The following is a 110,484-nucleotide window of genomic DNA, read 5'->3' as shown; positions in this document are numbered from 1 at the left end:
TTCAGGCGTTCCGGGTTGCAAACCAGCAGCAGCAAGGTTTTGCATAAGAGAGGTTTGTTCATTTTTTGAGCCGCCAAGACCTTGCATATTCTGCGGATTGTTCTTGTCGATCAGAACTTTCTTCGGACGGCCTTGCTCGTCGTAAATCTCGGCAATCTGCCAGTCCGGCTTGCCAGCCTTGGCACGATCACCAAACCATGAGCGCAGCATCTGTGGATCACTGACAATCAATTCCGCTTCTTGAGGCGAAACGCCTTGTGATTGAAGGTATTCAACCGTCCTGTTAGCGCGTTGCTGTCCAGCTGCCTGTTTTTGGCGATGCTGCTGCATTTGCATCAAATGAACGCCGAGCTGCTGATTGCGCGGATCGAGCATTGCGATGGCTGGGCCAAGGGCAGACAGAAAGTCACCCATGCTGCCGCCCTGTCGCTGCTGCGGTTGCTGGACTGCTTGTGGGGCTTGCAGCATCGCTTGCCCTTGATAGCTCTCAGGCTGCGCATTTGGCTGTGGCTGTGGCTGCTGAGCAGTCCTGCCAAGAAGAATGTCGAGAAGCCCCTCCATCATACGCGCTCCATTGCAATGCCGATCTGGCCATAATCAACCTGATAGAAGCCGCTTTCATGCAGTGACACTGCTTCTGGCTTCACTCCCATGACATCATCCGCCATTACGCCGCGATAACGTTCTGACTGACCAATATAGTTGAACTCATAGATCGGAAGACCGTGTTCGGTGCCTACGCGCTCTACGTTCTCTTTAAGTCGGCGATCCGAGAAGGCATTGCCAAATATCGACCCGCCGCCAGTGACGGGAGCGGTAAGAAGTGTTCCCAGAAGTCCGGCAAAATTCATCGGCTGGCTGCTGGTCTGCGTTTGTGTGCCGTAATTGCCTGCTGAGCCTTGAGCCGCCGAAAGAAGTCCACCAAGGCGCGCCCAATCCTCGTTATCGCTTCGCGTCCACTGATTGATGAGATCATTAAGCCCCTGCTGCGTACGCTGATCAATCGCGCCGCCGATCTGCATCTGTCGGTCAGCGTCAAACATCTTGTTGCCTTGAATGGTCGGCAGCTGTGAAATCATATTGAGCATATTGGACATGCCTTGATTTTCGATATTAGCTGCGCCGACTTGAGAATTGTAATTATTACCGAAAGCCGCCTGACCAAGTGAACCAAGAGCATTTGCAGCTGATGTGCCAAGGCCAGCGCGTGCCTGCTCTGCGCCTTCCAGCGCATTTGCTGCTGCGAGCTGGTTTTGCCTTTCGGTCGCATAATCCTGATAGCGGAGATTATTGCTGGCATTGGCAATGCTGTCTGACAAAACGCCTTGATTTGCGCCTGAACCATAGCGGCCACCGGCGGCAAACATATTGTTTGTTTGTGTCGCTATATCGTCCGCACCCTTAGAGATGATGCTATCGAGATAGGGATTGCTACCGCCCAGATAGTCGCCACGCGCTGTTGAGGTGAGATAATCACTCGCAGCGCCGCCCTGCCCGATTGAACCAGCGATATTGCCTAGATGATCAGCTGCCTGATCCATCCATGGGTTGGTCCCACCCGAACCTTGCAAATTGGCAATAGCATCTTTTGATGCCTGACCAAGCCCGCCGCTGCCAATCGTCTGCACGGCAGCATTCATCGGCAAAGTTTGAAGAGCGGTATTCATATCGTTGTAAGCAGTCGTGCCAGTTTTCGCCCATTCTGGTAGACTACCTTGCACAGGGCTGGATGACGCCTTGTTGGTGGAACTATTTGCACTGCCCATAATTGGCTCCTATCTGCCCCGGTTTAATGCAGCTTGACGCGCTCGCTGCTGGCCGTACTGCGCCCGTGCCTCATCATCGGTCATGTATTCTCCGGTAGACGGATTGATTGGGCGCTGGATCCAAACCTCCCCTCTGCCGGGTCGGGCATTCGACACCAGCACCGCATCTGACAGGCGACTGGTTGCAGCTTGCGGCGGCTGCTTATTCGCTAACGCTTCCTGCATAATCGCCATGACGTCGGGGATATTGGCATTGATGCTCTCGTTAGTAATTGGCGCGCCTGTAAAGCCGGTTGCGGCCAGCGCGTTATTTAGTCCTGAAAGAGTCGGAGCACTAAGCGCGGCCTGCGTCGGGCCGGTATAGGTGTTGTACCCCGTCTTGGTGTCGTACAACCGCTGCGCTTCTTTAGCACCCTGCTTAAACAGCGGAGCCGCCCATTTTGGTGGAGCATTTTCTTGGCGGGTTTCTGTTTTCTTGCTGCCCATTTTCACAGACCTTTCGAGTAAATTCTTGCTTCAGGCTGGTATCCGTAGCGAGGCAGAAGCCTTAACCAGCCATCTCGGCCAATGAGCCGAGCCTTCACCGCGCCATGTTCACGCTTGGCCCAATGCTCAATATCTTGAAGACACTTCATGGCTTCACGTAGCCGCGAGCCACCCACCTCGGCCAAGACAAGTGTTTTGGCACCTGTCGCATCGTCCACTGTGATTTCAGTGATCGGCGTCAGCACGACACGGCCAGTATCGTCCTGTATGATCCAGAGCTGTCGCCGTCCCGTTGCGCATTGCGTCAGAATGTTTGCGACCGTTTCATCAGGAAAGCGCGCCACGTATTTTTCAAGGCAAGCGATAATATCCGGCCAGAGCGGTGACATTTCATCAGCACTCATGCCAGTCGTCAGTCGAATTTTCATTAGATCATCCGTCCCGGCACCTCGGCCAAGGTCAGGATCACATCAATAGCATTCGCGCTTCCCGCTTGGATGCGAATTTCGTCACCTGTCATTGGGGCGAAGCCTTCCAGTGGGAATGTCACTGCACCATTGGCGGGAATTGGATGCTGATAAATGAGATGATATTGATCCGCGTCTTGTGAGGAATACCAGCTGATAGTCACCGGCACGTCATTGCTGGTGAGGTTGGCGCAACGAATATCAATTATATGTGGGTATCCAGTGGCCGAATAAATCGTCGTGTTGGCGGTTGTGGTGATATGCGCACCAATGGCGCGGCAGTTCTCGCGAGAGAAGTTTGCCATTACTGCTGCCCCTCAGCCTTGCCCACAGGATCAACACCGTGACAGTGCGACCAGTCCTGATCGGCAGGTATGTCGATTTCAAATGCATGAAAACGACCGCTCGCGCGTGCCGGGATAAGTCCTGTTCGGTTCGTCGGATAAACAGGCTTCCAGTTTGTTACCCCACCCGCACGATCGAGAGCGCCGACACGGCCCTTGATCTTTGGCGCGTCACATAATGGACGCCAGCCGGAAACGAAGGTTCTACGCCCCTTGGAAAGCTCGACAGCGCCCGTTGAAAGCTTTGCAGCTAATGGCTTGCCGCTGAAAAATCCCATCTTGTAATTCATATCGAAGGCCGCCAGCGACGGGGCACCGGCTGCCCATGCGCGACTGTCTAATGAAAATGGCAGCTCATCCAGTGTGTAACCAAGGGCTGTAAGGCTATCGAGCGTATAACCCGGTGTGGTAGCGCGAACCAAACCGGTCATAATAGTGCCGGGATTTAGTAGCGACCATTTATCGATGCCATAGTGATAGCAAAGCACCTTGTCATAGGAATATTCAATTGGATTACCTTTTGAGCGATAAGCCCAATAGACAATTTTCCGCACCGGATCTGCGCTACCGAATACCTGATACAACTCAGCAAGCGCTATGTCAGCGAGGAAAGTTTCATCGATCCTCTCTACACCGATAGGTGTTGGCGGTGTGCCGTAGCGGTAAAATCCATCCAAGGCTAAGTAGAAAATGCCACTTCCTGTCGAGACGATAGATTGCGGCGCAACAGCGCCATGTGCCTCAACAGTTTTGCTAAATGTCGCTACCAATGGCGAAGTCAGCGCCAAGGTCATTTCACGGATGCAATTCTCTTGAAAAATTACCGCTCCGCGCTCAAAGCCGCACGAGCCCATAATCTCGCCACCGTCCGGGAAGACTTGAAAATCCGAAGAGCGTTGACGCGGCGTCCAGAATTGCGGCTGATTTAAGCCCGACCACTGAACGCTTTGCTCGTCCGTGTTCAAATTCATCGCCACAACAAAATCGCCAACCACACTTACATGATTGGCGATTGGTGCATCGGGACTTAGATCATCAAAAGTTCCGAGAGCGCCCGAAATATCAATGTACTGAATGGGATCAATCCCGTTAGAGGCTAAAACCCATGAGCCATAATCGGCAAAGCTCCAGCGAGACGTGGCGGGGGTGGAATATCCGCCAGCCTTCGATATATTATCCCACACTAATGTCCCCGGATTAAGAACGTAGAGGGCATCTTGCGTGCCCACGAACTGCAAGTATTGCCCATTGCGCACATAGGCCAAATGAGTGCCTTGCGGCCTATCGCTTGTTGCAGCAGACAAAGGGACAAATGCCGGGAATGGCCCCCATGAGTTAACATGCGGAAGCACATTCACAAGATTGCTTGATGCAGTGGGGTCAAACTTCGACCGGTCGGGCGCATATTCAGCAATAGGTATCATGGCGTGACGCCCCTTGTGCGCATGCGTCCACTGGAATACATGGCGTTATTGTCCTCTCGGACCAAAGCGTCGAGCAATCCGTTAAACATCGCTCCTGCTGTTGCTGCGCGCTGTTCATCGCCCATGTAAATCCCGGCGTGTTTCAATGAGCCGTAGAGATATATCCCCGGATCAGATTGCAGCAGCCAGTTGGTGTCGTCATCATTCACCAGCGCGGGAATCTTCGCCCAATAAGTCAGACGAATGTCATCCGTGCTGTTCGGTCGCACCGTGATCTGATTGCCGTCGATGGAAAAATCACTTGCCAGCCCGGATGCAGTGAAAGGATGCTCATAATCTCGATAGTCAGGGACCACGAAATTTAGAACACGGATGGGATTGGACAGAGACACAACCTGCCGAAATTGCTGATAATCATCGGGTAAGTCTGCCTGTCCGTTAGCATCCAAAGCCAGTGTAACGTCAGTGAGCTGGCGACGGGTGCGAAGAACCTTGTTCAGATCGGCATGGCATAAATCGATGATCGTTCCGCAAGCACCCGCCATGTCGGGCCGGTCGTACATCCAATCTTGAATAGCCGCGCGCAAGTCGGCAAGGTTCTGTATCGCCATCAGATCGAGCCTTTGAACGTCCTGAACGCGCTATGATCGCTGCTGTTCAGCCATTTCTTGAGGGAGGTTTCGTTGCCGTCTTGCAGGCGGGGGAGAATTTCGCGGGCCGCAATATGCATTGGCGTCGAAGCCACTTTGCGCCATTCACCGAAGCGCTGGCCTTCTGTCTCTTTGAACTCGGTAGCATTTGCCTCAAAGAACGAGTTAGCTGCATAATACTCGGTGCGCACAATCGTCTGTTTGTCGTCAAGATCAAGGCCCCACCGGCGAACACCAAGAGTGGGGTTGTCTGACATCAGATACCAATCAGAACTCATCATTCCGTACCCCGACACCTGCTTTGACAACTTGGCGAGCCTCATCAGCTGGCAGAACAACAGACGAACCCTTTGTCCGCTTTCCCGATCCATCATGCGGCCAGTAATTGCGAAGAAGCAGAACTGGCAGTTCTCGTTTCGACGCTGGCTTTTCCTTGGCTTCCGCAGCTGGCTTTACCTTGGCTTCCATATCTTTCCTCATTGAAAGGCCGCCGCAAGTTTCCCTGCGGCAGCGATTGATTCACATTGATCGGACTGGTTAGGACGACGCCGTAAGTCCGAACGTATCGGCAACGATGCCGTGTGCTGCTTCGTTGCGCATGATGAGGGTGTATTCCACCGTCAGGGCGCGCCGCTCAGCGTCACCAACCTTTGCAACATCATGCATCGTGATGTCATCGAAGATGCCAACCTTTGCCTTGTCAGGATCGATGACGAACACATTGCGCGCCGTTGCTGCATCGGTGCTCATGACGAGGTTAGGAATGATCGTCAGGACGCCAAAGTCAGACACGTAGGTATCAGCACCAGCGAAGATGGTCAGCTGGCTCTTGCTGCCTTGGTTCTGATTGGAACGCAGTTCAGCGATGCCGGCGAACTCCGAGAACACCCGCTTGTTGTAGAGCGAGGTCATCACAACGCTCGGTTTGCCGCCCGATGCCTTTGCCTTTTCCAGCACGTCATCGAGATCGGTTTTCGCGAAGGCGCGTTGCGTTCCGTTGGTGGCAGCATCAACAAGGCCAGTGGAAGAATTGAATCCACCGTCCGCACCGCCAGCGCCGCGTGCTGTGTTGGTTTCCAGCCATGCCGCAAAACCAGCCAGTTCGCGTGGCGTTGCGGCAGCGCCTGCAACCGAAGCGTTATTCTGGAGCAACGCATACTCCATATCGCGCTTCAATTCGGCACCCTTCTTCTTAAGCTCGCGCTTAAGTTCGGATTTACGGCCCGCTTTCAGGGTTTTCTCCTGAGTACGGGTCACGGCGATCTTCTTGTCCGAAATCTGAGTGTAGTTGCCCACACGATCAGTCGGGGTGAACTCGGAAAATGCCCATGTGTCGCCTTCAACGACCGCATTCATACCCGGAGTGGCAAGAGCGTCAATCTGCCATTCTGGATGCGTCGTCTTGACTGGCTCGCGACCAAGAAGGGTCATGAGAGGGGTGTCTTCCGGGGTGATCATATAGATCGCTTCCGCGAGTTCTTCGCGGTTACCTACAGCTTCGTAGGTGTCAAATGAACCTGTTACCTGTGCCATTGTGGCTGTCTCCGTTAAACCAAATTGTCGAGAATGCGGTCAAGGGCTGCTTCATCCTTGCCGCCGCTGTTGCGCAGACGCTGCCAATCCTGTTGACGGTCATTTTTCCGTCCGGCTGTCGGCCCCTGACGACGGCCCGGCGCAAGAGGCGGTTTGCCTTCTGCTTTGGCCTTTGCCTTGGGCTTTGCTGCCATGAGCTTGCGATATGCCATCGCATCACGGGCAAGGAGGAACAGTCGGTGGTCTTCGACCGTGCCGAGGTCTTCCTTAGAGAACCCATATACTTCGATGGTGTTTACGAGTTCCGCCGTGAAAGAGTTCGCCTTTGCCGGGTCTTGAAGTTCCGGCATAGCTGCCAGGAGTGCTTCTTTCTGTTGATGGAGATATTGCGCACGTTCATGCTGAACACGGGCCTGCTGTTCCTGCGCAGCGTACTGGCGTGCTGCCTGAAGCTGGTGGAGTTGTTGCAGTCTCGCATCATATTGGGCTTTCTGCTCCCAATAGCCGACAGGATCATCTCGCAAAGTGGAGATGTCCGGCTCTTGGGGCATGTGAGCGGCCAATATTTCAATGGCAAGTGAGGCTTGCTGCTCAAAGGATTGCGCTTTCTGCGCGATGTCCGCATAACGGGCCTCGAGTTCCTTGCGGTGTGCTGCGAGTTCCTGCGTTTTACGGGTGTAGTCCGCTTCCCGGAGACTGCTGCGCTTGAGTTCGCCAATCGTGACCACTGAGCCATCGGCCAGTCTGACTTTTCCGTCATCAGACACGAACCGACCGCTATCAGATGGTTGATCGCCGTCATCATCGCTTGCTTGGTCATCATCCGCCGCTTCATTATCGGCTAGCGGGTCTGCGTCGTCTTGCGCATCATCGTCCAATTCGGCTTCTGGTGCGTCTTGATGCTCGTCCTGCTCCTCACTTGCGTGCTCCGGTTCGGAGGCATCGAGGAACTTATCGAGAAGTGCATCTGCGCTAGTTTCCGGCGCAGATGACTGCTCAACAGTCCCTTCCGGGGTGCTGCTGTCAGTCATGGTCAGTTTTCCTATCGTAGGAGTGGTGAGAAGTCCGGGTGCTGTCAGACGACAGTCGGACGCTTGCGGGTGCTTTCCACGCCCGTCAAAATGACGCTGCGAAGGTGCTCCCGCATGCCTCGAATTACGCGCACCCGATCTGTAAGCATCCGCCGTTTGCGGTCGGCCCAGAAAGGAAGGCGTAAAATTTCATCGATTGCGCTTTGCTCCAACTTGGACAGAGCTTCATTGAGCAAGGGTTCGTCAAGAAGGCGTTGAGCCTCTGCGGCCCTGCGTTCGTCCTGTTTCATTATTCTGCTGCAATTTCGAGCGTGAAATCAGGGATTTGCACCGTGTTGCTGCTCGCATCTGTCGCTGAGACGGATAAATTGGCAAACTCTCCGCTTTCCGTTGGGGTGCCGGAAACTTCACCTGTGCTCGGATCCACTGCAATGCCGTCAGGCCAAGTGCCGACCAATGCGTAGGTATATGGCGGAGTGCCACCCGACGCTGTGACTGTGAACCCGTCATAAGGCTCATCAACAGTGCCAGAGGTGACTGGTGTCCCGGATATGCCGACCGAGATCACGGCACCGCCCATTCTAACCATGTCGCGCCAGAAGCCAGCACCACCATGCTTCAAGTCGTTATTCGTCAGTGTTCCTTCGACGTCGCCACCCATGCGGGCGAGATCACCGACCCCGGAAGCGCCACCTTCTTTGAATTTCTCATTTGCCATTTTATCGGCCCTTCACTTTTTGCCGTTCAATGTTGGTGTCTGGCTTGTTCTGAGATGCCAGGGCGGCGTTCAGCGCGTTCGCCTCACGAGTCAGCTCGGCTTCGAGGATCATCTCATCACGCCGCAATTGCGCGTCCAGATGGGCTTCCTCGACACGCTGCTGACGATTGAACTCTGATTGTTCTTTCTGTAGCTGGATGGTCGCAGCCGCCTTCTCGCGATCTAGATCGAGCATAAGTGCTGCCTTTTCCCGTTCTGCTTGCAACTGGGCTTGCATCTTCTGCTGCTGCAACAGAGCATCGGCCTGGGCTTTTTGCTGTGCGATCTGGACCTTAGCCTGCTCTGCCTGTGCTTTCGGGTCCGGCTTCTCTGGCTGGTTAGCCATGACCTGCAAGGTCTGTTGGTCCACCTCACCAAAGAACTGATCAGGGTTACGAATGCCAAGAGCTTCAATCATCTTGCGCAGTGTGTTGGCGTATTTGTCGATCCCTGCAATCGGGTTTGTCGGGCCAGCCTGCGAGATAATCATTTCCTGCTTCGCGGCGATCTGCATCAGCATGGCGACATCGCGATCCTTGGAGCCTGAGCCCAGCCCAACGTTGACAGTGAAATCCATGTTCGCGTTCCAGCTGCTCGGGTCCATTTCGACCCACTGATTGCGCAGTCGAATGGTCTTAGCGCGATCCTGATTTTGAACGATGATTTTCAACGCGCAGCGGAAGAAGCGCTTGAATCCCATTTCTGCAAAGTTTCGGGCGATCAACTCAATCTTTGAGTAGGCTGCTGACTGTGCTGCGTTGACCGCTGTCGCCGACTGGTTTTGCAAAGCTTCAAGATCAAGCGCCATGGTCGAGCGCGACACACCGGTGCGGCGCTCAATCATCTCATCCATGTAGCCAAGGCCTGTCAGAGCCTCTTTAGCAACGAAGGGGACAGTACGATCTGATACAACGCCGTTCGGGTCACCTTGAACCCGAAGAACATTGCCGATCGATCGGTCATAAAGCGCGTCCTTGTTGACCACGCGGCTATCATCAACAATCCGATCAGGAATATTCGCCTGATAGAGATTGTCCAGGAGCTGGCGCAGCAGCACAGTCTTGGTGCGCTGGATGTCTTCCACGTCATCGAATACAGAGCGCCCTTGCCAGCGATGGGGAACGCGCTCCGCTACAAAGTCAGTGAACGGCACCTCATCTTCCCAGACTTCCCAATCAAGAACGTCGCCGTTGCCGGGGCCACCCACGACAACGCGAAGCATTTCAGCCACTCCATCGCGGTCATGGTCGACTTTGATATAGCACTCTGTGACCTCGATAAGGTCCATCGACCTATCATTGCCATCGTTGAACGATCCGACTTCCTCCTGCCGGGCAATCTCAACGCCGTCCATGGTCAGAGTGCCATGCATCGGCAGCTTGTCGACCTGTGCCTTGTCATATCCCTCAGCAATTAGATCGGATCGGGTGCGAAGTGTGCGCTGCCCAACGAAACGCGCGTCTTCGACGTCACACGCGCGATTGTCGATCAGGAATTCTTCCGGTGGCACGGCTGCAATCTTCAAGCACCCGCCTGGAATTGATCGCTTGATCTTTACGTCGTGGACAGGGAGAACAATTGCCTGTTGATCAGGGCCGGTGATGAGCTGCTCTTTTTCCTCATGAGCGAGGATTTCCACCTCATCTTGCGAAGTGAGGGAAATGAACTGTTCTTCTGTCAGATTGCGGAAGACATGAACCTGTTCTGTTGGTGTGTCATCCCACCAGTGTTTCACAACACCGTTGGCATGCAGAAGCGCATCGTGAAACACATCCCAAAAGACTTGGTATCCGTCGCATTCGCGCATGATGACGTAATTGATGTAATCCGTCGCCTGCTTGGCACCCTGCTCATCCTCGAGGTTTTCCGGTTCGTACTCGCCAAGGTTTTCAGAAGAAAAGAACACGCGCATGAGGCCCGGCAGAATCCAGCCGATGGTGTCCTGCACATCATGGGTGGTGATTTGTGAGCGACCTTCCTCTGCCGGAACATCGTTCATTTCACCGCGATAGTATTCGATAGCGCGAACACGGCTTTTCTTGAAGTCAGTGCGATCATATTCAATCGCCGCCGCTATCTCTGCCTGAACCAGAGCACCGATTTCGGCGTCTGTCATAGCTCGTTTTGCCATCAAATTGTCCTGTTATTAGACAAGCCCGCGAACGTGTCGAGGCTTATGAATGTCCTTGCGCGGCTCTTCGTAGGCTATGCACATCAAGCCGAACGCATCGGCGCTGTGTGATGACCAGTCATGATCAGGGCCAAGGCCGATGCCGCGCTGTTCGTCTTTCTTCTCGTGATACCAGCCGAGTGCATCGAGGCCGGCAGAAGTGGTTTCTTCATTGAACCATATTGACGGGAACAGGCGTCGAGCGGCCTCAATGCGCGCCATGGCAGCACCTCTTCCCTGATTGGGGATCACCGTCACGGAATATCCGGCCTGTCGGAAAAACCCTTCATAGGATGCATCGTGGATGCGATCCTGCGTCTGGCCATCGTGTGGGAGCCAGATTGAGCACTTGTCGGGCGTGTACTTTTTGCCCCTCAACCAAGTCACATGCGCATCGGCAGGCTGGCCCTGCACCTCGTAATGATCAACGACGCGGATTTCCTTGCCGATGAACTGGGCAATCCAGATCACAAAGGCGTCTGCCCTTGCGCCGGTGCCGCCGATGTCGATGAATGCTCGGAGCGACAGCAACGGATCAGCCGCCACCCGGCCAATGCGGCCTTCATTTCTCGCATCTGTCAGATGACTGGCAAAATATGCCCCGTCGATCACGGTGGCGTATTCGCCTTCCCACACATGCGGATATTGATCTGGGCGCTCAGCCAGATCGGACAGCCTGTCACGTTCAAGCTTGGCCGGAAACTTCGGATTGTCGCGCCAGTTAAGCTCTGCACCTTTTATTCGCGGATTATCCGAAAAGCGAAACCGCTTCTCGACCGGGGCATCTTTGCGCAGCGGGTTCCATGTAACCCAAAGCTCTGCATTCCAGTCCTCACCCTCTTCACGCAATGTCGGGATTAGCGTGCGCCATGCTTCATCGGTGACAGGCTCAGCTTCATCCACCCAACAAAGAAGCAAGCGACCTTTCGACTTGATACTCGCGATGTTGCGATCAAGTCCGGCAAACGCAAATGATATGCGCCCATCCTTTGACTTGATGTATTTCTCGCCAATCTCATAATAAGCCAAAAGAAATGGCTCATCCTCAATGGCGCGTTTGATTTCCTCTAGCGAACTATCCGCCAATGAGTTCATAAACTGACGGGCGCTCAGGATAATCCCCGATATGCCCTGCATGCCAAATTGATAGCCCCGGACTGCGGCCATCTTGGCAAAGGATCTTGTCTTTCCCGATCCTCGTCCGCCCCATGAGGCTCTTACGTCAGCGTCACCGGAAAACACCGGTATCAGCTTCGGCGGCAGCTCAATTTTTGCTGTTGTCATCGCTTAGCAGTGGAATAAGCTCAATCCGCGTAGGAGGCGTCATGCTGCCGTCGCTCGATTTGTGATCGACGCCTTGCATTGGCTTACCATACCCTCGATCAAGAATTGCATTGGCCGCTGAAACTCGGGCCGCTTCACTCTCACCGGACAAAGCGATATTGACGAGCACCTGCAAAGCCTGCTCTGCGTGCTCTTTTGCCATTTCAGCCAATTCGCGCTTGGCCTGACTGACCTTTCCTTTTTTACGCCCTGCACCGGGGCGTGCACCGCCGTGCTTGCGTGTCATCTTGAATTCCTTGATTGTTTTTCAAATACGTTACTTACACCTGCTATCTGTTAGCCAGTCGACCGTGTTGCAGTGCTTCTGATAAGGAAGGGCACATGCTGAAATGGCTATGAGGATGGAAACAGCGAGAAGCTTGGGGGTCATGGTCGGCCCCACGGCGCTTCGTCTTTAGTGGTGCTACCGCTTCGCATGTTCCATACACCTAGGAGGCAGGCGATCCACGCTCCCGATAATAAGCCAAGCATAAAGATGCCTAATAAAATGGCTTCGTTCATCTATCTTCATCCCTTACAAAGCCGATCTGATCCATCATGCGGATGATTGGGAAGCCGTCTTGATCGAGAATGCCTGTGTCTATCGGCTCGGGCTCAAACACTTCGCGAGAAAGGCTATCGAGCGCGTCGGCCTCATACAAATCCATCTTTGGGCGGCGGCGGAGAGAAAAGTACCGAGGCATCTACTCTCTCCAATTGAAAAAGCCCCGTGTGAGCGGGGCTGAATGGTTCTAGCTGTTTTCTGCTATAACTCGGTATAACTGCATCCGGCGATCAACCCGGATGGCCCTTGGTAGGGTCTTAGACGCGGTGGCCTACCACCATGCGGATAGATCAGAACGGGACTACGGCAGGCTTGCAAGGCTCCGCGCTATATGGGCGCGGCTACCGCTATTTCGTCCCCTCTGGAAACACGCCAGACGCTTGAACGCCGTTCTGATTTGTTTGCCCTCATGTCTCGCGCTACCCTTATAGGTGGGGCGGTACTGCATGAGGGAGGATTTCTGTGCGGCACTCTCTCCGCCCGTCATCGTTCGAGTTTGTTTGCCTAACGGCCCACTGCGGCTCGTTTACGGTTCTGACCGCACCTATGTGCGAGCCTATCCTTAGACAGGACGGGACTGGATGTCTCCCTCTCGCATTCCGTTGAGGCAGTGCCTCGAATCAAAAAGCGGCCCGTAAGCCGCTACATCACTCAGAACACAATTATCCATCTTGAAACTATGCGCAGATTATTAGTAACCAAGTGATTTGGCAAGGTGTTTATGCCACCTTTCTACGTTTTTGTGTGAAGAAGTGCCGATAAAGTGCATTGCACGCGAGACGGATATCACCAAGCATGTGCGGGAAATACTGATCTTGTTCGATCATGTATTGAACGGCTGCATATAAATTGCTGTTCCGCGTTTCTAACTGTGCTTCATCTATAGCTTTTCGTGCGTCGGTATAGGCTAGCTTTACCCGGATAACCCAATCCTCATATTCATCTGGATCGTGCGTACCTATCGTTCCTCCTTGCTCGTAGTAAGCGCCGGGTGACAGCTCGGCCTTTCGCCGATCATTGTACACTTCTCGATAGCGCTCTGCCGCCTCATATTGAGCTGCACTGATACCCTCTGACTTATCCCGCCTCCAAGCCAGATGAAGCCGGCCGAGGTTATCGCCTGCTAGATCAGACAGTGCTTCTGATGCGGTCATTCCGAATATCCTCATTCTTGCGAGTTGAGCGACCTTTGCAGGCGGTTCCTTAGCACGTGAAATTTGTCCTGACGGAGTGCGCAACACACCCTCTTTCCTCGGCCTTCCCCGTCCACGTTTTGCTTTTCGCTTTTCTGCTTTTGAATACGCCGCCATATGTTCCTCGTCGCCTGGGGGTTAGTCGCGTTCTTGGTGGTGATAGACGTTGATTTCCGTATCCTGGCCGTTAGTCAGGACGGTCAAGAGCTGCGCAGCAACTTCGCTTTTCGCGTTAGCCTTGGAACGCGTAGAGATTAGATCAAGCGCGAATAGCCATGCCGCGAAAGAGACCGCCATAAGAAATATGCGCCCATAAAAATCATCGAGCTGAGTACCGAGGTGGAATATCACGCCTCCGGTAACGCATACGAAAAACGGATAATAATCCATCACAAGGTCATGCAGACTTTTTGCAAATTGCTTCATCGCCCTCTCCTATGCCGCCTGTTTGGCAAGCCGCGCCATTGTTGCGTCTCTACCGTGCTGTTTGATGAAACGTGCTGCGTCGCTGCGGCTGTCGAAACCAAAACGCCTGATCGCGTGCAGCACAGTGGTGTGGTCGCGGCCACCTAAATGCTTACCGATGTTTGGAAGGCTCATGTCAGGGCGAAGTGCCCAAACGCAAAGAATGGCGTAATGGCGATAATTGGCTAGATGCCGGGTGCGCCGAGGCCCAAGCACATCATCGAAGCTTAACCCGCTATCGACAATTGCAGTTTGCGCTATGTCTTTCACCGACAGCTTGATTTCGCCGGTAATCTCCACTTCACGATAGCAGCCGATGACTTTCTCAAAAAGAACATCCTGCTTTGCTCTTATCGCGTCGCGCCGTTCCATTTCACGGCGCTTGGCCTCAAGTTCCGCTTCCTCGCGGCGCTTCATCTCTGCTTCACGCTCTAGGCGCTGCTTTCTCATGCGCTCTGCGATGATACGTGCTGCGCCTTGATTGGTGCGAGTTGCTGATACTGCAAACATTATACCAACTCCCCATGCGGTACGGTGCGAACCTTCTTGCGCTTCTCACAACTGATTGCCCTGTGAATGCGCATGTGAGCGTCCGCTTCGGTGATGCCCATGATTTCAGCGATTTCCAGCGTGTCTTTCCCCTGCCGGAACAGACGCAAGGGCCGGAAATATTCCTGATCCTTCTTCGACCAGTAGTAGGATGGCGCGGCGGTCATGCAGCCCTCCCTATTTGCTTAAATGAGCCGATTGGTGCGGATCTGAGACCGTTGAGGTCGAATTCATTGCCGTTGTCTTCTGCGGCCTGCTTGAGGCGCGCCATTGAGGCTTCAACGCTTGTGTCGTAATGGTCGTGGCGCGTATCTTCTGCTGCGCTGTCAAGGCGCTGCTGTGCCTTGGCGGCCTCCCACTTCGCAGTTGCACGGGCGCGGCTTTCCGGTGTCCATTTGGCTCGCGACTGATCCGCTTTCATTTCTTCGCGAATACGCTTGTCTTGAGCATCTCTGGCTCGGGCTTCGAGGATGGGACGCATAATCTTGTCGCATTCCTGCCGCAGCTCCGGTGGGCTTGGAAGAAACGCATGACCGAGAGAACCTTGCATGATCTGCTTTGTGGCTGTTTGCAGTGCATGGCGAGACACGCCTTCAAGCGCCAGATAGAAACCAGCCACATTGATCCGATCGTCAGCCGAAGCTCTTGAGGGCAGGCTTGAAAGCAAGGTCAAGCACTCTAACATTTCCGCCTGAGTAGCCTTCGCTGTGAAATCCTCTGTTTTCGCTATCTGGTTCATCTCTCAAAACTCCGTGTCGCCTTGCCTCGTCTCGAATTGCATCTCCGATGGTTCGGGGCTTGGGAGGGGGATCATTTCGTTTGGAACTTGTCCGGTTTTCGACCCATTCCGCTTTGAGGCCCTGCCAGCCGTGGAGGATCATCATGTCGGCAGCAGCCCGAGGATCGGCGCATTTGCGCAACTCGTTCGCCAGAAGCTTTGCAGCCCTAGCGGTAATTGGTGCTCGTTTCTTTCTGCGGTGATCGATAATTGCTTCGATGGTTTCAGCATCGAGAAGATCAGAAAGCTCTGAAACAAAATCCTGCTTCGGAGTTGTGCGCGCTCGCGCCTCAACATCTGAACGAAGTGAAGATGTATTTGGTGTACTGGTGTCTTTAGTGCGTTTTTCTTGCGTTGCTCTTGCGTTTTCTGTGCGTTCTGCTTCCTGATAATATGAATAATTACAAATAGTTACTTGCGTTTTTCCTGCGTTCGTTTCTGAGACGATCATTTCCTCTTTTTCAAGCAGCTTTAAGAATGACCGCACCCGATAATCAGACTTCCATTTCCAAGCCGTTTGCAGTTGGCGCAGAGTGACGAACAGACTTCCCGCAGGAACAATATGCATGTCCGCACCTACCCGATGGCGCGTTGATTTCCATGCGGCATTAGCAATGAGCCATAACCAAGCTTCTCTCTCCGTCAGAGGCTCTGACTGGAATAATTCGTGATCGAATATCGAGGTTTGAACGCGTATCCACCGGCTCATTTCACCACCTCCACATCAATCCCGAGAAAAGCTTTGACGAGCTTCTTTTTGAGGCGAAAAACAGCTGTCTCGACGCCCTTCACATCGATCACGCGGAAACGATCTTCTTTGAAGTCCCAGAAGGCAAAATCAGCCTTGTAGGTCGTGATCAACTCGCCTTTTGGCCCGAGCACAACGAATGGCCGTTGCAACTCAACGCCGCCCACCTCGCCGTCCTTTTCACGCTGTTTGAGCTGCACGTAATATCGCGCCTCAGCCTTGCTATCGAAGGTGATCCCATCAACAACAGTTTTCTTGGCGCCATATTTGTTTGGCTTTGACTGCCTCCTATATTCTGCCGCGGTCATTCTCATGCCGCCTCGCTTTCTGCCTGTCTGGCAATTGCACGGCGATAATCGACAGCAATTTCCTCAAGCACATTCACGTCTTGCTGGCGGTTGTCGATCTCATGATCAGGGCGCTTGTTGCGACCCGACGAGAATTGACTAATCCACAACTGCTTTTCGCGGATGATCTTCTCGACACGATCTAGCTTTTGCTGGTGGGTGATCATCACATCACACTCCATGCAAAATAGAGGCTGATCAGCGAGATAAGAGATGCGGCGACAAGAACGGCACCGGCTGCGATTATGAAGGTCTCTAACCAGTTCATTCGTCATCTCCTTTCAGCTCGGGGCAAATCCACTCGGCCAGCCATGCGGCCTTGTCACGGAGCCACGTTGCCAACACGTTCCTGCGCTCGAATGACAGCCACCTGAGCAAGACGGGCGGTTTCTTCGCGGTAAGCGGCATGTTTCTTCCTTGCGTCGAGGATCGCCCGCATATCTTCGATTTCGCGGTGTTCGATCCGGCTAGCTTCTTTGTTGAAAACGGCTCTAACTCGCCGTCTGGTCCACGCACTGTTACGCCTGCTCAAGAGCGCATAAGCCCGTTCAAGCATTGACTTGACAGGCTCGCGGACACCGCGAGCGCCAATTACATCGTCAAGCAGAGACGCGGCCATATCCACGTCAGACATGGGCTGGTTCTCCTTGGCTGAAAAATCCACGTTCGTGGATGAACGTCCCAAGTTCATGGGTGACTCCTTCGCTACGTTTCAGGACGTAGGGAACGATCTGAAACGAAACGAACGCAGGAGATTGGGATTGGAGCATGTCGGGAACGCGGTCTGGAGAGTTCTGCAAAACGCTCGCAAAGCCGCGAAAGCCCGAGAGAATAAAACGGATGACGGTAAGCAGAGACCTGCCGTGTTCAAGGTTGCAGACGGGGAAGCCCCAGCCCTGCCACCGGCATCCGTTACCAGTGCGAACCGCACCAGATTGAAGATTTGAGAATTGGACAGCGACAAAGTTCCTCATCGCCGCATGTCCTGTCCAAAGGAGGAAGCCGAGACGCTGAGAGGGGGTGCGTCTCGGCTTTCTTCATCTACCGCTTGGGAGGAGGACGGGGCAGATGAAGGGGATTGACTCTTGTCAGCGAAATTGCGCCAATCATTCGGATTGGTTACGTTTTCCATGGAGGGGGAGTTATGAGCGAAGATATTTTGCGACGCATTGAGGCTATCGAGATTGAGAACGCTGCGTTCTCCGCAATCATTTCCGCTATCGGCACGCATTTTGGTTCTGAGTTTTTGGAACAGGCGGCAAGCATCGTGCAGATGACCGGGAGCCATCCCGACGCGCCGAGCGAGGTCAAAAAGCGGATGACCGAAGCCCTCAGGGTCATCGATGACATCCGCGTTATTAGCGATGGCAAGCCAAGACCGGCAGGAATCGTTTAAAGACACGCTCATGCTACGGACCTCAACTTTGAACGTTGTGAGGCCAACCAAACAAACGTTATGCCTTTGATCCCCCGCCTTTCACTGGCCGCAACAACCTGCTCCCAGTGCTCAGGTGCGATACTTTCGCGCCTACGCATTTGCCGGGCTGCTTCATACCCACAGCCAACATCGCGGGCGAATTCTGAAATTTTTCCCCAACGATCAATCAGGTCTGGAATAGTTCTTGGAGTTTCCATCATAAAGCTATCGTACGCTATGTACGATTGTATAGCAAGCCAAATCGTACGCACAGTACGATGATAATAGGCAATAATGTACGAATGGAACCAAAAGACAGGCTTAAATTAGCGCGACGGAACGCGGGCTTTGAACGCCCTACAGACGCCGCTCGCGCGCATAAAGAAATTAATCAAAACACCCTTATTAGCCATGAGAATGGCAATAGACCGGTGTCAAAAAACGCTGCGCAAAAATATGCGCAATTATTTGGAGTAGATGCCGGTTGGATACTATACGGAGAGGGCAACGGCCCCTCGTCCGCTACAGATCCTAAATGGGCAGAATTCACTGAACTGTTCTCCCAGGTAGGTGAGAAAGAACAGAACACCGTTCTTGAGCTAATGCGCTCGCTAGCTGCCGCAAAGAAAGAATAATTTGATCACGCTCATGGTCCGATAACTTATCCCAAATCAGTCGCGCTTCTTTTATTTTTTTCACAGTGCCCTCCGCTCCACACTTATGCTGCATTGATTCACAGAACAAATCAAGAACTAGGATAACGGATGGTTAAGAGGCGGGGATAAGTTTATTGTCGCCGCTACATCTTGCGGTGGGCGCGAAAATAGACGCAAATGCTTGTTGTGGATTATTGGGGGTAATCTTGCACAAACGCGCACACTTCATTCTCAGGATAGCGTTCATCGCCCTGCCATTCGTATTGATCGGCGGGATTGCAGTGAAGCTTATGGGACTGGAATGAACTGGTGGTATTCGTTTGCGGAGGGGTTAAGCATCGTGCTGCTTGTGGCGGTGCTGGCGGTGTATCTGCTGCCGAGAAGATGATTAGCAAAAGGGTGGGAAAAGTAATATGACAGGCATTATCCTAACATAGCATTTACAATGGAGGGGACACATGGGGACTTTCAGTATTTGGCACTGGATTATAACGTTGGCAATATGGTGGTGTTTACTAGGCTGGCCGGGCTCAAGAATCCTTAAGCGAATTGGATTCTCCGGCTGGTGGGTACTTCTATCTTTCGTGCCGATCGCCAACATTATTGGTCTTTGGATACTTGCAACAACACAGTGGCCCCGCGACAACGCCCGTCAACCGACCACAAATGTGCGATAGCAAATTGAAGCGTCCATTAAAGCCCCGCTCCGGCGGGGTTTCTTTTTGGGTTAACGCATCAACCTGAGTCCTGTATGCTTATGCCGTGGAGGACGAACCATGGCAAAAGAGGATCATTCGGAGAAGCGCGACATATCCATATCCGGCGATCAATCCAGCGGTGGAGACTCACAGGGCAGCACACTGAGACCGATGTTAGTCTCCGGCCTGATCTTTGTGATATTGGGCGGCATCGTGATCATGATGTTTGTCTGACGCGTGCCGACATTCTTTTCGCTTCATTGCTCTGACCCACATGACAGAAGGACAGTTCGCACGTATTGTGGTAGCACCGCGAAATCTCTTATTCAGTCTGTCGTCGGATTGCTTCACTTACAAATTGCTGCAGCGACCATAAGTAGCTTTTTTGAGCTTCTGTGTATGTAATTTGAAGCGCCTCTGGAACGATTAACTGTAGATTAGCGCCCTGCATTTGATCAGTTTGCCGTGTCGATATGCCCGGCTCCAGTGTGATAAGATGCTTACGAGAAACTTTATTCGCCTCAGGTAAGACTTGGCGCCACCGGTCCTTACAGGTAGACTTAGCCCCAAGCATCAAAAGCCTAGGATCATCGCGCTCTGCCTCTGCATATGTGACCGCACCGGGGAAAAGAAAGTCAGGTTTATTTCCGTTCTCTGTAATTGCTCCGCGATCGTATTTCAAAGAAAAAGCATTAAAGACAGCTTCGAGATGGTTTTCTAGGCTAAAACCCATCCGTGCTTTTCTTCGATTTTGCACGCTAAGTGAAAATGATAAAAACCCATCAATATCCACATCGCCCCCGTCGTAGAAACCTTGTTTCAGTCTTTCGGCTACAATACGCTTTTCTAACCTCCGGAACATTGCTTCTTCATGATCGAGCCACGCCATTAGAGCAAAATCTGGGTCATCTAACGCTGATATACTTGGTAGCGTTTGCCTCGCTAAATCAGAAAATTCTCTAGTCTTGGGGAATGTAAGTTCAAATCTATCAATAATCGTATCTAAACTATTGGCTTCCGGATCTTCAAACTCGATTCCTAACTCGTCAAGTATAAACCTCGCCGCAAAATCCAGTTCGGGATCAGTGTCGTGTATTTCCTTAGATACAAATCTCCCTCCCACATCACTAAAGCCAAACAGCCATAAAAGCTGTTTCTCACTTGTCGTTCCCGAAGGAGTTACAATGAAAAATAGCGATCCATTAGTTTCTTTAGCTAGGAAAAGTGTGTCACCCTCCTGCATAGCCTCGGTCACCGGATTTGATTTATAATATAGTCGCCATTCCGCTGATCGATGATGTTGATTTTCGCGCGTATCGTAATGCGTGGAACTACCTTCGACCGAGAAAGCATCCTGCTCATTTCCTAACCAGATATAATATGTAGGAAATACAGTTTTTTCTTCACCGAGAAATTGGTCACGCATAGTCTTTGTTGTACCAATTTCGTGCTGATTAGAGCTTTTGGGCTCGGCGTCTACTGCAGTCAGCGTTTTGACCCCAACACCCTCAAAATAATCCGACAAATGACCACGTCGTATTGTCATCTAGACCCCCCGACTCAGATTGGATCAGGGGATCTTCCTTCGCGGTAAAAAATCAGTCAAGAATGGGCCGATAGAGCAACCACTATGCGGCTAATTTGGATTTAGCATCAGGAACCGCCGAATCTGACAGTGTCGTATGGTCTTTTAAAGCTGTTTGTATGTGTGGTCGCATCAGATCGGCCACGGCCCTTACAACAGGCACGACTACAGCATTTCCGAACTGCCTGTAGGCTTGAGTGTCGGAAACTGGTATTTTAAATTTGTCACCTTGAGCTTCATTAAATCCCATGAGACGAGAGCACTCTAACGGCGTTAAGCGCCTCGGTATTGGCCCATCCTGCTCGACAAGAATTTCGGAGCCATCTTTGTAATATCTGGCTGAAAGCGTTCGCGTAATATCGTTAGGACCAAAAAGAGAATAACCGAACCCATTGCCAGCTTTTTTGTGCTTCGCTTTATAATCTTGAAGATAGCTCCATAGCTTCGGCGTTAGCGTGTATTTATCATCAACTTCGTCCTCAAGGATATCGCCCAGCTTTGGCTTGATAGAATCAGGAATAATTAAGTTATCAAAGCTAAAATCAGATTTCTCACGGAAGCCAACAATAAAAATGCGCTCACGCTTCTGAGGCACCCAAGCTTCGGAGCTGATCACACGATGATGCACCTCATAACCAAGTTCATTCTTAAGAACATTCATTATGGTTTTAAATGTTGTACCACCATCATGTCTCTCTAGGTTCTTTACGTTTTCCAATAGAAACGCTGCTGGCCTACGATAGGCTATTATTTTAGCCAAATCGTAGAATAATGTACCCTGTGTGTCGCAAAGAAAACCATGTGGACGACCGAGGGAGTTTTTCTTTGATACGCCGGCTATCGAAAATGGCTGGCAAGGAAACCCAGCCAGCAAAACATCGTGTTCTGGAATAGATATAGGGTTTTGAGCGTACGGCCGTATGTCGCCTACTGACTGATGACTGCTATCTGAGTTCTCTGGGAAATTAGCCGCGTAAGTTTCTCTAGAAAACCGATCCCACTCCGAGGTAAAAATACACCTGCCTCCAATTTCGTCAAACGGGATTCTTAGCCCTCCGATACCCGCGAACAAGTCGACAAATGTGAACATCTTGCCGGTGGTGTTTTCCCTACGGCAGCGCCGATCAGCCTCTTGCCTGATAATTTCAAGCTCTAATTCTGGAACCCTCTTCCCATCGCCTTTTATATATCTGCGTACGGTACGGGGGCTTCTTTTGAGTAGTGCTGCGGCCTCGTCAACGGTTAGTCCCGCCCTCCGGATAAGACGTTCGAAATCAGTTTCCATAACATTCCCTACTGTGAAGATTTTGGACATAATGACATAAAGAATCCCAGAGGAATAGCAACCTTTTTACATGGCCGATTAAAAATATCGCTGAATAGCGTTCTGCGCATCAATGCAACTGATTCTACACGGTTCGCGGGTGGTGGGCAATAATAGCGAATACATTTTGTACGATTACTTACGTTTTCGTACACTTTGTACTTGACCGCATGTCGTACGTTTTGTACGGTACTCTCAACAACCGAGTTGGGAGCAGAAAATGCAAACGACATACAGCATTCCTGAAAAGACACTGACGGCAGTCCTAGATCGCGAGATTTATCAAGTTATCTGGATGAACTTTGCTGGCTACATCTGCATGGATGGTGACCGCAAGGTCACTGACATGAACCGCGAAAGCGCCCTTGAGGCTTATCGCGAAGGCAATGTGCTCAAGGTCTTCTGCATCAACCTCATTGAAGGCACTTGCCGCGACGTAACTGACGAAATTGCCGGTGAAATTGAGTACGAGCAGGAACAGGCAGAGGCTTACGAATACGTCTCTCCCCGCGTCTATCGCTCTTTGGAGAATGCAGGGAGGACGTTGTAATGGCTTACATCGAATTCGACCCATACGACTACATAGACGAAATCACCACAAAGCAACTCGTCCGCGAGTTGGAAGGGCGCAGGGCGGATGGCGATAGCGATGCGCATACTGACCGCGCTTGGCGTGAATGGGTGATGCTGGCGGAACTGATCGCCGAAGGCCGTAAGAGCGATGCTCTTGACCTTTTGGCAAGGCTCGCACCGGTCGAAATCAACCCAATAACCACCATCAACTGCGTCCAGATGAGAATGGCGGTTCATCATGCGTGAACTCTCCCGCCTTGAAGCAATCACCCTTCCGATTTTCGCATTAGTCGCGCCGTTTCTGGTGTTGGCAGTGGGGTGCTGAGATGACTGATCACCTCACCGTGGAAGGCAGGGCTGAGCTCGAAGCGATACGCTCAATAATGACGAAGCCCGAAGGCTTCATAGTTCATCAGCTGCGCTCCGCCATCATAGACACAGCCCGTGTTTACGGCTTGGGCGGCGCTCGCCAGCTGGTGGCAGAAATACTCAACGATTACGCGCAAAGGGGAAGATAAATGGCTTCTCAAGCACTTGATATTCAGCATACCAATGAGCTGCCTTCTAAGCAGACGGGCACCAATGTCATCAATACGTTTGATGCGTTAGCGTTGGCTATTCAGCAGGGCGCCACACCCGAAGCGTTGACGAGTATTATGGCCTTGCATGAACGCTTGCAGGCAGTAGCCGCCCGTAAGGCATTTGATGCTGCAATAGCTGCGGCAAAATCAGAAATGCCTATCATCATGAAAACCCGCACGGTTGATTTTACAGGCAAGACCGGCGTCCGCACCAACTATAACTTTGAAGATTTGGCGAGCATTGCCGATGCTGTAACGCCAGTTCTGTCCAAGCACGGTCTTTCGTATCGCTATCGCACCAGTCAAGAAAACGGATTAGTTTCTGTCACCTGCATTATCGCACACGAAGATGGCTATTCGGAAGAAACGACACTATCGGCAGGTAGCGACACCTCTGGTAACAAGAATAGCATTCAGGCCATAGGCTCAACCGTCACCTATTTGCAAAGATATACCATCAAAGCCGCTCTTGGACTGGCCGTGGCGGACGATGATGATGGCCACGCTCACGGACAGTCAGCCGAAGATGCTGCAACCATATCCAAAGAGCAACAAATGGCCGTCTTGCGCCTGATCGAAGATACCGGCACCGACATTGAGCGCTTCTGTAAATACATGAACATTGATGCTGTGCCAGACATTAAGGTCAGCGAGTTCCAGCGCGCCATTACGATGCTCGAAAAGAAGAAGGGGCAAGTAAATGGCTGATATTATTCAAGGCTCACCAGAATGGCATGAGTTGAGGATTGGCCGGGTCACGGCCTCCCGCGTTGCCGATGTAGTGGCAAAGACCAAGAGCGGATATTCAGCCTCCCGCGCAAACTATATGGCGCAACTGATTGCCGAGCGCCTGACCGGGACCGTTGCGGAAAGCTTCACAAATGCCGCCATGCAATGGGGCAATGATCAAGAAGCCGATGCGCGCATTGCATATGAGTTTTATGCGAACGTTGATGTTGATCAGGTCGCCTTTGTCCCTCACCCGTCAATTGCCATGACAGGGGCGTCCCCTGATGGCCTTGTAGGCGATAGCGGGCTTGTTGAAATCAAGTGTCCGAATACTGCCACGCACATTGAAACCCTGCGCGGCGGGACTGTTCCCGGCAAATACGTCACACAGATGTTTTGGCAGATGGCCTGCACAGGTCGCCAATGGTGCGATTTCGTCTCCTACGACCCAAGAATGCCGGAGCAAATGCGCCTGTTCATAAAGCGCATCGAGCGTGACGACGCACGTATTCGGGAACTTGAAATGGAAGTTATCCAGTTCCTGAAAGAGCTTTCCGAAACGGTGCAAGAACTTTCCCGCAAGTACGGCGGCGACGTCGACGCTTCGGAAATCACCGATCAAGTCAGATACATGATGGCGGGGTGAGATATGTCAGTTCCAATCACAATGTCTTGGGACGGAGAAGCAATGGTCCCAGTCTCGCCTTATTGGGCGGGTCGCGCAGATCGACAGTTTGTCATCGGCGAGACTTACAAAATGGTCGAACACCACGACCGCTCGCAAGCGAGCCACAATCATTATTTCGCATCGATCGCTAATGCCTGGAACACTCTGCCGGATGATCTTCTGGTAGAATATCCAACTGCGGAGCATCTGCGTAAAAAGATGCTGGTCAAGTGCGGCTATGCCGATGAGCGCAGTATTGTATGCGCTACCAAAGCAGATGCAGAACGATTAGCAGCCTTCGTCAAGCCGATGGACACATACGCAGTGGTTATCCATAGCGAGGCGGTTGTGAAGGTATTCACCGCTCAAAGTCAGGGCATGAAGGCTATGGGCAAACGCGAGTTTCAGGAAAGTAAAGAAGCTGTTCTTGCCGCTATCGACAAACTGCTTGGTGTGGATGTTGGAGCTACCGCGAGGGCAGCAGCATGACCGCTATTCCCTTACGCGCTCCATCGTATGCACACCGTACGAAAGCTAACGCCGCAAGATATGTGGAAACGCACACTCAGCTTGCACGTGAAGTGCGCCAGCTGACCGATCGTGAGTTTGCACAACACCTAGACATTGTTCTGTCCGCAACTGACTTCTCGGAGGATGTGTGATGGCTAGACGTGAATTCAGTAAGAAAGTTTACGCCGAAATAGTTAAGCGCGCCATGCTCCCAAACGGCGAAATCGCCTGCGAAGGTTGCGGCCTAATACTTGGCAAGAAACCTTATCACGTCGATCACATCAAACCCGATGCACTTGAGATTGATAAGAGCCAGCGCCTTACCGCAAAGGACGGCCAGCTTCTCGGAGCAGAATGCTGCCATAAGCCGAAAACGAAACAGGACATTACCGTCATAGCAGAAGCAAAAAGGCGCGAAGCAAAACACCTTGGAATGAAACGACCAACTTCAAAACTCGCCGCCAAGGATAAATCACCCAAACGCCTCACAAAACAACTCCCTCACCGTAAGCGCGACGTATTCGGTCGCCCTGTTAGCGAAGGTATCCCATCATGAAACTGACCCCGATGATTGACTACGAAGACCTGATTTTTCAAGCAAAGTGCCAGCTTGATAACGTGTCCGATTATTTCGATGAAGATGCATCACTGCACCGCTGCGAAGGCAATACGCTGTTTATGATCCTCGATGATGGATCGGAAGCGCGCATCGATCTTGACCCGATCATTGATTTCGTTGCTGCGATGAAGGAGTTGCGGTGATGGCGGACGCACAAGCCATGACCATTCCAAAACAAGCTATTGATGCAGCGGCAAAAGCAATTGCAGACAGCATCGGCCACGGCATGAGTGAAAAGTGCTTCGATCGCGCTCGCGCCGCCCTCACCGCGGCAGCCCCGTATATGTCATCCTCAGCGCGTGAACAGGCGTTGGAGGAAGCGGCGCAGTGGTATGAGAAGCAGCGCCAAAAATGGCTAGAGATGAATATCGGCCTACCAGATTTTGCGCCCGAAATTCGCGCCCTCAAATCGCAGCCAGCACCACAGACAGGAGGCGGGGAATGAAGGCTAATTATTTTGGTGATTATGAATATCGCTATCAATCTGCATGTGGATTGCAAAGGCGTAAAATTTACAACTCATCATTCAATCGCGTCAATGGCACTATGTTTGAAGAGATGACAGCTGATGAACTTGAGCACTGTGCGAATGTCATGCGCAGAGCATTATCAGGAGGCGGGGAATGAGTAAGTTGATTGTGGAAGCCATCACCGAACATTACGGCGAACGCTGCCCAGACTACGACGAAGATTGCTTTTGCTGCAAAGTCTGGAGTGACTATGACGCCTTAACATCCCCTGCCCGATGCGACGAGTTGGTGACGATAGGTGCGACCTACCTTGGCAAGTTTTCCCCTAGAAAGAACAAGGCCATGTGGCCGGATGGTGCTCACGAACTCGTCACTCGCCAGAACGCCGAGGAGGTGATAGCGGCAAAGGATGCGCAGCTTGAGCGCCTTGCTGACGACTATCAAGGCAAATGCGATGAAATATCACGAGGATGGAAAGAGTTTAAAGCCCTCGAAGCCGAGAACAAGCGCCTGCGGGAGGCGTTGATGATGATCGCTAAGATTGAATTTTCATTTCCAGAAGAACTACGTGACATAGCCCGTGCCGTGCTGGGAGGGAAGCCGTTTTAACTTATGGGCTATCGTGAAATTTCAATGTAAATATTCCATACTTCAGGGAGGTCAGCATGAAACCAATTTATGGTCCGAGAAAGAAATCAAGGAAGAAGTCGAGAAAGAAGACTGGGGTAAAGACAAAAGCCATACTGCGGGACGTCGTCACGCCACACTACACAGTCGCAAAGAGAAATGGGAAGTGGTGCGTCTATTCAGGCCAAGAAGTATTAGCAACCTTCGATTATTACAAGTCCTGCTTTATTTTCATACAGAAACATCAGCCATTGTCGGGCCCATGAAAGGCGGTGGGAAATGATTGCGGAAATGTATTGCGAGGAATGCCATCGCATCGAAGATGATCCAATCATACTTGTTAAGAGTGATCCTTGTGCCCGTGCATATGTAAAAAATATTCTAGATGAAGTCCGTGTAGCACTAGAGGTGAAGCCATGATTGACGCTTTTAGTAATCCTTATTTCGGCTTCATCGGAATACTAACCTCTGCTGTCGGATCAGTAATTGTCCTATCGCTTTTAGTGATGTGGGCAACCGAACAGGTTATCAATCTCTTCGGGCTTAAGAAGGCACTTATAATAGCTTATCGACAGCATCTCATTAGCAAAAAAGGACACCAGCCATGACCTATGATGAACTGGTGGGCCGCCTCGCCATCCCCGCAGCCAGCCCATTAGGGGAGAAGAAGGGATGACTAGGCCAGCCACGATCCGCAAAAATGATCTCAAGCGGTATGCCGAAGTTGCCAATGAAAACGGCTGCAAGATCATCATTCGCACCGGCGATACCACAATCACAGTCGTACCGGATAAACCCAATAGTGAATCAAGCGGTATTGACTATAGCCGCCCCGTACTATGACAGTTATCGAATGAAGAGAAAGCTTCCTCTCTATGTACACCGGCAAAAGACCCGCCATGGCAAGTGGGTCTATTATTTTCGCATGGGGAAAGGAAAACGCACCCGCCTACCAAGCCCAAATGATCCAGCCTTCAAGGAAGCTTATCGCGCTGCATTAGCTGGCGAACCCGTTGCAGTTAAACACGTTCCAACCGGAACTCTACAATGGCTCTGGGATAAATACACGAACGAAAGTGCTAGGTGGGCAGCGTATTCGGAGGCCACCAAAAAACAACAGCGTTTGATCATGGAGAAGATGCTAAAAGATAATGCGAACAAAGCGTTATCAGTTTTTACTCAAGATGTGATTCAGGCTGGCGTGGACCGCAGGCATGAAACCCCCGCCCAAGCGGGCAACTTCCTGAAAACATTAAGAGGTCTATTCTCTTGGGCCAAAAAGATGCAATATGTAACCCTTGATCCCACGACCGATATTGATCTGCCTGAATACAAAACAACGGGCTTCCCGGCGTGGACTGTCGAGGATGTGATTGCATTCCGAGGCTATCATAAAGTTGGTACGCATGAACGATTAGCCATGGAGCTGATGCTTTTGGCCGGGCTGCGTCGATCCGACGTTGTGCGCGTAGGACGGCAGCACATCAACGACCGCGTTCTTTCCATGGACACAGCGAAGACCGGAGCAAAAATAAGCGTCGAGCTTTCAGAAGATCTGATTAACATCATAGATGCCACACCAAGAAATGGCCTCCACTTAATAGAAAGTCATATTCGCAAACCGTTCACGAAAGAAAGCTTTGGTAATTGGTTCCGGACAGCTTGCACGAACGCGGGCGTCACAAAATCAGCCCACGGCTTGCGTAAACTCAGTGCAACCATGGCCGCAGAGGGTGGGGCCGCATCCCATCACCTGCTCGCGCAATACGGATGGACAAGCATCGCAACGGCAGAAATTTATACAAAAGGAGTAGATAGGCGCAGGCTTGGCATTGAGACAAGCCGTATCGTTGCGGACCAGATAGAGAACAGAATTGCCCCTCACCCAAATACAGGTGAGGGAATTATCGCGAAAAAGCCAATAAAATCAAAGACTGAAAACTGATGTGGTGGTCTCTCATCGCCCACCATTCAGCCTTGCAAAGTTCAAGTTGCAGCTTTTTTCCAACCATTTCAAAGTCATTCCAGCAACGATGCCCCGCCTGCATTGTTTATTGCTGGATTGTGTTTTTTAAGAATCAAAAAGGGACGCTTTCAAAGCAGAAAACGTCCCATTTTCAATGTTCTGATGTTAAAGACGATTATTACGCTTTTGCGAGCGCCTGCTCCAGATCGGCTATGATATCGTCTGCATCTTCAATACCGATCGAAAGCCTAATGACATCCGGACCTGCTCCAGCGGCAATTTTCTGCTCGTCACTGAGCTGGCGGTGCGTCGTGGATGCTGGGTGAATCACAAGCGAGCGTGTGTCGCCAAGATTCGCCAGAAGCGAAAACAACTCCAAGTTATCAACGAACTTCACGCCCGCTTCGTAACCGCCCTTAATCCCAAAAGTGAAGACTGACCCTGCGCCCTTGGGCGAATATTTCTTCTGCAAAGCGTTGAATTTATCATTGGGAAGACCAGCGTAGCTTACCCACGACACTTTTTCATGTTCATTGAGCCAGCTCGCCACTTTCAGCGCATTATCGCAGTGCCGCTGCATGCGCAGAGGGAGTGTTTCTACGCCCGTGAGTATCTGAAAAGCATTGAACGGCGAGATGGACGGGCCGAAATCGCGCAATCCGAGTACTCGCGCAGCAATCGCAAAGGAAATATTTCCAAAGGTTTTGTGAATTTCGAGGCCCGCATAATCCGGACGTGGTTCGGTCAGAAGTGGGTAATTCCCGGATTTAGCCCAATCAAATGTACCTGCATCCACCAATATACCGCCCATGGAGTTACCATGACCGCCAATAAATTTGGTGAGAGAATGTACAACAATATCTGCGCCGTGCTCGATTGGGCGTATCAAATATGGCGAGGCCATAGTGTTATCGACGATGAGCGGAAGGCCATGCTTATGCGCTATCTCTGCAATCGCAGCAATGTCCGTTACAATTCCGCCGGGGTTAGCAAAGCTTTCAATAAAGATCGCGCGAGTACGCTCATCAATATGACGGGCGAAATCCTCGGGATCTGTCGCATCGGCCCAGCGCACTTCCCAATTAAAAGATTTGAAAGATTGGCCAAATTGGTTAACGGAACCACCATAAAGCTTGTTTGCCGCGACGAAATTATCGCCCGGCTGCATCAAGGTGTGAAAGACCAGCAATTGTGCAGCATGCCCAGATGCGGTCGCCACTGCTGCGGTCCCACCTTCCAAGGCAGCAATACGCTCTTCGAGAACTGCGGTGGTTGGATTGGTAATACGCGTATAAATATTGCCAAATGCTTGCAATCCGAACAATGATGCGGCGTGATCTGCGTCCTCAAAAACGAACGAAGTCGTTTGATATATCGGCGTTGCGCGTGCTCCCGTGGTCGGATCTGGCTTTGCACCGGCGTGGACGGCCAGAGTGCTGATGCCGGGTGAACGTTTCGACATGATTTCCTCCTGGAATGGATCAAAAGCGATAGGTAGCCGGACGTTAGGCCGCACAACCGATAATGCAAAGAAGATTTTTTCGTAAAAAACGAGTAAAATAAAAATTTATTCTGATGACTTATCCCAAGTTTAGGCGAGAAAACTCAATCGCGGGACATCGATTCATCACCACACGGATACCAGCGCGCTCAGCTGTTTCTGCAGCTTCCTGATGTATCACGCCCAGTTGCGTCCATAAGACCTTGGGCTTGATCTTCAATGCGAGCATTTCCTTCACGATGGTAGGCAAATGTTCCGACGAGCGAAACACATCGACCATATCAATAGGCGTATCTATATCAGCTAGGCTCGCAACCACGCGCTGATCATGAATTTCCTTACCCGCCTGGCCCGGATTAACAGGAATAACATGATAGTCTTTTAATAAAAGGAAACGCATAACACTATTGCTTGGGCGCTCAAGCTTTGGCGATGCCCCAAGGAGAGCGATAGTTTTAACGGACAGAAGAATATCTTCAATTTCGCGATTATCGGAAACAGGCATGTCGCTTCTCCTTTAGCCTTGCTACTCTATACCCCATATATGGGGAGAGAAAGCGTGGGCAATCCTAAGCTAGTCATGCAGATCGAAGAGCTGAGCCAGTTTTTGAAATGTGAATTTCCGCAACTCAATGATGAGTTTGAAATTGTGCAGATCGGAAACGGTTATTGCATATTGCAGTTTGAAGCCGATGAGAAACATCTTCGTCCAGGCGGAACTGTATCAGGTCCGGCACTCTTTGCGCTCGCCGTTACGACTAATTTGAATATTAACTTCCTACGCAAACCCGCCCCCGGCCTGATACAAGGAAATGCTAAAATTCTTAAACTCGGAAAACGTTTAGCGATAGTTGAGATATCCATTACCGCCAGGGAAAATGACCAATTGGTTGCGCATGCGATCGCGACATATTCACTTCCTCCCCGGTAAAAAGTACGGTATTAAAATACCTTAACGCTAAGCAATTGTTTTTATTGATCTTTTCCTATTGCAGTCAAAATTATCTGCTTGACGTGGCCGTTATGTTTGTGTAACGAACCTCTCGTAGCGCTACAGATTGCATTCTGTGCGTCGCGAAGTTGGCTTTTGCCAACATAAGCAACAAGAAAAGCCCGGATCGCATGATCGGGGATCAGTCTAAGGAAGACTTCAATGGCAACTTTCTCCCAGAAGCCGGCCGAAGTGGTAAAGAAATGGATTTTGATCGACGCGGAAGGTCTCGTTGTCGGTCGTCTTGCCACTATCGTCGCCAATCGCCTGCGTGGCAAGCATAAGGCTACCTTCACTCCGCATGTTGACGATGGCGACAATGTCATCATCATCAATGCCGACAAGGTTGTCCTGACTGGCAAGAAATATACTGACAAGAAGTACTACTGGCACACCGGACATCCAGGTGGCATCAAAGAGCGCACTGCGCGCCAGATTCTCGAAGGCCGTTTCCCAGAGCGCGTTGTTGAGAAGGCAATTGAGCGCATGATTCCACGTGGCCCGCTCGGCCGTCGTCAGATGAAGAACCTGCGCGTTTATGCAGGATCCGAGCACCCACATGAAGCTCAGCAGCCCGAAATCCTCGACATTGCTGCGCTGAACCGTAAGAACAAAGGGAATGCATAATCATGGCTGAGCAGCTCAATTCGCTCGAAGAACTCGGCAGCGTCGCTCCGGCAGCTACCGAACAGGCCGCTCCGGTCCACGTCCAGAAGCTCGACGCTCATGGTCGCGCCTATGCAACCGGCAAGCGTAAAGACGCTGTTGCCCGCGTCTGGGTTAAGCCCGGCTCTGGCAAGATCGTCATAAATGGCAAAGAATTCACCGAATATTTTGCACGTCCGGTTCTGCAGATGATCCTGCAGCAGCCGATCGTTGCATCAAACCGCGCCGGACAGTTTGACGTTATCGCTACTGTTGCTGGCGGTGGTCTTTCCGGTCAGGCTGGTGCCGTACGTCATGGTATCTCCAAGGCCCTCACCTATTACGAACCAGGCTTGCGCTCGGTTCTTAAAAAGGGTGGATTCCTGACCCGCGATAGCCGCGTTGTTGAACGTAAGAAGTACGGTCGCGCCAAGGCTCGTCGTTCGTTCCAGTTCTCCAAGCGCTAATATCCTATCGCTACGGAACTTACAGAAAGCGGGCCTTTGGGTCCGCTTTTTTGTATTTAGAAGTGACTTTTTGCTATCACCGCACGCTAAAATGCATAGAAAGTCTGCTTCGATCCAATCAGTGAACTTCATAGCGGCTCATATTCAATCGGAAACCGGCCATGTCTAAAAAGACTATCGATCATGCGATAACCGCCACCAATCTTAGAAGCGCAGCGACAGATCCTACCCATGCAGGCATTCTGTCTTTCATGCGACGTAAATATTCCAAATCATTAGACGGCGCGGACGCCGTGGTTTGGGGTATTCCTTTTGATGCGGCTGTTTCCAACCGGCCTGGCGCAAGATTTGGACCACAGGCCATTCGTCGGGCATCGGCAATTTTTGACAATGATCCCCAATATCCATTTGATCGGGACCTGTTTGAAAATCTCGCAGTGATTGATTATGGGGATTGCCTGCTAGACTATGGAAATCATCAGCAAACTCCTGCCACTATCGAGCTGGAAGCGGCAAAAATTCTGGAAAAAGATGCGTTTCTGCTTAGTCTGGGCGGCGATCATTTCATTACATGGCCACTGCTTAAGGCTCATGCCGCGAAATATGGCCCCCTCTCCTTAGTACAATTCGATGCGCATCAAGACACATGGTTTGATGATGGACAACGCATTGATCACGGCTCTTTCGTCGCCCGCGCGGTACGCGATGGAATCATAGATCCTGACACCTCAATTCAAATCGGCATAAGGACCCATGCACCCGATAATTGCGGCATAAAGATCATCTACGGCCATGAGATCGAGGATATGTCAGCATCTGCCATAGCAGAAGAAATTCTCATCAGAACGGCTGGCAGAAAATCTTATCTTACATTTGATATTGATTGTCTTGATCCTGCTTTTGCTCCCGGAACTGGAACCCCAGTAGCTGGCGGTCCATCATCGGCAAAGATGCTTTCCGTTCTGCGCAAGCTAACGGCACTTGATTTTGTCGGTGCCGATGTTGTCGAGGTTGCACCGGCCTATGATCACGCGGATATAACGGCAATAGCAGGGGCAACAATTGCCATGTATTATCTTGGGCTTCTGGCTGAGAAAACCGCTCGATGATTTGAGAGTGATTACAGTTAAGAAACTGAATCATCTCTTTAACAATCTGATTCCGAAAATCGTAGTAAATTACTGAATTCAAAGGCAAAGTGAATGAAACAGAAAATCTTCATTGATGGTGAGCACGGAACTACCGGTTTGCAGATTCGCCGTCGTCTGGCCGAGCGGGACGATCTTGAAGTGATTTCTATTCCCGAGGCGGAACGGCGTAACAAGGATCTGCGTGCTGATTATCTGCGTGCTGCGGATATCGCCATTCTTTGCTTGCCGGATGATGCATCGCGTGAGGCTGTAGCTCTGCTGGAGGGGCATGAAAGCACCCGGATCATTGATACATCTACAGCGCATCGGGTTCAGGATGGCTGGGTTTACGGCTTTGCTGAACTCGACAAAGCTCAGAGACAAAAAATTGCCGAAGCGCGACTTGTTGCCAATCCCGGCTGTTACCCTACGGGCGCAATAGCGCTTATCCGTCCATTGCGTGATGCCGGGCTATTGCCCGCGGATTATCCGATCAGCGTTAATGCCGTTTCAGGCTATACGGGCGGCGGCAAGCAGCTTATCGCCCAGATGGAAGACAAGGATCATCCGGAGCATCTGGCAACCAGTAATTTTCTCTATGGGCTCGCGTTGCGCCACAAGCATTTGGCAGAGCTTAAACTCCATGGCAGGCTTGAACGGCGTCCGTTGTTCAGCCCAAGCGTCGGTCGCTTTGCGCAGGGCATGATCGTACAGGTTCCGCTGTTTTTTACCGAGTTAAATGGCTCCCCTAGCCTTTCCACCATCCATTCCACATTGACCGAACATTATTCGGATCAAGATATTGTGGAGGTTGTCGCGCTGGAAGAAAGCAAGAATTTAGCACGAGTAGAAGCTGAGGAACTTGCCGGCAAGGACGGTATGAAACTCTTTGTTTTTGGGACAGAAGGTGACGACCAGGTCAATCTGGTCGCCCTGCTCGACAATCTGGGCAAAGGCGCATCAGGCGCGGCGGTTCAGAACATGGATTTGATGCTCGGAAAATAACATATCGATGATTAAAAAGCCCGGTGATCGTCACCGGGCTTTTTCGTTTAATCATTCCGCATATGCGCCCTTGCAGCCTCGCCAATGGGCCACCGCAAATGTCAGCACCAGCAAAGCCACAAACTGATGTGTAAGGCCAAGTTCGATAGGAACGCTCATCAAAAGTGTTGCTACGCCGATGGCGGCCTGAACCAATATCAATCCGACCAGAACCACTGTTCTGCGTGCATGGGTGGTATTGGGTGCAATCTTCCAGACATTGAATGCGTGAATGATTGCCAGCGCTAACAGCGCATAAGCAAACATCCGATGGATAAATTGCACTGTTTTCGGGTTCTCGAACAGATTGCGCCACCATGGTGATTGTAAGAACAGGTCGTTGGGAACAAATGCCCCATCCATAAGCGGCCAAGTATTATAAGTCAGACCTGCGTGCAGCCCTGCTACCAATCCACCAAGGTAAATCTGAACCAAAGTTGCGAAAACCAACCAGCCTGCAAAGCGTGACACTGCGCGAGACGCTGGAGCTTCGCTGTAATCTGCCAGTCCGCGTGCGATATAAAACACCGCTGTTATAATTAAACAGGCCATAGTGAGATGAATGGCAAGGCGATACTGGCTGACATGCGTCAATTCACTTAGGCCCGATGCCACCATCCACCAGCCGATCGTTCCCTGCAAGCCACCCAAAACCAACAGGCCAATCATCCTGTATTTCATTGTCGTGTTTAGACGACCTGCAATCCAGAAAAATGCCAGCGGAACAGCGACCAGCAAGCCGACAAAGCGGGCAAGTATACGGTGCGCCCATTCCCACCAAAAAATATACTGGAACTCGCTTAGGGACATGCCCTTATTGAGTTGCTGATATTGCGGAATTTGGCGATATTTGTCGAATTCCTCCAGCCATTCGGCATGGTTAAGCGGCGGAATCACACCGTGAATTGGCTTCCATTCGGTGATGGAAAGCCCTGATCCGGTCATGCGGGTAGCGCCTCCCACCATAACAATCGCAATTAAAACGACAAAAACCGCATAGAGCCAATAGCGGATCAGACGACGGTTTGAATCATTGTCGAATCCTGAATGAGCCTGCCCCTCTTTCAGAGCGGAAAATCCCGCCATCCACTTTCCTTCCCAAAAACCAATGTATAATTATGAAGTACAAAATTCATGCCAATAGGTAAACTGTTACAAGTTGCCCCCAGAGACAGTTTCGCACGACCTGCGGCCCTGCTGTCCCTTCCTTTTCGGTCGTTCACGGGATAGTGATTGGCGGCATATAGGAGAAAAATATGCCCGTTCGGCTGAAAAAACTTATCGGAACATTTCTGCTAGTCGCGCTGGTCATGATCTATGCGATTGTCGCGACGCTCGTCGCGGTCGCCACCCTTGCCGAATCCAGCCCGTGGGTACACCTGCTCTACTTCTTCTTTACGGGGCTGCTATGGATTTTGCCCGCAATGGTGATCATCTGGTGGATGGTTCAACCTCCAAAAGAAAAAGAACAATAATTGATGCACTTGCTCCCTTCTAAGACTGTGCGGCTCCTGCCGCGCGTATTAACCGATTTCGCCTCTATTGAGGCGTTGATGACAAGCGACACCGCCATTCATGGCAATGCTCAAAACTTTGATTGGCTGGACAGTTGGCGTAAAAACGTCAACAAAGACAGCTTCATTGCTGGCCTATTTGACGGCGATCAGCCGATCCTCATCATTCCATTTGAAGTCGTGAATAGTCGTTTTCTTCGGGCCGCGCGCTATCCCGGGGGAAGCCATGCCAACGTTAATTTTCCTTGGATAGAAGCTAGCAAAGCAAGTCTGATTGACAAAAATTCAATCAAGCGGCTGGTTGCTGAAATTCGTCGGCAGCGCCCCGATCTCCATGCCCTGTCGCTTACCCGTCAACTCTCTGAATTGGAGAATATTTCCAATCCAACGCTGCTCCTGCATCAGAGGCTCAATCCCAATCCGGTGTTTGCACTGACATTGGACCGAGACCTCGCCGAGGTTCTCGCTCGCGGCAAGGTGAAGCGGAGGCGGCAAAAACATAATAATCATAGTCGCCGCTATGACGCGATGGGGGGATGGCGGGTATTTACTCCTCAAAATAATTCTAAGGTTCGGCATGCTCTCGACACGTTTTTTAAATTAAAAGGTGAACGCCTTGCGCAATTTGGCATCCGAGATCCGTTTGCCGCAACAGATATACGGAATTTTTTCCATGAGCTGTTTGACAGACAGATAGGCAAGGAAAATCCGCCCTTCCGTCTTGAGATTTTAGAGGTCAATGGCAAAGTCCATGCTCTCATCGGCAAATCCATGGCCGATTGGGGCCCTACGGTCGAATTTAGCGCAATAGCCAATGACGAGCTGGCCGGTGCCAGTCCGGGAGAGTTTTTGTATTTTGAAGATATAAAAAATTGTTGCGATGCAGGATATAGTTACTACAGTTTTGGATTGGGCGATGAACCCTATAAACGCGAGTGGTGCGATGTCGAATATCCGGTCTTCGATACGATAATTCCACTGACAGTTCGGGGAAGAATATTTAGCCTTCTGGATAATTTAAAAAGCTCAGTCACCGCTGCGATCAAGAACAACGAGAAGATCTGGGCACTGGTGCGAGCCATCCGGCGAAAGATGGCTCGCTAGTAACTTATCCTGCGGTCGGCTTGTTCATTACAATGATCACGTCCTCGTAGCCACCCTGATCCATATCAATCGCAGCTCGAACTACATCTTCATTGTCAGGATCGACGATGTTCATGATCACTTCGGCCGAACCGTCAGCAATCGGATGAATCTGCCGTGAGGTGGATGAACCGCACTCCACCAGCACAAAATCATAGACCGTTTCCAAAGCATCTAGGATAAGCGTCAATTTGTCATCAGAGCGCATGGCTTCTTCAGGGTCTGCTTGCCCCAGTGGCATTATATGCGCTTGTGAAAAATGGTCCGTATAAATAACATCGTTGAGGCGTTTTTGACCTGTGAGCAATTCTGTGACCCCAGGCATAGTGCTGCTCTCCAGCATAGCCGTTCCGAGTGTTCCGTAAGTGGACATATCGATAAGGATAACCCGCCGGCCTTTATCGGCTAATTCGCGGGCAAGATTTAGTGAACCAATGGCTGCCTGATCGCCTTCTGGCGACACGATGATGACGCGTTTTTTAACCAGCCGGTTCGCAACGCTTTTTACGCTATTTGGTTCACTATCTTCGGCTCCCGCGGAAGCTTCTGTCACAGGCTCGCTTTCGGATTGCGGATTGATCGGCAACACAGGAGCCATCTCATTTTCTTCAATCTTGTCATATGGGTGTGGCTCCGCCGGAATGAAAGCTCGCCCACTGAAAAGCTCTCGCAAGAGGATGAAAACCGATAGGAGTAGTAGCCCAGCTCCAAAAGTTGAGCCCACAACCGGTAGCGTCTTGGGGTAATAGGGTAAGCTTGGTGCAACCGCTCTTGAGAAAATACGTGCATCCGCCGGACCATAATTGCGGTCTGTGCGGGCCGCAGCTTCGCGGTAACGGGTGAGATAAGTTTCCAAGAGCTGACGTTGTGCAGCGGCTTCGCGTTCCAGCGCACGAAGTTCGACCTCCTGATTGTCCGCTTGGGCTGCCTGCGCTTTAACGCGATTAAGCTCTTGAGTTAGTTCATCTTCCCGCAGCTTGGCAACCGTGGCCTCACTTTCGAGACTGGTCAGCAATTTCTGCCCTTCGGCCGCAATTTGCTGATCTAAATCAGAAAGCTGCGCTCTTAAAGCGCGAATCCGCGGATGAGCATCCAAGAAAGTCATCGAAAGATCAGCAATCTGATTTTTGAGTTGAACACGGCGCTCCGCAAGCCGCTGCATCATTGGCGAGGCGACAACGGCGGGTAAAGTATCGATTGCATTACCGGCTTTTAATCCGTCTCGGATGCTCGCAGCCTGGGCATCTGCGGTTGCGCGTTCGGAGCGGACACGTGACAATTCGGTTGTTAGTTCAAAAAGTTGCTGAGAAGCGATGGTGGTATTCGCCTGCCCTGTCATAAGCTCATGGGCCGCGCGATAATCTGCAACTTTCTTTTCCGATTCACGCAGTTTATTGCGCAAATCCTCAATTTCCGGCGCCAACCATCCGGTTGCGTCATCTGTGGATTCGAGTTTTGCTGCTCGTTGAAGAGCAATATACGCGTCGGCAACCGCATTGGCGATAGCGGCAGCTTCTTCCCCATTTGACGATCTATATTGGACCACGATCACGCGTGAGTCCTTGATATTATATATGTCCAGATTGTTGCGGAGTTTTTCAATGACGCGCTCCTCCTTCGGGGCACCCGAAGGATCACTTTGCAACCCCAGAAGAATCAAAAACTGGCTCAGACCGCTTGAATGATCGGATAAAAAACCTTTTTTCTCCACTAGGTTCAGTTGGTCCGACACTCGCTTGAGCAAGTCTGTTGATCTCATGATCTCGACTTGGCTTTTAATGTTCTCGGCATCAAGCAATGGACGCTCAGCGGCTACATCTCCATTTGGTCGCGTGTATACGGATTCACTTGGCTCAATCAAAAGCCGGGTTTCCGCGCGGTAATCCCGAGTGATAAGCATGCAAATAACCCATGCCATCAGCGCCATTAAAAAGGCACCGCCAATTACCAATAGCCAATTGCGGCGCAGGCTTTTAAAAAGCGCGCCGATATCAATATCTGCATCTTTCGACACGGGGTCGATTCTTGACATCATGATACTCCGCGGAGGCATAGACCAATCAGATCTTTTCGGCTCGTAGCAAGCCCGCTACCGCTTACGATCTAATTTATAATATGCAGTTGTAAACGAACAAGGTAACCAGAGAGTTAAGCGGATATCCGTTCTAAGAAGGAATAAAGATTCTTTGCGCCGACGGCAGTTCTTTACCTGCCATTAACCCTAATCAAACAATAACAGTTGAGATTGGATTTCGTGTTGGGCAGCGCATCCATTGCTTACTGCTTGACCATAGGGGAATGGCAATGGTTTTCGAAAGAAACCGAGGCGGAAACGGTAATGCAGAAAATTGATATCAGGCACAAACGCCAAAAACTTCTGGTTGCGCTTTGTTTTGCTGCAACGATCCTCTCTGCATGTTCTTCCTACCGTCCTGCACCTGCGGCATTCCATGCGTCATTAGATGAGCCTTATCGGCTTAACGCCGGGGATCGAGTACGGATAACGGTCTTTGATCAGGACAATCTAACAAACATTTACAATGTCGATCAGTCGGGCTATGTCGCATTTCCGCTGGTGGGGAGTGTTCCTGCGAGAGGCAAAACACTAAAAGAACTCGAAAGCGTGATTGCCGCTAAACTCCGGAGCGGTTATTTACGCGATCCCGATGTCAGTATTGAAGTCGATCGCTATCGCCCTGTATTCATGATGGGTGAAGTGGGCGCGGCTGGTCAGTATAGCTATGTTCCTGGGATGACAGTCCAGAAAGCCATCGCTGCGGCGGGCGGCTTCAGTCCTCGCGCCAATCAAGAAAATGTTGATATAACGCGGCAAATCAACGGAAAAGTGATGACCGGGCGAGTGTTGATCTCTGATCCTATTTTGCCAGGCGACACGATTTACGTGCGCGAACGCTTGTTCTGATGGTTGGCCATGTCTAAAGATACAACCAACAAGCCTCTGCGCATCGTTCATTGCTTCAGAGAGCCAACAGGCGGACTTTTCCGTCATGTCTGTGATCTTGCCCGTTTTCAGGCAATGCAAGGGCATCAGGTTGGGATCATTTGCGATACTGGTACCGGCGGACCGCGCGAAAATGAAATATTGAAAGAGTTGCAGCCGCAACTGGCCCTTGGTCTTTATCGCGTTCCGATGCAGCGCCAGATCGGGCTGAGCGACTTTAATACCGCGATCAATATCTACCGTATTATTAAGAAATTGCAGCCGGATATATTGCATGGCCATGGCGCAAAAGGCGGTGTTTATGCTCGCCTGTCCGGCTCAGCGCTACGGGTTTTCAGTTCTCGCGTAGCCCGTATCTATTCTCCCCACGGAGGGAGCCTGCACTATGACCACAATACAATTCGTGGTCGCGCACTATTTCTCATTGAGAGGTTTCTTGCCCGTCGGACCGATGCCATTATTTTCGTATCCAATGATGAGAAGCGAGCGTATGAAGAGAAGATTGGGAAACCCCGCTGTCTTTATGCCATTATTTATAATGGATTAACATCGGAAGAGTTCACTGCAGTTGACGTGAACCCTGATGCAACCGATCTGCTTTTCATCGGTACAATGCGTGAATTGAAGGGGCCGGATATACTCATTCACGCCATAGCCAACATCCGCGACAGATATGGGCTCGCCTTATCTGCGACAATCGTTGGCGATGGAAATGAAAAGCCCAAATTTGTTGCGTTGGCGCAAGAATTAGATCTCGTAAAGCAGATCCGCTTTCTTGCAGGAATGCCAGCGAAAGAAGCCTTTGCGTTAGGGCGGATTATGGTTATCCCCTCACGCGCTGAAGCGTTTCCTTATATTGTGCTGGAGGCGCTCGCTTCACAAAAGTTAGTCATCGCGTCAAATGTTGGCGGAATTCCTGAAGTTTTTGATGCCGACGCCCGAGCTCTTGTCGAGCCGAATCAAGAGGCGCTCGCATTAAAAATCCTCGACGTTCTTTCGCATGAAAGCGCTTATCGCGCATCACAACCCAATATTGACCGCCTCCGAGAACGCTTTGACCTCTCAGTCATGGCAAGATCGATAGAATTGGTTTACCGTGAAGCACTGTCTTGACGGGGTATTCAGTTTTTCTGACCCATAGCGGTAATTGCAAAGGATTTATCGCGAGATACAATCCAGCAAGTTGATTGGCAAAGGCATCGTGCAGGAAATGGATTCAAATTCTAAGTCTCCTCAAAAAGCTTCTCAGACGAGCTCAACGACGTCTGCGGCTTACACCCCGCCGGTGAAGCTAAATGAGCTCGCGCTTCGTATGGCCAATCAATATCGAAAAGACACGTTCTCGCCGGTCATGCTCAGTGGCATTATGCGAGTTGCTGAATTTAGCCTGATCTTGCTAGCAGGCGTTCTCAGCCTGATTTTTTATGTGGGCGTAAGCTCGCCTCTTCTCGTTTATTATTTACTGATTACCGTCTGTGGCGGTACATTTTTTGTACTGCTGATGGAAATTAACGAAGGGTACCAACTCAGCGTCCTACGCAGCCCGCTACGGCGCTTACAGCGGCTGATCGCAAGCTGGGCCACAGTGCTTGGTATATTTGCGATTGCAGGTTTTCTATTCAAAATTTCTGCGGAATTTTCGCGCGGTTGGTTCCTTTTATGGGCCGCAAGCGTGTTCTTGCTGCTTATATTTGTTCGCATACTCGTTGCGTTTAAAATCCAACGCTGGACACGTAATGGTGCGATGGAGCGCCGAGCCATAATCGTAGGCGGCGGGCCAAATGCAGAAACTCTTATTAGAGCACTCGAACAACAGCCCGATAATGATATTCGGATTTGCGGAATTTTCGATGACCGCGACAATGACCGTTCACCGCCGGTAGTTGCGGGCTATCCTAAACTGGGGACGATTGATGAGCTGATCGAATTTGCCCGTATCGCGCATATCGACATGCTCATAGTCTCTTTACCGATCAGTGCAGAAGCTCGAGTGTTGGAGTTACTGAACAAGTTATGGGTACTGCCCGTCGATATTCGGCTTTCTGCATTAAACACTCATTTGAGATTTCGTCCACGCGCTTATTCCTATATCGGCGCGGTCCCGATGCTCGATATTTTCGACAAGCCCATCAATGATTGGGACTCGGTGGCGAAACGCATGTTCGACATCGTATTCAGCCTACTGGGCATTATCGTCTTTTCACCGATCATGCTGGTTACAGCGATCGCCATCAAGCTTGAAAGCAAGGGACCCGTTATTTTCAAGCAGAAGCGCTTTGGTTTTAACAACGAAGTGATCAATGTCTGGAAATTTCGGTCAATGTATTCGGACCAATGCGACCCTACAGCAAGACTAGCGGTAACGAAAAATGATCCGCGTGTCACACGTGTCGGTCGGATTATCCGCAAAACATCGATTGATGAATTACCCCAGTTTTTCAACGCATTGAGCGGGACGCTTTCACTGGTCGGACCGCGTCCGCACGCTGTTGCGGCTCAGGTACATAATTTACGCTACTATGATGTGGTTGACGGATATTTTGCGCGGCACAGAGTGAAACCCGGGGTTACTGGCTGGGCGCAGATCAATGGTTGGCGCGGTGAAGTCGATAATGATGAAAAGATACGAATGCGGACCGAATATGATCTATTTTATATCGAAAACTGGTCGCTCTGGTTCGATCTCAAAATTCTTTTCCTGACGCCAATCAGGTTATTAAAATCGGAAAATGCGTATTGAGAACGCAAACGCGAGAAAACCATCCAGTGTCCGAGTATGGTTGGGGAGTAGACGCCCAAGAGAAAAAACGCAAGTTAAACCGTTTAATTGCCAATTTCAGCGTTGGCTTAGGTGTTTTCTTGCTAAGCTTTGTCATGTCAGAGCCGGCACCTTACGAACTCTATATGCTCGGCCTGATGACTGTAGCTTTACTGTTTGGTCTGCGTTTGACGCGCGTTAGCAGTGTATTATTGGCGGTTTTTACCGTTTTCAATCTCGGTGGGATGATTTCCGTTATGCAAATGGCGGATATCAAAAGTGGACCTCTCTATGTCGCGGTGTCACTTTTCCTGGCGTTAACGTCGGTTTTTTTCGCTGCTTTCATTGAAGCCGACTACCGAAGGTTGAGGATAATTTTCAATGCCTATCTACTCACCGCCTCAATTACTGCAATACTTGGAATTGCGGGTTATTTCGGCTTAATTCCAGGCGCGGATATTTATACCCGATATGGACGCGCAAAAGGTGCGTTTGAGGATCCAAACGTTTTTGGCCCCTTTCTCGTTTTGCCTTTCACCTGGTGCTTCTATCGATGCGTAAGAGGGCGTCCACGGGATATATTCATATATCTTCCGCTTTGCTGTTTATTGATTCCGGCAATATTGGTCTCATTTTCCCGCGCCACATGGATAATGACATCAATTGCTGTGATGTTTGTTTTTACAATCGTTTTCCTGAAGATGCAGAGTAATCGTGCCCGGTTTTATTTGGTGCTTGTCGGATTGAGTACCATCATTTCGGCGCTGGTCAGCATCTTGCTGCTGTTACAAATCCCCGATGTGCAGAGCTTTTTTCTAGAGCGTATGCAGCTTCAGGAATATGATTCGGATCGTCATGGCCGTTTTGCCCGACACTGGGACGGCATGCTATATGCAATGGAGCATCCGCTAGGAATCGGTCCGCTTGTATTTGCACCTTTATTTGGTGAGGACACGCATAATATTTGGCTCAAGGCTGCACTGGATTATGGCTGGATCGGTTTTTTTGCCTTTGTGATGTTGACCGGGCTTACGCTTGGGCTTGGGTTCAAATTTTTGCTGCGCCAACGGCCATGGCAACCATTTCTACTTTGTACTTATGCCACTTACCTCAGTCATGTCCTAATCGGCAATGTCATCGATACCGATCATTGGCGCCATTTTTATCTGCTGCTTGGCATTATTTGGGGGTGTATCGGGCTAGAATATAAATATTCACAAACCCGCCGCGCCTCATACGGCATTTCACCAAATCGGCAGGTTTATGTAACAGAGTGATCAAGCGGAGTTGGTTATGACTAGCTGCTCCATTTGCGAATTTGCTGGCATCACGGAGCTTTTCACGGTGCTGTGTCAAAAAGCGTTATTTTGAATCTCCTAGGCCGGATTATGACATCTTTTATGAACAGGTTTTATGATTTAATTTGTGGGATATGAATCTGGTCCTTCCCAAATAGGTTCAGCTTGGTTCGAAAATTATGTTTGAAAAAATTTCTGATCCGGTCATTTCGACAAAAAGCTTTTTCAAGCGATTATCCAAACACGGATTTTATGTCTTTGGATTTTTAGTGCTTTCTTTAGCCCTGGGCGCCTTCGGTTTTATGCTCATTGAAGGGGTATCGTTTAAGGAAGCAATCCTTTTTTCATCCCATATCCATGCGGGATTGGGTCCTCTTCAAATGCCTGAGACTTATACAGGACAAATGTATATTGCCTTGTTGAAACTTTATTCAAATCTATTTTTCGTCGCTGCTTTCAGCGCTATTGCCGCTCCTATAGTGCATCGCATATTGCATAAGATGCATCTGGAAGACGAAAAATGAATTTCCTCTGGCTGGGCACCAATTCCTGATCTTTAGGCCAGTATTGGAAAAAGAACGAGTGGAGCGAGCCGGAGATCTCTGACCACGCAATGTGCTGCCCGGCAAAAACTATGTCCGTGAGGAAACTGTAAACCGCAACAAATGCGGTAAACCCAACAAGTGATAATAGCATTAAGTCATTGAAAAATGGTCGGAGCGGCGGGATTCGAACCCACGACCCCTTGACCCCCAGTCAAGTGCGCTACCGGGCTGCGCTACGCTCCGAACCGTGGAAAGCCTTAGGATGCATAGACTTTTTCTGCAAGCCTTTTTTGGCTTTAAGAGAATATAATGCACACAAATGCACGCAGTGACACGATCCGGGGCCGTAAATGTCACGGAAACGCCGCTAACCTCCCCTTGCCTTCAAGAAAAAAACTTATTATTTAATATGTGCGCAGGACGACCTGCGCCGGTGTTCGCATAGGGGACGGCCCCATTTTGGGGTATAATATGTCTTGCTTGAACAGCCGTTTTCAGTCCCGATTCAAAATCAGCCCGATTGCCGTCTACACATCATCATGGGTGCCATTCACTATATCGATGTGTGTCGCATTGATGAGCGGCTGCATCGCTTTCCTCAAAAACAATTTTGCGTTTCGCAGTCCGGCCATTACCGGGGCCAGCGGTCAATCCGTCGTTCCTTTCACTTGAGCATGTGGCGCGAACGCACCAGATAAAATCGGGTTTGGGATATCCAAACGAAGGAGTAAAAATGGCTTGGGTTTATCTTAGTCTTGCCGGCATTCTTGAGGTGGTGTGGGCATTCTATATGAAAAAATCGGAAGGTTTTTCCATCCTAACACCAAGTATTATCACCATCGTAACGATGATCGGCAGTTTCGCTCTGCTTGCAGTGGCAATGCGTAGCCTGCCTTTGGGGACCGCTTATGCAGTATGGACTGGCATCGGAGCGGTAGGAGCCTTTGTCGTCGGCATATTAATTTTGGGGGAAGCGGCCAACTTGTTCAGGATCATTAGTGTGGCATTGATCTTGCTGGGGCTTATTGGTTTGAAACTTTCGTCCAGCTAATAACTCCCATCCAGAGACACTCACTAGTTCACTGGATGGGTTTAGACATCACTATCAGCGCACCTGATCCAGAAGTCGCTTACATTCCAACAAGTCAAAAAGCGTCTCTTGAAGCAACGCGCGATTGTCTTTTGAAGGGCGTTTGCCATCCGCGCCAATTGGACCGTCTTCATCACCCTTGAAAAGTCCAAAAAGCTTGCGTGACGGTTGGGAAGCTTTAATGCCATTGGGCAACGGCATCTCGTAATCGGTACTAGCCTTTTTTTGCGCCTGATCGTCAACAGCCGCTTGTTTTTGCCGGGTAATAGCTTCAATCGCATTCACGTCACCGCGGCCCAGAGCTATGATAAACTGCGAATTATGCTCACGTAAAAGGCGCTGGACGCCCTTGATTGTGTAGCCCTGATCATAAAGCAAATGCCGGATGCCCTTTAGAAGTTCGACATCCAAAGGCCGATAATAACGACGCCCGCCACCGCGCTTCATAGGTCTAATTTGCGTGAAGCGTGTTTCCCAAAAGCGCAAAACATGCTGCGGAAGATCAAGCTCCTCAGCCACCTCACTTATGGTCCTGAACGCATCAGGGCTTTTTTCCATCTGCCTGACCTTTCGGATAGTAAAACGTCACCGCAATGGCATCACGTTCATAATTACAGATCACGTCAAAGGATTTTCAATCCTGCATGATTCAAACAGATTCTAACATAAATGCCTTACTAAAAAAGCCCTGGTTTTTGGAAACATATATTAGCGCGCGCAGCTCAACTTGCGCGGATTATATAATATCGGCGCGTTAAAAGCACCCGTCCATATTTGACAGGAAAAGATGCCAGAATAGCAAGAAATTATGGGATGAAACTGATCACTTCCGACGAGTGAATATCAAAATGACCTGCGGGGGAACAGATCGTCGGCGCTATCAAGAACCCTTTGCTTTACGCTTTTGGTGTTCTTGCAAAATCCGCTGTTTGAGGACGTTGGATGCCTTAAACGTCATCACTCTGCGTGGAAGGATCGGTACTTCCTCGCCCGTTTTAGGATTACGGCCAATGCGCTCATTCTTATCGCGAACCTGAAATGTCGCGAATGACGACAATTTCACCGTTTCCCCGTTTACGATGGCGTCACAGACTTCATCAAGGATCATCTCGACCAAAGCCGCCGATTCTGTTCTGGATAGCCCGACCTTGCGGTAAACTGCCTCTGCCAGATCAGCGCGTGTGACCGTCTTACCTCCCATAACCGAACCTGCCTGGTTAGCGTTTGTACAGATAATATCCTTAAGTGACAGGACGTTACACAAATAAAAGCGGTGCGGTCAAGCCGCGAGTTTCCTCGCGGCTCATCTATTATGCAATTACCAGCGCAACAAGACCGCGCCCCAGGTAAAACCACCGCCCATTGCTTCGAGTAAAATCAAGTCGCCCGGCTTAATACGGCCGTCTGCTACGGCTGTTGCAAGCGCCAAGGGAACTGAAGCCGCCGATGTATTTCCATGTTGGTCGACGGTGATAACCACTTTCTCATCGGGAATATTAAGTTTTTTCGCTGAAGCATCGATGATGCGCTTATTTGCCTGGTGCGGTACAAACCAGTCAATATCTTCGGCAGACAGGCCCGTCTCTTTAAAAGACGCCTCAATCACATCCGTAATCATACCAACTGCATGTTTGAAGACCTCCCGGCCTTCCATGCGTAAATGGCCCACGGTTTGTGTGGTTGAAGGACCGCCATCAACGTAAAGTTTTTCCTTGTGACGGCCATCAGAGCGAAGATTTGCGGCAAGTATGCCCCTGTCCGAAGTCAAACCACGGCCCTCGGACGCCTCTAAGATCAACGCCCCTGCACCATCGCCAAAAAGCACACAGGTGGTGCGATCGTTCCAGTCGAGAATACGCGAGAAAGTTTCTGCTCCGATGACAAGCACGCGCTGGGCCATACCGCCGCGAATATAAAGATCTGCAGTGGTAATTGCGAAGATAAATCCGCTACAAACTGCCTGCATATCAAAAGCAAAGCCCGTTGTTATACCCAGCTCGCGCTGAATTTCGACTGCACTGGCAGGAAAGGTGTTGTTGGGCGTGGAAGTCGCGACAAGAACAAGATCAATATCTGAGGCCTGTAGCCCCGCATTTTCAAGTGCAGCACGCGCTGCCGCTGCACCAAGCGATACGGTGGTTTCAGTTTCATCGGCAATATGCCGCTGACGAATGCCTGTTCTCTGAACGATCCATTCATCGGACGTTTCCACAACGCCTTCGAAATCGGCATTCTTCATGATACGCTTTGGCAGCGCAGAACCGATACCTCGTACGACAGATCTTATCATCTTTTATTCCTGTCCAGAACGATTGAACAAGGCTGTTGCCTCGCCATCAAACCTATGCCCGTTAAGGGCCCTATTTACTTCGTGACTTCATTGCCATCATCGAATTCAATACTTGAATTATGATGATGGAAATGCGCCAAATCGGCATCGATCTTTTCGAGGAGCCGGTTTCGAACCATGTCATATCCGACTTCTACGGCAGAACAAAAGCCCTCGGCTGTTGCGCCACCATGACTTTTAATCACAATGCCGCTTAGACCAAGCAAAACACCGCCATTGACCTTGTTTGGATCCATTTTCTGTCGGAGATGATCGAAAGCGCCTTTTGCAAATATATAGCCAATTCGTGCAAGCAGAGTGCGTTTCATGGCCTCGCGCAATAGGCCTGCAATTTGTCTAGCAGTACCTTCCGCGGTTTTAAGTGCAATATTGCCAGTGAAACCTTCTGTCACGACAACATCAACGGTACCTTTTCCAATATCATTTCCCTCGACAAAGCCATGATATTCTAGCCCATCTAGCGATGTATCGCGCAAGATCTGCCCAGCTTCTTTAATCTCGTCGAGGCCTTTGATGTCTTCGGTACCAACATTGAGAAGACCTACCGTTGGGCGACGGATTTCAAATAATGCACGTGCCATACCGGCACCCATTACCGCATAATCGACAAGCTGGCGTGCATCGGCGCCGATTGTAGCGCCGACATCTAGAACAATGCTTTCGCCGCGCAGCGTTGGCCAAATGCCTGCAATTGCTGGACGTTCTATATCGGGAAGCATGCGCAGGCAGAATTTGGACATTGCCATCAGCGCACCGGTATTGCCTGCTGAAACACAAGCATCCGCCTCCCCTGTTTTCACGGCCTCTATGGCCTGCCACATGGAAGAGCGTCCGCGACCAGCGCGCAATGCCTGGCTGGGCTTATCGTCCATTCCAATCGCTGTTTCGCTTATACGAAACTCGGATGCAGCCTGCAATTTTGGAAAACGTGCTAGTACTTGCTCGATTCCAGCCAAGCCGAAAAAAATGAAGCGAATATCAGGATGGCGCTCAAGCGCTTTCGCGGCGCCAGGGATGACAACTTCCGGGCCAAAATCGCCGCCCATGGCGTCAATCGAAATTTTAATCACTATAGGTTAATCCTGTGAAATTCTTGTCCCCCGTGTTTTGAAGCACCGGGATTGGCGCGAAAATAGTGTTTTTCCCACAGCACACAACAAGTTTCTCCCAAATACGCGCTAAATCACGGCTTATTGCGCAGTTGGGCAAGTTTTGCGAAGGCCGAATCAGGCTCTATTTCCTGATCCCCGCTTTCATAAACCATCGGTGGCGTTTCAGTGCTGATTCCCGGTTTTCTCGGATATGGATCAATCGCAAGCTCGAAAAATTCCGTAACAAGCGCGCCCAAATCGATTTTATCACCGCTGAAGGTTTCTGGAATATCGGCTCCCTCAGCATCCAGCACCAGTTCCCCCATTTCATCCAATTGCATCCGGGCTAGGCGCGAATTTTCTGGCACAAGGGTCGTGTCAATCTCTTCCCGAATATTATTGGTGATTGGTTCCAACGTTACAACACATAGCTGAACTATTTGCGCTTCAATCTGGCCGCGCACCCGAACACCGTTTTTTTTCCATCGCGTAAGCAGCATGTCCGCATCAAAGGCGATTACCGCCTCTAGCCCATGTTGGGCTGCTAAAGCTCCTCTTTCACTTTCGGTAGTACCGATTTTGATAGTCAACCCTTTTTGCGGAAGGTTGAGAACCGGAACGGGATAAGTCAGCGCCGGTTTATCCGTCATAACTTCCTGCCTCTTTTGTAATTTCGTTGGATGCAGCGACGAAATCGTCTGCATCGATAAAGGAGATATCGCCTTTAGCAAGCGCGGTATCATCGGTTTGAGCCAAGAAACTGCGGCAGGCGAACATATAGGCACTTAAATAGTGGGCTTGGGGCCAATTTTCGAGATCTGGCCTGATATTTCGCGCTAGCGCAGCATCTAGCGCTTGTTGATCATCGCTGTCCAGCGCTTCACCATAGGAAGCGACGCGCCCATAAAACATTCGCGCTAATTTCTTCATTCGTTTTGGCACGCCCTGATCGCCAATCCCCAGCTCGCGCAAAGAATGATCAACGTCTTTGAAAAATTCCTCGGCAATATCCTGTGCAAGCTGCATAAGGGCTGCATTTTCGCCTTTCAGTCGATGCATTGTCAGAAAAATATGTATTGATAGCATTTCAAAACGGCCCAGCGGGGTATCTGGCACATTAAATTGTGCGTAGAAACGCTTTTGCCGCGCCGCCGCCACGATCGTTTCGTAAACGCGAAGCAGAATAGCCTCATTTGTTTTTGACTTGCGGCGAAAAAGACGAAGAATCATTCCCGTTTTACCGTAATTGTTGCATCCAGAAGCAAGGTGGTTTACCGAAGTTCTTTCAACGGTGAAAGTGCCGTGCTGATTTTAGAGTAATGGAGAGATCCTTTGTTGCAGCGAATTTTCTCAAATGCGTACAGACAGCGCGCTCTATTCGCCGGTACAGCAATTCTCTTTTCGGCGACTTTAGCAGGGTGCAACACCGCCGCCACGCTAAATCCTTCCGAAACAATCGTAGAGGGTTATGTGCTCGACCAGGAAGCCCTCGATTCCGTACCGGTAGGTTCAAGCCGAGAGCAAGTTTTACTGGCGCTCGGAACGCCATCGACGACGGCAACATTTGATAATGAAGTCTTCTACTATATTTCACAAAAGCGCCGCCGAGCAGCGCAATTTATGAAGCCGAAAATCATAGATCGCAATATATTGGCGATTTATTTCGACAAAGATGGTCAGGTTGAGCATATAGCCAATTACGGCCTGCAGGACGGTAAAGTTTTCGATTTCGTTTCCCGCACCACCCCTACGGGCGGCAAGGATCAAACCTTTATTGGTCAGGTTATTCAGGGCGCTGCAAAATCACCCACTTCACTGCCTGGAATGGGCGGTTCATAAAGCTCACCGAACGTTTATCAAAAAAGCCCGCTTTCCGGCGGGCTTTTTCATTTAGCTAAAGCTGATCAGCTCCAATGAGCCAGCACCGCTAACAGCAGAAGTGCCATAATATTGGTAATTTTAATGGCCGGATTTACAGCTGGGCCAGCGGTGTCCTTGTAAGGATCGCCCACTGTATCACCGGTAACGGATGCTTTGTGTGCTTCCGATCCTTTCATATGTTTTACGCCATTAGAATCAGTATAGCCGTCCTCAAGGCTCTTTTTCGCATTGTCCCAGGCGCCGCCGCCTGAAGTCATGGAAATCGCTACGAATAGACCGTTTACGATGACGCCAAGCAGTGATGCGCCCAGAGCCGCAAAGGCAGCAGCCTTGGAGCCTGAGAGTAACAAAACCCCGAAATAGACGACCAGTGGCGCCAAGACAGGCAGAAGCGATGGAATGATCATTTCACGAATGGCTGCTTTGGTCAGCAGATCAACCGCTCGCGCATAATCTGGGCGGTCTGTACCGTCCATGATGCCGGGTTTTTCGCGGAATTGGCGCCGTACTTCCTGCACCACCGCACCTCCCGCACGGCCGACCGCCGTCATTGCCATGCCGCCAAAAAGATAGGGTATTAACCCACCAAATATGAGACCGGCGACCACATAGGGATTAGACAATTCAAACGAAACCTCACCCATATCTGCAAAATATGGGTAGGCCTGGCCATTCGCAGCGAAATAGGTCAGATCGTTCGAATAGGCTGCAAAAAGAACCAAAGCACCCAATCCGGCAGAACCTATCGCATAGCCTTTGGTCACCGCCTTGGTGGTGTTGCCCACCGCATCAAGAGCATCGGTTGATTTGCGCACTTCCGGGTCAAGCCCAGCCATTTCGGCAATGCCACCGGCATTATCTGTCACCGGACCAAAAGCATCGAGCGCCACAATCATACCTGCAATACCAAGCATTGAGGTTACCGCGATTGCAGTGCCAAACAGCCCAGCAAGTTGATAGGTGCTAATAATGCCGCCCATAATGACAATGGCTGGAAGCGCGGTCGATTCCAGAGATACGGCCAATCCTTGGATAACGTTGGTGCCGTGCCCAGTCACAGACGCTTCGGCAATTGAATTTACCGGCCGCTTATTCGTAGCTGTGTAATATTCGGTAATGACCACTATCAAACCGGTGACAATGAGGCCAATGATTCCACAGATGAAAAGGTCGAAACCTGTTACGGACATCCCCGCAACGATGCCCACCTCGCCCCAGCCTATGGTGATCATATTTGCCACCGCAACACCAATGATTGATAGGATTCCGGTTGCGATCAGGCCTTTATAAAGCGCACCCATGATAGATCCGCTCACGCCCAGTTTTACAAAAAACGTTCCGGCGATTGAAGTGATCACGCAAGCAGCGCAAATCGCAAGCGGATAAAGCATAATGCTGGAAAGCATTTCTGTGCCGCTAAAGAAGATTGCGGCTAGAACCATGGTCGCAACGACGGTCACGGCATAGGTTTCAAACAAATCTGCCGCCATTCCCGCGCAGTCACCCACATTATCTCCGACATTATCGGCGATCGTCGCTGGGTTGCGCGGATCGTCTTCTGGGATCCCGGCCTCTACCTTACCGACAAGATCACCGCCCACATCCGCACCTTTGGTGAAGATTCCGCCACCCAAACGCGCAAAGATAGATATGAGCGAAGCGCCAAAACCGAGCGCCACAAGCGCATCAATGACTGTTCTGTCAGAGGGCGAATAGCCGATCCAAATTGTCAGCACAAAATAATAAACTGAGACACCTAATAGTGCCAGCCCGGCAACCAAAAGCCCTGTTATTGCGCCTGCCTTGAAAGCTAATTCAAGCCCTCCCGCAAGACTAAGTGAGGCTGCTTGTGCCGTACGGACATTAGCACGCACCGAAACATGCATGCCGATAAATCCGGTTAGGCCAGAGAGTATTGCACCAATCAGAAAGCCGATTGCCGCAGTCATAGACAGAAAATACCATGCTGCCAAAAATACGACGATGCCAACCAAGGCGATCGTGGAATATTGCCGCGTCAGGTAGGCTTGAGCGCCTTCCCGAATCGCACCTGTAATTTCCTGCATCCGCGTTGTGCCCTGATCTGCGGCGAGTACTGAGCGCGTGGCCCATACCGCATAAAGGACAGAGAGCAAACCGCAGGCAATGACGAGAATAAGAACTGCCACTCCATTTATCATTTAAGGCGAACTCCCACTGAGCTTGCGCCCGCCACCAGCAGATCGCAGCGGATTGCTGGCGCGCAAAGCGCTTGAAGCCCGAAATCCCTCCCCGGGCCAATGAGCGGCATGGAAGTGCCTGAAGCCAAACCTAAACCGGGCTTCGACGGTATTCTGATGGAAGCATCACCAATATAATTGGACGCTGCTTCCTTTATTCGAGCATTTTCTATGCCGCACGCTCAAGATGCGGAAGGGGCTTGCAAAGGTCAAGCCGTTCTTCTGTGCAGAAAAACACATAATGGGCCGCAAACTGCCACAGCCCATTAATCAAGTGTCGAGGTAATGCTTTAATGTCTGTGGCGGGATCTCGCACCCCGGCTCTCGCCGCGAATTTGAAATGCAAGTCGGTCCAAAACAGCATTAACCAGTTTCGGTTCGTCTTCTGTATAAAACGCTTTAGCAATATCGACATATTCCGATACGATGACCGCGGTCGGAACGTCTTTGCGTGTTTTAAGCTCCCAAGCTCCGGCACGAAGGATCGCCCGCAGCGTCGAATCAAGACGTGACAGGGGCCAATCATCAGTCAGTCCCTGATGGATCAGGGGATCAAGCATAAGCTGATTTTCGACCACACCCGCGACAATGGCGCGGAACCATTGCGGGTCCGCATCCAGATATTGGGTGCCGTCAACTTCTTTGCCTAGCCGATGAGCCTCATATTCAGCCACGACTTCCAATACACCTGTGCCTGCTACGTCCATTTGGTACAATGCTTGCACAGCCGCTAAACGCGCCACACCACGCTTATTTGCGGGACGTGGTCCGAGGGGCGTCTTACGGTCTTCCGTCGAAGAGTTCATTTGTTTACGCTCCAAATTTTTTGCGTAATGCGATCATAGTCAGGGCTGCACGCGCTGCGAACCCGCCCTTGTCTTTATCTTCACGGCGTGCGCGAACCCAAGCCTGGTCTTCGTTTTCTACCGTTAGAATTCCATTACCAATGGCAAGGCTTTCTGCCACAGCCAGATCAGTCAGAGCACGACAAGATTCGTTCGCAACAATGTCAAAATGATAGGTTTCCCCTCGAATGACTGTTCCAAGCGCGACAAAACCATCATATTGCGTGCCGCCGGCTTCCGCACCATCAAGGGCAAACGAAATTGTCGCCGGGATTTCCAATGCACCTGCCACAGTTACTATGTCATAGGTCGCATCCGCCTCGTCGAGAGCGGCTTTCGCACCATCCAGAAGCGCATCGGCAAGTTCATCGTAAAACCGCGCTTCGATAATGAGTAGATGCAAGGGATGCGCCTCGTGTTTCGACATATGAAACTCCATGACAGAACGCGCTCACCGAGCGTAACGGTCAGCGCGAAAATATAAAAGAACTTTGGAGCAGTAGGCTCTATGCCTATTTCGAGTATTGCGCAAGCCTTGCTGCGTAACGCGCAAGCTGATCAATCTCAATATTGACCTTGTCGCCCGCCTTGCGGTCGCCCCAAGTCGTGACGTTCAGTGAATGACGGATGAGCAATACATCAAATTCATTGCCGTTGACACCATTAACGGTCAATGAGGTACCGTCCAGCGCAACTGAGCCTTTTTGAGCGATGAATGGCGCGAGCTCTTCCGGTGCGCGCAATGTGAAACGCACCGCCTCACCTTCCTCTTTGCGCTCTACGATTTCAGCTTGGCCATCAATATGTCCGGAAACAAGATGTCCGCCCATCTCATCGCCAAGCTTGAGCGAGCGCTCCAGATTGATACGGGTTCCAGCCTGCCAGTTTGAAATTGTGGTGAGTCTTAAAGCCTCTTCCCAGGCCTCAACTTCAAACCATCTTTGGTTGCTGCCTTTCTCTGGAAGAGCCACCACCGTCAGACAGACGCCAGAACATGCGATAGAAGCGCCCATTTCTATTGTTGCGGGATCATATTTCGTCTGAATGCGTAGCCGGGCACCTAAATTCAATCGCTTAACCGAGTCAATTGTGCCGATATCGGTTACAATGCCTGTAAACATCAGGTATTCCTTATGTATTCGTAACAGAGATCACTGCCGTAACGGGTTTCTCTCGCTAAGGTAAACTCTCCATTTTTATAAGGGTCGAGGTTTGGCGCTGCGATTCCGTCAGGCCCGATGATGAGAGTTGATTGGAAGATTATAAGGCGGTCGACCAGTTTTTCTTCGAGAAAGTTTTTCGCAACACCTGCGCCACCTTCTACTAATACGGATGAAATTCCCAGCGCGGCCAAATCATCCATGAGTTCGGGTAAAGCAAGTTTGCCATCAACCGCTTCGCCAGCGAGAATCTTGCATCCGGCCGCCTGCATTTCCTGCCGCCGTTCATTGGTTACCCCTACATCGCAGGCAATCCACAGCGGCGTTAAATTTGCAGTTTGCACGAGATTAGACTGTACCGGTAAACGCAACTGACTATCCAAAACTATGCGCACAGGGGAGCGTTGCTCAAGCCCTGGCAACCGGCAATTCAATATTGGATCATCAGCCAAAGCTGTCTCGATCCCAATCAATATGACATCGCTTTGCGCGCGCAGAATATGCGATTGCGCTAAGGAGGTTTGACCGGTAATCGCAACCTTTCCCTCACCTTTTTTGCCGATCATCCCGTCGGCGGAAAGTGCAAGTTTTAGAGTCACTTCCGGTCGTTTTTTCGAAGTTCGATTCAGGTAGCCAGACAAATCATCGGCAGCCGGTGCTGAAAGGACGCCTGCTACTGCTTCAATTCCTGCTTGGCGTAAAATAGCAAGGCCTTTGCCACTTACTCGCTCGTCTGGATCCGTCGCAGCAACAACCACTCGCGCTACACCTGCCTGAATAAGCGCGTCCGCACAGGGCGGAGTTCTGCCGTGATGCGCGCAAGGCTCTAACGACACATAGACGGTAGCGCCGCGGGCTGCTTTTCCCGCTTCAGCCAAAGCTAATGGCTCCGCGTGGGGTCTTCCGCCAATTGCAGTGACGCCGCGGCCAACAATAATGCCGTCCTTGACAATGATAGTGCCGACAGATGGGTTGGTTCCGGTAAGGCCTTTATGTGTTCGGGCATAACGGATCACGGCTTCCATATAGCGGCGATCATCACGTGAAATATTGGCCGAGATTGAAACACCCATCCTCAATCTTCCAGATCGAGATCGATTTCATCCACCGTCAAATCATCGATGATGTTGTGAAAATCGACTGCTTTACTGAAATTACGATAAACCGAGGCAAAGCGAATATAGGCAATGTCATCAATGCCTTTAAGGGCTTCCATAGCCAGGCGACCGATTTCCTCAGACGGAATTTCGGTTTCACCCGAACTTTCAAGCCGTCGCACTATGCCGGAAATGGCGCGCTCAACCAGTTCAGGGTCCACTTCACGCTTACGCAGTGCCACCTGAATGGAGTGGGTTAGTTTCTCTCGGTCAAAGGGTACGCGCCGACCGCTTTTTTTGACGACCATCAGATCGCGGAGCTGGATGCGCTCAAAAGTTGTAAACCGCCCACCACATACAGAACACACCCTGCGCCGACGGATGACAGCGCCATCTTCTGTGGGCCGTGAATCCTTAACTTGCGTATCTTCAAACTGGCAAAAAGGACAACGCATAGGTCTCTTTCATTCCAAAAAGTCGCGGGGAAATGGGAGGCATATTTCGCACGACGATATTAAAAATATTGTAGTAAACCGCGCTTCCAAGCGCAATAAACGGTGATTCCGAAAGATAATAACCGATTGCTGACACAGAACCTAATGAAGCTCATCACAAAAAACCCCGCCCAACTATGTTGGACGGGGCTTTCAATTCATCAGCTAATTTTAGCCTTGGTAGCCATACATGGGGAAACGATCAGTCAGTGCAATGACCTTTTCCTTAACTGCCTGTTCAACTGCGGCGTTGCCTTCATCTGAGTTGACGGATTTCAGACCGTCGAGCACTTCGGCAATCAACGAGCCGACTTGCTTGAACTCCGCGACACCAAAGCCACGGGTTGTACCAGCTGGCGTGCCAAGTCTAATGCCGGAAGTTACGAACGGCTTTTCCGGATCGAATGGGATACCATTTTTGTTACAGGTAATATTCGCGCGTCCAAGAGCGGCCTCGGCCCGCTTGCCTGTTGCATTCTTCGGGCGCAAATCAACCAGCATCAGATGGTTATCGGTTCCGCCAGAGACAATGTTCAACCCTTGCGACTTTAGCTCTTCCGCAAGCGCACGCGCATTATCCACCACATTTTGCGCATAAATTTTGAATTCCGGCTTTAGCGCTTCAGCAAATGCTACTGCTTTACCTGCAATAACGTGCATCAGTGGACCACCCTGAAGTCCGGGGAATACCGCTGAATTGATTTTCTTTGCAATATCCGGATCGTTGGTCAGAATCATTCCGCCACGTGGGCCGCGCAACGATTTATGGGTTGTTGTGGTGCAAACATGCGCATGCGGAACTGGCGAAGGATGAACGCCACCGGCTACCAGGCCAGCAATATGAGCCATATCGACCATCAGATAGGCTCCGACTTCATCGGCGATTTCCCGGAAACGCTTCCAATCCCAAATACGCGAATAGGCCGTACCACCGGCGAGGATAAGCTTGGGCTTGGTTTCACGCGCAAGTCGGGCAACCTCGTCCATGTCAATCAAATGATCGTCCTCACGCACGCCATAAGATACGACATTGAACCACTTGCCCGACATATTGACTGGCGATCCGTGGGTTAGATGTCCGCCAGAATTGAGATCCAACCCCATGAAAGTGTCACCCGGCTGCAAAAGCGCCAAGAACACTGCCTGATTCATCTGGCTTCCCGAATTGGGCTGAACATTCGCAAACTCGGCACCAAAAAGCTTTTTGGCGCGCTCAATTGCCAGCTCTTCCACCACATCCACAAATTGGCAGCCGCCATAATAGCGCTTACCGGGATAACCTTCGGCATATTTGTTGGTGAGGATAGAACCCTGCGCTTCGAGCACCGCACGGGAAACAATGTTCTCAGAAGCGATCAATTCGATTTCATGGCGTTGACGCCCAAGCTCGTTACGGATTGCTCCGAAAATATCAGCATCGATCTCTTCAAGACTTGCATTGAAGAAATGATCTAAAACGGAATTCGAGGCGGCATTGGTTTGCGACATATTCATTCCCTCCGGTCAGCCGGTACAGCTATATGGTCGAGGCGCATTATCACACTTCTGCAACCAAGGCCAATGGCCGCTATACGATAAACAACTACCAAAATGCGGCACTCAGGCACGTATGCGGCGTCTCGGCCCCATAATCCCACTCTAAGATTGCGCGTTGGTGCGTTAAAGCACGGCAAATAGGGATTTAAACAGAATTGAATTCGTTTAATCCAGCGACTAAATGTCTGTGCCAAGCGCAAGCGCAGTTGCACCATCCATCCGGTAAATATCGTCACGGAATTGAACCACGCCATCACCGGTGGCCCAAGCCGTCAGATAAACAAAATGCACCGGCACTGGATCGGCCAATTGAATAGGCGTGTTGGCGCCCGATTTAATAGCAGCTTCCATGGTTTGACGGTCCCAACCGGGAGTATTCTGCAACAGCCAGAGATTTAAATCGCGTACATTTTGTACGCGCACGCAACCGGAAGAATCAAACCGCATGAGCTTGTTAAAGTAACTTTGTTGCGGCGTATCGTGCATGTAAACCGCATGATTGTTATGGAAATTAATTTTCGTCGAGGACATAGCATTAATCTTGCCGGGGTCCTGACGGAACATGAGCTTCACGGCCTCATCGGTGTTCCAGTCGACGCTTTCGGGCGGCACTTCCTGTCCCTGCTGATTGAACAGGCGGATTTTATTATTGGTGAGATATTGCGGGTCTTTCCGCATCAGCGGAATGATATCCTTCTGGATAATTGATTTCGGTGCTGTCCAGTAAGGATTGAGGATAATTTCATGAATTTTTGAAGTCAGAATCGGGGTCTGACGATCAATTTTTCCGACTACGGCGGTGTGTCGAGAGACAACGCGACCTTTTTCCACTGCTTCAATTCGAGCGGCTGGAATATTAACCATGACGAACCGAGGTTCGGAATCAGTGGTCGGCACAATCTGCGATAAACGCTGCAAATTGGTATGTAGCTGGCCCAATCGGGTATTTGCATCAACGTTCAGGGCCGCATAAGTGAACTGGCCCATCACGCCATCGGCCGGCAAACCATGCCGTGCTTGAAAACGCTTGACGGCAGCATCGACATAAGTGTCGTAGGCATTAGAGGAGCCTGCCTCACGGGCAAGATCTCCCGAAACGGCCAATCGCTGACGTAAGACGCGGACCGCAGGATCACTGACGCCGAGGCGGAGCTTGGCGTTACCCGGCACTGTGGGCCAACCTCCCCGTCCAGCTATCTCTGTATAACGTGCGATAGCGTTTTCTAAGCCGATGATCGTATCGTTGCTTAAAATCGGCTGATTGGTTGAAACAGCCTGTCTTCCTGTGGCGCGCGCATCAAACTGATCGTCCCATTGGCCGCGTCGAGGAGCAGCGAGAATATCATTTAAAGTTTGCTGGGCGAATGCCGATGATGCAAGCGATGCTGTTGCCGCTGTAAGTCCGGCTGTCACAGCTCCGCGCAAAAAACTACGGCGATCTAAACGGAAAGCGTCAGAATTATTGTGATTATCAACCATTTTCCGGTTCCCACAATTAAGGTTTGCGAATAAATTATCGCCCCTCACAAACAATATCATAATTTTCTTATTCTTTATTTTATGGCATATTCATGTCTTCCCTTGCTTTTCAAGGCAGACACCGTGGTCAGCGCTTTGAATCCCGGTTTACCCATGAGAAACCTTAGGACAGTGGCCGTTGGGCAACAAGAATGCTTCTCGGAGGGGGTCAGCGTTTTCCGGTATCAGCGTTTCGCCCAGCAATAGTTTAGGCGTTGCAGCGGACAAAAGAGAGGAAGCAATAAGCGCCGATGTTGACCGATCCTAGTTCTTGCTAGGTCGATTAGCTAGATGCTGAGCTTGTTGCTTGCTAGACGCCAACTGATGCGATCGCGTTTAAGCGACGAGACCAACCCGCGATTGGCGGCGTTTTTCGAGATAAAATAAAATTCGAAAAACAATATAGACAGCAATCACCAGAAGATTGAACGCCACGGTAAAGGGCTTATATTCGAAATATCGGGAGAATACCGAATAGATCGCGATCTCCCCTATTGCGGCTATAAACCAAAGTACAGGGCCCCAGGGCGCTCGCATCCAAAGTCCTGTTGCCGCCACGGGCATCAGAACAGCCAGAGCCACCACCGCTGTTTGCCAAAGCCAAGGCATCAGATCAAAACGCCAGAGCATGCCAGGCTGGACACCGATCAATCTAATCCAATAATAAACCCCGCTGGCCAATGCGGCCAGCGCAACAGCGCGGATGAACCACACGAAAGACCATTCGGTAGCACTCTGCCTTACATGTGTGTGCAATTCGTCCCGACGCATCAAAGGTTTAATTCCCTCTCACTTAAATTTTCAAAGTAAGTCTCTATTGTTTCTGGCGTAACTTGATCCAGTGATACTGGGTTCCAGACCGGAGTGCCATCCTTGTCGACAAGCACAGCCCGAACACCTTCATAAAAATCGTGCCCTTTAAGCATGTGAGAGGCAATGCGGTATTCCATGCGCAGACAATCATCGAGCGTGAGCCCCCGAGCATCTTTCATTTGTCGGAATGTAACGGCCAAGCTCGTGGGCGAGCGGCTAGCTAAGACGTTAAGAATATCGGCGGCTGACTTATGCCCCTGCTCAACAGAATTTTCCAATGCATCAATACATTCTTTGAGCGTTCCATGCGCGAAGCTCTGAGCAATTACTTGTCGCATTTCCGCAGAAGTTTCAAAATCGGGCTGCTGACGATAATTTTGTAGAGCGTCCAGATCGGCGGTGGCGATGAGCTCTTCGCGTAATGCATCAAGCGCATCCGACTTGACCGCATGGGTTGCGATGCCGCTCTGAAGGCAGTCACCCCATCTTATGCGATTGCCAGTCAAAGCTAAATATAGACCAAAATTGCCCGGGAGATGGGGTAAGAACGCGCTGCCACCCACATCAGGAAAAAAGCCGATGCCGGTTTCTGGCATTGCGAAAAGTGTATTCTCCGTAACGATCCGATGCGAACCATGGACAGAAATTCCCGCACCGCCGCCCATAACGATGCCGTCAAGAAAAGAAATATAGGGTTTGCTGAACCGTCCGATATGCGCATTTAATCGATATTCGTCGCGGAAAAACTCATAGGCTGGGATACCCGCATATTTTGCTCTATAGGCCGCAACCACATCGCCGCCCGCGCAAAAGGCCCGACCTTCGCCCTCGACAATCACGCAGGCTACAGAAGAATCTTCCTCCCAAGCGTTAAGCGCACGTTCGAGCGCCAGAATCATATTATGTGTCAGGGAGTTAAGTGCTGAAGCGCGCGTGAGTTTGATCAGCCCTGCTTTACCGCGCTTTTCGAAACTGATTTCGCTGCCACCGCCAAAGTCAATCTGCATCTGGTTTCTCCCATTTATGTTAGCGGTAAAAAGACAAATTTACCGCGTCAATCCTGCACAGGCTAATAGACTTGGTTTTGAGGCTTTTCCCGTGATAAATGATTTTGATCAGATAACAAGCTTCTGCCCAAGTGGGTTCTCAAGCTTTCATTGTGGGTAAGTCGATGAGAGATAACCAGTTCAATTTGTCCTCCGCCAATGTCACCGAAGATATCGATGATATCACAGGAAGCAGGCGACTGCGCCGGATGCGCAAGGCGGACTGGTCGCGTCGTATTGTGCAAGAAACACGCCTGAGCGTGGATAATCTTATTCTGCCATTTTTTCTGACCGATGGGTCGGGCGTCAGCGAGCCCATTGAGGCCATGCCTGGCGTCGAGCGTCATTCGGTGGATATGGCCGTGCGATTGGCTGAGAAAGCAGCCAAGCTCGGAATTCCCGCTTTAGCCCCCTTCCCTCGGGAAAGCGCCGAGGTAAAAACCGAAGATGGCGCATTCATAAGCAGTCCCGATAATCTGATTAACCGTGCTGTCAGGGCGATCAAAAAAGAGGTTCCGGAAATCGGAATCATTACTGATGCGGCTCTAGATCCATTCACGTCCCATGGGCATGATGGGATTTTGCGCAATGGTGAAATCGTCAATGACGAATCTGTTGCCATGATTGTAAAGGGCGCTCTGTCGCAGGCGGAAGCTGGCGCTGATATTATCGCGCCTTCGGATATGATGGATGGCCGGATTGGCGCAATTCGGCGAGCGCTTGATCAAAACGGCTATAACAACGTTGCCATTATTTCTTATGCGACAAAATTTGCATCGGCTTTTTATGGTCCTTTTCGCGATGCCATTGGTACAGCAGGCGTTCTGAAAGGCGATAAGAAAACCTATTATATTGATCCGGCTAACTCCGATGAAGCGCTGCGTGAAGCAGAGCAAGATATTTTGGAAGGCGCGGATATGCTTATGATCAAGCCGGGCTTGCCCTATCTCGATATTGTCCAAAAACTCAAAAACGCTTTTCGTCTTCCTACTTTTGCCTATCAGGTCTCTGGCGAATATTCCATGATCAAGGCTGCGAGCATGAATGGCTGGATAGACGGCGATAAGGTGATGATGGAGAGTATACTTGCCTTCAGACGGGCCGGTTGCGACGGAATATTAACATATGCGGCCCTTGAGATTGCCGAAAAGCTCAAAGCCGAAGGGTAACATCTCAAAATTGCCTCCAATGACACTGTCTTGAAATGGTCGCGTTTATTTCCCACTTTGTTAAGGTTCTGCGCGGCGCGGAGCGGGACGGTCTTCGTCCCTTTCAGTTCTTAACATGAGTGGAAAAGATCATGTACGACCAAATTCTATCCGCACCTCGCTATGAGAGCCGTGCATTGTTTGAAGGAGTGAGAACCCGCCGGGTATTGGCATTTCTTATCGATTATTTGATCGTATTTTTCCTATGCATTCCGGCGGCCATTCTAATCGCTTTTTTTGGTTTGCTAACGCTTGGAATTGGTTGGGGCCTCTACGCGATTATGTTCCCCGTGGTCACATTGTTTTATGTGGCCCTAACGCTAGGCGGGCGCGAAGCCGCAACCAAGGGCATGCAGATTATGAACATCAAACTGGTGCTACTGGAAGGCGGAGAGATCACCCCGATTGTTGCAATTGTGCATTCGGTTCTGTTCTGGGCACTCAATGCGGTGCTGACGCCGTTCATCCTCTTGGCAACGCTGGTTTTGGATCGCAAACGGGCGGTACATGACCTTTTGTTGGGAACGGCGGTTGTCCGGGCCGATCGAATTACTGCCGGTGTGCTAGGCTAAGGGTTGCGGTTTAATTGCAGACGGGGCAAAATATCTATTGACGTTTTGTTCGACCAGCGTGATCCTGACACCGTAATCCTACTATTCGGTTGCCGTTTCGTGGATAGTGAATGACCCATCAGCCGCAACATTCTCCGCAGTTTTTTTTAACGGCACCCTCACCTTGTCCATATTTGGACGGACAGATGGAACGCAAAGTGTTTACCCATCTGGTCGGTGACAGAGCTTCCGAGATCAATGATCTTTTGACGCAAGGTGGTTTCCGCCGCTCTCAGAACATTGCCTATCGACCAGCCTGTGAGACATGTCGGGCCTGCGTTTCAGTGCGTATTCTGGTTGACAGTTTTCAGATGAACCGAAGCATGCGCCGGGTCTGGAACGCCAATCGAGATCTCGTCGGTCGTCACCAAAAAGCGCAACCCAGCACAGAACAATATGCGTTGTTTCGTGATTATCTAGATGCCCGACACCGCTCTGGCGGGATGTCAGACATGACAGTGCTCGATTATGCAATGATGATCGAAGACACTCATGTCGATACGCAAATCATTGAATATCGCAAACGCGGCCCTGAAAGCTTTATCGATGCAAAAGGGGATGGAGAACTGATTGCAGTCGCTTTAACCGATGTGATGGCGGACGGACTTTCGATGGTCTATTCGTTTTTTTCGCCTCACGCGGAAGAGCGCTCGCTTGGTACATTTATGATCCTTGACCATGTTCAGCGTGCCCGCGCAGCTGGCTTACCCCATGTTTATCTGGGCTATTGGGTCGAAGGTTCGCGCAAGATGCAATATAAGACGCGTTTCAGGCCACAGGAACATTTGGGCCCGCGCGGTTGGCAGCTTTTTGAGGGCTAAGAAGTGGACAAAGCTGCCCACTTCAATTGCCATTTTTCAATCTTCTTCGGAAAGTTTTACCAAGCGCAATAGAATAGGAGCGCCTGGCATTATTATCCGAATTTACCTGAACGCGGAAAACCTTTCGGAACCAGACGTCCGGCTGTAGCGCGGGCGCCTATCCATTCGAGCAATTCATCCTTGTTACGAGTGAATGTGCGCTCGGCCGAATCCTGCCAACTCAACCCGTCCTCCAAAGCAAAAGTCCGAATGTCAGAGACGCCGCCATCCTTATATCTTTGCAGACGTACACCCTTGCCGCGGGTCATCTCCGGAATTTCCGATAGCGGGAAGACCAGCATTTTACGGTTTTCGCCAACAACCGCGACATGGTCTCCGGAAACGCGCACGCAAAGTTTAGCCTCGTCGGGTGCTTTCACATTCAACACCTGCTTGCCCTTACGGGTATTGGCCGCCGCCTCGCTTTCAGAGACGATGAAACCATTGCCTTGATGCGAAACCACCAAAAGCTTAGCTGAAGGATCATGCACAAAGGCGGTCAAGATGTCCTGATCGTTTTCCATATCCACGAGAATGCGAATAGGTTCACCATGGCCGCGACCGCCGGGGAGCGTATTGGCGCCGATTGTGAAAAATCTACCCCCCGTCGTAACGAAAAGCAGCTTGTCTGTCGTTTCTGCATGGAAAGCGAGTTTAAGCTTGTCGCCTTCCTTAAACGAGAGCGTCGAAAAATCGGCTAAATGGCCCTTCATCGCCCGCAGCCAGCCCTTCTCGGAAACCACGATAGTGACCGGCTCGCGCTCAATCATTGCCTGATGAATTTCTTCAAGGTCCCAGTTCGATGCGAGGCCAAAACCGGTTCGACGCTTGCCGAGTGCTGTTTCCGGGCCAAACTTATCTTGAACCGCCTTGATTTCAGTACTGATCTTTTTCCACTGACGTGTGCCCGATGCAAGCAAACCTTCAAGCTCACTCTTCTCGACCGTTAATGCGTCAAATTCCTTGCGGATTTCAAACTCTTCGAGCTTACGCAATGAGCGTAAACGCATATTGAGGATGGCCTCTGCCTGAACATCGCTCAGCTCGAAAACTCGCATCAGTTCTTGTTTTGGCTCGTCTTCCTCGCGAATGATCCGGATCACTTCATCGAGGTTAAGATATGCCTTAAGGAAGCCTCCTAGAATCTCCAGTCGCTTTTCGATCTCGCCTAGACGGAATTCAGAGCGACGAACCAAGACTTCCTTGCGATGGTCCAGCCATTCGCGCAGCACGCCACCCAGCGAAAGAACATTTGGCACTTTGCCATGCGAAAGCACGTTCATATTGAGCGAAATTCGGCTTTCAAGCTCGGTTAGCTTGAAAAGCGATTCCATCAGCAATTCCGGATCAACGCTACGGTTTTTCGGCTCCAGCACCAAGCGGACATCTTCGGCGGATTCATCGCGAATATCATCAAGAAGAGGCAGTTTACGAGCGAGTAGTAGCTCGGCGATCTTCTCAATCAACCGCGACTTTTGCACCTGATAAGGGATTTCGGTAACAACGATTACCCAAGTGCCGCGATTGCCTTCTTCCTTGTGCCAGCGCGCACGTACACGGAAAGAACCGCGCCCGGTACGATAGGCCTCCGCAATTTGGGCGTGCTCTTCAACCAGCACACCGCCGGTTGGAAAATCAGGACCGCGCACTTTGCATTTGAGCAGAGCCTTAGGGTCGGTCTCGGCTTGTTTCTGCAACTCTTCCCACTGCTCGGGCGAGGTCAGAAGTTCATCATCCGACGCATCAGGATGGTTGATCAGGTAAAGCGCTGTTGCACAAAGCTCAGCCACATTATGGGGCGGAATATTGGTAGCCATACCCACCGCAATACCCGCTGAGCCGTTGGCCAAGAGATTTGGAAACGCGCTGGGCAGTACGACAGGCTCTTCGTCTTCCTCATTATAGGTCGGGCGAAAATCAATGGCGTTTTCGGTAATCCCTTCTAAAAGCAGGGCCGCCACATTGGTCATACGGGCTTCTGTATAGCGCATTGCTGCAGCACTATCGCCGTCAATATTACCGAAATTCCCCTGCCCGTCGATCAACGGATAGCGCACCGCAAAATCCTGCGCCAAACGCACCAGCGCGTCATAGATTGAGGCATCGCCATGAGGATGGAATTTACCCATAACATCGCCGACAATACGCGCACATTTCGCATAGGCTTGGTCGGGATTAAGGCGCAAAAGTCGCATCGTATGGATGATGCGCCGGTGCACCGGTTTCAGACCGTCGCGCACATCCGGCAGCGCACGATGCATGATCGTGGACAGCGCATAAGCGAGATAGCGTTCTTCGAGGGCTGACTTAAGATCGACCCGTTCGATATGTTCTTCGCCGTCGCCCGGCGGAATCAGACTTTTTCCCATAGTTCTAAGTACCAATTGCGCGATTCGTCAGCAAGTGGCGATGAGAACCAATCCAGTACATTCGTTGCGATTCTGACGAGAAATCACCGCTATTTTCGCTCGAAAGCCAATTGATCGCGAATGCTGGCACAAAAATAGCCAAGCATCTTTCTATTCGGTTCGGCTTATGAGAACCTTGCATCTTATCGTTGATTTCAGGAGCCTTGATATGCAGCTTTTAGTTTCGACCCATCGCGCCACGCGCGTTTTTGTCACCAGTGCAGCATTATCACTTCTTCTTGGAGGCACTGCATTTGCTGTTGATGCTGATGCGGTCGCGGGGCGTATTAAAGCTCTCTATCACGAAAAGGGAGGAGAAGTCACCTTCAACAATGTGAAGGCTGAAGGCGATGATGTCATTCTTGAAGGCACCAAAATCAAACTTGCTGCGGCTTCAGATAATCAAACAGAGATCGGCGATATCACCTTAGAAAAGGTTGAGGATACATCCGATGGGGGTTTCATCATTGGCAAGGTCATAATTCCCGATCAGGATTTCACCACAGATACTGGCCAGGACAAAGACCGCGTCATCGTCAAAGGCATTTTGATGGAGAAGGTGCAGTTACCTTCAGCCAGCGCCAGTGATCCACTCGACAAGATGGTTTTCTATGATCGCATGGCGATCGATCAGATCGACGTGGAAGTTCCCGGCACAAGCGGCGTCGCTCTGAAGGGAATTGAGGTCACGCTCAACGCGCCCCAGAAGCCTGAAAGGGTCGATTATGCATGGTCGATTGCCAGTATTGCAACGACATTTACTGACACAGCGCGCAATCCATTAGCGCCTTTGAATATGGATAGTTTCAACGCGTCATTACGCTCCAATGGCGCCTGGCAACCGCAAACGGGCGACACTTCGCTTGATAATTTCGAGATCAATGCTGCCGATTTGGGTAAGATCAACATTACTGGAAGCATGGGTGGTTATAATCTCGCCTTCTTGCAAGCTGTACAAAAAATGCAGGACGAAATGCTTAAAGCCGATGCGGATTCTCACGCAACTGGCCTTGCCGCACTCAAACTTTCTCAGCAGCTAAGTCTCCAGCGGCTCACGGTTCGATTTGATGATGAATCATTGACTAAAAAGCTGCTCGAATATTTTGCAAAAAAACAAGACAGCGACGCGGAAACGCTGGCAATACAAATGCAGATGTTGGTTCCCCTATTAGCTACGCAGCTTAAAAATCCAGAATTTGCAAAGCAGCTTGGTGCCGCAGCAAGCCAATATTTTTCAGATCCAAAATCTCTAACGATCAGCGCATCGCCGGATGAACCGGTTAGCTTTGCAGCAATTGCCGCCACCGCTTCCGCAGACCCGACCAAGCTCATTCAACTTTTAAAGCTGACGGTGAGCGCTAATAATTAAGCGCAATCAGATGAATAAAAAAACCCGGCTAAAGGCCGGGTTTTATTTGAGCAATTTTGAGTTTAGCTTTTCTGAACCGGGGCCAATCTCACGTTTAATTCCCGAAGCTGAGCAGGTGCTACTTCCGATGGCGCACCCATCAAAAGGTCCAGAGCCTGCTGGTTCATTGGGAAAAGCGAGATTTCACGCAAGTTCTTTGCGCCTACCAAAAGCATGACCACGCGATCAACGCCGGCTGCCATGCCGCCATGTGGAGGTGCGCCATATTGGAATGCACGGTAGAGACCGCCGAAACGCTCTTCCACGTCCTGCTGGCTAAGGCCGACCTTTTCGAAAGCCTTGACCATCACTTCAGGCAACTGGTTGCGGATGGAGCCTGATGCAATTTCAAAACCATTGCACACCAGATCATACTGATAGGCTTTGATTTCAAGCGGATCCATATTTTCCAGCGCATCCATTCCACCTTGCGGCATGGAGAATGGGTTGTGGGCAAAATCCAGCTTCTTATTGTCTTCATCCCACTCATAGAACGGGAAGTCGATGATCCATGCGAGTTCGAAACGATCACGATCGACAAGGTTGAGTTCTTCACCGGCACGCGTGCGTGCATCACCGGCGAATTTATAAAATTTGGATGGCAGACCAGCGACGAAGAAGCAGGCGTCACCATCACTTAATCCTAGCTGCTGACGAAGCGCTTCAGTGCGTTCTTCGCCGATATTTCTAGCAATCGGGCCAGCGCCTTCAAGCTTATCGCCTTCTTTGCGCCAGAAAATATAACCAAGACCGGGCTGGCCTTCGCTTTGCGCCCAGGAGTTCATGCGGTCACAGAATGCGCGGCTTCCTCCAGTCTTGGCCGGGATTGCCCAAACTTCAACCTTCGGATCATTTGCGATCATATTGGCAAAGACCTTGAAACCTGAGCCTGCAAAATGCTCAGTCACGGCCTGCATTTCAATCGGGTTACGCAGATCGGGCTTATCGGTACCATAGGTGCGGATGGCTTCGTCATAAGGAATACGACGGAAATTCTGCGTCACCGGTTTGCCTTCGGCAAATTCTTCGAAAATGCCGCGCATGACAGGTTCCATCGTCTCCCAGATTTCTTCTTGGGTTACGAAGCTCATTTCCAGATCGAGCTGATAGAATTCGCCCGGCAGACGGTCTGCACGCGGATCTTCATCGCGGAAACACGGCGCGATTTGGAAATAGCGGTCAAAACCCGCCACCATCAGCAGCTGTTTATATTGTTGCGGCGCCTGCGGCAGCGCATAAAACTTACCCGGATGTATGCGGCTTGGCACGAGGAAGTCGCGCGCGCCTTCCGGTGATGAAGCCGTCAAAATGGGCGTCGAAAATTCATTGAAGCCGATCTCGCCCATGCGGCGACGCATCGAAGCGATGATTTTCGTACGGCTCATAATGTTTTTATGCAGCGTTTCACGACGAAGATCGAGGAAACGATATTTGAGGCGAATATCCTCTGGATAGTCCGGTTCACCAAAAACTGGCAGCGGCAATTCTTTGGCTGCAGACAGAACTTCAATTTCGGTCGCAAAAATTTCGACATCACCGGTCGGAAGATTTGGATTCACTGCATCGTCGGCGCGTGCTTTGACTTCGCCATCGACCCGGATGACCCATTCACCGCGAACGGTTTCTGCAATTTTAAATGCAGGCGAATCAGGATCTGCAACGATCTGGGTCAAACCATAGTGATCACGAAGATCGATAAAAAGGATACCGCCGTGATCACGGACGCGATGAACCCAGCCCGACAGACGAACAGTGGAGCCTACATCCGACTTGCGAAGGGCTGCGCAGGTGTGGCTGCGATAACGGTGCATGATTTCCACCTTTTGGAACGCTAGAAAAATGGTGTAGCAAATAAGCTGCGGATTTGGGCGGAAAAGCGCATTTTGACCAGGTTTTGTCAAGTCCGCACTGCCACTATAAGAATTTGTTAGGCGAGCTTGACAGAATATGTCGATAAAAATCACAATTGAAGCGTTGAAGAATAGATATTTGCTGATTGCCCGCGACAAGCAGCACAGCTTTGTCTAAAGGGAAACTATGCAACTCATTACCACAACTCAGGCCCTCGAAGAGGCCATATCCGCACTGAGTAAATCCGATTTCGTGACAGTCGATACCGAGTTTATTCGGGAAACGACTTTCTGGCCGGAGCTCTGCCTCATCCAGATGGCCTCGCCCGATCAAACAACTTTGGTCGACGCACTGGCGCCCGGGCTCGACCTTGCACCTTTTTTTCAGCTGATGGCGAATGAAAAAGTGGTGAAGGTGTTTCATGCCGCACGTCAGGATATCGAAATTGTCTTTCATCTGGGTGGGCTTATTCCGAGCCCGATGTTTGATACTCAGGTGGCTGCAATGGTCTGCGGTTTTGGTGATGCCATTTCCTATGATCAGCTTGTTCAGAAAGTCACGGGCAATCAGATCGATAAGTCCTCGCGCTTTACCGATTGGAGACGGCGTCCGCTTTCTGCAAAGCAGCTCGACTATGCGCTTGCAGATGTGACCCATTTGCGTGACATCTATCTTTACTTAAAAGAGAAGCTTGACGCTGAAGGGCGCAATGAATGGGTTAATGAGGAGATGGCGGTCCTAGGTGCTCGTGAAACCTATGATCTGCATCCAGACGATGCCTGGAGGCGCGTTAAGGCGCGGGTGCGCAAGCCTATTGAACTTGCCATTGTCAAAGCCGTCGCCGCCTGGCGTGAGCGTGAAGCGCGTGAGCGAAATGTTCCGCGGGGCCGCGTCATCAAGGATGACACTATTGCAGAGATCGCCCAGCAGCAGCCCCGCGATGCGGAAGCGCTAGGTCGGTTGCGGACTATTCCGAAAGGATGGGAGCGTTCATCGCAAGCGGCGGGGTTGTTAGCTGCTGTTCAATCAGCGCTCGACATTCCGAAAGATGAGCTGCCGCGTCTTCCCAAACAGCCAAATGTGCCTGAGGGCACCGGCGCTGCCGCGGATTTGTTGAAGGTTCTGCTTAAGCTTGTGACGGAAGAATATGGCGTTGCAGCGAAAATCGTCGCGAGCTCTGACGATATTGACCGAATCGCTGCCGAAGGTGAACGTGCCGATGTGGCCTCACTGCGTGGATGGCGCCGCGAACTTTTCGGTCAAAAAGCGCTGGATCTGATTTCTGGAAAAATCGGCATTAAGTTCGAAAATCGCCGGATCAAAGCGGTCGCGCTAGAAGAGTGATCCGACTAGTTGCGACAGGCCGAGCGCCTGTTGCACGTTACTCACTCTCGCATACCTTCAATGGCAGCATCACCGATCGCAAAATATAGTTTTTTGCCAACGAGTTTGGCCAATTGTTGCAAGCGGCCTTCCGGACGGTCCGAGATTAACTCTGCTAAATCTCCTGGAACGACCAATGCGACTCTGTCTTCTTCTTCACGCCAATAAAGTCGAGGGATAACGCCCGGCATAGACGCCGAAAAGAGATAGACAACGCGTAAAAGCGCACCAAGCAGCCGCGCGCGATCTCGCAAGCGCGGCGTTGCTAATTGAAGTAGTTCCGGTGCAACGTCATCATCGACCAATCCTTCATGCCTGAAATAATTTGCCAAGGCCATGAAGGAACGGCCAGCATGATCGATCCCGCCAAAGGACCCATGGGCAATAATGTTGAGTGCCTGCAAACCGCGATAATCTGGATGAGCGCGCCAGCTAATATCAGCAACCAAACAGGCAGCCTGTCGACAGCGTGCCTCGTCCTCGGTTTCATCAAAGCCCAAGAAAGGCAGACTTAGTGTCGTCCAGGTCGCCAGTTCCCTGGCATGACGCGGTGATCGAGAGCGGAGAATGGCTAGCTCTTCGGCAGAGGCTAACAAAGGATCGAGCCTCTGCTCATTTTTAGGTAAAAGAGAATAAAGGTAACCTTCTCTCACACCCAAGGCTGAAAACACAATCCGCGATGGTTGCATACGGCGGATGGCTTCGAGCATGACTGTCGCGCCATAGGCAAGCAATTGGCGTCGATTCTTCGACACTGCTTCAATGCCCGATAGTTTCTCAATATTGCCTTTGGCAACGCGTTTGAGAAACTGCTGAGCTTCTAACGGATCCATTTCATAGCCATGCATGACGTGCAGAGGATAGTTTTTTGCAGTCATGTGCAGCTTGGCAAGGTTTCTCCACGTTCCGCCAACTGCATAAAAGACTTGCCCGCGATGCTTTTCCAATAAGGAGGCACGGGCCATCTCGGCTCGAGCAATCTTTGCTGCTTGGGACAAATCTTCATTTGCCATGTCCTGCAAGCGCAAACCACCCAAGGGTAAAGTCACGCCTTCGCTAATCTCATGATCTTCGATGGCGATCAGCTCTAGGCTCCCTCCACCCAGATCGGCAGCAATGCCTTGCGGCTTGTAAAAACCTGAGATGATACCTAGCGCCGAATAGTGAGCTTCTTCCTTGCCCGATAGGACTTCGATATGGCGACCGAGTATGGCTTCAGCCTGGGCAATGAAATCGGGGCCATTTATGGCTTCGCGGGCGGCGGCTGTCGCCAAAGCGTGAATTGAAATGGCTCCTGCCTGCTCTGCCAGCACTCTGAAACGCTTGAGCGCGCGCAGGGCAACACCGACCGATTTTTCATTCAGCTTACCCGTTGTTGCCAGACCTTTTCCCAATCCGCAAAGAAGCTTTTCGTTAAAAAGCACGGTTGGGGATCTGACGATACCTTCGTAAACCACGACGCGAATCGAGTTGGAACCAATATCAATAACGGCGACCGGTTTGAGGCCCTTCAAACGACCTTGAGCTGCGGCTGGACTCATGCAGTAGCGTTTCTTTCAGCCTGCGCACGTTTTCGATGCGCGATCAAACGGGGAGCAGATGACTTCATAGACTTTCCACGTCCCGATAAGCTTGGATTGGTCATGAAATATTCCTGCGCATTAAAAGCTTCCTCATCAGGATCTTTTTCTAACCGGCGAAAGGTGCCGTCTGCAAGTAGCTCATAGCTTTGTTGGTTATCAATTATGTTAGCAAACATGATTTGCGACAAGATTTGCTGCTGTACGGTGGCATTAGTGATTGGTACCAGTGTCTCCACACGACGGTCGAGATTGCGCGGCATCATATCAGCTGAGCCGATATAAACGATAGCTTTTTCCGACGGCAAAACATGTCCATTTCCAAAGCAGAAAATACGACTATGCTCCAAAAAACGTCCGACAATCGATTTTGCGCGAATGTTTTCTGAAAGCCCCGGCACATTTGGTCGTAAACAGCAAATTCCTCTCACCACAAGATCAATTTGAACTCCTGCCTGACTGGCCAGATAAAGCGCGTCAATAATCTGTGGATCGACCAGCGCATTCATCTTCATCCATATGGCGGCGGGACGTCCGGCCTTTGCATGAGCAATTTCATCTTCAATATGTTTGAGTATCCGTGCGCGCAAGGTGAGCGGAGAAATTGCAATCTTCATTTCTTCGTCTGGCCGTGCATATCCTGTAATGAAATTAAAGACATGCGCGACGTCCTGCGCAGTTTGTGGGTCAGAAGTAAAGAAAGATAAATCCGTATAAATACGCGCGGTAATCGGATGATAATTCCCTGTCCCAAGGTGCACATAAGACCTTAATTTCTGGTCTTCACGGCGCACTACAAGAGACATTTTTGCATGAGTCTTTAGTTCGATAAAGCCAAAAACAACCTGCACACCCGCCCGTTCAAGATTTCGCGCCCAGCGTATATTTGCCTCTTCATCAAAACGCGCTTTAAGCTCAACAAGAGCGGTAACAGACTTGCCTGCCTCTGCCGCATCAACCAAGGCGCGCACAATGGGGCTGTCATTGGATGTGCGATAGAGCGTCTGTTTGATTGCCAATACATCCGGGTCGGCCGCGGCTTGGCGCAGAAACTGAACAACCACGTCAAAAGACTCATAAGGATGATGAACGACAATATCCTTTTCCCGAATTGCAGCGAAACAATCTCCGCCATGTTCGCGAATCCGTTCGGGAAATCGCGGATTATATGCAACAAATTTCAGGTCGTCGCGCGGTATAGCGACAATTTCTGAAATCATGTTGAGCGCAAGTAGGCCTTCTAGGACACTGATTCGATTTTCCGCAACCCCCAATTCAGCAGCCACAAAAACCCGCAATGCTGGAGGCATTTCAGAATCAAATTCTATGCGGATTACCTGTCCTCTGCGTCGGCGCTTCAATGCCGTTTCAAAGAGGCGCACCAAATCTTCCGCCTCTTCCTCAACTTCAATATCGCTATCGCGAATTATGCGAAAAGTTCCTGCCCCACGAACTTCATAACCGGGGAACAATCTTCCGATGAATAGGCTGACTGCATCTTCCACCCGGATAAAACGGAAGAGATTTGGCTCCTCAGAAGGCAATTGAATAAAACGTTTGAGCGCAACCGGTATGCGCAAAAGCGCGGTCATAGGATGATTGTCCAGCCGGCGCACCAATTGCAGAGCAATAGAGAAACCTAAATTCGGGATAAATGGAAAAGGATGTGCGGGATCAATCGAAAGCGGTGTCAGTACTGGAAAGATTGTTTCGAGAAAATGATCTTCCAACCAGTTTTTTTCCGCGGGTGAAAGTGCGGATGGCCTCACAATTTCAATATTTTCCTTCGCAAGCTCATTACGTAGTTTGCGTAAACAGGCTTGCTGTTCTTCCTGTAGTTTACTGACTTCCTCTAGCACGAAATTAAGCTGCTCTTCCGGAGTGCGGCCATCGGCACTTCTCATGGCTACTCCAGCGCGGACCTGTGCGGCCAGACCCGCAATACGAACCATGAAAAATTCATCTAAATTCGTTGCCGAGATGGAAAGAAAGCGCAATCGCTCCAGCAGTGGCTGACGGATATTATCTGCCTCTTTGAGAACGCGATGGTTAAATTGCAGCCAGGAAAACTCGCGATTCACAAAGCGTTCGGGACTTTCCATCATAGCGCAGAGTTCGTTCGAACCGTCTGCTTGATCACAAACCGCTTCGTCGGAATTTTTCTGTTCAGAAAGGTCCTTAACCTTTTTGGTGGTTACAGTGCTGCTTTCGTTCATCTTTTCCAATCCGGGACTGCGCTGGCGCAAATAAGCTTGATCCTAGCTTATGGCTCCCTTTTGACAGTATAATAGCAACGCTCTTGAAATATCTTCAAAATTGTTGAAAACCCTTCCAGAAACTGAACGTTCGCGCTACACCCTCCCAAACCACTGTTGCGAACCATAGGTAACGGAGCCTACCATGTCCGATCATGTTATCCCACATTTTCAAAACGACGCTGGCCATAATGCCATCGAAATAGGCGTCAAAGAATTTATGTGCGTCGGTGCGAACCCGCCTTTCGACCATCCGCATGTCTTCCTGGATATGGGCGACGAAACTGTGACTGTCTGCCCCTATTGTTCAACCCTCTATCGCTACAATCCACAACTTCGCTCAGGTGAAACAATCCCAGTTGGATGTGCGTATAACGCTGCAGATGGAAAAGTTGCTTAATTGCTCAACGCAATCAAAACTGGTTGAAATATGGGCAATATCGGCAAAAATCGCTGCATCTTGATTTCTGGCGCCGGTATCGCCGGATTAAGTGCTGCGCTTGAGCTTGCTTCAAGAGGATGGCGCATTCGGATTTTCGAAAAGGCGCCGGTCCTATCTGAAGTTGGAGCTGGACTTCAGCTCGCTCCTAACGCAATGCGACACTTACAGCGCCTAGGTGTCGCTGCAGCGCTCGAACCATTCTCGGTTACTCCGGAAAATATAAGTCTTGTAGACGGGCGCAGCGCCCGCCCCCTATTGACGATGGGGCCCAACGACATAACTTTGGCGCGATGGAAATACCCGTATCAGGTCTGCCATCGTGCCGATTTGCAGTCGGCGCTGGTCGAGACTGTCGGCAAAAATCCCGCCATAGAACTCAATCTTGGCGCAGAAGTCTTATCGCATAAAAATTCGCAAGAGCGCGTTACCGCGATTATAAAACGAAACTCTGAGACGGAAAGTGTTGAAGGGGACTATCTTCTGGGATGTGATGGCGTATGGTCAACTCTGCGCCAAAGAGCTGGATATGACCCCGCCCGATTTAGTGGCTATACTGCTTGGCGCAACACTATTCCCGCAAGCGCTCTCCCCAGCTCCTTTCTCAATGCGCTACCGCAACAAAATGCCGTATCTGCATGGCTGGGAAAGAATGCGCATTTTATCGCATATCCTGTGAAGGCGGGAGAAGCCTTCAACTTTGTTGCAATTATTGCTGGCGATAATACCGGTGAAACTTGGTCCACATCAGGCGATTCTCAAACTTTGATAAACACATTCAAAGATTGGAGTACGCCTGTTCGCGAGGTGATTTCCACAGCGGTGAAATGGACATATTGGCCACTTTTTGAAATGGCTAATGCAAGATTTATTGCCGATGCACGCACCATATTGCTTGGTGATGCTGCTCATGCATTGACGCCATTTGCAGCTCAGGGCGCAGCAATGGCGATTGAAGACGCGGCAGCATTGGCAGTCGCCTTAGATCAACCAAACCCAACACTCGCTCTTCAACATTTTGAAACTGTGCGAAAAGCTCGGATCGACGCAGCTGCCAAACGAGGCCGGATGAACCGTTTTGCCTATCACGCCAGCGGGCCATTTGCTATGGGACGCAACTTGCTGTTTGCCAATCGACCTGCCGAAAATTTTTTAAAAGATCTCGATTGGCTTTATGGCTATGATGCCATTGGTGCAATGCAAGCGCGTTAAGCCTTTTTGCGCAGCTCTAATACTCCAAAATCGAGCCCGAATATCCATCTCTTTCAGCATGCACAGCGTGACCTTGGTTTCTCCAAGGTTACGCTGTTAATTGCATATTCCAAAGGACGTGCGAGCCCTGCACTAGTATCGGAATTGTTCACGCGAATGACCCGGATGCTTAGTGAAGAATCTGGCTAAGGAATAATTTGGTACGTTCATGTTGCGGATTATCGAAGAATTCCGCAGGCGAATTTTGTTCTACGATTTGTCCCTGATCCATAAAGATCACTCGGTTAGCAACTTGACGCGCAAATCCCATCTCGTGAGTCACGCAGATCATTGTCATCCCTTCAGCGGCAAGGCTCACCATCGTGTCCAAAACTTCCTTGACCATTTCCGGATCAAGAGCTGAAGTCGGCTCATCAAATAGCATAATTTGTGGGTTCATACACAATGCACGGGCGATCGCGACGCGTTGTTGTTGCCCGCCCGAAAGCTGTCCTGGATATTTATTGGCCTGTTCAGGAATTTTGACGCGTTCCAAATAATGCATCGCAATTTCCTCGGCCTTTTTCTTCGGCAGTTTACGCACCCAAATTGGCGCCAAAGTGCAGTTTTCCAAAATGGTCAAATGCGGAAAAAGATTGAAGTGCTGAAACACCATACCGACCTCGCGCCGGACTTCATCGATCCTTTTCAGATCATTGGTGAGTTCGACGCCTTCAACTACGATCTGACCCTTTTGATGCTCTTCAAGACGATTTATGCAACGGATCATCGTGGATTTTCCCGAACCTGATGGTCCCGCCACCACGATCCGTTCGCCGCGCATCACTTTGAGGTTGATGTCGCGCAATACATGAAATTCGCCATACCATTTATGCATGTTGGTAATTTGAATTGCGACATCTGTATCTGAAACCTGCATCTTAGGTTGTTCGATACTAGTATCGTTGGGGATCGCGGTTTTTTGTGCACTCATTGCCTGTAATTCCTCATTTTAAGCGGCTTCACTTCAATATTCTTTGTGCGGCCGCTTCTGTATAATTCTGTATAGCTTGACGCTTTAACTTCCTACGATCCGCTTAACGCCTATGGCCCGTTTCGAGACGTCGTTCCATAAAAAGAGAGTATCGCGACATCGCAAAACAGAATATCCAAAAAACAAAACCTGCAAAGATTAGCCCGGACATCGGCGTTTGCGGAGAAGCCCAATTCGCATCGGAGAAGTTTTGCCGGACAATGCCCAGCAAATCGAACATGCCAATAATGTAGACCAAACTCGTATCCTTGAAGAGGCCGATAAAAGTATTGACGATACCGGGTATCACCAATTTCAACGCTTGAGGCAGCACTATGAGCCCGGTTTTTTGCCAATAGCTTAGCCCCAACGCGTCAGCGCCTTCATATTGACCTCGCGGAATGGCCTGCAAACCGCCTCGGACCACCTCGGCCATATAGGCGGAAGCAAACAATGCCACGCCAATTAATGCCCGCAGCAACTTATCAAAGGTAATTCCCGGCGGAAGAAACAGCGGGAGCATAACGCTCGCCATGAACAACACCGTTACCAGCGGTACCCCACGAACCATCTCGATAAAGATGATGCTGATGGATTTAATAACTGGCAGTTGCGAGCGGCGACCCAAGGCAAGCACTATTCCAAGCGGCAGCGAAACGGCAATGCCCACGAAAGACAAAACCAAAGTGACCAGCAATCCGCCCCAAAGTGGCGTTTCAACATAAGGCAGTCCAAACCAGCCGCCGACCAGTAAAAAATAAGCGACTATCGGAAATACGATAAAGAACAGGATGGCGTTGATTATCTTGCGCGGTACTTTGGGAATGAGCAGCGGAGCTAACAGAACCACAAAGAGCAATCCAGTTAGATTGACCCGCCAGCGTTCTTCGAATGGATAACGTCCGTAAATAAACTGCTGAAATTTTGCATTCACAAAGGCCCAGCATGCCCCCGACCAGCCATCGGGTTGTATTCCGCCCTGTGCGACGGTCAAGCAGACTTCGCGATTGGGACCGGACCAGACCGCGTTGACGAACAGCCAATCAATCATCGGCGGCAAAAACCAGACAAGTGCGAAAAGAGTAATCAGGGATGTGGCCATATTGAGCGGGGTTGCGAATAGGTTTACCCGCAACCAGTGCATGATCCCGTGAACGGATGGTGGCGGAGTTTCTTCACCCACCATTTCGCGACGAACATATTGGAGATTATTATTCTGCATCTTATCTCTCCACCAGCGCCATTTTCGCGTTAAACCAATTCATCAAACCTGAGGTGATTAGACTGATGCCGAGATAGATCACCATCCAAATTGCCACGACTTCGATCGACTGCCCCGTTTGATTGAGGATTGTGCCTCCGATGGCGACAAGATCCGGATAGCCAATGGCAATAGCGAGCGATGAGTTCTTCATCAGGTTAAGATATTGGCTTGAAAGCGGGGGAATGATGATCCGCATAGCCTGCGGCACGATTACCAAGCGGGTTGTCGCTGATTGGCGCAATCCCAAAGCAAATGCCGCTTCTGATTGTCCTTTGCTTACCCCCAGAACGCCTGCACGAACAATTTCCGCAATGAAAGCCGCCGTATAAAATGACAGCGCCAAAAGCAAAGCCAAAAACTCCGGCTTAACCTGACTGCCGCCGGTTAAGTTGAACGTTCCAAGCTGCGGGAAATCGAAGGAAATAGGAAATCCGGTAAAGATAAGAGCGAGTAAGGGAAGACCTATAATCAACCCCAACACGGCTCTTACCGTATGAAAAGATTGGCCAGTTTCCATTCGTCTGCGGCGTGACCACCGTGCGACCAAGAAGGCCAATATTATAGCAACGATCAGCGCAGCCCCAATCATCCAGGCACCCTCGCCCCAGATGATACCAGGAAAGAAAAAACCGCGATTATTTAGATAGCTGCCAAAAGGAAGCGCTACACTTTCGCGAGCTTGCGGCAAAACGGAGAGGACGCCGAAATACCAAAAGAATATAACGAGTAATGGCGGGATATTACGAAAAATCTCGACATAAACCATGCAGACTTTTCGGATCAGCCAGTTTTGTGAAAGGCGCCCCACCCCGATCAAAAAGCCAATGATTGAGGCGGCAAAAATACCCAGCACCGCTACGTAAAGCGTATTAAGCAGGCCCACTAAAAGTGCGCGACCATAGGTAGAATCGCTTGAATATGGGATTAGCGATTGACTGACATCAAAGCCCGCACGCCCACTCAAAAAACCAAAGCCTGAGGCGATATTTGCGCGCTGAAGATTAGTGATCGTATTGCCGACAATCCAATAAATGAACCCCACTAAGGCAGTAAAAACCACTAGTTGGTAAAAGATGCCACGAACCCGAGGGTCGTAAAGAAGTGGGACGGCGCTTCTTGAGAGGTCGGTTTTCTCGCGTATAGAAAAGGAAGCCATATGTTCCCTATTTTCTTAGCCGCACATGGATGCACAAACCGGGTTTCCGCGGTTGCCATGTGCCGCCATCTATTACGCGTTCTCCTGCATCTGAGAACAGATGGCGACGATACAACCTCTTGAAGCCGCAGAGCTGAACTGTAGCTTAGTAAAAGGCTTCAAGTTCGGAGCATTTCCGCCTGCGGAAATCTACCTAAATGGAATGGGCAGCCAAACAGCCATTGCAATTGGTAAAACTTTCTAGGCATAAATTCGGTGAGATTTTACAGTCCCACCGAATTTATCACCTCAGCCGTTTTAGCGAATCGGCATGCCGTATTGGAGACCGCCCTTGGTCCACTGCGCGTTCAAGCCACGTGCGATTTTAAGCGGACTCGACGCTCCCAGATTACGTTCGAATATTTCGCCGTAATTGCCTACACCTTTAATGATGTTGACGACCCAATCATTGGAAAGCCCCAGATCCGTGCCGATTTTCGTATCAGCTTCTGACCCGAGCAAGCGCTTGATTTCGGGGTTGTCGGAATTCTTCATCTCTTCGACATTTGCCTGAGTGATCCCGAATTCTTCGGCGTTCAACAGTGCATAATGAGTCCAACGAATCACGTCCGCCCATTGGGAATCACCTTGTCGAACGGCGGGCCCAAGCGGTTCTTTGGAGATGATCTCCGGCAATACGACATGGTCATCTGGATTGGCTAATGTCAGACGAGTTGCATAAAGACCCGACTGGTCCGTGGTATATGCATCGCAACGGCCAGAATCATAGGCAGCATTTGCTTCTTCGAGCTTTTCGAAGACGACTGGATTATATTCCATCTTATTAGCGCGGAAATAATCAGCCATATTCAATTCGGTCGTTGTGCCCGACTGAACGCATATGGACGCGCCCGACAATTGCAGCGCCGAATTAATGCCAGACAGCTTCTTGGCATTGATCATGAAGCCCTGACCATCGTAATAATTTATACCGGGAAAATCGAGGCCAAGCGAAGTATCGCGGCCAATCGTCCAGGTCGTATTGCGAATCAGCGCATCGACCTCCCCGGACTGAAGCGCGGTAAAGCGCTCTTTCGCATTAAGCGGTGTAAATTTGACCTTGGTCGGATCACCAAAAATTGCCGCCGCCACTGCACGGCAATAATCTGCATCAAAACCTGACCATTCTCCCTTGTCGTCAGGCGCGGCAAAGCCTTGAAGGCCAGTATTTACGCCGCATTGCAGAAAACCTTTGGCTTTTACGTCCGATAGTGTGTCCGCCGAAGCCCCCCACGATGCGCCAAGCAACGCCGCTACACCTACTACACCCGTCCAAACTGCTTTTTTCATCTGGCCTGCAACCCTTTATGTTCCCTGGAAGCCGCCGAGCGATTGGCTCTAACGCTTTTGTTAATTTTATTTCTTAAGCCTATAAAAGAAGACGTTTACCCTCAAGCCGCAATTGCGAAAAGCCCCTCACCTGACCTTGTGGCCTTATTGTTCTTTGGAGCGCAAACAACATAACCGCTTCCTTCACAATTGCTATCGAAGGCGAAAAATAGGGTTTGGTCAAGCGAATAACGACCCAGAAATAACCAAACTGCGGAAAAATCATTTTCAAAATTAACCTAGATTTACACCAATTCGAAGATTTCGAGGAAAACTACCGATAGCATCTATTTGAAAGCAGCTGGACAATAGGACCAAGAATATAACATTCGATATCAATGCGTTGGTCTAACAACAGCCGAGTTTCTTTTTCCGGATATCGTCTTTTTCATTGCTGTCAGACCCGTGGTAAAGCCATTCCTTTATCTAGGTAAAAAATAATATTTCGCGTCGCCATATATCGCGCCACCCACCATGCAGAGAGTATGCCGATTGTTAAGCCCGCCACGACGTCGGTTGGATAATGAACGCCTGCCACGACGCGACTGATTGGAAAAACCAAACATAAGGGAACCAGCAATAGTTTCCATCGGGGTAAAAAAATCCAAATTGAAATCAAAAGGATCCCTGCCATCAGTGAATGACCGGATGGAAAACTTTCAAATAAGTTCGTGCCGTTAAAGGGTGAAAAATACGCAGGGCCCAGTTCTTCTAGCATGAGCGGCCTTGCTCTTCCGATCACCAACTTAGCCAATTCAGTGGGGATGCCCCCAACCACAATAGATAAAAGCACGAATGTGGCCCATGCATGGAGATGAATAATTCTATCGCTAAACAAGGATCGGACATTCGGCGCGAGTAAAAATGTCGTTGAAAGCCATACTGTCCCGCAGATCGCCACCCAGACTGATGTGCGGACAAGATCAGTCGACGCCCGTAGCCAGTGCAGCACCAGCAGTTCACTTCCCATAGCGCTTTCTACGATCTGAGCGTCCCATATGTGCAACACCACGATTATAAACGGTATGACTAACGCCAAGGCGGTCATTTCCAGACACCATGGCGATGGCGCACCAGCATCAGCCGGTTTTATGAGTGCTCGCATCAAATCAGAAGCGACACGGAATGGAGAAAGAAAAATTTTTCCGATGTTGCTATCTGTCATTCCGGCAAATTCTTTCTATTACTTATCATTCAAATTAAACTGTTCTGTTGCATCCATCACATGGTCGCTTTATCCAATAATAGACATCCGCAATATTCCAAGTTTTTCTGCTCCTCTACCCAATTGGTGTTAATTTGCAGAAGTTTGATACTCGCGGATTAGCATGCAACACGGTGTGGAGGCGTTTTCGTGACTGACAAGCAGATTAAAACAGAAAAACTGGGTATAAATACGCGACTTGCCCATGATGGATATTCGCCACGCGATTATCACGGTTTCGTTAATCCGCCCGTGGTTCGTGCATCGACTGTTTTGTTTCCAAATGCCCAGACGATGGTAACGGGAGACCAAAAATACACTTATGCCACGCGTGGCACCCCCACGACAGACGCTTTGTGCGCGGCGATCGACGCTTTAGAAGGCTCCGCGGGAACTGTCTGCGTGCCTTCGGGATTGGCGGCGGTGACCGTTCCTTTGCTGGGCTTTTTATCGCCGGGAGATCACGCGCTTTTTGTCGATTCTATTTACAATCCAACCCGACATTTTGCGGATTCTGTTCTCAAACGGATGAATGTCGAGGTCGAGTATTACGATCCAGCCATCGGCAGTGACATTGCTAAATTGATGCGGCCGAACACCAAAGTCGTGTTTACCGAATCACCCGCTTCAAACACGTTCGAAGTTCAAGACATTCCCGCCATTGTTGAAGTCGCCCATAAGAACGATGCCATTATTATGATGGACAATACTTGGGCCACGCCGGTTTATTTCAAAGCTTTGGATTTTGGTGTCGATATCAGCATCCATGCTGCAACCAAATATCCAGCTGGCCATTCCGATATTCTTTTCGGAACCATTTCCGCTAATGAGAAATGCTGGCCGCAATTGCTGGAAACGCATGGCGCAATGGGATTATGCGCGGCGCCAGACGATGCGTATCAAGTATTGCGCGGCCTGCGCACAATGGGCGTTCGACTCGAACATCACCGCAAAAGCGCGCTCGCCGTAGCTCGTTGGCTTGAAGAAAACTCGGCTGTTGATCGAGTTTTGCATCCTGCATTAGAAAGCCATCCCGGCCATGCCATTTGGAAGCGCGATTTTAAGGGGTCATCGGGCGTGTTCTCATTCGTTTTAGCCAAAGGCGATCAACGCACCGCCCATGCATTCCTGAATGCGCTCGAATTATTCGGATTGGGTTATTCTTGGGGCGGGTATGAAAGCCTCGCAACTGAAGTCCACCTACACGATCGCATAATTTCTAAGCGTGATTATGCAGGACCAGTGATCCGGCTGCAAATCGGCCTTGAAGAAGTCGAGGACTTGATTGCCGATTTAGAACGAGGTTTCGCCGCTATTTAGCGCAGCCCCCTCCCCCAATAAGCGACAAGTAACCAACCGGCTTCACTCCACACAAAGGAACGTTAACCTTCATATTACATCGCGCGAAGAACATATGTAACAATCGGAAGTTTCGTGTTTTAAACATAAGTTATCTTTACACCAAAACTTGTGATCAAGCCGGGGCTTACCGATGTCGATAAATAAAGCGCAAATTTCGCTCTCCACCGTATTTTGGACGTTTTTTGCGCTGTTTTTCTTTTGTTTTGTTCCGAAAGTTACTTTCGCGCAGGAAGCACAGCCGCGCCCAGTAACCGTGGGGGTGTATGTCAGTGAACCGTTTGTAAATAAGCAAGCGGGCAATGCATTTAGTGGGATGGCCGTTGATCTATGGCAAAACGTGGCCGCACGCTTAGATCTCGCGTCTCAGTTCGTTGAATACCCGAACTATCGTGAACTCGTACAGGCGGTTGCGGATGGCAAAGTGGATGCTGCGGTCACCAATCTCACAATCACCGAAGACCGAGCGCAAATTGTCGACTTTACCCATCCATGGTTTGATGCCGGACTGCGCATCATGATCCCTGATAGTAAGGGGACTGGCTGGAGCGAACTGATAACTCACCTTGGCGATGCTGGACATTTGGCGGCTTATGCTTGGATCGCACTTGTCATCTTAGCCGCAACTTTATTCTTGACGGTGTTTGACCGGCGGTTTGACCCAGACTTTCCTAGGAATTGGCATGAAGGCTTGGCCGAAAATTTTTTCCAAGTCATTTCTATCACGACAAGCGGGAAAAGCTCTCGAAAGAATCTTTTTGGCTGGCTTGGCAGGATTTGGCAGGCATTCTGGCTGTTATTTGGTATTGCAGTCGTGGCTTATGTCACGTCATCCATAACAAGCGTGATGACGGTAGCGCATATTACTAACAATATTTCCGGGCTGGCTGATCTACAAGACAAAGCGGTGGGTGTGCGAAGCGGTAGCGTTGCCGAGCAGTTTCTAAAAGAGAGGTCCATTGCTGTCGTACCTTTTGATCATCTTCCCGAGGCGGTAGAAGCGTTTAGCCAAGGCCAAATCGCTGCAATTGTCGGAGACAGTCCGGTACTCGAACATTTTACACACACGCATCCGCATGAGCCGGTTGAAGTTGTGGGCAATATTTTCAGCCCGGATAAGTACGGATTTGCTTTTCCACGCGATAGCGATCTCGTAAAACCCGCTTCAGTGGCAATTATCAGCCTATATGAGAACGGAGAAATTGCTGATCTTAAGGCAAAATATTTCGGCCCAGAACAATAAAGTTCCGCTCAAAGCGCTTGCTCGCTTCCAACAAGGCCGGATTTAGCATTAATATCAGCAGCAAATTTGGCTTTAGCTGGCCGTGACGAGGAGCGCCCCTCATGACTTGGTTTTTTATTTTTCAAGGTATTATTGCAATTGGTTTGGCAGTTTTTGCAGTCATGGTGCTCTGGCGTTATTTGCGATGAGTTCTGTTGATTAAATACTGCAGGACTTTAAGCTCAGGGGAACCACATTGAATTCTTTTCGTTTAGCTTAAAATTATCGTTGAGGAGAACTGCGATGAAGGTGTCATTTTTGGCGGCAGTTGTCACAGCCGGTATGTTAGTAGCTGGTGCGGCTCAGGCTGCAGATGCAATCGTCACAGCAGATCTTAACGTGCGAACCGGCCCCGGAACAGGATATGGTGTGATTGGAAGCATTCCCAATCGCTCGCCGATCGATGTCCATAGCTGCACAGCAGGATATGGCTGGTGTCAGGTAAGCTATGGTGGACTTTCTGGTTGGGCGTCATCGCGATATTTGGCCATGCGGGAGGGCGTGTCCGGCGGCTCGTCAGATGATTTCGGACGGACAGCAGCGCTCATAGGCATTCCGCTAATTGCAGGTGCCGCGATTGGTGCCGCAATTTCCGATAGGGATGATTATTATCGTGGCCGTCGCTGGCATCGTCACCGCGGAGATTATCGTCGGTGGGATCGCGGAGGACGCCATCATCGACACTGGAACCGCCCTCGCCGCGGTCCTCGTTAAGGATTTTTAGGCTCGGCCCGTTTGCCGGGTCAGATTGACTAACACATTCGCTAACTTGCGACTGGCATTTCTAATTCCTATAAGCACGCAAGATGAATATGCAGCAGTTAGGATTCTGCAATGACAGAAATTATCGTCCGAGACAGTAACGGAACCCAGCTTCAAGATGGCGATACGGTCACTCTGATAAAAGATTTAAAAGTAAAGGGTACATCGACAACGCTCAAACGGGGTACGCAAATCAAAGGTATTCGGCTGACTGATAATCCCGATGAAGTAGACTGCAATACCAAACAGGTAAAAAGACTAGTGCTTCGAACCGAATTTCTGAAGAAGGCTTGATTACCCAAGCGTCTTTCTGAACGGCTTGTTATGGGACGCATCCGAAAAATCGGAATTTCAAATAATTTGCGCTAGGCGCTCATAGATAGAATAGCAAGTGGCGTAATTCAGGAGGACGGCATGAAAATTAAGCAGCTTTTTTCTGTCACCACTATTCTTTCGCTGGGATTATTCTTGGCAGGCTGCGTGGACGGCCCAGGTTACTATGGCGGTTATCGTGATTATGGGCCTTCATACGCCCGTTATTCCGGCTCTCACGTGGTTTATCGCAATGGCCCCCGATATAGAAACAGGCATTATCGTGGTAATCGTTACTATCGGTCTGATCACCCACGTTATGATCGGCGGCATGTTCGCTCGAAAAATCGCGACGTGAAGCGTGTCCGAAACCACAAGCGTGTGGAAGGAAAGCCCGCCTGGAGAGGTCAAGACGCTCGCCGCCCTATCAAGCGGCGGATGCCAGAAAACCGAAACAGACGATTCCCACGGTAAACGTTCCAAGCTTTCGCATCTGGTCCAAGTCCGCATAAAATTTGCTTAGGCTCTGGATCCATTAATGCGAAGAGTTCAATCAACGGATTTAATGGTGGCGCAAGAGGCGCCGCCAGGCTTGATTTATTTGTCTGTCGGTGGCGCAGTTAATGCACCGAATTTTCTTGACACGAACTGAATTTCGCTTAGATCGGAAAAGCTAAAAATTTCCCCTCCGGTTGGTTATTCCGGACTTCATAACAGGAAGAAAAGTCGCGTTTAGCGAACCCATGGCACCAAACCTCATAAAGGTGGTTCTGCGTATGCTTGAGTTCTCTCGGGCAACACCGCCTATAATTCGTGGAAATTGTGTGAATGCCCGCTAAAACTATTATTCTCGCTCAAGCCTTCATATCGTGCATGATGGCATTCTTAATGACTGGCTTCTTCAGCGTTCTGCATTTGGGTTTTACCGCTGCAGGGCTGCATGAATGGGCAAGAGCCTTCGTAATCGCTTGGCCTGTAGCCTTCTTGCTTTCATTAATCGTAGGCCGTCTTGGGTTTAAATTGGCCCATTTCATCACGCGACCTTAGTAGTCCATGCTCGCTATTAGCCTGCCTTCCATGGTGAGCACTAATGGCGAGCTTATCCCCGCGCTCGTGAATTAAAAAACTGGCTCCAAGCGAGGCTTCATGAAACTTAATTAATGCGTGCGACATGCTAGCGTAAGGTTGAAGACAGTAACCATAAAGCTATGAAACAGCTGTTGGATTACGCCATATTCTTTTTTGCCGTGCTAGCAATTCTATACACTGCTTATGTCGTCGCTTCTAACGCGCTCGTAAGTGGTTAGTGCGTGCAGAGCTTAGCTCGTAGCTCGCGCGGCTCTTATAAGCAAAAACCCAGTGCTCGAAGCGGATATGTGCCCCTCGCCCGGCCCTTTCTGGTAAGATCTGCAAGGTCTTTATGCCGGCTACCACGGACTGTAGCTATTTTCTCTCGGTCAGCTACATGCGAGGAAGACACGAACTATCGAGCCTTTACGATTTGTGCTGCATCGCATTCCGTTAAGGCATTGCGTCTCAAACTTTGCTTGGATAGTTATCTCGGTTCACTGCCATAATTCGCCATTTGAAGGTTCAGTAATGACACATATTCTCAAATCAGAAATCGATCACCTGAAAACGAAGATCGATGAGATAAAGACTAAAGTTGAACAACATTTTCAAAATTCCGGCCAAGAAGAAGAAATTGAAGCATTGAGATTTGAGTTCGACGACCTTGTGAACCGGATTAATTCAATTCTTCCGCATTAACCCAAGACCCTATTATTGGCCTAAATACGGTTTTCCAGCCACATCTGTTGGACTTTTGCCTTAGCTCAATGATGATATAAATGCACAATCCGACGCAAGAAGTTGGAAAATAAAAAAGCCGCCCTGTGATCAAGGCGGCTTTCTTCTTTGAGAAAAGAACTCGTTAGAACTTGTAAGCTACGCCTAGACGGATGTCGTGAGTTTTGAATTTGTTACGCACTCCGTAATCCAGATCGGAATAGCCAAAATTCTTACGACCATAGTCGGTGTAACGGTACTCAAGACGCACGATAATATCGTCAGTTGCTGCATAATCGACACCAGCGCCAACGGTCCAGCCGGTCAATGTTTTGCTGCGAGATGCACGGGCGGAAATTATGTCGTGCTCAATACCGAGCGAATTTTTCACGTTACCGAAAGCAACACCACCCGCGACGTACGGCATCCAGCGATCCAAGGCCACACCTGCGCGTGCACGTACTGCACCTGACCACCGCAGCTTACTTTTTGATCCGATATCTCCACCCAAATTCGGATCATAGACAGAGTAACCTTTGTCGAGATCATTATAGGTTGCATCACCATCAATACCGAGGATGACACTATCACCCACATCGAAGTTATAACCAGCATAAAGACCGCCAAGGAAGCCATCAGGCCTAAGGCGGAGATCGCGTAGCTCTGAACGACCCCAACTATATCCAATTTGCCCACCGATATAGGCACCGGTCCATGAGAATGCGGGGGCGGCATCAACGGTTGGAGCTGGCTCATCATAAACGATAGCGTCAGCAGCATTAGCACCTGCGACCCCCACGAAGAACGCAGATGAAGCAAGTAGGAGCGATTTAATGTTCATAGTCTTCTCCAGGCAATTCTAAATTAAGCTATTATATTATTTGAATAAAATGTCTGTAATTTCAGCATCACATGCAACCATAGCGTTCATCTATCACAATCGATGCATGACGGTGGCATAAAACAAAAAAAATCGGCCCGAAACCCCTACATTGCTCAGAATACAATTATACTTGAAAAGTGCTTCCGAGAGGCGTGCGCACTCAGCAGACATGTGCCATTTCGGAACGATCGAGCTTTGCGAACTCGATTTCAAGCGGGAATGTCGTTCACAAAATCTGTCAGACGGTCAAATGTCTACCGGAACGGTCCGTAACCTATACGCAAAGGCATGATAAAGTTAGCGCTCAAAAGAATGCCGAATTAAAGGTGCTTTTGGGCTGGACAAGTGACGCTATGGCAGCGCTTCACACTGCCTAAGCTAATGGAAGAAAGCTGGCCAAATCTGGCGCTGAGAAATTAAAAGAGAACATACCATCCCACAGCTTAAGCCTAAACTCTCACACCAAAAAACCAGAAATAATTTCAGCAGGTTAGGTGTAGCGAAAAAGAGGATGGCGATCCCGACAGGATTCGAACCTGTGACCATCGGCTTAGAAGGCCGGTGCTCTATCCAGCTGAGCTACGGGACCGAGAACGGAATGACATTTCTATTCATATCTGATTCCACGAGTGGAACCAGATAAATTAATGCGTCCAAGGCTGGGTACGGTCGTAACGGAAATTATCAGAATATGATATTTTACGCCTTTTGGGTTCATGAGGCTCAAAAAGGCGGTAGGCAATACCGTTACGGGTTGCGTACTCGATCGCTTCTTCGCGGGTGTCAAACGTCAGACGAATCTGGCTCCGCATATCCCGGGAAGATGTGTACCCCATCAAGGGCTCAACCTTACGCGAAACCTGCGGCTCATATTCAAGCACCCAACGGTCTGTCTTTGCTTTACCAGACTGCATGGCTGTCTTAGCTGGACGGAAAATACGTGCAACCATTTCAAGAACCTTGATCCATATCTATATCTACCAAGAGGGAGATAATCTCACCAAGGCAATAGTTTACACGTTTCAGCATGTCAACGTGATAAACCAATGTGGGCGATAAACCAATAAGGGTGATAAACCAATCTGGCTTTCGCAAATAACAAGATGATGTTGGTGAGAAAAATGGTCGGAGCGAGAGGATTCGAACCTCCGACCCCCTGATCCCAAATGAAATGCGACACGCCTATTTCTGGGCTTTTTTAGCGCCATGTTGCATCCATGTTGCATCAATTTGCGCCGGTAAAGATTGCATCAGCCGCTTGCTCAAGTTCCTTCCCATCATCATTGCGCGGGAAAAGATGGCCGTATGTGTCCATTGTCATCGCAATTGTCGAATGGCCCATGCGCTCCTGAACCAGCTTAGGCGGCAATTCTAAGCCGCCATCTTCCTTGCGATTGATGCACCATGACGCATACCAGTGCCGCAAGCAGTGCAGTCCTGTGTATTTCGGACCAAGGATCGGATTGCCCTCTTTATCAAACTCCCCGGTCTCAACCGTGACGCCTGCCGCCATCCATGCTGGATGCACACCGCGCCGCAGGATATTTCGAAGCCCTTCCACATTGCCCGCGCCATTCGGAAAGACCAGATCAAGAACCATAATGGGATTGCCCTCAGCGTCGAGCTTTGCGGTTTTCCGTTTCGGGCATTGCAGCTTCCATTCCCGCAGCGCATTAATCAGCAGAGGCGGAACAGGCATGGTTCTTTCGCCAGCAAGCGACTTAGGCGCGCCGATATTGTCATAGCGATCAGCCCGTTGATGCACCCGGACAGTGCGTTTATCAAAGTCCACATCTTGCCAGCGCAGCCCCCGAAGTTCGGACGCTCGCAGCCCGGTGAATACCGCCGTGATAATGAATGGCCTCCAGCGCCCTGAAACGGCACCAAGGAGTGCCGAAACCTCTTCTCTGGCCGGAATGTCTACCCCGACCTTCAAACGGCCTTTCTGACGCCTCTCTGACCGATTTGCGCTGGTCGAGCGACGGGACTGCATTTCTCTGGCTGCATTTCTGACAACAAGGCCCCTCTCCTGCGCATCAGCCAGCATTGTCCCTAAGCTTGTGATGGTCCGCTTGATCGTGAATGCCGATCTTTCAGCCGAACGCAATTCATCTTCAAAAGCCCGCAGCCGTATGGTGTTCAGCGCCGTAAGCTTCAATGAACCGATGAATGGGGATACATGCAGCCGGTGTGTCCGTTCGTAATCTTCAACAGTGGACCGCTCAAGGCCCGATCCCCTGATGCTCGCTATCCAGAGCTTTGTAGCTTCATCCACGGTAACGGTGGCGCTATCAGCGACATGGACGCCTTCGCGCACTTCGACTTTGGCCGTGGCTTCAAAAGCATCGGCATCCTTTTTACGGGCAAATGTCTTTAAGCGGCGCTTACCCTGCATGTCGACATAATCAACCACCCAGGCTGATTTCTTCTCGCCCTTTTGTGTTGTCCATTCTCGCTTGCGGATCGACATGCTTAATCCGGAAAGTCGGGATCGTCGTAATCTTTAGGAGCGCCCGCTCCCCGCTCTCTCTTCTGCTCTTTCGGTCCTATCTCTCCATCAGGCCAAACATATTTGGCAGTAGTTCCGGAATGATACAGCGAACGGACTTCTTCTTCGTCCAACGATGTGTTGAAATCATTATTCTTCAGTAGGTCTTCCTGATACCTTTGCCATTCGGTTTCGATGTACGACCGTGCAGTTTCATCAACGCCACGAACTCGGCCCGTAACAATGCCTTCGATTGTTTCTTGGATGATAGCCGCCATTGTCCCTACGTTCTGATCATTGGCTTTTCCGTCACGTAGGAATTCCAACATTTCAACCAGTTTCTCTATCTGGCCCGTCATATCCAGCGCCTCGGGAAACTCTTTTTCGAGAATGCGAACGATTTCTGCATTCATCGAACGCTTATGGGCATCCGCATACGCCTTAATTCGATCTCTGAGCGCTTCCGGCAACCGGAGTTTTATCTGTGCATCTACTCTGCTCATCACCATTCCTCGGTTAATTTTTGCATATATGCACCACCGTGGTCTTGACTGCAATGGATCACCGTGGTTTATGGATCACCGTGGTTACTAAAAAGTTACAACAGGAAACGACGATGGCAACAGAAGGTATAGAACTCATTTGGGGAATCAATGCGATTGCACGGCTCATTGGCAGAACTGATAGGCAAACTTTCTACATGGCCAGCACTGGTCAAATACCAGCAAAGAAAGTTGGTGGCCGTTGGTGTGCTGAACGCGGCGAACTCATCGCCTTTTTCAAAGGAAAAGCCGCATGACCCAGACACCAAGCCACCGCGAGAGCGATGCCAATTATCACGGTGTTATTGTGGTCCTGAATGACCGTTGGCGGGTGATTGCGTGTCGAGATGGTATTCAGTGGATACTTCAATACCGTGCGGGAGAGAGGCACGGCCAGTCCAGATACGATAGCCGTGGTTACTGCCGCACCAAAGAGGCATTGATCCGCGTCTGCCGTACACACGCTGGCGATATTTCACCCACTGCAATGACAGTACTGAACAATCTTCCAGAAAGGCTTTCGTGATGAAGGCAACCCAGAAAGCAAAAGGCCCGGTAGAGGCGCCAACCAACCTACCGAGCCAAAATTCAAACACCCAGATAAATGGAATGATGAATATGCATTCAAATAACATGGAATCGTGTCCGGCTGCAACAGAGCGCTCGTTTCGCTCTCTAATGATGGAGCTCGAAAGCCCAATACGTGATGCTAAGAATGCCGTCTCTTTGCTTCATTTACAGCTGGACCAGCATTTCACGCGGGATCACTCAGCTCTCACAAAGAATTCGGATTATTGGTATCTGTCCAAGGATGACGTTGACGATCTGGTCTTCACTGCGAACCTGATCAGCGGCTTAGTCCGAAAGACAATTTCCCAATGGGAAAAAGCAGTGGAGGCGAAGCAATGAGACTATTTCGATCCCTTCGTCTCCGTTTTTGGCACAAGCTAGCCGTTATGTGTTCCCGTCATGCTGAGAGCCTCTGGGATGATTATGCTCGGAGGTACCGCGCATGAGTGCTCCAAAGAGAACAAAGCGACCATGGGAAAAGGAGATGCCCGAACTCAACAAATATGATTGGGTCGTCGCAGTCGGCTTCCATCCCGCTCATAAGAACAGCCCGCGGGATCTACGGGTTTCAAACGCTCTCATGCAGATGGCAGATGGCGAAACCAATCTCATGTGGGCCACGCAACAGACTATCGCCCAGTATGCAGACGTATCAGATGTGAGACAGGTCAGAACATCTCTGCAAAGGCTGTCCGCTTCTGGAGCTGTGGTTAAGCGCAGGATAGCTGATCTTCAACCAGACATGCTGGAAGCGTTAACGAGCAAGATGAACAGCAATCGAAACAAGCGCGGAGCGGTATACACCCTGCGCATGTTTTGGGCCCTGGAAACATTCGAAGCATGCGGAAAAAGACAGAAAGTCGAGCCGGCCCATCTGCGTAAATCGAGAGAGAGAAACCGGACTAGCTCAGTCCTCAATAACCGGACTAGCTCAGTCCTCCAAGGACAGGACTGCCGTAGTCCTGCTTATACTACATATACAAACTACAACGATACTAAGGCGGGCTTTGAGAGAAATCAGGACTTGGCGTCTACGTATGAGGGGAATGGATATGCCAGAGCAAAAGCAGGAGGGTGATATGAAACAGTATAATCTCCTAGAGTGGCGCCAGCCTGTAGAAATTATACCGTTTCCTCTGACAAGGCGGATTGGTCGCATTCGCGAGGTGGCTGATAAACTGATGCACAAGACGGATAGACAGACGGAATACTACATCAGCCAAGTTACCGGCGGACTGTTCAGTCAGTTGGATCGCCTTGGGGTTCCGGTGGATACGCAAGATCAGATGGTCGAAGATTTTATGACGGCTGTGTGCCAAGAGCTTAATCGGCGCAGCGGCTTTGATGGTGGAGGTGCAGCATGACCGAATATAAGAATCCACGTGTCACAGAGGCTGCCCGCTGGCTTGCGACAACTCCCGATAGTGAGAAACCTCACCCCGTCATTGAAGGATTGCGCCAGCGGTTCGGATTGACCGTTCTGGAAGCATCGCAAGCAGCAACCGAGGCACGATTGATCAGAGCGAGGTCGCTATGACCGAAGCCAATCCCAAAGTGAATGAAGCAGCTTTATGGCTCGCCACGACTTGGCGGCATTATCAAGCGCCAATTGTAACGGAAGTGCGTGAACGGTTTGGTCTGTCGATCAATGAAGCATGCCAGGCACTGAAACTTTCAGAGAAATTAAAGCGAGGCGATCATGAAGCCGATTAAGACGACAATCGAAGGTGAGCAGGAAGAAAAGCGCAAGATTGTCTGTGACGAGATCATTCACCGCGCTGCTAATCTCATGGTTGGAGAGGTGGAAGCGTCCGTCGAAATGATGCTCGATCGTATGTTCACTTTCGCAGCTGCTCAGTCCTATCAGCGAAATGGAAAAACCGCCACCGTGAAGATCATGCGTGAAATGGCGCGCAACATTGAAAATGGTGCATTGGATCTTCTTAAGCTGAATGAAGGGAGTGCCAAGCATTGATTTACCCTCAATCCGGTATTATAGTACCAAATGAATTGATCGTTTCGTCACTGGCTGGCCGGGACCACAACGACAAGTCACCTTCGGCAGTATCGGCTACCAAACCGAGCGCGAAGCACAGAGCGGGCAAAACGCCCGGTGTTTTGACGTAACCGTAGGTGAGACATGAAGAAAACCCTACACATGAAAAACCCTGCACAGTCCTTGCGACTGTCACCTACTCTTGAAGTAAAGTTTTCGTCTGGTTCAGAGGCGGGAACGATAGAGGGTTATGCCAGCGTATTCGGCGGTAATCCTGACAGCTATGGCGATATTGTGCAGAAAGGCGCGTTCCGGCGCACATTGCAGGAACACAGAGCGGAAGGCTCAATGCCTGCCATGCTTTGGAGCCACAATCAGGCCCAGCCAATCGGCAAATGGATTGAGATGCACGAAGATGATTACGGTCTGTTCGTGCGCGGCAAGCTCAATCTGGATACCAGCCACGGCAAGGATGCTCATGCACATATCTTGCATGGTGACGCCACTGGCTTTTCGATTGGCTTCTATGTCACCCCTCAAGGCAAGCGAACCGGCACCAACGGCACGACGATCCTGACTGATGTGGATTTGGTTGAAGTTAGCGCCGTGGTTTTCCCTGCCAATCGTCGCGCCCGTGTATCTGGCGTGAAAACCCTCCAATCAAAATCAGAACTGATCGACATGCTTCGCGACAATGGTTTGCCGCGTGCTGCCGCTGCTCGCATTGCAGCCGGTGGATGGGAAGCCCTTGCCGGTGCCGATCACGAAAAAGCATTTGAGCTGGCCGACATGATTGAACGCGCCACCCAACAGATAAAGGCGATCTAAAATGAACTTGATCAAAAATTATCCCACGACCGCAGCAATTGCCCATCTGGCATCCTCGGCTGCTACACTTCACACCAAAGACGGTGGCGATCCACTCGCTCAGATTGCCAAAAAGTTTGGCGATCACACTGCACAGGTCATGGAAAAGCTTGGTGCAACCAATGATAAGCTTTCCGGCCTCGATGCTCGTATGTTGGAAATGGAACAAAAAGACGCCCGGCGCTCTCGTTACGCAGACTTGGCGTCTGAGCCTGAGACGCTTGGCAAACAGTTTGCAGAAAATCCCGAACTGAAAAGCTTTGCGGAATATCAAGCCCGTCCTTCGCGCTACAGCATGCAAATCAAGGCAACCATTACCAGTGCCGACACATCAGCCGGCGCACTCGGCACACCCGCCCGTGACTCGACTGTAACCATGCCCACGCGCCGCTTGACGATCCGTGACTTGCTGCCAGTGATCCGGGTAACTGATGGCTCGGTCGAATATCCAAAGCAAACAACTCGCGTGAACAATGCAGCGCCCGTTGCGGAAGGCGCGTTGAAGCCCGAAAGCGATATGACCTTTGAGATGGCGCAAATCCCTATCCGTACGATTGCGCATTGGGTGGCAGCTTCTCGACAGGTGCTTGATGATGCGCCTCAGCTTCAGGGCATCATTGATAGTGAGTTGCTCTATGGTCTTAAGCTTCAGGAAGAAAACCAGCTGTTGAATGGTGACGGCACCGGGCAGAACCTATCTGGCCTTATCCCGAATGCAACGCCCTATGCAGCCACTCCCGGCGTGGTTGATGGCACTCCCAACGCGATTGACACGCTCGGTCTTGCTATCTTGCAAAACGCTTTGGCTGATCTTCCAGCAGATGGCATTGTCGTTCACTCGGCAGACTGGATGCAAATGCGTCTAATCAAGAATGCAGATGGTGAGTATATCCTCGGCAATCCGGCTACTAATCCAGCTCAGGTGCTGTTTGGGATCCCCGTGGTTGATACTGCGGCAATGACGCAAGGCAGTTTCCTTGTCGGGCAGTTTCAGACCGCAGCAACCCTCTATGACCGCTGGGAAGCGCGCATTGAGGTATCAACCGAACATGCTGACTTCTTCACTCGCAACCTTGTAGCGATCCTTTGTGAAGAGCGTATCGGCTTAGCAGTGAAGCGCTCCAAGGCTCTGACCTACGGCGCATTCCCGACAGGCGAATAACCCATGAGGCGACTGGAATGATCCAGCATGGGTTTTGGGCGGCGATTGTTTCATGGGCTGTCGTCGCCCTTTTCCTATCGGGGGGTGGGTAAATGTCTGGCGCAACTGTATCAGCAGACCCGTGCGCCAGGAACTTACACGCATCCGCAATTCAGAAAAAGCGGGCGGGGGGAGCAATTTTTTCGATGGTCATGCCCCCAATCTCCATAGCAGCCCACAAAAACTATAAACCGTAACAGAAAACTTTTATGAAGAATTTCGATTGATAGCGCGATTTGGAACAATGTTGATGATATATTCATGCAACTATCATTAAACGGCAGGCAAATATGACGAACGCACATGCTCTTTGCGCAGAGTTTGACATCGAAATTATAGACGCTACCAAATACCCTCTTCCTGGCCAAACGCGAGCATTAGGCACAATCAATCGCTTGATCGCGAAATATGGTGACGGTCATGTGAGAATTGTTCTGTCCACCTTGGCTGAAACGGCAGGCAAACAGGGCTTGATCGATGAATATAGCCTCTGGGCTGTAAGTGACCTCGTACATGCATGCTCTGAGTGGATTGAGGCAGACATGAGCGGCTGGCTTGAGGCTTGGGATCATATCCCCATGGGTTTCGCAATGTGGGAATGTCGGCAGCTTAGTGGCTTCGTAAAACAGCGCGAAAGCCTTGCTGGAATGCTTTATCTCATGTTGTCGATGTACAGGGATGGACAACGCTCAAATAAACTTCCCAGCTACAAATCTCTGATGAGAGCTTATGAAGCAGAGAAAGCGCGTCACCGGGCAACGTCGAAGGAAATAGAGGGTTTGGCGGCTTAGACTTCACTGTTGAAAACTTTTTTAAAATGTACCCACCGGTGGTTATCGGTCAATTCGGTACGATGATCATGAAATATAAGTGGCGGGGTTGGGTTTGATAATACTTTTCGTGCTGCTTTCTTTTGCTGTTCACGGTTCAGGAAAGCTAATTCAGGGAATAATAGCTGAGCTGTTTCTTCCATGAAGACGCCAACTTTTTTTTGATAAATTGCTGAATACCAAGAAAGGAAAATACCCATAATGTACGGGCTACGACCATTTGCAAACATGTAATCAAGGCAAGCCGTTAATAAGACTGCGTCACAGTCCTCTTCTTTGATATCAGGGAAAACTGCATCAGGGTCTCTATCAGCGTGTTTTACAAAGTTGCGAGGCGCATTGATTAGATCAATAATTTCTTTCGGCGGGGCACCATAAGCCTCAGTGATCTGTTGAAGAATTCGTATTTTTTCATCTTTCTTGAGTAGCGAGTTACAGACTTCCCAAGAGTTCGCGGCAAGGGTGTATACTGCGATAGGTTCGTTCAAATACCAGTGGATATGAAGAGCGGCTAATAATTGCCGACGTGCCGCATCTAACTTGGATATTACCTCCAATTTCAATCCTCCCTTATCCGGCGTCAAATCGGGTAAGATGTGTCCGAAGCGTCTCGCTCCGCCAGTATTTGATTGGTTCTTTAAGCCACCGCTAGAAGATCGCAGATCAAGTCGCCTCTCCCTCAGCGGTCGACTAGATCGCGATCAATTATGGACTTAAGATTACAATGGAGGTGGCTTAGCTCCTCGAAATATTTAAATGTAGCGCCCCCCCACGATTGGTGGAAGTTAATGGGCAATGAGTTTGCTGTGCAGTTAACTGAGCGGGAATGTTTTGAAAGCGAATTGAGCCGGATGGCTGCCCGTCACGCTATTAACGATGATATTTTGCTGTTGCTGGTTAATGACTAGCGATACCTCTTCAGAGTGCCATGCCTCTTCAAGGGTAGATGGTTCGCCCCAAAGAAGTCCATGGCCCCTAGCATCATACTTGTATTCCACTTCACCGGCTTCAATCCCGTCGATCACGATCCTACAGTGTCCGCTTTGCATGTGTCCCCCCTTTTTTAACTGTCCATGCTAGGATTATTCTTTTATTTCGTAAGTGTTGCGTAACCTATCTCTAATTTCATCGCTTAAGGTAGTGAACCCACATGGAAAGTTTGAGCCTCCAAAGACGGGTCTCCAGTCCCCTGTTGCACCTTGAGGGACAACATTAACGGTGTCTAAGTGATACCCATGTTTTTCCAGTTCGTGCTTGAAAATATCTGCAATTTCTTGTGCAGTCTTCGGTGCTTTACCCATTTAAGCCTCTTTTAAACTCCAGCAAACTGTGAGAGCCTCAGCAGGCGGTCAAGGGGCTGCTTGGTGTTTGATCCTCCATTGTCGGAACCAACGGCAAAACTCAAACGGCTCTTGAGACATGTCCATGTAGGAACTGCTCAACCTACCAAACTCTTGCACTTTTGCCTTGATTTTTGACCTCAGCTCTTCTTTCTCTTCTCGCGCACGGCTATTCAGTTGATTATTCACATCCCTGCATAAGGCGTCATTTTTTACAATATCAAACTCGCGAGCCAAACCAATCCATTCGTTCATCACAACGTTAATCTCGTGGCCGAAAAGAAATGGGATCTCGAGCATAAGAACATTCATTTCTTCTATAAACTCATCAATCGGCTTTCGGTCTGGCAGGTGAAAGTCTTGGAATTTTTGGACGATCGCTTGATAAACTGACCATCGACGCTCAAAAAGCGCAAGTTTTACCTTCGTATTCGCGGTCAGCCACTGACTAAAAGCGACATACGCAACCGCGATACCGATAGCTGTAGTTGGAACTATTCTTACCAACTCCAAACACCAATTAATTTTACTCATAAGTATCCCCCTCCAAAAGAGAGAAGAATACTCATTTCAAAAACAGCGTCAAATAAGCTGAACTGGGAATGTAAGTATGAGATCAGAGGTGATTCATGTTGCGTGGCATGTCGCGTGGAGCCGCCGCGACTCAGTGTAACCCATTGAAATTAATGGATAGTGGCTGCAACACGATGCAACAAGGTTTTTGGGGTGTTTGGGAATGAGGGTTTAGGCTAAGCCTTTGAAATCCCTTCTGAAAAAATGGTCGGAGCGAGAGGATTCGAACCTCCGACCCCCTGATCCCAAATCAGGTGCGCTACCAGACTGCGCTACGCTCCGTGCTTTGTAAGCGGCCCTTCCCTAGATAATCGCCGAATATAAAGCAAGCCATAAAAGCTAAATTTATAAACTTTTTTGGGGATTTGCCTAAACTTCGCGGTTTCAGCCCTTAAAAGAAACCAAAAACGGCGACGAACGTTCTGTTTTCGAAATCAAATAGGAGAATTTCCATAGTGAGTCGCAACGGCCTTTATTTAATCATCGGCGCACTGATTGTGCTGGTAGTCGGATTCGCATTTTACGTAATCCGAGAAGAAACAAAACCGTCGGGAATCGAAATGCGCGTTGGTGAAGACGGAATTTCAATTGAACAAAATTGAGTTTCAAATCGGTTGAAAAAACCTAAATCGATTAAGTTTTCAATCGCTTACGCTTTGTGATTGAACTTTTTATCTTCCTGTGTGTTATGCGCTTCAGATCAACATGGAGGAACGAAATGGCTATCCAAAGTTCAGATATGCTTTACCGTCGTCATGAGCAGGAATGGGCTGCGTTTCGTGATGCTGTTCAACAAAATGAGAATCAGAAACGAAACACAACAGTCGGAGAAGAAGCGGGACGCAAATCCTCCGATACTGTATAATAGCCTTTGACCGTTTCATTCGTCCGACGACCTGCAAAGCATTTTGCAGGTCGTTTTATATAGCGTTTGTTATTTATCTCGGCCTGGTAACCAAATGCGAAGGATAGATCATTAGCCTCTTCTTATCGCGATTCGGTTGGGGACAGGATGATGGCTATAAGAAAGCGGGCTAGACGCTCATCAAAACGTGTAAACAAACGCAAAGCGGGGTCAAAATCCGGAATGCTGGCGCTGGCGGTTTTGCTGGGCCTAGGGGGCTTTAGCATCTGGGCTAGTTCGCAACATAAAAATCCCACCGATGCAATCGCCAAATTGTTTCAGCCATCGGTGACCAGTTCAAAAGTTACAAAACCATCCTCTCCGGTAAGAGCCGATATGGCTCCACCTAAAAAGACCACGCATAAAACCCAGCCTCAGCCAAACAAAAGAGATACTGCGCGGGCGATTGGGCCTGCGCCTCGGCCTAGTGTCGCGCTGGTTCCAGCTTCACGGCCCATTCACCCACAAAAGCCCGCCTCGCTTCCTAGCAAGCCGGTTTCCGCTCCGGTGGGTTTAAACACGCCAGCCCATTCGCCAACGGTAGTTTATGCGAGGGAGCGCCTGACCATTCGCAAAACCGCATGGAATAAATCGCCCGCGATCGGTACGGTCGAAAAAGGCCGTGAAATGCGTTCTTATGAGAAAACGGGGCGATGGCACCGGATCGCAGTGCCTACGACAAATCTTATTGGATGGGTTCACGAAGATCAGTTGATCGGCGGAAACAAAAAACCGGACCGCGCCGCGGTCATTACCGGTTCCATCAATTCGAAGTCCCAACCAGCTCAGATAAAACGCTCTAATCCGGCGCAAAAGCCGCGCCCCCAGCCCCCGCTGGCTTTAGGCTCCCAGAATTAATCCGGAACTTTGTCTTATCTAACTGCTTTTAGCTATCGATTTTGCCATGAGTTCGAGTTGGGGATCTCCGGGAGAATATCTAAAGCCGGCTTCTATCAGCGAAGTTGTGTCGACGACTAGATCAGCATAAAGCTGTTCATAAAGCGTCGATCTTCCCAGCCCGATGAGAATAGTTTTCATGATCGGCGTAGGAACGGCCAATAGATTTGAACGCCGTCCCAAAGCTTTGCGTATTTTGATCACCAGTTCCTTTGTGGAGCGAGGTTCTGGTTCTGCTAAATGGAAAATTCGGCCAGCCACCTTTGATGCAGGTGCGTCTGCAAGAAATATAAGGGCCCGCACAGCATTTTCCAACGAGACCATGCTACGTCGATTATTCGCGCAGCCAAAAGGTAATGGGAGGATGCTATCGCATAATCTCACCAGCGCGTTGAGATTAGCACGGGCGCCCGGTCCGTAAACGAGCACGGGACGGGCGATAACAATGTCTATCCCGTCCATTTGCAAAAGAGCTTGTTCGGCTTTTGCTTTAGCGCTGCCATATTCATCTCGCGGTGCCAGATCCATATTTGGAACCAGCGGCGAAGGATGGCCGGTAATCGTGTGAATTGTCGACACAAAGACGAAACGTTCCACACCATGATCCCGAGCTTTATATGCCAATTCCACAGCCAAGCGATGATTGACGGCGTCAAACGCTTCCCAGGTCGGGCGCTCGCTTCCTGTGCGGTGCGCAAGGGCAGCGCAATGGATCACCGTCTTCACCTTGGTGAAGTCGGGATTAACGAGTTCTGCCCGAGAGAGGCCAAGCACCGCATGACCCTTGGCGGTCAAATATGCGCATAGCGCACTGCCGATAAAGCCCCCTGCCCCTGTGACGGCGACATTCATCCGCGGCTATCATTCATTTGTGACACCACCTGCGCTGCCAGAGTTCTGGTAATTCGGCTTTTTTGTTCCAATGCTGCCTGATCAAGTCGGTCGACCAATTGAATAGCAAATGGAAGAGAGCGCTCCATCCGGCTAACAAGATAGCTCACCACATGGGCCTCTACGCTTACCTGTCGATCTGCGAAAAGCTTGTGGATCACCCCCGAAAGCAGCAAATCGTCAGGCTCCGCGATTTCCACCACGGTGGCCGCTTTTAACCGCGATGCGAGATCTGGTAATTGTACTTTCCAATTGGCGGGCCGTTGCCGCGATGTCATCAAAAGCGAAGGCCCGGGCCCTTGCGCCGCATGTTGGCGCACGCTGTTGATAAGGTGAAACAGCCCGGTCTCATCGAAAGGCTCACCGCCAATATCATCAATAAGAACGGGGTGCTCAGCAGCACTGGCCACGGTGTTCTCATCAATCGAATTGGGCTGGACTAATAGGGCATCCGTAGTGGAGCGCCAGATTTCTGCCAGATGGGTTTTACCGGCACCGGTGGGGCCGGCGAGCACCACAACAGGCGTCAACCAGTTCGGCCAACGGTCAACGAGCTCCACCGCAGCCCTATTTGATGCGGTTACAATCAAGTCATCGCGATGATAACCTGGTTGATGCTCCAGATTAAGGGGAATTTGGCGTGGTGCGTTTTTCACTTCAGCCCGGCTCCATTCCTCCCGGTCATTTCCAATTTCATTATTTTTCACCTGCATTTTCGCCCACCTCTATCAGCGCGCCCTCGTCGGGACCAGCCTTTGTGTAGGCAGGGTCATACATTGGGGATTGGAGATAGCGATTCAGGACGAAGCGTACAAGAACTGCCACAGCGGCCGCGGCAGGCACGGCAACAAGCATTCCTGTAAATCCAAATAATGAACCGAAAGCAAATAAAGCAAACATCAGCCAAACCGGATGCAGCCCCACTGAGGAGCCGACCAGCTTTGGTTGAAGAATATTTCCTTCCACGAACTGACCCGTAAAAAAGACGACAGCCACGGCCACGACCATGATCCAGTCCGGCCAGAACTGCACCAGTGCGACCCCCAGCGCAAGAGCCAGACCGACAAACGATCCGACATAAGGGATGAAGCTGATAAGCCCGGAAAAGAATCCGATCAGCAGTCCAAAATTCAGACCAGTGAGGGTTAAACCAATTGCATAATAGCTGCCAAGAATGAGGCACAGGGTTCCCTGCCCCCGGATGAAACCAGCGACGGCTGCATCCATTTCACGGGCAATGCCGCGAATAGTGTGAAGTTGCGCGCGTGGAATCCACGAATCAATCCGTTCTACCATCCGATCCCAATCAAGGAGCATATAGAAAGCGACCACGGGTGTGACGACAAACAAGCCTGCTATGTCGATCAGAGATTTTCCTGAATTCCACAAAGATTGCAGCAATGTGGATAGAAAACCCGCGCCTTGCTGAAGTAAAGAACTGAGATTATCCCGGATAACCGAACTATCCATGCCGATATAACGCTTAAGCCATTGCGATTTTTCGTTTGCGAGGACTGATTGAAGCTGGGAGATATAATCGGGCAGTTTTGCAATAAGCTCGACAAGCTGGGTCGCGAGAATCGGAATGATGATCATTAAGCCGACCACCAAAGCGATCAGGAAGATGACTAGAATGACGATGGTCGCGGCCAGACGTGATAAGCCCAACCCTTCCAGCCGATCCGCTACGGGATCAAGAAAATAAGCCAGTGCCATTCCCGCAACGAAAGGCAGCAATATCGAACTGAATATGACCAAGAACAGGATGAACAGAGCCATTGTCAGCAGCCAGAAGATGGCTTGCCGTCGAAGCGCGGTGCTGGTGATACCCCCTACCTCTACATTGACATGAATGTCGCCTTCGACGGGGCCTGTCACGTCAGCCTGAGGGTTTGCCTTTTTCACACGTTGGCGCGCGGGCGCTGGTTTTTTCACCATTTATTTTCATTCTCTTAAAAGCAGGATATATCATCCTACACGGGGCCGAGTTATTATAAAGGTAACAACGACGGAGAAGAACATTAAGCACGGTGTTTCCCCACCACAATCGCGATAATTCCATTGAAAGTAGCAATTTTCGGTACAAGCCATTTTAATTTTTGACAATTTGCGCACAGCTTTAAGCTTTTAGCCATGCGTGGACTTGCAGGATATGCAATCTCATGCCATTCCGCCCTTGAATAATTCCAAGCCGGACACGCCCAGTTTTCAGGAGCCGCTCATGACCATGGAAAACAACCCAGAAAATCAGCAAGGGCTTACCTACGCGCAAGCCGGTGTTGATATCGACGCCGGAAATTTAATGGTCGAAAAGATCAAGCCTTTGGTTCGCTCCACACAGCGTCCGGGAGCCGATGGCAAAATCGGCGGTTTTGGTGGCCTGTTCGATTTGAAAGCTGCGGGCTTCAACGATCCGGTGCTGGTTGCAGCAAATGACGGCGTGGGAACAAAGCTTAAGATCGCAATCGAAGCCGATAGACATGATACGGTCGGCATTGATCTCGTGGCGATGTGCGTTAACGATCTGATCGTACAAGGCGTAGAGCCGCTTTTCTTCCTAGACTATTTTGCAACTGGCAAGCTTTCACCTGATCAAGGAGTAGCTATCGTCTCTGGCATAGCGGAGGGGTGTCTACAGGCAGGCTGTGCGCTAATTGGCGGCGAGACTGCTGAAATGCCGGGAATGTATCGCGATGGCGATTATGATCTCGCCGGTTTTGCAGTGGGCGCGGCTGAACGCGGTCAACTTCTTCCACGGGGTGATGTGCGTGAAGGGGATGTCATTTTGGGACTTGCATCATCGGGTGTCCATTCCAATGGCTTCTCGCTTGTGCGTCGTATCGTGGAGCTTTCGGGGTTAGGCTGGAAATCGGAAGCACCCTTCCAGCCTGGTTCACGCCTCGGAGAAGCGTTGCTCACCCCGACGCGGATTTATGTCAAACCTTTGCTCGCGGCCATTCGGGCGTCAAGCGGTATCAAAGCGCTTGCCCATATTACCGGCGGCGGTTTTCCCGATAATATTCCGCGCGTATTGCCCGAAGGCTTGGCAGCAGAAATCGATTTGAGTGCTTTCACCGTACCAAGCGTATTTTCATGGCTGGCCAAAACCGGAGATGTGAAGCCCAATGAAATGCTGCGCACATTCAATTGTGGTATCGGCATGATTGTGGTTGTCGAGCCGGACAAGGCAGATGAAGTTATTGCCGCACTGGCCGCCGAAGGTGAGAATGCAGTTATGCTTGGTCGCATGATCAAGCGTGAAGGCGAAGGCGTTATCTATCAGGGCACGCTCGCTCTATGAGCTATAAAAAGGTCGTTATTTTCATCTCAGGCGGCGGCTCCAATATGGAGGCGCTGATCCGGGCTGCACAATCGCCTGACTTTCCGGTCAAAGTGGTTGCGGTTTTCTCTGATAAAAAAGAGGCTGGCGGGCTGGCAAAGGCGCAGGCCGCAGGTATCGCGACGCAGGTTTTCCCGCGCAAGGATTATTGCTCGAAAGAGGAGCATGAAAATGCAATCCTCAAAGCGCTTCAAATTCTTGAACCCGATATAATTTGCCTGGCCGGTTATATGCGGTTGCTCTCGGCCGAGTTTATCGCTCAATATCCGGGGCGTATTCTCAACATACACCCATCCCTGCTGCCTTTGTTTCCGGGACTGAACACCCATCAACGTGCACTAGATGCGGGCATGAAAGTCGCGGGATGCACAGTTCATGTCGTGACGGAGGATATGGATGAAGGGCCAATAGTTGCGCAAGCCGCAGTTCCGATTCTTGATGAGGATACGGCTGAAACACTAGCTGCAAGAGTGCTTAAAGCAGAACATCAACTTTACGCAGCTGCATTGAATAAGTTTGCGAATAAGGAATCGTTGGCCGTCAAACACAACGACGCGATGATTATCAGCGTTTGATCTTACACATATTACTCAACAACTTTTATCGCTACCGGATCTTTCAATTTTAGATTTGCACTCTAAGTCAAAGAGTAAGGGAATGTCCCTTACTCCCAAGGCGATCAGAAACGCCATTTCTAAGAATATTCAACAGAGGAGGAAAGCATGTCTCTCCATCACTCGACCTCACTCCTATCGGCAATTGCAGTCGCAGCAGGCATTGGTTTGACCCCGGCAGTTGCGGCAGACGTGGTGCTGCATCCGCCGCATGAAAAAGCGCGCACACAGCCCTATTCAGAAGTTGGTACTCTATATTGCGATATTTCACCCTCGATCGGCGTGATTATCGGCAGTCAGCAGGGTGTGAATTGTGTGTTCAAACCGACGCATAAAGACCGTTCGGTTGAATATTATACCGGCAATATCACTAAGCTTGGCGTTGATCTCGGTTTCACCAATAGCGGCACGATAGCTTGGGCTGTCTGGGCGCCGACGGTTCGGCCAGAAGGCGCGTTGAGAGGCAATTATGTCGGAGCTTCAGCCAATGCGACAGTAGGCATTGGTGCCGGAACGAATGTTTTGACCGGCGGGTCTTGGAAAACGATTTCGCTGCAGCCAATCTCGGTTCAGGGCCAGAAAGGTCTGAATGCAGCTGTCGGTCTTTCCAATCTTAAGCTCGATTATGTTGGTTAATTAGATTACGAGAACGCCCCGCCTATACGGGGCGTTTTCTATCAGCTTAACCGGCGAATCCAGACTTTGGTGTCGTGCACTGCCAATCCGCCATAGGGTGCAGGAGCATCAGCACCTATAAGGGTATTGATCCCCTCACCTCGTTCAAACGAAGAATTGGGAAAAATCCCTTCGGAAATTACTACGCCCCGCTTATGGCCTGACCGAATGGCGGCATGCAAAACGACCTCGCCCCGATGATTGCCAATTTCAATGCGTTCGCCATCGACTAGCCCAAGTTCGGCTGCGTCGTCCGGATGAATGAGCAATTGCGGTCGTAGCTCTTTAGCGCTGGAAGTTGGGGTTTCTGTAAATGATGAGTTTAAGAAATTATGCGCGGGTGATGTGGCCAGCCGGAAGGGATGAGCGTCATCGGCAGCCTCAATCACGTCCCAATGATCGGGAAGCTCAGGCATGGATTTATAAGGGCCCTGTATACCCATTGAAGGAGGCGGGCGGTTTGGCGCCGGGCTTCCGGTCCAATCCGGGCGAAAACGGAATTTTCCGTCTGGCCATTTAAATCCGTTTATAAAATGTGATTCCTCAAATGATGGTTGTAGATCGACGAAACGCTTGTCTTTCAACTCATCAAAATGTGGCAAATTGCTGTTAGCATTCATATTGTCGATGAGAGCTCTCTCATCAAGGTCAAAGCCGGGCAGATGGCCAACGCCGAGTCGTTTAGCCAGTTCGTTGATAACAAAAATATTAGGGCGAGATTCACCCACAGGCTGGATCAGTTTTGGCCCCAACACCACGTGCTGCTGTCCACCGCCGCGATAAATATCATCATGTTCCAGAAATGTTGTGGCGGGCAGCACAATATCGGCCATTTGTGCTGTATCGGTCATAAATTGTTCGTGCACGACAGTAAAAAGATCTTCGCGTGCGAAGCCCTTGCGTACTAGACGCTGCTCAGGCGTGACATTCATTGGGTTGGTGTTCTGAATCAGCAAAGCGGTTACGGGCGGGCCGCCGTAGAGAGCCTCGCTGTCACCAGTCAAAATGCGTCCGATTTTGGATTGGTCGAGATAGCGAATGCTCGCATCTCGCATTGCATGACCTTCAATTTCGCTTTTATCAAACCGGAAAATGCTGGCATTGGAATGAAAAGCGCCCCCACCTTCATATTGGAAAGCACCGGTCACACATGCAATCGAGGCTGCAGCATGCATATTAACGGCACCATTGCGCTGACGGGTAAAGCCATAACCAAGGCGGAAATAACTGCGCTTGGTGCGGCCAATCAAATGAGCGAAAGCCTCTATTTCTTTCACGGAAAGCCCGGTGATCCGTGAGGCCCATTGAGGCGTGCGGGTCTGCAAATGAGCTTCTAAACCGTGGGGGTCATCACTATATCGTTCGAGATAATGCCAGTCGGCTAGCTGGTCACGAAACAGCACATGCATTACCGCGCAAGCGAAAGCGCCATCAGTGCCTGGTTTAAGCACTATGCCCATATCCGCCTGCCGCACGGTCGCGTTAGCGTAAATATCAATCACCACAATCTTCGCGCCGCGCTCTTTCCGCGCTCGCACAGCATGAGTCATCACATTGACTTGTGTGGCGGCCGCATTGGTGCCCCAAATGACAATGACATCGGATTTAGCCATCTCGCGCGGGTCAGGGCCCGAAAGGCTGCCAGTTCCGACAAAATAGCCAGTCCAAGCGGTATTGGTGCAAAAACTGTCAAATTGATTGGAATAGCGTTTGGCATGGCGCAATCGATGGATGGAATCGCGCTGCACCAGCCCCATTGTGCCCGCATAATAATAGGGCCAGACGGTTTCGCTACCATATGTCTCTTCCGCTCGTAAAAACCGCTCTGCAATAAGATCGAGCGCGGTTTCCCAAGATGCTTGCTTCCAGTTGCCCTCACCCTTGCGCCCAGCGCGAATCAACGGATATTTCAGCCGTTCGGGATGATGAACACGCTCCGCATATCGCGCTACCTTGGCGCAGATAACCCCGGCAGTATAGCTATTGTCTTTCGACCCGCGCACACGCCCGATAGTGTGTTCGTCCAACAATTCAACATCAAGCGCACAGGTGGAAGGGCAATCATGGGGACAGGCCGAATGACCGATTCGCTTGTTCAAAACACGTATACTCATTGGACCTCTTAGCGCTGTTGCGCGCCGTGCGAATGTCAAGCAAGGCGAAGTGTGACAGCGCCAAGCACGATCAACGTCGCGGCTAAATAACGTGGCAAACCAACATTCTCTTTCAACACGAAAGCAGAGATCAGCACGCCAAACAAGATCGCAGTTTCTCTTAGAGCAGCAACGACCGCGATGGGTGCCATGGTCATGGCCCATAAGGCCAGTCCATAAGACCCGAGTGTCCCTACCCCACCAATAAATGCAGCACGCCAGCGATTTCGCAGATAGGCAATGAAACGGTCTGGTTCACGATAAAGCGCCCAACTCGCCAATGGCACCGCATTAACCAGAAACAACCATAATGTGTAGGACAAAGCGTCGCCGGAAACGCGTACCCCTAAACCATCAATAATCGTATAGGCCGCAATAAAACCTGCATTGGCCAAGGCCAGCAATGCTGTGCGGGAGGATGCCGTCTTATTGCGCCGTCGTGCTTCTAAGGCCATGGCCAACACGCCGCCGCAGATCAGAGCAATTCCAATCCAGCTTTTCCAGCCCATGATTTCACCAATCAGGGGCCAGCTAACCAGCGCCACAATCAATGGCGGAGTACCGCGCATGATTGGATAGGCTTCGCTCATATCTCCGGATTTATAGGCTGCAGCAACCAACGTCATATAGAATGTCTGCGTGATTGTTGAAAGCGCGATATAAATCCAGCTGGCAGCAGAAGGAAGCGGCAGAAAAGGAACAATAAAAAGTGCAATGAGGCCCGCAGCGCCGGTGACACTAGCTGCGGCAAAAAACTTATCACCGCCACCCTTTACGATTGCGTTCCAGCATGCGTGTAAAAACGCGCCACAGAGAACTATCAGTAGAACGCCACCGGACAT

The 110,484-nt window shown here is 50.4% G+C and carries 131 protein-coding genes and 3 tRNA genes (1 of these 134 cut by a window edge); 61 read left to right on the top strand and 73 right to left on the bottom strand.

The window, feature by feature from the left end:
• The 26 genes from C7374_RS09115 to C7374_RS08990 all read right to left on the bottom strand — a co-directional run.
• Positions 1–564: the 5' end (the start) of a hypothetical protein gene (locus tag C7374_RS09115; RefSeq protein ID WP_146612723.1), read on the bottom strand. The gene continues 648 nt to the left of window position 1, outside the view; 564 of the gene's 1,212 nt are visible here — the first part of the coding sequence; its start codon is at positions 562–564; its stop codon lies off the left edge, out of view.
• On the bottom strand, positions 561–1,766 hold the full coding sequence (locus C7374_RS09110) for a tail fiber domain-containing protein (RefSeq protein ID WP_146612722.1): 1,206 nt from the start codon (positions 1,764–1,766) through the stop codon (positions 561–563). The genes C7374_RS09115 and C7374_RS09110 overlap by 4 nt, the downstream gene beginning before the upstream one ends.
• 9 nt (positions 1,767–1,775) lie before the next feature.
• Positions 1,776–2,252: a hypothetical protein gene (locus tag C7374_RS09105; protein ID WP_111575303.1), complete on the bottom strand. Its 477-nt coding sequence runs from the start codon at positions 2,250–2,252 to the stop codon at positions 1,776–1,778.
• Between the two features lie 2 nt (positions 2,253–2,254).
• Positions 2,255–2,680, bottom strand: coding sequence for a hypothetical protein (locus C7374_RS09100; protein WP_111575302.1), 426 nt, complete (start codon positions 2,678–2,680; stop codon positions 2,255–2,257).
• On the bottom strand, positions 2,680–3,024 hold the full coding sequence (locus C7374_RS09095; RefSeq protein WP_111575301.1) for a hypothetical protein: 345 nt from the start codon (positions 3,022–3,024) through the stop codon (positions 2,680–2,682). The genes C7374_RS09100 and C7374_RS09095 overlap by 1 nt, the downstream gene beginning before the upstream one ends.
• Complete coding sequence (locus C7374_RS09090; protein WP_111575300.1) at positions 3,024–4,487, bottom strand: hypothetical protein; 1,464 nt, start codon at positions 4,485–4,487, stop codon at positions 3,024–3,026. The genes C7374_RS09095 and C7374_RS09090 overlap by 1 nt, the downstream gene beginning before the upstream one ends.
• Positions 4,484–5,098 carry a phage adaptor protein gene (locus C7374_RS09085; RefSeq protein ID WP_111575299.1) on the bottom strand — a complete coding sequence of 205 codons (615 nt, stop codon included), beginning with the start codon at positions 5,096–5,098 and terminating at the stop codon, positions 4,484–4,486. Before C7374_RS09085 ends, C7374_RS09090 begins: the two co-directional genes overlap by 4 nt.
• Positions 5,098–5,418 carry a hypothetical protein gene (locus C7374_RS09080; protein ID WP_146612721.1) on the bottom strand — a complete coding sequence of 107 codons (321 nt, stop codon included), beginning with the start codon at positions 5,416–5,418 and terminating at the stop codon, positions 5,098–5,100. Before C7374_RS09080 ends, C7374_RS09085 begins: the two co-directional genes overlap by 1 nt.
• The gene (locus C7374_RS09075) at positions 5,405–5,617 is read right to left on the bottom strand and encodes a hypothetical protein (RefSeq protein ID WP_146612720.1); all 213 of its coding nucleotides are present in this window, start codon (positions 5,615–5,617) and stop codon (positions 5,405–5,407) included. Before C7374_RS09075 ends, C7374_RS09080 begins: the two co-directional genes overlap by 14 nt.
• 57 nt (positions 5,618–5,674) lie before the next feature.
• Complete coding sequence (locus tag C7374_RS09070) at positions 5,675–6,670, bottom strand: DUF5309 domain-containing protein (RefSeq protein WP_111575296.1); 996 nt, start codon at positions 6,668–6,670, stop codon at positions 5,675–5,677.
• 14 nt (positions 6,671–6,684) lie between these two features.
• Positions 6,685–7,701, bottom strand: a complete 1,017-nt coding sequence (locus C7374_RS09065; protein ID WP_111575295.1) for a hypothetical protein — start codon at positions 7,699–7,701, stop codon at positions 6,685–6,687.
• 44 nt (positions 7,702–7,745) lie between these two features.
• The gene (locus C7374_RS09060) at positions 7,746–7,991 is read right to left on the bottom strand and encodes a hypothetical protein (RefSeq protein ID WP_111575294.1); all 246 of its coding nucleotides are present in this window, start codon (positions 7,989–7,991) and stop codon (positions 7,746–7,748) included.
• Positions 7,991–8,419 (bottom strand): Ig domain-containing protein, encoded by a 429-nt coding sequence (locus C7374_RS09055; RefSeq protein WP_111575293.1) that lies wholly within the window; start codon positions 8,417–8,419, stop codon positions 7,991–7,993. Before C7374_RS09055 ends, C7374_RS09060 begins: the two co-directional genes overlap by 1 nt.
• Before the next feature lies 1 nt (position 8,420).
• Positions 8,421–10,589: a portal protein gene (locus C7374_RS09050; RefSeq protein WP_111575292.1), complete on the bottom strand. Its 2,169-nt coding sequence runs from the start codon at positions 10,587–10,589 to the stop codon at positions 8,421–8,423.
• A 15-nt stretch (positions 10,590–10,604) separates the two neighbouring features.
• On the bottom strand, positions 10,605–11,912 hold the full coding sequence (locus C7374_RS09045) for a phage terminase large subunit (protein ID WP_111575291.1): 1,308 nt from the start codon (positions 11,910–11,912) through the stop codon (positions 10,605–10,607).
• A complete protein-coding gene (locus C7374_RS09040; RefSeq protein WP_111575290.1) occupies positions 11,893–12,198 on the bottom strand; it encodes a hypothetical protein in 306 nt (101 codons plus the stop codon). Before C7374_RS09040 ends, C7374_RS09045 begins: the two co-directional genes overlap by 20 nt.
• A 271-nt stretch (positions 12,199–12,469) precedes the next feature.
• The gene (locus tag C7374_RS09035; protein WP_111575289.1) at positions 12,470–12,655 is read right to left on the bottom strand and encodes a hypothetical protein; all 186 of its coding nucleotides are present in this window, start codon (positions 12,653–12,655) and stop codon (positions 12,470–12,472) included.
• A 580-nt stretch (positions 12,656–13,235) separates the two neighbouring features.
• Positions 13,236–13,826: a hypothetical protein gene (locus tag C7374_RS09030; protein WP_245412614.1), complete on the bottom strand. Its 591-nt coding sequence runs from the start codon at positions 13,824–13,826 to the stop codon at positions 13,236–13,238.
• Between the two features lie 21 nt (positions 13,827–13,847).
• Positions 13,848–14,135 (bottom strand): hypothetical protein, encoded by a 288-nt coding sequence (locus tag C7374_RS09025; protein WP_111575288.1) that lies wholly within the window; start codon positions 14,133–14,135, stop codon positions 13,848–13,850.
• Between the two features lie 9 nt (positions 14,136–14,144).
• A complete protein-coding gene (locus C7374_RS09020; RefSeq protein WP_111575287.1) occupies positions 14,145–14,684 on the bottom strand; it encodes a helix-turn-helix domain-containing protein in 540 nt (179 codons plus the stop codon).
• Positions 14,684–14,890 (bottom strand): hypothetical protein, encoded by a 207-nt coding sequence (locus C7374_RS09015; RefSeq protein WP_111575286.1) that lies wholly within the window; start codon positions 14,888–14,890, stop codon positions 14,684–14,686. The genes C7374_RS09020 and C7374_RS09015 overlap by 1 nt, the downstream gene beginning before the upstream one ends.
• Positions 14,887–15,396 (bottom strand): hypothetical protein, encoded by a 510-nt coding sequence (locus tag C7374_RS09010; protein ID WP_146612719.1) that lies wholly within the window; start codon positions 15,394–15,396, stop codon positions 14,887–14,889. The genes C7374_RS09015 and C7374_RS09010 overlap by 4 nt, the downstream gene beginning before the upstream one ends.
• Positions 15,356–16,210, bottom strand: a complete 855-nt coding sequence (locus C7374_RS09005) for a hypothetical protein (protein ID WP_111575284.1) — start codon at positions 16,208–16,210, stop codon at positions 15,356–15,358. The genes C7374_RS09010 and C7374_RS09005 overlap by 41 nt, the downstream gene beginning before the upstream one ends.
• Entirely contained in the window at positions 16,207–16,557 is a 351-nt protein-coding gene (locus C7374_RS09000) for a DUF1064 domain-containing protein (protein ID WP_245412613.1), read from the bottom strand. Before C7374_RS09000 ends, C7374_RS09005 begins: the two co-directional genes overlap by 4 nt.
• Before the next feature lie 2 nt (positions 16,558–16,559).
• Positions 16,560–16,766, bottom strand: coding sequence for a hypothetical protein (locus C7374_RS08995; RefSeq protein ID WP_146612718.1), 207 nt, complete (start codon positions 16,764–16,766; stop codon positions 16,560–16,562).
• Positions 16,767–16,918: 152 nt separating this feature from the next.
• Positions 16,919–17,287, bottom strand: a complete 369-nt coding sequence (locus tag C7374_RS08990) for a hypothetical protein (RefSeq protein ID WP_111575281.1) — start codon at positions 17,285–17,287, stop codon at positions 16,919–16,921.
• A 453-nt stretch (positions 17,288–17,740) separates the two neighbouring features.
• Here C7374_RS08990 and C7374_RS08980 point away from each other — a divergent pair, with 453 nt between their 5' ends.
• The 3 genes from C7374_RS08980 (at position 17,741) to C7374_RS16180 (ending at position 19,601) form a co-directional block, all read left to right on the top strand.
• A complete protein-coding gene (locus C7374_RS08980; protein ID WP_111575279.1) occupies positions 17,741–17,992 on the top strand; it encodes a hypothetical protein in 252 nt (83 codons plus the stop codon).
• Positions 17,993–18,315: 323 nt separating this feature from the next.
• On the top strand, positions 18,316–18,648 hold the full coding sequence (locus C7374_RS16255; protein WP_210205106.1) for a helix-turn-helix domain-containing protein: 333 nt from the start codon (positions 18,316–18,318) through the stop codon (positions 18,646–18,648).
• Between the two features lie 797 nt (positions 18,649–19,445).
• A complete protein-coding gene (locus C7374_RS16180; RefSeq protein WP_170130233.1) occupies positions 19,446–19,601 on the top strand; it encodes a hypothetical protein in 156 nt (51 codons plus the stop codon).
• Positions 19,602–19,689: 88 nt separating this feature from the next.
• Here the strand turns inward: C7374_RS16180 and C7374_RS08960 are convergent, their stop codons facing one another.
• A complete protein-coding gene (locus C7374_RS08960) occupies positions 19,690–20,913 on the bottom strand; it encodes a type II restriction endonuclease (RefSeq protein ID WP_111575276.1) in 1,224 nt (407 codons plus the stop codon).
• Between the two features lie 82 nt (positions 20,914–20,995).
• Positions 20,996–22,237, bottom strand: a complete 1,242-nt coding sequence (gene dcm / locus C7374_RS08955; RefSeq protein WP_111575275.1) for a DNA (cytosine-5-)-methyltransferase — start codon at positions 22,235–22,237, stop codon at positions 20,996–20,998.
• Between the two features lie 259 nt (positions 22,238–22,496).
• Here dcm and C7374_RS08950 point away from each other — a divergent pair, with 259 nt between their 5' ends.
• The 13 genes from C7374_RS08950 (at position 22,497) to C7374_RS08895 (ending at position 28,997) form a co-directional block, all read left to right on the top strand.
• Positions 22,497–22,826 carry a hypothetical protein gene (locus C7374_RS08950; RefSeq protein WP_111575274.1) on the top strand — a complete coding sequence of 110 codons (330 nt, stop codon included), beginning with the start codon at positions 22,497–22,499 and terminating at the stop codon, positions 22,824–22,826.
• Entirely contained in the window at positions 22,826–23,095 is a 270-nt protein-coding gene (locus tag C7374_RS08945) for a hypothetical protein (RefSeq protein ID WP_111575273.1), read from the top strand. Before C7374_RS08950 ends, C7374_RS08945 begins: the two co-directional genes overlap by 1 nt.
• An 80-nt stretch (positions 23,096–23,175) precedes the next feature.
• The gene (locus C7374_RS08940; protein WP_111575272.1) at positions 23,176–23,367 is read left to right on the top strand and encodes a hypothetical protein; all 192 of its coding nucleotides are present in this window, start codon (positions 23,176–23,178) and stop codon (positions 23,365–23,367) included.
• Positions 23,368–24,138, top strand: coding sequence for an ERF family protein (locus C7374_RS08935; protein ID WP_111575271.1), 771 nt, complete (start codon positions 23,368–23,370; stop codon positions 24,136–24,138).
• Complete coding sequence (locus C7374_RS08930) at positions 24,131–24,805, top strand: lambda exonuclease family protein (RefSeq protein WP_111575270.1); 675 nt, start codon at positions 24,131–24,133, stop codon at positions 24,803–24,805. Before C7374_RS08935 ends, C7374_RS08930 begins: the two co-directional genes overlap by 8 nt.
• Positions 24,806–24,808: 3 nt before the next feature.
• On the top strand, positions 24,809–25,315 hold the full coding sequence (locus C7374_RS08925; protein WP_111575269.1) for a hypothetical protein: 507 nt from the start codon (positions 24,809–24,811) through the stop codon (positions 25,313–25,315).
• 172 nt (positions 25,316–25,487) lie between these two features.
• Complete coding sequence (locus C7374_RS15945) at positions 25,488–25,892, top strand: hypothetical protein (RefSeq protein ID WP_158527823.1); 405 nt, start codon at positions 25,488–25,490, stop codon at positions 25,890–25,892.
• Complete coding sequence (locus tag C7374_RS15940) at positions 25,889–26,098, top strand: hypothetical protein (RefSeq protein ID WP_158527822.1); 210 nt, start codon at positions 25,889–25,891, stop codon at positions 26,096–26,098. Before C7374_RS15945 ends, C7374_RS15940 begins: the two co-directional genes overlap by 4 nt.
• Positions 26,098–26,400 carry a hypothetical protein gene (locus tag C7374_RS08920; protein ID WP_111575268.1) on the top strand — a complete coding sequence of 101 codons (303 nt, stop codon included), beginning with the start codon at positions 26,098–26,100 and terminating at the stop codon, positions 26,398–26,400. Before C7374_RS15940 ends, C7374_RS08920 begins: the two co-directional genes overlap by 1 nt.
• On the top strand, positions 26,397–26,582 hold the full coding sequence (locus tag C7374_RS08915; RefSeq protein ID WP_111575267.1) for a hypothetical protein: 186 nt from the start codon (positions 26,397–26,399) through the stop codon (positions 26,580–26,582). Before C7374_RS08920 ends, C7374_RS08915 begins: the two co-directional genes overlap by 4 nt.
• A complete protein-coding gene (locus C7374_RS08910; protein ID WP_111575266.1) occupies positions 26,579–27,034 on the top strand; it encodes a hypothetical protein in 456 nt (151 codons plus the stop codon). Before C7374_RS08915 ends, C7374_RS08910 begins: the two co-directional genes overlap by 4 nt.
• 690 nt (positions 27,035–27,724) lie before the next feature.
• Positions 27,725–27,895 (top strand): hypothetical protein, encoded by a 171-nt coding sequence (locus C7374_RS15935; protein WP_158527821.1) that lies wholly within the window; start codon positions 27,725–27,727, stop codon positions 27,893–27,895.
• Positions 27,896–27,905: 10 nt separating this feature from the next.
• Positions 27,906–28,997, top strand: a complete 1,092-nt coding sequence (locus C7374_RS08895; RefSeq protein WP_158527820.1) for a tyrosine-type recombinase/integrase — start codon at positions 27,906–27,908, stop codon at positions 28,995–28,997.
• Positions 28,998–29,196: 199 nt separating this feature from the next.
• Here C7374_RS08895 and C7374_RS08890 read toward each other — a convergent pair whose 3' ends face one another.
• Together C7374_RS08890 and C7374_RS08885 are read right to left on the bottom strand one after the other, a co-directional pair.
• Positions 29,197–30,480 carry an O-acetylhomoserine aminocarboxypropyltransferase gene (locus C7374_RS08890; RefSeq protein ID WP_111575262.1) on the bottom strand — a complete coding sequence of 428 codons (1,284 nt, stop codon included), beginning with the start codon at positions 30,478–30,480 and terminating at the stop codon, positions 29,197–29,199.
• A 118-nt stretch (positions 30,481–30,598) separates the two neighbouring features.
• Positions 30,599–31,024 carry a CoA-binding protein gene (locus tag C7374_RS08885; protein ID WP_111575261.1) on the bottom strand — a complete coding sequence of 142 codons (426 nt, stop codon included), beginning with the start codon at positions 31,022–31,024 and terminating at the stop codon, positions 30,599–30,601.
• Between the two features lie 39 nt (positions 31,025–31,063).
• Between C7374_RS08885 and C7374_RS08880 the strand changes: the two genes are divergently transcribed.
• From C7374_RS08880 to argC, 5 genes are all read left to right on the top strand, one after another.
• Positions 31,064–31,450: a PaaI family thioesterase gene (locus tag C7374_RS08880; protein WP_483459063.1), complete on the top strand. Its 387-nt coding sequence runs from the start codon at positions 31,064–31,066 to the stop codon at positions 31,448–31,450.
• 222 nt (positions 31,451–31,672) lie between these two features.
• Positions 31,673–32,137: a 50S ribosomal protein L13 gene (gene rplM, locus C7374_RS08875; RefSeq protein WP_111575259.1), complete on the top strand. Its 465-nt coding sequence runs from the start codon at positions 31,673–31,675 to the stop codon at positions 32,135–32,137.
• 2 nt (positions 32,138–32,139) lie between these two features.
• Complete coding sequence (rpsI, locus tag C7374_RS08870) at positions 32,140–32,622, top strand: 30S ribosomal protein S9 (protein ID WP_111575258.1); 483 nt, start codon at positions 32,140–32,142, stop codon at positions 32,620–32,622.
• A gap of 161 nt (positions 32,623–32,783) precedes the next feature.
• On the top strand, positions 32,784–33,731 hold the full coding sequence (speB, locus tag C7374_RS08865) for an agmatinase (RefSeq protein ID WP_111575257.1): 948 nt from the start codon (positions 32,784–32,786) through the stop codon (positions 33,729–33,731).
• Between the two features lie 93 nt (positions 33,732–33,824).
• Positions 33,825–34,757: an N-acetyl-gamma-glutamyl-phosphate reductase gene (gene argC / locus C7374_RS08860; protein WP_111575256.1), complete on the top strand. Its 933-nt coding sequence runs from the start codon at positions 33,825–33,827 to the stop codon at positions 34,755–34,757.
• 51 nt (positions 34,758–34,808) lie between these two features.
• Here argC and C7374_RS08855 read toward each other — a convergent pair whose 3' ends face one another.
• Complete coding sequence (locus tag C7374_RS08855; RefSeq protein ID WP_111575255.1) at positions 34,809–35,882, bottom strand: COX15/CtaA family protein; 1,074 nt, start codon at positions 35,880–35,882, stop codon at positions 34,809–34,811.
• 170 nt (positions 35,883–36,052) lie between these two features.
• Between C7374_RS08855 and C7374_RS08850 the strand changes: the two genes are divergently transcribed.
• A complete protein-coding gene (locus tag C7374_RS08850; RefSeq protein ID WP_111575254.1) occupies positions 36,053–36,271 on the top strand; it encodes a DUF2842 domain-containing protein in 219 nt (72 codons plus the stop codon).
• Between the two features lie 78 nt (positions 36,272–36,349).
• Positions 36,350–37,414, top strand: a complete 1,065-nt coding sequence (locus C7374_RS08845) for a GNAT family N-acetyltransferase (RefSeq protein ID WP_245412612.1) — start codon at positions 36,350–36,352, stop codon at positions 37,412–37,414.
• Positions 37,415–37,418: 4 nt separating this feature from the next.
• Here the strand turns inward: C7374_RS08845 and C7374_RS08840 are convergent, their stop codons facing one another.
• Positions 37,419–39,485 (bottom strand): GumC family protein, encoded by a 2,067-nt coding sequence (locus C7374_RS08840; protein WP_111575252.1) that lies wholly within the window; start codon positions 39,483–39,485, stop codon positions 37,419–37,421.
• 306 nt (positions 39,486–39,791) lie between these two features.
• Here C7374_RS08840 and C7374_RS08835 point away from each other — a divergent pair, with 306 nt between their 5' ends.
• The 5 genes from C7374_RS08835 (at position 39,792) to C7374_RS08815 (ending at position 44,995) form a co-directional block, all read left to right on the top strand.
• On the top strand, positions 39,792–40,376 hold the full coding sequence (locus tag C7374_RS08835) for a polysaccharide biosynthesis/export family protein (protein WP_111575328.1): 585 nt from the start codon (positions 39,792–39,794) through the stop codon (positions 40,374–40,376).
• Between the two features lie 9 nt (positions 40,377–40,385).
• Entirely contained in the window at positions 40,386–41,528 is a 1,143-nt protein-coding gene (locus C7374_RS08830) for a glycosyltransferase family 4 protein (protein WP_111575251.1), read from the top strand.
• A gap of 97 nt (positions 41,529–41,625) precedes the next feature.
• Positions 41,626–43,155, top strand: coding sequence for an undecaprenyl-phosphate glucose phosphotransferase (locus C7374_RS08825; RefSeq protein ID WP_111575327.1), 1,530 nt, complete (start codon positions 41,626–41,628; stop codon positions 43,153–43,155).
• 26 nt (positions 43,156–43,181) lie between these two features.
• The gene (locus C7374_RS08820; RefSeq protein ID WP_111575326.1) at positions 43,182–44,450 is read left to right on the top strand and encodes an O-antigen ligase family protein; all 1,269 of its coding nucleotides are present in this window, start codon (positions 43,182–43,184) and stop codon (positions 44,448–44,450) included.
• A gap of 200 nt (positions 44,451–44,650) precedes the next feature.
• Complete coding sequence (locus C7374_RS08815; RefSeq protein ID WP_111575250.1) at positions 44,651–44,995, top strand: hypothetical protein; 345 nt, start codon at positions 44,651–44,653, stop codon at positions 44,993–44,995.
• 187 nt (positions 44,996–45,182) lie between these two features.
• Here the strand turns inward: C7374_RS08815 and C7374_RS08810 are convergent.
• Positions 45,183–45,259 (bottom strand) — tRNA-Pro (locus C7374_RS08810).
• Between the two features lie 490 nt (positions 45,260–45,749).
• On the opposite strand from C7374_RS08810, the gene sugE reads away from it, so the two are divergent.
• The gene (sugE, locus tag C7374_RS08805) at positions 45,750–46,067 is read left to right on the top strand and encodes a quaternary ammonium compound efflux SMR transporter SugE (RefSeq protein WP_111575249.1); all 318 of its coding nucleotides are present in this window, start codon (positions 45,750–45,752) and stop codon (positions 46,065–46,067) included.
• Between the two features lie 54 nt (positions 46,068–46,121).
• Here sugE and C7374_RS08800 read toward each other — a convergent pair whose 3' ends face one another.
• From C7374_RS08800 to C7374_RS08775, 6 genes are all read right to left on the bottom strand, one after another.
• Complete coding sequence (locus tag C7374_RS08800) at positions 46,122–46,664, bottom strand: MerR family transcriptional regulator (RefSeq protein WP_111575248.1); 543 nt, start codon at positions 46,662–46,664, stop codon at positions 46,122–46,124.
• A 322-nt stretch (positions 46,665–46,986) separates the two neighbouring features.
• Complete coding sequence (locus C7374_RS08795; protein WP_111575247.1) at positions 46,987–47,307, bottom strand: integration host factor subunit alpha; 321 nt, start codon at positions 47,305–47,307, stop codon at positions 46,987–46,989.
• Positions 47,308–47,424: 117 nt separating this feature from the next.
• Complete coding sequence (locus C7374_RS08790) at positions 47,425–48,396, bottom strand: beta-ketoacyl-ACP synthase III (protein ID WP_111575246.1); 972 nt, start codon at positions 48,394–48,396, stop codon at positions 47,425–47,427.
• Between the two features lie 74 nt (positions 48,397–48,470).
• Positions 48,471–49,526, bottom strand: coding sequence for a phosphate acyltransferase PlsX (gene plsX / locus C7374_RS08785; protein WP_111575245.1), 1,056 nt, complete (start codon positions 49,524–49,526; stop codon positions 48,471–48,473).
• Between the two features lie 113 nt (positions 49,527–49,639).
• Entirely contained in the window at positions 49,640–50,197 is a 558-nt protein-coding gene (locus C7374_RS08780) for a YceD family protein (protein ID WP_111575244.1), read from the bottom strand.
• On the bottom strand, positions 50,187–50,777 hold the full coding sequence (locus tag C7374_RS08775) for a ubiquinol-cytochrome C chaperone family protein (protein ID WP_111575243.1): 591 nt from the start codon (positions 50,775–50,777) through the stop codon (positions 50,187–50,189). The genes C7374_RS08780 and C7374_RS08775 overlap by 11 nt, the downstream gene beginning before the upstream one ends.
• 102 nt (positions 50,778–50,879) lie before the next feature.
• Here C7374_RS08775 and C7374_RS08770 point away from each other — a divergent pair, with 102 nt between their 5' ends.
• The gene (locus tag C7374_RS08770; protein WP_111575242.1) at positions 50,880–51,386 is read left to right on the top strand and encodes an outer membrane protein assembly factor BamE; all 507 of its coding nucleotides are present in this window, start codon (positions 50,880–50,882) and stop codon (positions 51,384–51,386) included.
• Positions 51,387–51,451: 65 nt separating this feature from the next.
• On the opposite strand, the gene C7374_RS08765 is transcribed toward C7374_RS08770, so the two are convergent.
• The 10 genes from C7374_RS08765 to C7374_RS08720 form a co-directional block, all read right to left on the bottom strand.
• Positions 51,452–53,608, bottom strand: coding sequence for a sodium-translocating pyrophosphatase (locus C7374_RS08765; protein ID WP_111575241.1), 2,157 nt, complete (start codon positions 53,606–53,608; stop codon positions 51,452–51,454).
• 329 nt (positions 53,609–53,937) lie between these two features.
• Positions 53,938–54,453, bottom strand: coding sequence for a transcription antitermination factor NusB (nusB, locus tag C7374_RS08760; RefSeq protein WP_111575240.1), 516 nt, complete (start codon positions 54,451–54,453; stop codon positions 53,938–53,940).
• A gap of 4 nt (positions 54,454–54,457) precedes the next feature.
• Positions 54,458–54,919: a 6,7-dimethyl-8-ribityllumazine synthase gene (gene ribH / locus C7374_RS08755; protein WP_111575239.1), complete on the bottom strand. Its 462-nt coding sequence runs from the start codon at positions 54,917–54,919 to the stop codon at positions 54,458–54,460.
• Positions 54,920–55,004: 85 nt separating this feature from the next.
• A complete protein-coding gene (locus C7374_RS08750; RefSeq protein WP_111575238.1) occupies positions 55,005–55,613 on the bottom strand; it encodes a riboflavin synthase in 609 nt (202 codons plus the stop codon).
• A complete protein-coding gene (gene ribD, locus C7374_RS08745; protein ID WP_111575237.1) occupies positions 55,613–56,725 on the bottom strand; it encodes a bifunctional diaminohydroxyphosphoribosylaminopyrimidine deaminase/5-amino-6-(5-phosphoribosylamino)uracil reductase RibD in 1,113 nt (370 codons plus the stop codon). Before ribD ends, C7374_RS08750 begins: the two co-directional genes overlap by 1 nt.
• A gap of 2 nt (positions 56,726–56,727) precedes the next feature.
• Positions 56,728–57,204 carry a transcriptional regulator NrdR gene (nrdR, locus tag C7374_RS08740; protein WP_111575236.1) on the bottom strand — a complete coding sequence of 159 codons (477 nt, stop codon included), beginning with the start codon at positions 57,202–57,204 and terminating at the stop codon, positions 56,728–56,730.
• A gap of 210 nt (positions 57,205–57,414) precedes the next feature.
• Positions 57,415–58,731: a serine hydroxymethyltransferase gene (gene glyA, locus C7374_RS08735; protein ID WP_111575235.1), complete on the bottom strand. Its 1,317-nt coding sequence runs from the start codon at positions 58,729–58,731 to the stop codon at positions 57,415–57,417.
• A gap of 225 nt (positions 58,732–58,956) precedes the next feature.
• Positions 58,957–60,258: a L,D-transpeptidase family protein gene (locus tag C7374_RS08730; RefSeq protein ID WP_111575234.1), complete on the bottom strand. Its 1,302-nt coding sequence runs from the start codon at positions 60,256–60,258 to the stop codon at positions 58,957–58,959.
• Positions 60,259–60,633: 375 nt separating this feature from the next.
• Positions 60,634–61,068, bottom strand: coding sequence for a DUF6163 family protein (locus C7374_RS08725; protein WP_111575233.1), 435 nt, complete (start codon positions 61,066–61,068; stop codon positions 60,634–60,636).
• Positions 61,068–62,117, bottom strand: a complete 1,050-nt coding sequence (locus C7374_RS08720) for an enoyl-CoA hydratase/isomerase family protein (protein WP_111575232.1) — start codon at positions 62,115–62,117, stop codon at positions 61,068–61,070. Before C7374_RS08720 ends, C7374_RS08725 begins: the two co-directional genes overlap by 1 nt.
• 164 nt (positions 62,118–62,281) lie before the next feature.
• Between C7374_RS08720 and hemB the strand changes: the two genes are divergently transcribed.
• The 3 genes from hemB (at position 62,282) to C7374_RS08705 (ending at position 64,796) form a co-directional block, all read left to right on the top strand.
• Positions 62,282–63,325 carry a porphobilinogen synthase gene (hemB, locus tag C7374_RS08715; protein WP_111575231.1) on the top strand — a complete coding sequence of 348 codons (1,044 nt, stop codon included), beginning with the start codon at positions 62,282–62,284 and terminating at the stop codon, positions 63,323–63,325.
• Positions 63,326–63,456: 131 nt separating this feature from the next.
• The gene (locus C7374_RS08710) at positions 63,457–63,936 is read left to right on the top strand and encodes an RDD family protein (protein ID WP_111575230.1); all 480 of its coding nucleotides are present in this window, start codon (positions 63,457–63,459) and stop codon (positions 63,934–63,936) included.
• Positions 63,937–64,046: 110 nt separating this feature from the next.
• Positions 64,047–64,796, top strand: coding sequence for an arginyltransferase (locus C7374_RS08705; RefSeq protein ID WP_111575229.1), 750 nt, complete (start codon positions 64,047–64,049; stop codon positions 64,794–64,796).
• Between the two features lie 92 nt (positions 64,797–64,888).
• Here C7374_RS08705 and C7374_RS08700 read toward each other — a convergent pair whose 3' ends face one another.
• Positions 64,889–67,204, bottom strand: a complete 2,316-nt coding sequence (locus tag C7374_RS08700; protein ID WP_111575228.1) for a DNA topoisomerase IV subunit A — start codon at positions 67,202–67,204, stop codon at positions 64,889–64,891.
• A 208-nt stretch (positions 67,205–67,412) separates the two neighbouring features.
• Here C7374_RS08700 and C7374_RS08695 point away from each other — a divergent pair, with 208 nt between their 5' ends.
• Positions 67,413–68,612 (top strand): hypothetical protein, encoded by a 1,200-nt coding sequence (locus C7374_RS08695; protein WP_111575227.1) that lies wholly within the window; start codon positions 67,413–67,415, stop codon positions 68,610–68,612.
• Positions 68,613–68,674: 62 nt separating this feature from the next.
• Here C7374_RS08695 and aspS read toward each other — a convergent pair whose 3' ends face one another.
• The gene (gene aspS / locus C7374_RS08690; protein WP_111575325.1) at positions 68,675–70,462 is read right to left on the bottom strand and encodes an aspartate--tRNA ligase; all 1,788 of its coding nucleotides are present in this window, start codon (positions 70,460–70,462) and stop codon (positions 68,675–68,677) included.
• A gap of 226 nt (positions 70,463–70,688) precedes the next feature.
• On the opposite strand from aspS, the gene rnd reads away from it, so the two are divergent.
• The gene (gene rnd, locus C7374_RS08685) at positions 70,689–71,846 is read left to right on the top strand and encodes a ribonuclease D (RefSeq protein ID WP_111575226.1); all 1,158 of its coding nucleotides are present in this window, start codon (positions 70,689–70,691) and stop codon (positions 71,844–71,846) included.
• A gap of 41 nt (positions 71,847–71,887) precedes the next feature.
• Here rnd and ppx read toward each other — a convergent pair whose 3' ends face one another.
• Together ppx and C7374_RS08675 are read right to left on the bottom strand one after the other, a co-directional pair.
• The gene (gene ppx, locus C7374_RS08680; RefSeq protein WP_111575225.1) at positions 71,888–73,426 is read right to left on the bottom strand and encodes an exopolyphosphatase; all 1,539 of its coding nucleotides are present in this window, start codon (positions 73,424–73,426) and stop codon (positions 71,888–71,890) included.
• The gene (locus C7374_RS08675) at positions 73,423–75,681 is read right to left on the bottom strand and encodes an RNA degradosome polyphosphate kinase (RefSeq protein ID WP_280969654.1); all 2,259 of its coding nucleotides are present in this window, start codon (positions 75,679–75,681) and stop codon (positions 73,423–73,425) included. The genes ppx and C7374_RS08675 overlap by 4 nt, the downstream gene beginning before the upstream one ends.
• Before the next feature lie 184 nt (positions 75,682–75,865).
• Between C7374_RS08675 and C7374_RS08670 the strand changes: the two genes are divergently transcribed.
• Positions 75,866–76,120 carry a zinc-finger domain-containing protein gene (locus tag C7374_RS08670; protein WP_111575224.1) on the top strand — a complete coding sequence of 85 codons (255 nt, stop codon included), beginning with the start codon at positions 75,866–75,868 and terminating at the stop codon, positions 76,118–76,120.
• A 30-nt stretch (positions 76,121–76,150) separates the two neighbouring features.
• Positions 76,151–77,371 (top strand): FAD-binding protein, encoded by a 1,221-nt coding sequence (locus C7374_RS08665; protein WP_210205105.1) that lies wholly within the window; start codon positions 76,151–76,153, stop codon positions 77,369–77,371.
• Positions 77,372–77,540: 169 nt separating this feature from the next.
• Here the strand turns inward: C7374_RS08665 and C7374_RS08660 are convergent, their stop codons facing one another.
• From C7374_RS08660 to C7374_RS08635, 5 genes are all read right to left on the bottom strand, one after another.
• Positions 77,541–78,344 carry an amino acid ABC transporter ATP-binding protein gene (locus C7374_RS08660; protein WP_111575223.1) on the bottom strand — a complete coding sequence of 268 codons (804 nt, stop codon included), beginning with the start codon at positions 78,342–78,344 and terminating at the stop codon, positions 77,541–77,543.
• Between the two features lie 103 nt (positions 78,345–78,447).
• On the bottom strand, positions 78,448–79,605 hold the full coding sequence (locus C7374_RS08655; protein WP_111575222.1) for an amino acid ABC transporter permease: 1,158 nt from the start codon (positions 79,603–79,605) through the stop codon (positions 78,448–78,450).
• 1 nt (position 79,606) lies between these two features.
• On the bottom strand, positions 79,607–80,803 hold the full coding sequence (locus tag C7374_RS08650) for an amino acid ABC transporter permease (RefSeq protein ID WP_111575221.1): 1,197 nt from the start codon (positions 80,801–80,803) through the stop codon (positions 79,607–79,609).
• 297 nt (positions 80,804–81,100) lie between these two features.
• Positions 81,101–82,132: an amino acid ABC transporter substrate-binding protein gene (locus C7374_RS08645; RefSeq protein WP_111575220.1), complete on the bottom strand. Its 1,032-nt coding sequence runs from the start codon at positions 82,130–82,132 to the stop codon at positions 81,101–81,103.
• Positions 82,133–82,568: 436 nt separating this feature from the next.
• A complete protein-coding gene (locus tag C7374_RS08635; protein ID WP_245412610.1) occupies positions 82,569–83,336 on the bottom strand; it encodes a phosphatase PAP2 family protein in 768 nt (255 codons plus the stop codon).
• Between the two features lie 189 nt (positions 83,337–83,525).
• Between C7374_RS08635 and C7374_RS08630 the strand changes: the two genes are divergently transcribed.
• The 7 genes from C7374_RS08630 to C7374_RS15925 all read left to right on the top strand — a co-directional run bounded on the left by C7374_RS08630 (position 83,526) and on the right by C7374_RS15925 (position 88,860).
• Entirely contained in the window at positions 83,526–84,695 is a 1,170-nt protein-coding gene (locus C7374_RS08630) for a cystathionine beta-lyase (RefSeq protein ID WP_111575218.1), read from the top strand.
• A 172-nt stretch (positions 84,696–84,867) separates the two neighbouring features.
• Positions 84,868–85,977 carry a transporter substrate-binding domain-containing protein gene (locus tag C7374_RS08625; protein WP_111575217.1) on the top strand — a complete coding sequence of 370 codons (1,110 nt, stop codon included), beginning with the start codon at positions 84,868–84,870 and terminating at the stop codon, positions 85,975–85,977.
• A 282-nt stretch (positions 85,978–86,259) separates the two neighbouring features.
• Entirely contained in the window at positions 86,260–86,730 is a 471-nt protein-coding gene (locus tag C7374_RS08620; RefSeq protein ID WP_111575216.1) for an SH3 domain-containing protein, read from the top strand.
• A 120-nt stretch (positions 86,731–86,850) separates the two neighbouring features.
• A complete protein-coding gene (locus C7374_RS08615) occupies positions 86,851–87,072 on the top strand; it encodes an alkylphosphonate utilization protein (protein ID WP_111575215.1) in 222 nt (73 codons plus the stop codon).
• A 205-nt stretch (positions 87,073–87,277) separates the two neighbouring features.
• Positions 87,278–87,448 (top strand): hypothetical protein, encoded by a 171-nt coding sequence (locus C7374_RS15930; protein ID WP_158527819.1) that lies wholly within the window; start codon positions 87,278–87,280, stop codon positions 87,446–87,448.
• 470 nt (positions 87,449–87,918) lie between these two features.
• Positions 87,919–88,137, top strand: coding sequence for a DUF2798 domain-containing protein (locus C7374_RS08610; RefSeq protein ID WP_111575214.1), 219 nt, complete (start codon positions 87,919–87,921; stop codon positions 88,135–88,137).
• A 552-nt stretch (positions 88,138–88,689) separates the two neighbouring features.
• Complete coding sequence (locus C7374_RS15925) at positions 88,690–88,860, top strand: hypothetical protein (RefSeq protein WP_158527818.1); 171 nt, start codon at positions 88,690–88,692, stop codon at positions 88,858–88,860.
• Between the two features lie 163 nt (positions 88,861–89,023).
• On the opposite strand, the gene C7374_RS08605 is transcribed toward C7374_RS15925, so the two are convergent.
• From C7374_RS08605 to C7374_RS08585, 5 genes are all read right to left on the bottom strand, one after another.
• Positions 89,024–89,719 (bottom strand): outer membrane protein, encoded by a 696-nt coding sequence (locus tag C7374_RS08605; RefSeq protein WP_111575213.1) that lies wholly within the window; start codon positions 89,717–89,719, stop codon positions 89,024–89,026.
• A gap of 554 nt (positions 89,720–90,273) precedes the next feature.
• Positions 90,274–90,350, bottom strand: a tRNA-Arg gene (locus C7374_RS08600).
• Positions 90,351–90,405: 55 nt separating this feature from the next.
• Positions 90,406–90,711 carry an ETC complex I subunit gene (locus C7374_RS08595; protein ID WP_111575212.1) on the bottom strand — a complete coding sequence of 102 codons (306 nt, stop codon included), beginning with the start codon at positions 90,709–90,711 and terminating at the stop codon, positions 90,406–90,408.
• 275 nt (positions 90,712–90,986) lie between these two features.
• A complete protein-coding gene (locus tag C7374_RS08590; protein ID WP_111575211.1) occupies positions 90,987–92,231 on the bottom strand; it encodes a tyrosine-type recombinase/integrase in 1,245 nt (414 codons plus the stop codon).
• Between the two features lie 2 nt (positions 92,232–92,233).
• The gene (locus tag C7374_RS08585) at positions 92,234–92,752 is read right to left on the bottom strand and encodes an Arc family DNA-binding protein (protein ID WP_111575210.1); all 519 of its coding nucleotides are present in this window, start codon (positions 92,750–92,752) and stop codon (positions 92,234–92,236) included.
• 113 nt (positions 92,753–92,865) lie between these two features.
• Between C7374_RS08585 and C7374_RS08580 the strand changes: the two genes are divergently transcribed.
• From C7374_RS08580 to C7374_RS08535, 11 genes are all read left to right on the top strand, one after another.
• Complete coding sequence (locus tag C7374_RS08580) at positions 92,866–93,048, top strand: DNA-binding protein (RefSeq protein ID WP_111575209.1); 183 nt, start codon at positions 92,866–92,868, stop codon at positions 93,046–93,048.
• Positions 93,045–93,317, top strand: a complete 273-nt coding sequence (locus C7374_RS08575) for a hypothetical protein (protein ID WP_111575208.1) — start codon at positions 93,045–93,047, stop codon at positions 93,315–93,317. Before C7374_RS08580 ends, C7374_RS08575 begins: the two co-directional genes overlap by 4 nt.
• Entirely contained in the window at positions 93,317–93,700 is a 384-nt protein-coding gene (locus C7374_RS08570) for a hypothetical protein (RefSeq protein ID WP_111575207.1), read from the top strand. Before C7374_RS08575 ends, C7374_RS08570 begins: the two co-directional genes overlap by 1 nt.
• Positions 93,701–93,803: 103 nt before the next feature.
• Complete coding sequence (locus tag C7374_RS16250) at positions 93,804–94,439, top strand: hypothetical protein (protein ID WP_210205104.1); 636 nt, start codon at positions 93,804–93,806, stop codon at positions 94,437–94,439.
• Between the two features lies 1 nt (position 94,440).
• Positions 94,441–94,725 (top strand): DUF6074 family protein, encoded by a 285-nt coding sequence (locus C7374_RS08560; protein ID WP_111575205.1) that lies wholly within the window; start codon positions 94,441–94,443, stop codon positions 94,723–94,725.
• Positions 94,722–94,898, top strand: a complete 177-nt coding sequence (locus C7374_RS16175; protein WP_170130232.1) for a hypothetical protein — start codon at positions 94,722–94,724, stop codon at positions 94,896–94,898. The genes C7374_RS08560 and C7374_RS16175 overlap by 4 nt, the downstream gene beginning before the upstream one ends.
• Positions 94,895–95,074 (top strand): hypothetical protein, encoded by a 180-nt coding sequence (locus C7374_RS08555; RefSeq protein WP_111575204.1) that lies wholly within the window; start codon positions 94,895–94,897, stop codon positions 95,072–95,074. The genes C7374_RS16175 and C7374_RS08555 overlap by 4 nt, the downstream gene beginning before the upstream one ends.
• Positions 95,061–95,336, top strand: coding sequence for a hypothetical protein (locus C7374_RS08550; protein WP_111575203.1), 276 nt, complete (start codon positions 95,061–95,063; stop codon positions 95,334–95,336). Before C7374_RS08555 ends, C7374_RS08550 begins: the two co-directional genes overlap by 14 nt.
• Positions 95,337–95,519: 183 nt before the next feature.
• On the top strand, positions 95,520–96,185 hold the full coding sequence (locus C7374_RS08545) for an HK97 family phage prohead protease (RefSeq protein ID WP_111575202.1): 666 nt from the start codon (positions 95,520–95,522) through the stop codon (positions 96,183–96,185).
• 1 nt (position 96,186) lies between these two features.
• Positions 96,187–97,386 (top strand): phage major capsid protein, encoded by a 1,200-nt coding sequence (locus C7374_RS08540; RefSeq protein ID WP_111575201.1) that lies wholly within the window; start codon positions 96,187–96,189, stop codon positions 97,384–97,386.
• A gap of 329 nt (positions 97,387–97,715) precedes the next feature.
• A complete protein-coding gene (locus C7374_RS08535; protein WP_111575200.1) occupies positions 97,716–98,216 on the top strand; it encodes a hypothetical protein in 501 nt (166 codons plus the stop codon).
• On the opposite strand, the gene C7374_RS08530 is transcribed toward C7374_RS08535, so the two are convergent.
• The 5 genes from C7374_RS08530 to C7374_RS08515 all read right to left on the bottom strand — a co-directional run bounded on the left by C7374_RS08530 (position 98,213) and on the right by C7374_RS08515 (position 100,450).
• The gene (locus tag C7374_RS08530; RefSeq protein WP_210205103.1) at positions 98,213–98,818 is read right to left on the bottom strand and encodes a hypothetical protein; all 606 of its coding nucleotides are present in this window, start codon (positions 98,816–98,818) and stop codon (positions 98,213–98,215) included. The two genes, C7374_RS08535 and C7374_RS08530, sit on opposite strands and share 4 nt — an antisense overlap.
• Before the next feature lie 249 nt (positions 98,819–99,067).
• Complete coding sequence (locus C7374_RS15815) at positions 99,068–99,304, bottom strand: hypothetical protein (RefSeq protein ID WP_146612717.1); 237 nt, start codon at positions 99,302–99,304, stop codon at positions 99,068–99,070.
• Between the two features lie 33 nt (positions 99,305–99,337).
• Positions 99,338–99,556, bottom strand: coding sequence for a hypothetical protein (locus C7374_RS08525; protein WP_111575198.1), 219 nt, complete (start codon positions 99,554–99,556; stop codon positions 99,338–99,340).
• Between the two features lie 48 nt (positions 99,557–99,604).
• Positions 99,605–100,129, bottom strand: a complete 525-nt coding sequence (locus C7374_RS08520) for a hypothetical protein (RefSeq protein ID WP_111575197.1) — start codon at positions 100,127–100,129, stop codon at positions 99,605–99,607.
• Positions 100,130–100,373: 244 nt separating this feature from the next.
• Positions 100,374–100,450 (bottom strand) — tRNA-Pro (locus C7374_RS08515).
• Positions 100,451–100,623: 173 nt separating this feature from the next.
• Here C7374_RS08515 and C7374_RS16170 point away from each other — a divergent pair.
• The 3 genes from C7374_RS16170 to C7374_RS08510 all read left to right on the top strand — a co-directional run bounded on the left by C7374_RS16170 (position 100,624) and on the right by C7374_RS08510 (position 101,930).
• On the top strand, positions 100,624–100,770 hold the full coding sequence (locus tag C7374_RS16170) for a hypothetical protein (protein WP_170130231.1): 147 nt from the start codon (positions 100,624–100,626) through the stop codon (positions 100,768–100,770).
• Positions 100,771–100,886: 116 nt separating this feature from the next.
• A complete protein-coding gene (locus C7374_RS16165; RefSeq protein WP_170130230.1) occupies positions 100,887–101,033 on the top strand; it encodes a hypothetical protein in 147 nt (48 codons plus the stop codon).
• A gap of 150 nt (positions 101,034–101,183) precedes the next feature.
• Positions 101,184–101,930 (top strand): SH3 domain-containing protein, encoded by a 747-nt coding sequence (locus C7374_RS08510; RefSeq protein WP_111575196.1) that lies wholly within the window; start codon positions 101,184–101,186, stop codon positions 101,928–101,930.
• 18 nt (positions 101,931–101,948) lie between these two features.
• On the opposite strand, the gene C7374_RS08505 is transcribed toward C7374_RS08510, so the two are convergent.
• From C7374_RS08505 to C7374_RS08495, 3 genes are read right to left on the bottom strand one after another with little or no spacing between them, the layout of a single operon-like run.
• A complete protein-coding gene (locus tag C7374_RS08505; RefSeq protein ID WP_111575195.1) occupies positions 101,949–102,821 on the bottom strand; it encodes an NAD-dependent epimerase/dehydratase family protein in 873 nt (290 codons plus the stop codon).
• The gene (gene hdaA / locus C7374_RS08500) at positions 102,818–103,573 is read right to left on the bottom strand and encodes a DnaA regulatory inactivator HdaA (RefSeq protein ID WP_111575194.1); all 756 of its coding nucleotides are present in this window, start codon (positions 103,571–103,573) and stop codon (positions 102,818–102,820) included. The genes C7374_RS08505 and hdaA overlap by 4 nt, the downstream gene beginning before the upstream one ends.
• A complete protein-coding gene (locus C7374_RS08495) occupies positions 103,557–104,798 on the bottom strand; it encodes an AI-2E family transporter (protein ID WP_111575193.1) in 1,242 nt (413 codons plus the stop codon). The genes hdaA and C7374_RS08495 overlap by 17 nt, the downstream gene beginning before the upstream one ends.
• A 283-nt stretch (positions 104,799–105,081) precedes the next feature.
• Here C7374_RS08495 and purM point away from each other — a divergent pair, with 283 nt between their 5' ends.
• The 3 genes from purM (at position 105,082) to C7374_RS08480 (ending at position 107,450) form a co-directional block, all read left to right on the top strand.
• The gene (purM, locus tag C7374_RS08490) at positions 105,082–106,161 is read left to right on the top strand and encodes a phosphoribosylformylglycinamidine cyclo-ligase (RefSeq protein ID WP_111575322.1); all 1,080 of its coding nucleotides are present in this window, start codon (positions 105,082–105,084) and stop codon (positions 106,159–106,161) included.
• The gene (gene purN, locus C7374_RS08485) at positions 106,158–106,775 is read left to right on the top strand and encodes a phosphoribosylglycinamide formyltransferase (protein ID WP_111575192.1); all 618 of its coding nucleotides are present in this window, start codon (positions 106,158–106,160) and stop codon (positions 106,773–106,775) included. Before purM ends, purN begins: the two co-directional genes overlap by 4 nt.
• 147 nt (positions 106,776–106,922) lie before the next feature.
• Positions 106,923–107,450 carry a DUF992 domain-containing protein gene (locus C7374_RS08480; protein WP_111575191.1) on the top strand — a complete coding sequence of 176 codons (528 nt, stop codon included), beginning with the start codon at positions 106,923–106,925 and terminating at the stop codon, positions 107,448–107,450.
• Positions 107,451–107,491: 41 nt separating this feature from the next.
• Here C7374_RS08480 and C7374_RS08475 read toward each other — a convergent pair whose 3' ends face one another.
• Both C7374_RS08475 and C7374_RS08470 read right to left on the bottom strand, forming a co-directional pair.
• Positions 107,492–109,603, bottom strand: a complete 2,112-nt coding sequence (locus C7374_RS08475) for a molybdopterin oxidoreductase family protein (RefSeq protein WP_111575190.1) — start codon at positions 109,601–109,603, stop codon at positions 107,492–107,494.
• Between the two features lie 35 nt (positions 109,604–109,638).
• Entirely contained in the window at positions 109,639–110,484 is an 846-nt protein-coding gene (locus tag C7374_RS08470) for a DMT family transporter (protein WP_111575189.1), read from the bottom strand.

Source organism: Falsochrobactrum ovis, from assembly GCF_003259955.1.
GTDB classification, from domain to species: domain Bacteria; phylum Pseudomonadota; class Alphaproteobacteria; order Rhizobiales; family Rhizobiaceae; genus Brucella; species Brucella ovis_A.
Note: the sequence above shows the minus strand (reverse complement) of the source record. Positions and strands in the feature narration are given on the sequence as shown.

Coding starts and splice junctions, on each gene's coding strand:
- C7374_RS09110 (WP_146612722.1), bottom strand. CDS start 1,766: ATGGGCAGTGCAAATAGTTCCACCAACAAGGCGTCATCCAGCCCTGTG.
- C7374_RS09105 (WP_111575303.1), bottom strand. CDS start 2,252: ATGGGCAGCAAGAAAACAGAAACCCGCCAAGAAAATGCTCCACCAAAA.
- C7374_RS09100 (WP_111575302.1), bottom strand. CDS start 2,680: ATGAAAATTCGACTGACGACTGGCATGAGTGCTGATGAAATGTCACCG.
- C7374_RS09095 (WP_111575301.1), bottom strand. CDS start 3,024: ATGGCAAACTTCTCTCGCGAGAACTGCCGCGCCATTGGTGCGCATATC.
- C7374_RS09090 (WP_111575300.1), bottom strand. CDS start 4,487: ATGATACCTATTGCTGAATATGCGCCCGACCGGTCGAAGTTTGACCCC.
- C7374_RS09085 (WP_111575299.1), bottom strand. CDS start 5,098: ATGGCGATACAGAACCTTGCCGACTTGCGCGCGGCTATTCAAGATTGG.
- C7374_RS09080 (WP_146612721.1), bottom strand. CDS start 5,418: ATGATGAGTTCTGATTGGTATCTGATGTCAGACAACCCCACTCTTGGT.
- C7374_RS09075 (WP_146612720.1), bottom strand. CDS start 5,617: ATGAGGAAAGATATGGAAGCCAAGGTAAAGCCAGCTGCGGAAGCCAAG.
- C7374_RS09070 (WP_111575296.1), bottom strand. CDS start 6,670: ATGGCACAGGTAACAGGTTCATTTGACACCTACGAAGCTGTAGGTAAC.
- C7374_RS09065 (WP_111575295.1), bottom strand. CDS start 7,701: ATGACTGACAGCAGCACCCCGGAAGGGACTGTTGAGCAGTCATCTGCG.
- C7374_RS09060 (WP_111575294.1), bottom strand. CDS start 7,991: ATGAAACAGGACGAACGCAGGGCCGCAGAGGCTCAACGCCTTCTTGAC.
- C7374_RS09055 (WP_111575293.1), bottom strand. CDS start 8,419: ATGGCAAATGAGAAATTCAAAGAAGGTGGCGCTTCCGGGGTCGGTGAT.
- C7374_RS09050 (WP_111575292.1), bottom strand. CDS start 10,589: ATGGCAAAACGAGCTATGACAGACGCCGAAATCGGTGCTCTGGTTCAG.
- C7374_RS09045 (WP_111575291.1), bottom strand. CDS start 11,912: ATGACAACAGCAAAAATTGAGCTGCCGCCGAAGCTGATACCGGTGTTT.
- C7374_RS09040 (WP_111575290.1), bottom strand. CDS start 12,198: ATGACACGCAAGCACGGCGGTGCACGCCCCGGTGCAGGGCGTAAAAAA.
- C7374_RS09035 (WP_111575289.1), bottom strand. CDS start 12,655: ATGCCTCGGTACTTTTCTCTCCGCCGCCGCCCAAAGATGGATTTGTAT.
- C7374_RS09030 (WP_245412614.1), bottom strand. CDS start 13,826: ATGGCGGCGTATTCAAAAGCAGAAAAGCGAAAAGCAAAACGTGGACGG.
- C7374_RS09025 (WP_111575288.1), bottom strand. CDS start 14,135: ATGAAGCAATTTGCAAAAAGTCTGCATGACCTTGTGATGGATTATTAT.
- C7374_RS09020 (WP_111575287.1), bottom strand. CDS start 14,684: ATGTTTGCAGTATCAGCAACTCGCACCAATCAAGGCGCAGCACGTATC.
- C7374_RS09015 (WP_111575286.1), bottom strand. CDS start 14,890: ATGACCGCCGCGCCATCCTACTACTGGTCGAAGAAGGATCAGGAATAT.
- C7374_RS09005 (WP_111575284.1), bottom strand. CDS start 16,210: ATGAGCCGGTGGATACGCGTTCAAACCTCGATATTCGATCACGAATTA.
- C7374_RS09000 (WP_245412613.1), bottom strand. CDS start 16,557: ATGACCGCGGCAGAATATAGGAGGCAGTCAAAGCCAAACAAATATGGC.
- C7374_RS08990 (WP_111575281.1), bottom strand. CDS start 17,287: ATGAACTTGGGACGTTCATCCACGAACGTGGATTTTTCAGCCAAGGAG.
- C7374_RS08980 (WP_111575279.1), top strand. CDS start 17,741: ATGAGCGAAGATATTTTGCGACGCATTGAGGCTATCGAGATTGAGAAC.
- C7374_RS16255 (WP_210205106.1), top strand. CDS start 18,316: ATGGAACCAAAAGACAGGCTTAAATTAGCGCGACGGAACGCGGGCTTT.
- C7374_RS16180 (WP_170130233.1), top strand. CDS start 19,446: ATGGCAAAAGAGGATCATTCGGAGAAGCGCGACATATCCATATCCGGC.
- C7374_RS08960 (WP_111575276.1), bottom strand. CDS start 20,913: ATGACAATACGACGTGGTCATTTGTCGGATTATTTTGAGGGTGTTGGG.
- dcm (WP_111575275.1), bottom strand. CDS start 22,237: ATGGAAACTGATTTCGAACGTCTTATCCGGAGGGCGGGACTAACCGTT.
- C7374_RS08950 (WP_111575274.1), top strand. CDS start 22,497: ATGCAAACGACATACAGCATTCCTGAAAAGACACTGACGGCAGTCCTA.
- C7374_RS08945 (WP_111575273.1), top strand. CDS start 22,826: ATGGCTTACATCGAATTCGACCCATACGACTACATAGACGAAATCACC.
- C7374_RS08940 (WP_111575272.1), top strand. CDS start 23,176: ATGACTGATCACCTCACCGTGGAAGGCAGGGCTGAGCTCGAAGCGATA.
- C7374_RS08935 (WP_111575271.1), top strand. CDS start 23,368: ATGGCTTCTCAAGCACTTGATATTCAGCATACCAATGAGCTGCCTTCT.
- C7374_RS08930 (WP_111575270.1), top strand. CDS start 24,131: ATGGCTGATATTATTCAAGGCTCACCAGAATGGCATGAGTTGAGGATT.
- C7374_RS08925 (WP_111575269.1), top strand. CDS start 24,809: ATGTCAGTTCCAATCACAATGTCTTGGGACGGAGAAGCAATGGTCCCA.
- C7374_RS15945 (WP_158527823.1), top strand. CDS start 25,488: ATGGCTAGACGTGAATTCAGTAAGAAAGTTTACGCCGAAATAGTTAAG.
- C7374_RS15940 (WP_158527822.1), top strand. CDS start 25,889: ATGAAACTGACCCCGATGATTGACTACGAAGACCTGATTTTTCAAGCA.
- C7374_RS08920 (WP_111575268.1), top strand. CDS start 26,098: ATGGCGGACGCACAAGCCATGACCATTCCAAAACAAGCTATTGATGCA.
- C7374_RS08915 (WP_111575267.1), top strand. CDS start 26,397: ATGAAGGCTAATTATTTTGGTGATTATGAATATCGCTATCAATCTGCA.
- C7374_RS08910 (WP_111575266.1), top strand. CDS start 26,579: ATGAGTAAGTTGATTGTGGAAGCCATCACCGAACATTACGGCGAACGC.
- C7374_RS15935 (WP_158527821.1), top strand. CDS start 27,725: ATGACTAGGCCAGCCACGATCCGCAAAAATGATCTCAAGCGGTATGCC.
- C7374_RS08895 (WP_158527820.1), top strand. CDS start 27,906: ATGAAGAGAAAGCTTCCTCTCTATGTACACCGGCAAAAGACCCGCCAT.
- C7374_RS08890 (WP_111575262.1), bottom strand. CDS start 30,480: ATGTCGAAACGTTCACCCGGCATCAGCACTCTGGCCGTCCACGCCGGT.
- C7374_RS08885 (WP_111575261.1), bottom strand. CDS start 31,024: ATGCCTGTTTCCGATAATCGCGAAATTGAAGATATTCTTCTGTCCGTT.
- C7374_RS08880 (WP_483459063.1), top strand. CDS start 31,064: ATGGGGAGAGAAAGCGTGGGCAATCCTAAGCTAGTCATGCAGATCGAA.
- rplM (WP_111575259.1), top strand. CDS start 31,673: ATGGCAACTTTCTCCCAGAAGCCGGCCGAAGTGGTAAAGAAATGGATT.
- rpsI (WP_111575258.1), top strand. CDS start 32,140: ATGGCTGAGCAGCTCAATTCGCTCGAAGAACTCGGCAGCGTCGCTCCG.
- speB (WP_111575257.1), top strand. CDS start 32,784: ATGTCTAAAAAGACTATCGATCATGCGATAACCGCCACCAATCTTAGA.
- argC (WP_111575256.1), top strand. CDS start 33,825: ATGAAACAGAAAATCTTCATTGATGGTGAGCACGGAACTACCGGTTTG.
- C7374_RS08855 (WP_111575255.1), bottom strand. CDS start 35,882: ATGGCGGGATTTTCCGCTCTGAAAGAGGGGCAGGCTCATTCAGGATTC.
- C7374_RS08850 (WP_111575254.1), top strand. CDS start 36,053: ATGCCCGTTCGGCTGAAAAAACTTATCGGAACATTTCTGCTAGTCGCG.
- C7374_RS08845 (WP_245412612.1), top strand. CDS start 36,350: ATGACAAGCGACACCGCCATTCATGGCAATGCTCAAAACTTTGATTGG.
- C7374_RS08840 (WP_111575252.1), bottom strand. CDS start 39,485: ATGTCAAGAATCGACCCCGTGTCGAAAGATGCAGATATTGATATCGGC.
- C7374_RS08835 (WP_111575328.1), top strand. CDS start 39,792: ATGCAGAAAATTGATATCAGGCACAAACGCCAAAAACTTCTGGTTGCG.
- C7374_RS08830 (WP_111575251.1), top strand. CDS start 40,386: ATGTCTAAAGATACAACCAACAAGCCTCTGCGCATCGTTCATTGCTTC.
- C7374_RS08825 (WP_111575327.1), top strand. CDS start 41,626: ATGGATTCAAATTCTAAGTCTCCTCAAAAAGCTTCTCAGACGAGCTCA.
- C7374_RS08815 (WP_111575250.1), top strand. CDS start 44,651: ATGTTTGAAAAAATTTCTGATCCGGTCATTTCGACAAAAAGCTTTTTC.
- sugE (WP_111575249.1), top strand. CDS start 45,750: ATGGCTTGGGTTTATCTTAGTCTTGCCGGCATTCTTGAGGTGGTGTGG.
- C7374_RS08800 (WP_111575248.1), bottom strand. CDS start 46,664: ATGGAAAAAAGCCCTGATGCGTTCAGGACCATAAGTGAGGTGGCTGAG.
- C7374_RS08795 (WP_111575247.1), bottom strand. CDS start 47,307: ATGGGAGGTAAGACGGTCACACGCGCTGATCTGGCAGAGGCAGTTTAC.
- C7374_RS08790 (WP_111575246.1), bottom strand. CDS start 48,396: ATGATAAGATCTGTCGTACGAGGTATCGGTTCTGCGCTGCCAAAGCGT.
- C7374_RS08780 (WP_111575244.1), bottom strand. CDS start 50,197: ATGACGGATAAACCGGCGCTGACTTATCCCGTTCCGGTTCTCAACCTT.
- C7374_RS08775 (WP_111575243.1), bottom strand. CDS start 50,777: ATGATTCTTCGTCTTTTTCGCCGCAAGTCAAAAACAAATGAGGCTATT.
- C7374_RS08765 (WP_111575241.1), bottom strand. CDS start 53,608: ATGATAAATGGAGTGGCAGTTCTTATTCTCGTCATTGCCTGCGGTTTG.
- nusB (WP_111575240.1), bottom strand. CDS start 54,453: ATGAACTCTTCGACGGAAGACCGTAAGACGCCCCTCGGACCACGTCCC.
- ribH (WP_111575239.1), bottom strand. CDS start 54,919: ATGTCGAAACACGAGGCGCATCCCTTGCATCTACTCATTATCGAAGCG.
- C7374_RS08750 (WP_111575238.1), bottom strand. CDS start 55,613: ATGTTTACAGGCATTGTAACCGATATCGGCACAATTGACTCGGTTAAG.
- ribD (WP_111575237.1), bottom strand. CDS start 56,725: ATGGGTGTTTCAATCTCGGCCAATATTTCACGTGATGATCGCCGCTAT.
- nrdR (WP_111575236.1), bottom strand. CDS start 57,204: ATGCGTTGTCCTTTTTGCCAGTTTGAAGATACGCAAGTTAAGGATTCA.
- glyA (WP_111575235.1), bottom strand. CDS start 58,731: ATGTCGCAAACCAATGCCGCCTCGAATTCCGTTTTAGATCATTTCTTC.
- C7374_RS08730 (WP_111575234.1), bottom strand. CDS start 60,258: ATGGTTGATAATCACAATAATTCTGACGCTTTCCGTTTAGATCGCCGT.
- C7374_RS08725 (WP_111575233.1), bottom strand. CDS start 61,068: ATGCGTCGGGACGAATTGCACACACATGTAAGGCAGAGTGCTACCGAA.
- C7374_RS08720 (WP_111575232.1), bottom strand. CDS start 62,117: ATGCAGATTGACTTTGGCGGTGGCAGCGAAATCAGTTTCGAAAAGCGC.
- hemB (WP_111575231.1), top strand. CDS start 62,282: ATGAGAGATAACCAGTTCAATTTGTCCTCCGCCAATGTCACCGAAGAT.
- C7374_RS08710 (WP_111575230.1), top strand. CDS start 63,457: ATGTACGACCAAATTCTATCCGCACCTCGCTATGAGAGCCGTGCATTG.
- C7374_RS08705 (WP_111575229.1), top strand. CDS start 64,047: ATGACCCATCAGCCGCAACATTCTCCGCAGTTTTTTTTAACGGCACCC.
- C7374_RS08700 (WP_111575228.1), bottom strand. CDS start 67,204: ATGGGAAAAAGTCTGATTCCGCCGGGCGACGGCGAAGAACATATCGAA.
- C7374_RS08695 (WP_111575227.1), top strand. CDS start 67,413: ATGCAGCTTTTAGTTTCGACCCATCGCGCCACGCGCGTTTTTGTCACC.
- aspS (WP_111575325.1), bottom strand. CDS start 70,462: ATGCACCGTTATCGCAGCCACACCTGCGCAGCCCTTCGCAAGTCGGAT.
- rnd (WP_111575226.1), top strand. CDS start 70,689: ATGCAACTCATTACCACAACTCAGGCCCTCGAAGAGGCCATATCCGCA.
- ppx (WP_111575225.1), bottom strand. CDS start 73,426: ATGAGTCCAGCCGCAGCTCAAGGTCGTTTGAAGGGCCTCAAACCGGTC.
- C7374_RS08675 (WP_280969654.1), bottom strand. CDS start 75,681: ATGAACGAAAGCAGCACTGTAACCACCAAAAAGGTTAAGGACCTTTCT.
- C7374_RS08670 (WP_111575224.1), top strand. CDS start 75,866: ATGTCCGATCATGTTATCCCACATTTTCAAAACGACGCTGGCCATAAT.
- C7374_RS08665 (WP_210205105.1), top strand. CDS start 76,151: ATGGGCAATATCGGCAAAAATCGCTGCATCTTGATTTCTGGCGCCGGT.
- C7374_RS08660 (WP_111575223.1), bottom strand. CDS start 78,344: ATGAGTGCACAAAAAACCGCGATCCCCAACGATACTAGTATCGAACAA.
- C7374_RS08655 (WP_111575222.1), bottom strand. CDS start 79,605: ATGCAGAATAATAATCTCCAATATGTTCGTCGCGAAATGGTGGGTGAA.
- C7374_RS08650 (WP_111575221.1), bottom strand. CDS start 80,803: ATGGCTTCCTTTTCTATACGCGAGAAAACCGACCTCTCAAGAAGCGCC.
- C7374_RS08645 (WP_111575220.1), bottom strand. CDS start 82,132: ATGAAAAAAGCAGTTTGGACGGGTGTAGTAGGTGTAGCGGCGTTGCTT.
- C7374_RS08635 (WP_245412610.1), bottom strand. CDS start 83,336: ATGACAGATAGCAACATCGGAAAAATTTTTCTTTCTCCATTCCGTGTC.
- C7374_RS08625 (WP_111575217.1), top strand. CDS start 84,868: ATGTCGATAAATAAAGCGCAAATTTCGCTCTCCACCGTATTTTGGACG.
- C7374_RS08620 (WP_111575216.1), top strand. CDS start 86,260: ATGAAGGTGTCATTTTTGGCGGCAGTTGTCACAGCCGGTATGTTAGTA.
- C7374_RS08615 (WP_111575215.1), top strand. CDS start 86,851: ATGACAGAAATTATCGTCCGAGACAGTAACGGAACCCAGCTTCAAGAT.
- C7374_RS15930 (WP_158527819.1), top strand. CDS start 87,278: ATGGCGGTTATCGTGATTATGGGCCTTCATACGCCCGTTATTCCGGCT.
- C7374_RS08610 (WP_111575214.1), top strand. CDS start 87,919: ATGCCCGCTAAAACTATTATTCTCGCTCAAGCCTTCATATCGTGCATG.
- C7374_RS15925 (WP_158527818.1), top strand. CDS start 88,690: ATGACACATATTCTCAAATCAGAAATCGATCACCTGAAAACGAAGATC.
- C7374_RS08605 (WP_111575213.1), bottom strand. CDS start 89,719: ATGAACATTAAATCGCTCCTACTTGCTTCATCTGCGTTCTTCGTGGGG.
- C7374_RS08595 (WP_111575212.1), bottom strand. CDS start 90,711: ATGGTTGCACGTATTTTCCGTCCAGCTAAGACAGCCATGCAGTCTGGT.
- C7374_RS08590 (WP_111575211.1), bottom strand. CDS start 92,231: ATGTCGATCCGCAAGCGAGAATGGACAACACAAAAGGGCGAGAAGAAA.
- C7374_RS08585 (WP_111575210.1), bottom strand. CDS start 92,752: ATGAGCAGAGTAGATGCACAGATAAAACTCCGGTTGCCGGAAGCGCTC.
- C7374_RS08580 (WP_111575209.1), top strand. CDS start 92,866: ATGGCAACAGAAGGTATAGAACTCATTTGGGGAATCAATGCGATTGCA.
- C7374_RS08575 (WP_111575208.1), top strand. CDS start 93,045: ATGACCCAGACACCAAGCCACCGCGAGAGCGATGCCAATTATCACGGT.
- C7374_RS08570 (WP_111575207.1), top strand. CDS start 93,317: ATGAAGGCAACCCAGAAAGCAAAAGGCCCGGTAGAGGCGCCAACCAAC.
- C7374_RS16250 (WP_210205104.1), top strand. CDS start 93,804: ATGAGTGCTCCAAAGAGAACAAAGCGACCATGGGAAAAGGAGATGCCC.
- C7374_RS08560 (WP_111575205.1), top strand. CDS start 94,441: ATGAAACAGTATAATCTCCTAGAGTGGCGCCAGCCTGTAGAAATTATA.
- C7374_RS16175 (WP_170130232.1), top strand. CDS start 94,722: ATGACCGAATATAAGAATCCACGTGTCACAGAGGCTGCCCGCTGGCTT.
- C7374_RS08555 (WP_111575204.1), top strand. CDS start 94,895: ATGACCGAAGCCAATCCCAAAGTGAATGAAGCAGCTTTATGGCTCGCC.
- C7374_RS08550 (WP_111575203.1), top strand. CDS start 95,061: ATGAAGCCGATTAAGACGACAATCGAAGGTGAGCAGGAAGAAAAGCGC.
- C7374_RS08545 (WP_111575202.1), top strand. CDS start 95,520: ATGAAAAACCCTGCACAGTCCTTGCGACTGTCACCTACTCTTGAAGTA.
- C7374_RS08540 (WP_111575201.1), top strand. CDS start 96,187: ATGAACTTGATCAAAAATTATCCCACGACCGCAGCAATTGCCCATCTG.
- C7374_RS08535 (WP_111575200.1), top strand. CDS start 97,716: ATGACGAACGCACATGCTCTTTGCGCAGAGTTTGACATCGAAATTATA.
- C7374_RS15815 (WP_146612717.1), bottom strand. CDS start 99,304: ATGCAAAGCGGACACTGTAGGATCGTGATCGACGGGATTGAAGCCGGT.
- C7374_RS08525 (WP_111575198.1), bottom strand. CDS start 99,556: ATGGGTAAAGCACCGAAGACTGCACAAGAAATTGCAGATATTTTCAAG.
- C7374_RS08520 (WP_111575197.1), bottom strand. CDS start 100,129: ATGAGTAAAATTAATTGGTGTTTGGAGTTGGTAAGAATAGTTCCAACT.
- C7374_RS16165 (WP_170130230.1), top strand. CDS start 100,887: ATGGCTATCCAAAGTTCAGATATGCTTTACCGTCGTCATGAGCAGGAA.
- C7374_RS08510 (WP_111575196.1), top strand. CDS start 101,184: ATGGCTATAAGAAAGCGGGCTAGACGCTCATCAAAACGTGTAAACAAA.
- C7374_RS08505 (WP_111575195.1), bottom strand. CDS start 102,821: ATGAATGTCGCCGTCACAGGGGCAGGGGGCTTTATCGGCAGTGCGCTA.
- hdaA (WP_111575194.1), bottom strand. CDS start 103,573: ATGCAGGTGAAAAATAATGAAATTGGAAATGACCGGGAGGAATGGAGC.
- C7374_RS08495 (WP_111575193.1), bottom strand. CDS start 104,798: ATGGTGAAAAAACCAGCGCCCGCGCGCCAACGTGTGAAAAAGGCAAAC.
- purM (WP_111575322.1), top strand. CDS start 105,082: ATGACCATGGAAAACAACCCAGAAAATCAGCAAGGGCTTACCTACGCG.
- purN (WP_111575192.1), top strand. CDS start 106,158: ATGAGCTATAAAAAGGTCGTTATTTTCATCTCAGGCGGCGGCTCCAAT.
- C7374_RS08480 (WP_111575191.1), top strand. CDS start 106,923: ATGTCTCTCCATCACTCGACCTCACTCCTATCGGCAATTGCAGTCGCA.
- C7374_RS08475 (WP_111575190.1), bottom strand. CDS start 109,603: ATGAGTATACGTGTTTTGAACAAGCGAATCGGTCATTCGGCCTGTCCC.
- C7374_RS08470 (WP_111575189.1), bottom strand. CDS start 110,484: ATGTCCGGTGGCGTTCTACTGATAGTTCTCTGTGGCGCGTTTTTACAC.